Here is a 115,075-nt window from a genome sequence, read left to right on the forward strand (position 1 = left end):
TCACGGGTGCCCGCGCCCTTCTGGAGCAGCTCCGCGGTGAGGGCGGACAGGCCCTCCTTGCCAGCGGGGTCCGCGAGCGCGCCGCCGCGCAGCCACGCGCTGAAGGCGACGAGCGGCAGGTCCTTGCGCTCCACCAGCAGCACGCGCGCGCCGTTCTTCAGCGTGACGGTGGTGGGCTTGGGGAGAGTCACGCCCTGGGGGGCCGCGGTGGTCGCGGTGGCGGGCTTCGGAGGAGTGGTGCCCTGGGCGGCGGCCGGGCCCGAGGAGAGCAGGACGGCGGCGAGGACGGTCTTCCAGGAGAGGGGGGCAATCATCGCGCGGCCTCCTTGCGGGTGGCGGGGGTGGCGGAGTCGGCGGCGTCGGTGGGGACGAGCCAGCCGACGGTGCGACGCTGGGGGACGAAGACGCGAGCGGCGACCTTGCGGATGTCGTCGCGGGAGACGCGCTCGTAGCGGGCGGGGGCGTCGAAGACCTTGCGGAAGTCGCCGCGGAAGACCTCGGAGGAGCCGAGCGCGTACGCGCGCCCGTTGATGGTCTCCAGCGAGCGCCAGAAGTTGGCGAGGGTGATGTTGCGAGCCTTGCGCAGCTCGGCGTCGCTGACGCCGTCCTTCACGACGCGGGCGAGCTCCTCGGTGATGAGGGCTTCGACGCGCGCCAGGTCGCCGCCCGTGGGCAGGTCGGCGGTGAACCAGACGAGGCCCGGGTCGAAGCCGGGGGTGTACATGGTGTTGGTGCGGATGGCGACGCGCTCTTCCTCGACGAGGCGGCGGTGGAGGCGGGAGGAGTCGCCGTCGCCGAGGATGTTGAGCAGGAGGGTGAGGGCCTCCACGTCGGCGTCCTTGCCGGACATGCCGTGGTAGGCAAGCTGGAGCAGCGGGGACTGGGAGATCTTCTTCACGACGACGCGGCGCTCTCCCTGCTGCTCGGGCTCCTGGGTGCGGACGGGCTCGGGCGCGGGCTGGGCGGGGATGGGCTCGAGGTACTTCTCCACGAGCGCGAAGATTTCAGCGGGCGTGACAGCGCCGGTGAAGATGAGCGTGCCGTTGTTGGGGGCGTAGTAGGTCTTGAAGTAGCGCTGGAGGTCTTCGATTCGCCACGACTCGATGTCGGAGGGCCAGCCGATGACGGGGAACTGGTAGGGGTGGGCGACGAAGGCGGTGGCCTGGACCTGCTCGGCGAGGGCGCCCTCGTTGTTGTTGTCCACGCCGGAGCGGCGCTCCGAGTAGACGACGCCGCGCTCGGACTCGATGACCTTGGGGTCGAAGGCGAGGTGCTGGAGGCGGTCGGCTTCGAGCTGGAAGATGATGTCGAGCGCGGTGCGAGGGAACCAGTCCTGGTAGACGGTGACGTCCTCGGACGTGAAGGCGTTGTTGGAGCCGCCGTTGGCCTCCATGACGCGGTCGAACTCACCGGGGCCGAACTTCTTGGCGCCGTTGAACATCATGTGTTCGAAGAAGTGGGACAGGCCGGTGATGCCTGGGTATTCGTTGCGGCTGCCAACGCGGAACCAGTTGTAGAGGGCGACGTTGGGGATGTCGTGGTCGGGCCAGACGATGACCTTGAGGCCGTTCTTGAAGGTGCGGGTCTCGACGCTGGCGCCGAGCTTCTGGAAGGACGAGGCGGCGGGCTTGGAGGCCGCCTTGCCTTGCGCCTGGGCGCCGGCGGCGGGAGCCACCAGCAGCGCCAGGCACGACGTCCAGAGGAGGGACTGACGGAACATCCGTGCTCCTGTCAAAGAGGAAGACGCCCGGGAACGGGCGGCGGCGCACGATATTCCAGTTTCAGCCCCCCGTACCTACGCGGCGGGACGGGTGAAGCTCAGGCCCCGAGCACGCCGCGCAGCACGTCCTGGAAGTAGTTGATGCTTCCGACGTGCGTCTGGTGGTGTTTGGCGGACTGGTGGAGGCGCAGGACGACGGCCTCGAACTCGGCCTGGCTGACGTCGCGCAGGGACATGTAGAGCCGGGCTGCGCCCTGGAGGTACGAGAACAGGGGGTTGCGGTCGGTGCCGTCGGGCCGGCGCGCCAGGTGGCGGTAGAGCCGCTCGAACTCCTGGTCGGTCTCCGTGTTGCGCACGGCGCGGCAATAGCCAGCGGCGGTCGCCTCGATGAGGATGAAGAAGGGGTGGTACTCGGGAGGCGGGGTCTTGGCGAAGCTGGGGGGCTTCTTGTCACCGGTCCACAGCTTGGAGATGGGCTGGAGGGTGACGTGCGTGAGCACCTCGCCGGCCCGCACCTGGGCGCGAGCGCCGACGGGGACCACGTGCTTCTGGTCTTCCCACTCCACTGCGACAAACAGCCGGTCCGGAGCGTCCACCCTCACGCCCGCCTTCTCCAGCTCCGCCACTGCGTTCGCGTCCATCTCTTTTCACGCCTCCGAGCCCCCTCTCTACCCCGCCCCGGGCCTCCAGTGCACCCGGCTTCGCACGCTGACGTCCGCTCGCCTCCCCTGCGGAGGCAGCCACCGTCACCTCCAGGACCCCTGCTTCAAATCCAGACATCACCTGGGGCCCCCCAGGGCCCTGGGGATGCGCTCGGCGCCCAAACAGGCAATAAATGCCGGACCAGGATACCCAGGAGGCGTCATGAGGGAGTGCAGGTCGGCCGTGCTCGTGCTGCTCATCGCCATCGCGCTCGTACCGGCGATGGCCACCGCGGGGCAGAGCGCCTCCATTCGCTGGGCGGCGAGCCGGGGCGATTTCGTCACCTGGCAACTCAGCGGCGTGAGCAGGGCGGCGGATGGCGCCCTTCAGCTCTTTCCAGGTCAGGCCTGGGCCGGCACGGACCCGTACGGGCACGGGGGCTACCACGGCGGCACGTATTACAACGGCGGCTCGTTCGTTCAAGGCGAGGCCACCAGCCCCATCATCACCAGTGCGTTCGGCTTCCGCGAGGCCATCGCCTCCTGGGAGGCCACCACGCCCACGGGGACCTGGGTGGAAACCTTCGTCCGCGTGCAGGTGGCAGGGGCCTGGACGAAGTGGTTCAGCCTGGGCGTGTGGGCCTCGGAGGGCGCCACGGTGCGGCGCCACTCGGTGGACTCGCAGGCGGACACCGTGGCGAGGGTCTCCATCGACACGTTGCTCGTCACCGCCAAGAAGTCGGCCGCGAGCGCGTGGCAGGTGAAGACCCGGCTGTTCAGCGCGGACGGCGTGGCCACGCCCACGCTGCATGCCAGCGCCCTCACCTTCTCCACCTCGCCGGAGGCCAGGCCCACCGTCCCGGCCGGCAACCCCGCTCGCTGGAATCAGGTGCTCGACGTGCCCCGGTGCTCGCAGATGGTCTACCCCGATGGGGGCGAGGTCTGGTGCAGCCCCACGTCCACGGCCATGGTGCTGAAGTACTGGCTGGGGGACACCGGTGGCTGCGAGTCGAGCGTGCGGGCGGCGGTCAGCGGCACCCACGACTGGTACTACGGCGGTCACGGCAACTGGCCGTTCAACACGGCGTATGCGGCCCGCCAGGGCTTTCAGGCCCACGTGGCGCGCTTCACGAGCTTCGCCCAGTTGGAGCCGTGGCTCTCCGCCGGCGTGCCGGCCATCCTCAGCGTCGCGTGGGGCAAGGGGGAGCTGACCGGCGCTCCCATTCCCTCCACCGCGGGCCACCTCCTGGTGCTCGCGGGCTTCGACGCGACCGGCAACCCCGTGGTGAACGACCCGGCCGGCGCCAGCGACACCGTCGTGCGTCGTACCTACTTCCGCTCGGAGCTGGAGCCGCTGTGGCTGTCACGCTCGGGAGGCACCGCCTATCTCATCTACCCGCGGGGCTGGCCGGTGCCCGCGTTGTAGTGGCGCCGCATCGAGGGCTTGGCGCCTCGACCCCAGCCGGCGTGGAGCGGGCCCCCGTCGAAGAAACCCCGTCCCCGTTCGCCGCGCCACGGAGGGTCGAGCTAGAAGGAGTGCTCGGGAGACACCACCATGCAGGCTCCGTCGTCGGTCGTCACGAGCGGTTTCGTGGTGCTGGTCCTGACCGTCGCGGGCCTCCTGGTGGTGGCGACCTGGCACGCGGGGCGGCGACTCGGGGAGACCCCACGTGGGACGCTGCGCTGGACGGCGTTGTCCGTGGGCGTCGTCGCCTTCGTGCTGGGCTCGAGTGGCGTGCTCGCGGCGCGCGGCGCGCTCGCCGACATGGACTCCCTGCCGCCCGCGGTGTTCGGCGTCATCCTGCCCGCGACGGTGCTGACGCTCGTGCTCGCGGGCTCCAGGTTTGGCGAGCGACTGGTGCTCGGGCTGTCGCTGGAGGCCCTCGTGGGGTTTCAGGTCTTCCGCGTCGCGGTGGAGGTGGCGCTCTGGGCGCTGCACCGCGAGGGCATCGTGCCGGTCGAGATGACGTTCGAGGGCCTCAACTTCGACATCCTCACGGGACTGACGGCGCCGGTGATGGCCTGGCTCATCCACCGGGGGCGAGCGCCCCGCGCGCTCGTGGGAGCCTGGAACACGGCGGGTCTGGTGCTCCTGCTCACCATCGTCGCCATCGCGGTGCTCGCATCGCCACCGTTCGCCCGGGTGTTCGAGGCCACGCCGCGCAACACCGTCATCACCACCGCGCCCTTCATCTGGCTGCCGGTGGTCCTGGTCCAGGCGGCGCTGTTCGGGCACCTGCTTGTCTTTCGCTGGCTGTGGCGACACCGAGCGTCGGCCCCTCCCTCGCTCGCCCCGCCGGCCGGGTGAGCACCTCCTGGTCCGGAGGTCAAACAATCCTTGCCCAGTGAATGCCATCCCGCCGGGCTAAGGGCATTGCCATACAGACCCGAAGGGCAATCCTGCGCTAATCGCTCCCTTCGCGTGCGGCGTCCGTTCCGGACCTCGCCTCCCGATAGGAGCCTCGCATGGCCCTCGGTTCACTGTCCCCCCGTGCGGTTGTCATTGGCTGCGCCTTGCTGTGCTTCGCCTGCTCCGACAAGCCGGGGCCGGCGGAGCCACCGCCTCCTCCCGTGGAACCCTGGGACGGGACGTACACGCCGCTCGTGGAGACGACGGACTGGGTCGACCGGGGCCCCTACGCACCGTGCACCTTCACCGGGGTGCAGGGCTCCATCGTCGACTGCGACTCGCCATCGCTCTTCGACCTGTCGAAGTGTGACACCGCCTCGCTCTCCACCCTCGATGCGCACGGCATCTATGGGGTGGACGTGCGCAACGTCGCGGGCTATCCGGACTTCGTTGGCGTCCGGATTCCGCCGGACGGCGGCACGGGAACGATGGAGGGCCGCCCCCTCACACGTCAGCAGGTGACTGGAAGCTTCCAGTTCTCGTCACGCTACACCCTGCGGAACCTGGTCCGGCAGACCGTCATCGTCGGGTGTGGCGTTCAGCCCTCTGGGATGGTGACGGGCTGTTTCGCCCGCTGCGCCAATGGAAAAGCCTCCTGGGGCACCTTCGAGGCCGCGCGGATGACGTGGGGACGAGGGGAGAGCGAGTCATCGGGCGGCCTGCGCCTCATCTCCGAATCGGATGTCCCCCAGAACGGGCTCCATGTGGACGTCTACGTCGCCCACAAGCACGCCTACGTCGTGTCCACCAGCCTCGAAGCGGGGACAGAGGGTGGGCTCGCGGTGTTCGACGTCAGCGACCCGAGCCACCCCGTCCTCAAGAAGAGCATCACCTTGCCAGGGGACTCGTTCTGGAACGCCGCGTGGACGAAGGACGACACGCTCTACGTGGCCAGCAGGAACTCAGGGGTCATCGTCTTCGACATCTCCAACCCCGCGGACCCCCTCTTCGTGCGCAATGTGCCGGGGGGTGAGCCCATCAACGTCCACACCCTCTTCGTGGATGGCAACAGGCTGTATGCCGTGTCGCCCGGGCCCGCGCCCACCGGGGAGACGCTCGTGTTCGACATCTCGACGCCGCGCGACCCGACGTTGCTCAACCGCATCGTCGTCTCGGACACCACGTCCTATATCCCCTCGGCGCACGACGCATTCGCCTACCAGGACCGGCTCTACATCAACCACTTCAGCTCGGGCTACGTGGTCTTCGACGTGAAGGACCCGATGAGCCCACGCGAGCTGGGCACATACACCTTCCAGACCGAGAACAGCTCGTCCATGAGCCATGCGGGCGCGGTGGGCACCTTCGCGGGGAGGACCATCGCCTTCGAGGGTGGAGAAGGACAGGGAACCCATCTGCGCGTGCTGGACGTCACGGACCCCACGAACATCCCGCTCATCGGCACGTACAAGCTCCGCTTCCACGCCTCCATCCACAACATGATCCTCAAGGACAAGCGGCTCTACATCGCCTACTACCAGGAGGGGCTGCGGGTATTGGACGTCTCCATTCCGACCAACCCGCGCGAAATCGCCTACTTCAACACCTTCCGCGAGTCCGACCCCGACCGAGGTGACTGGAATGTCGAAGGCGCCATGGGCATCCGCGTCCCAGGAGACGGCTACGTGTACGTCGTGGACTCGACCCGCGGCCTGCTCATCTTCAACGAGCTCTGAGTCCTTCCGCGAGGCGATGTCACTCCACACGCCAGGTCCGTCCTGAAGAACCAAGTGGCTGGGATAGGGTGGCGAGGTGTCCTCCCCTTTCCTGCTGATTCCCGAAGCCGAGTGGGTCGCCTCGAACACGCTCGCCTTCGCCATCCGGGATGGCTCTCCCGTCAGTCCCGGGCACACGCTGGTGATTCCCCGCCGCTCCGTGGCCACCTGGTTCGACGCCACGGCCGAGGAGCAGCGGGCCCTCTTCGAGCTGGTGGACGAGGTGAAGCGGGGGCTGGACACGCAGCTGCGACCGGACGGCTACAACCTGGGCATCAACGTGGGCGCGGCGGCCGGGCAGACGGTGTTCCATCTGCATGTACACGTCATCCCGAGGTTCCAGGATGACGTCGCGGACGCGCGAGGGGGCATCCGTCACGTCATCCCGGGCAAGGGCAACTATCTGGCGGCTCAGACAAAGCCACTCGCCACGGGTGGACTGGAGGACCCGTTCCTTTCTCACCTGGAGCCGTTGTTCTCTCGCGCGCTGGACATCGCGGTGCTCGCGGCCTTCGTTCAGGACAGCGGGCTGGAGGTGCTGCGGCAATCCGTGGATGCGGCCCTGGCGCGAGGAGCGCGGGTGCGAATCCTCACGGGCGACTATCTGACCATCACCCAGGCGGAGGCCCTGCGTCGCCTGCTGGACTGGATGGATGAAGACACGGTCCTGAAAGGCGGTGCCCGGGGACACTTCGAGGCGCGCGTGGTGGAAGTGGAGAAGGCGCGTGTGTCGTCCTTCCATCCGAAGTCCTGGCGCTTCAAGGGCCCGGGACTCGCGGTGGCGTACGTGGGCTCGAGCAACATCTCCCGGTCCGCGCTGAAGACAGGCATCGAGTGGAACCTGCGCGTCGAGCAGGACCGGGACCCGAGGGCCTGGAGCGAAGTGGTCGACGCCTTCGAGCTGTGGTGGGAAAGGGCCTCGCCCCTGGAAGCGGATTGGGTCGAGCAGTACGCCCGCCGTGCACGAATCATGGAACGCGTCGTCGCCCCCGTGGAGCAGGAACCCGCGCTCCCGCCACGCCAGCCGCACATCCTCCAACAGGAAGCCCTGCTCGCGTTGAGGACGAGTCGCGGAGAAGGTCGCCGCCGAGCACTCGTGGTGCTCGCGACGGGACTCGGCAAGACGTGGCTCGCCGCGCTGGACGTCGCGGCCTTCGGTGACGAGCGAGCCGAGAAGCCGCGCGTCTTGTTCCTGGCCCATCGTGAGGAGCTGCTCGTCCAGGCCGCGGAGACCTTCCGCCGCCAGTTCCCGTCGCTGCGCTTCGGTTGGTTTGTCGGAGCGAAGTCGTCGCTCGCGGGCGACCTGGTGTTCGCCTCGGTCCAGAAGCTCTCGAATCCCGAAGGACTCCAGGCGCTGCGAGAAGCGGCGGCCTTCGACTACGTCATCGTGGACGAGGTGCACCATGCCGCCGCCGCGAGCTACCGGGCCATCCTCTCGCGTCTCGAACCGGCGTTCCTGCTCGGCCTGACGGCGACGCCCGAGCGAGCGGACGACGGGGATATCCTGGGGCTGTTCGATGACCACCTGGCCTACCGCGCGGACCTTGGCGAAGGCATTCAGCAAGGGTTGCTCGCGCCCTTCGCCTACTTCGGGCTGAAGGACGACGTTCCGTACGAGAACATTCCGTGGCGCAGCCGGAGCTTCGACCCGGAGGCGTTGAGCGAGGCGGTCCAGACGGAAGCACGCATGAAGACGCTGTGGCGCGCCTGGGAGGAGCACGCGGCGAGCAGGACCCTGGTGTTCTGCGTCTCCGTCTCCCACGCGAACTGCGTCCAGCAGTGGCTGAGCAAGCAGGGCGTGCGGGTGGCAGCGGTTTACTCGGGGCCCGGCTCCGCGGACCGGGCGCAGGCCCTGCGAGAACTGGGGAACGGCACGCTGGACGCGGTGTGCTCGGTGGACCTCTTCAATGAAGGGGTGGATGTGCCGAGCATCGACCGCGTGGTCCTGCTCAGACCAACCGAGTCACCCGTGGTCTTCCTTCAGCAACTGGGCCGTGGCTTGCGCAAGCACGACGGCAAGGAGCGCGTCACCGTCATCGACTTCGTGGGCAACCATCGGATGTTCCTCGACCGGGTGCGCACGCTGCTGGCACTGGGCCGGAGTTCCGTCTCGCTGAGGGACTTCCTGGTCCAAGGCAAGCAACCCGAGCTCCCTCCGGGCTGCTCCGTGCAGGTCGCGCTGGAAGCCAAGCAGTTGCTTCAACACTTCCTGGCCCCTGGCGAAACCGATGTCGCGCGCATGTATCGCGAGCTGAGGACCGTGCGCGGCCAGCGTCCGACCATCGGAGAACTCTACCGCTCGGGCTACGCTCCCGCCTCCTTGCTCAAGCGGGATGAGTACGCGGGTTGGTTCCACTTCGTGGAAGCGGAGCGCGACCTGACCGAAGCACAGGCACGCACCCTGAAGCAGGACCCGGGTTGGTTCCGGAACCTCGAGCTCACGCCCATGAGCAAGTGCTTCAAGCTGGTGTTGCTGGAGGCTTTGCTCGAAGCGGAGGCACTGTGGGGAGGACTGTCATTGTCCGAGCTGGCCCACCGGAGTCTGTCCATTCTCCAGCGTTCGCCCGAGCTGCTCCAGGACCTCGATGGCGTCACGACGCTGGATGACCCACGGGAGCCGAGCGCATCGAAGTTCCTCGCGTTCTGGACGGCGAACCCGGTCACCGAGTGGACGCAGGACGGCAGGTGGTTCCGCATCGAGGGAGACAGGCTCGTGCCCCGGTTCACGGTGTCCGAGGACACACGAGCAGCCTTCGAGGAGATGACGCGAGAGCTGGTCGAGTACCGACTGGCGCAATACCGTCGTCGCCGGCTCGTCCAGAGTCAGGCTCCAGGGACAGCCTTCGAGGCCCAGGTCATCACCAACGGGCGCCACCCGATTCTCAAGCTGCCCGAGCGACAGCAGCGTCCGGATCTTCCCAGTGGCCTCACCGACGTCAGGGTTCCGGACGGAGCCCTCTGGCGATTCAACTTCGTGAAGATCGCCGTCAACGTCGCGCGGCCATCCGGGACGGAGGAGAACCAACTTCCGAAGCTCCTGACGCAATGGTTCGGCGAGGCCGCCGGCAAGCGGGGCACGGCATTTCGAGTGCGCTTCACGCCAGGAACAGAGGGTTGGTCGGCCGAGCCCATGAAGGCCGAGGTCATTCCATTCACGCGAGCGGTGCGCTGTGTCGCGTTCCCCACCCTGCGCGCCGCGGCGGGGGCCGCGAGCCATGTACTTGCGCTGGAGCAGGCACCCGAGGCGGAACATGTCCGGCTTCCCATCCAGGCACAGGGTGACGGGCTGTTCGCGGTGAGGGCCACTGGCGACTCCATGAACGGAGGAGAGCGGCCCATCCGGAACGGCGACTGGCTGGTGATGCGCTACGCGCGCGACCTCTCACTCCAGGCGATGGAAGGCAGGGTGGCGCTCATCCAGGTCCCCGACGCCGCGGGGTATGCCTATCAAGTGAAGAGGCTCGCGAAGGACGAAGGCCGTTGGGTCCTGCGGTCCGACAATCCAAGCTACGCCACGTCACAGGCAGCCGAGGGCCTGATGCCCATCGCCCTGCTGGTGGAGGTCGTGACACCCGAAAGCGTGGGCCCTACGCCAGGAGCACAACTCACGGACGAGCAGCTCATGGGCCGATTTGGATTGAGCGCCGTCCCAAAGACAGGACGACACGAAGGCCACCTGCTCCTCATCGCCACGGGAGAAGACGAATTCGAGGCGCTCGGCGTCATGGCGTCGCGAATCGCGGACCGTAGACCTGGAGAGACCGCATTCGTCTTCAGCCGAGAGGCACCTCTGGCCCCCTGGCTGTACCGGGGAAGCGCGCAGTGGGATGAACAGACAAACCGATGGACGCTCGACATATGAACGGCTCCATCGACAGATAGCGTCTTGGATTGGAGCCCCATTGAGAGCACCCTTCCAGATGCCTCTCAACCCAAGGAGCCCCAGATGATGCTGAAGCTCGTTTCGGGAGTCGGCCTGAGTCTCGCACTCGCAGTGGGAATGGTCGTCCGCTCGGCTCCACCCGCGAATCCACCGGTCGAGTCCGAGGCGTTGATCGGCTGCTGCACGGGCGATGGCTTGCCCTGCCTCAACACGCCCCAATGTGTGGCCCGTGAGGCTGGCGTCTGCGGCGCGCCCTGTAACTAGGACGTCGGCACGCACACCCTGGGGGCCCTGTCAGCGTGGGCCCTCCAGGCCAAAAAGAAAGGGCCCTGAACCGAAGTCCAGGGCCCCAAACTTTTCAACTCTGTGTGCCCAGGGGCGGAATCGAACCACCGACACGGGGATTTTCAGTCCCCTGCTCTACCGACTGAGCTACCTGGGCGTACGGGTCACCGCGAGAGGCCGCGCTCTCATATCGAGCCCTTCCCAGGGCCGTCAAGCACCCTTTTCCCGGCGCCCCTTCCCTTCGTCATGCGGCACGAGGCATCGCCTCCGCGTCCCAGGTCGTCAGACTCGCGGTGAGCCTCTTCTTCAGCTTCGCCCTCAGCCCCTGCTCGATCTGCCGGATGCGCACCGCCGTCACCCCGAAGCGCCGGGCCAGCAGCTCCGCGCTCGCCGCCTCCTCCGCCAACATCCTCTCCTCCACCAGCGCCCGCTCCCGCGCGTCCAGCTCCGGCCAGGCCTCCTCCACGCTCGCCCGCAGCCTCGCCGCCCACTGCGCCCGGTCCACCACCTCCTCCTGCGACTCACCCTCCCCCTCCAACACCTCCAGCCGCGTCACCTCCCCGTCCGGCGTCACCGGCGCGTCCAGCGACACGTCTCGCGCCAACGACTCGGTCGCACGGGCCACGTCCTCCTCCTTCTTCCCCAGCGCGTCCGCCAGCCGGCGCACCACCTCCGGGTGCCCCTCCCCCCACCGGGCCTCCAGCCGCGCCCGCTCCCGCCGAAGCTGGAACACCACCCACGGCGCCCGCCCGCCCGCCATGCTCCAGTTGCGGCCCACGTACGCCCGGATGCGCGCCCGAATCCACTGGCTCGCGTACGCCCCGAACGGAATCCCCCGCTCCTCGAACCGACCCGCCGCCTCCATCAACCCCACGTTGCCCTCCGCCACCAGCTCGTCCAGCGGCAACCCGGTCCAGCGGTACTTCCACGCCAGCCGCTCCACCAGCACCAGGTGCTCTCGCACCCGCGCCTCCACCGCCTCGTCGACCACGACAAGCTCAGGCGACTCACAGGACACGCTCACGTTGATGGCTTCCATGGACCTCCTCCGGTCTCTTCGGGGCGATGAACTCGCCCCCGAATGCACGTAGAGATAAGCCAGGACCATTCTTAAGAAAATTAGGTAGTTTGAACGCAACCCATAGGTTATCTCTATGGGTATGAGTTGGCTCAACTACCACCATCTCCTGTATTTCTGGACGGTTGCGCGGGCGGGCAGCATCGCCAAGGCGGGCGAAGAACTGCACCTCGCTCAACCCACCATCAGCAGCCAGCTCAAGCTGCTGGAGGAGTCGCTGGGCCACAAGCTCTTCGAGCGACAGGGCCGCAAGCTGGTCCTCACGGACGTGGGGCGCACCGTCATGCGCTACGCCGATGAAATCTTCCGCCTGGGCAACGAGCTGAAGAACGTGGTCGCTGGCCTGCCCCCCGGCCAACAACTCCGCCTCAACGTGGGCATCCTCGACGTCATTCCCAAGCTCGTGGCCGAGCAGCTCCTCAAGCCCGCGCTCGACGCAGGCCCGTCGCTGCGCATCATCTGTCGCGAAGGACCCCTGCCCCAGCTGCTCGCCTCGCTCGCCCTGCACGAACTGGACGTGGTGCTCGCCGACGCGCCCAGCTCCGAGCCCGTCAGCGTCCGCTCCTTCAACCACCTGCTCGGCAAGTGTGGCGTGTCCTTCTTCGCCGCAGACAGTCTGCGGCATCTCAAGAAGGACTTCCCCCGCTCCCTCGACGGCGCGCCCATGCTGCTGCCCTCGGACGAGTCCTCCGTGCGCCGCTCGCTGGACCTCTGGTTCGAGCGCCAGGGACTGCGCCCCCTCATCGCCGGTGACTTCGATGACAGCGCGCTGCTCCAGGCCTTTGGACAGAGCGGCCACGGCGTCTTCGCCATGCCCTCCGTCATCGAGGCGCAGATGGAGCGCGAGTACAACTGCTCCGTCATCGGCCGCACCGACGAAATCGAGACCTGCTTCTACGCCATCACCGTCGAGCGCCGCCTGCGCCACCCCGCCGTCGTCGCCATCGCCGAGGCGGCGCGCTCTCAAATCTTCAGCGTGTGAGCCCTCCGGCGCTCAAGGCGAGGCGCGGTACACCTCCACGCCCGCCACCACCGTCGCCAGCACCTGCGCATCCACCAGCGCCTTCGCGGGCCCCTCCACGGGGTCCACCGACAGCGCCACGAAGTCCGCGTCCTGTCCTGGCGCCAGCCCGCCGCGCCTGGCCTCCTCGAAGGAGGCCCACGCCGGCCCCCGCGTGAAGCCCTCCAGCGCCTCGTACCCCGACAGCGCCTCCTCCGGCAGCCAGCCGCCCTCCGGTCTTCCCGTGGCGTCCTGTCGCGTGCGGGCCGCGTACAGCCCCGCCAGGACGTCCGGGTTCTCGATGGGAAAGTCGCTGCCCAGCGCGAGGTTCGCCCCCGCTTCCTTCAGGCTGCGCCACGCATAGGAACCCCGGAGCCGCTCGCGGCCCAGCCTCGCTTCCGCCCACGGCATGTCGCTGGTGGCATGGGTGGGCTGCACGCTCGCCACCAGGCCCGCCGCGCCCAGGCGGGTGATGTCCTCGCGCCGAAGAATCTGCGCGTGCTCCACGCGGTGCCTCAACGCCTTCGTGCCTGTCTCCTCCGACACGCGCGTGAGCACATCCACCACCAAGGTATTGGCACGGTCTCCAATGGCGTGGATGCAGACCTGGAAACCCTTCGCCATGAAGGCACGCGCCCGCGACTCGAGTTCCTCGGGCGACATCAACAACAGGCCGCGCTGCCCGGGCTCGTCACAGTAGTCCTCGTGAAGCGCCGCGCCCCGGCTGCCCAGCGCACCATCCGCCAGGAACTTCACCGCCCGCATCTTCAGCATCCGCCCCTGCCAGGGGCCCTGCTCCAGATAGGTGTGCCGCTCGTCCCCCTGGCCCGCGGCCATCGCGTAGATGCGCAGCTGGAGCGTGCCCTCCGCGTCCCACTGTTGAAGCAGGCGGAAGGCATCCAGGTCCATGCCGGCGTCGTGGACTCCCGTCAGTCCTACTTGTGCACAGCGCTCCAGCGCCGCGCGGAGCCGCGTCTCGAGCTGCGCCTTCGTGGGCGGCGGCATCGCCGCGGCCACCACGTCCATGGCGTTGTCCACCAGCACGCCCGTGGGCTCGCCCCTCGCATCCTTCAGGATGCGGCCACCCTCGGGGTCCTGCGTGTCGCGGGAGATGCCTGCCCTGCGCAGCGCCTCGCCGTTCACCCAGGCCGCGTGGTGGTCCACTCGCGTGAGGAACACGGGCGTCGTGGGGAAATGGGCATCCAGCTCGGCCCTCCCCGGAAAGGCACCACCGGGCCACTCGTTCTGGTCCCAGCCTCTTCCCAGAAGCCAGTCGCCCTGGAAGCTGGACTCGGGCGCTTGTGACAACCGACGCACCGCCTCCTCCACGGACGGCGACTTCTCCAGTCGCACCGTCGTCAGACTGCGACCCAGGCCGTGCAGATGCGCGTGAGCATCCACCAGTCCTGGCACCACCGTGGCGGCTCCCAGGTCCACCTCTCGCGCACCGGGCGCCGTCGCTCTCACTTCGTCGCGAGTGCCCACCGCCACCACGCGCCCGTCACGCACCGCCAGGGCTCGCGCCAGCGGACGCTCCGTGTCCAGCGTCCAGATTCGCTCTGCCAGATAGACCGTGGTCTGCACCGTGCGCCTCCGCCTGTCCCGGCGGATTCAGCCTCCACGCGGGTCCGAGCGAACTGTGCGCGAGCCGAGCGGCGGTGTCACGAGGACCGTCGGGTGGTGTGTCACGACCTCGCGGACCAGGAGAGGAGCACCCTCCTGGCTCGCGACTCGCCGCGGCGGAAGTCCGTCGCGTGACGCCTCTCTACTCCGGCTGCGGCTGCGTCTCCGGTCCGTCGCGTGACGCCGCGCTACTCCGGCTGCGGCTGCGTCTCCGTCGTGCCCGCGTCGGGCTGGGCGGGCATGGGCGTGGCGGGCCCGGGCGGTTCGTCCGGTACGGTCTGCACGGGCTCCCTCACCTGGTCAGGGCCCTGAAGCGGCTCCTGCTCTTCCGCCCCAGGGGGCTGGGTGGTCTTGCAAGCCAGCGGTACGGCGGCCAGGCACAGGGCGGCGATGAGGACGACACGGCGCATGACTCCTCCCCTTCGAGTCTTGGCACGACTTGGGCGGCCCACGCCGCACGAGGAAAGGTGCTGCCTGTGGCGCGCGCTCACCACCCGGTGAGCAGCCCGACAGGCTGGCGCCCACTTCTGATGCCGGCTACCGGACATGCACGCGGCACCTCGGGAAGACCCCGTCGGGCATGAGCACCGTTGGCTCGGGAGTGTCGTCTCACTCCGGGAGCCTCAAGCCATGTTGGATGTCGTGGATGTCGGCAAGCGCTCACTCGCCACCTATCGCGGTGTCGCTCCCGACGCGCAGCTCGACGCCCTCTCCCACTGCGCCGAACGACTGCGCGGCGCTCGCTGTCTGCACCTCAGCGCCACGCCCTATGGGGGAGGCGTCTCCGAAATCCTCCGCTCGCTGGTCCCCCTCTACAACGACCTGGGCATCGTGACCGACTGGAAGCTCATCCACGGCGACGAGGCCTTCTTCCAGGTCACCAAACGCATCCACAACGGGCTCCAGGGCGCTCCAGGCGAACTCACCGAGTCCGAGAAGGCCATCTATCTGGCCAACTCCCAGCTCAACGCCCGCCGACTCATCTCCGACTCCGAGGACTACGACTTCATCTTCGTCCACGACCCGCAGCCCGCGGCGCTCGCGGCCCTCAGCGGCAATCGCGACGCGCGTTGGATATGGCGCTGCCATATCGACACGTCTCGACCCAACCCCAGCTTCTGGGAGCTGCTGTCGCCCTACCTGCTCGACTACGACGCCGCCATCTTCACCCTGCCGGAGTTCATTCCTCCCGCGCTCCCCATCCGGAACGTGCGCGTCCACGCGCCAGCCATCGACCCGCTCAGCCCCAAGAACCATCCCCTTCCCGAGCCCCTCGCGCGCGACGTGCTCGAGTGGATTGGCATCCGCACCCACCGGCCCCTCGTCACGCAGGTCAGTCGCTTCGACCGCTGGAAGGACCCGCTGGGCGTCGTCCGCGCCTACCAGCGCGTGCGTCCACATGTCCCCGACCTGCAGCTCGCGCTGGTCGGCTCGCTCGCCCTGGATGACCCCGAGGGCTGGGAGGTCTACGAGGAGCTCCGCGCGGCCACCCGGCACGATGGACTCATCCACGTCCTCACCAACCTGGTCGGCGTGGGCAACATCGAGGTCAACGCACTCCAGGCGCGCTCGGAGGTCGTCGTCCAGAAGTCCCTGCGCGAAGGCTTCGGGCTCGTCGTCTCCGAAGCGCTCTGGAAGGGCACTCCCGTCGTCGGCGGTCGCACGGGCGGCATTCCGCTGCAGCTTCCCGAGGGCACGGGCGGAGTCCTCGTGGACACAGAGGAGGAGTGCGCCGAGGCCCTGCTCCACCTGCTGCGCCAGCCCGACGAGGCCCACCTTCTGGGTGAACGCGGGCGAGAGCACGTGCGCCAGCACTTCCTCATGCCACGGCTGCTGCTGGACCACCTGCGGCTGCTTGACGCCATGTCCTCCGCACGGCCCCTTCCCGCGCGAGACATCGTCCCGTCTCATCCTTCCCCCCTTTCTCTTCAGGGGGTGTGACTTGCGCTCACGCCACGTCCAGTTCGGGAAGACCGGAGCCGCGTTGCTCTTGATGGTGATGGCCCTGGGCCTGCTCGCGGCGACACCTCCAGCGAGCCCCACGCCGGGCTCCTCCACCGTGGCCTCCTGTGAACTGGAAGGCGTGGTGGACACCGGCTCGGGCGCCTATCTGTCCGACTGCGTGCGGCGCGCGGAGGCTGGTGGACACTCGGCGCTGCTGGTTCGACTGGATACGCCGGGCGGCTCGCTGGAGGCGACTCGCGCCATCGTCCGGGCGTTCCTTGGATCCTCCGTGCCGGTGCTCGTCTGGGTGGGGCCCTCCGGCGCGCATGCGGGCAGCGCGGGCGTCTTCATCACCCTGGCTTCCACGCTTGCGGCCATGGCTCCCGGCACCAACATCGGCGCCGCGCATCCTGTCGCGGGAATCACCGGGCAGGACCCGGAGGCGACCGGCGGTGCTCAGATGGCTCGGAAGGTGGAGAACGACACCGTCGCGTTCGCGGAGAGCATCGCTCGGCAGCGAGGCCGCAATGCCTCGTGGGCCGCCTCCGCCGTGCGCGACAGCGTCTCCATCAGCGCGAACGCCGCCGTCGAACAGCGCGTGGTGGAGCACCTCGCTCCCAGTGAGGCGGAGTTCCTCGCGTGGGCGGATGGACGCTCGGTGCAGGTGGCGGGGGGAGACACGGTGCGGCTGTCCACTCGCGACGCCCGACTCGTGGAGCTGACCCCGAGCCTTTCACAGCGCGCGGTCCATGCGCTCGCGCATCCCGCGATTGTCTATCTGCTGTTCCTCATGGCCGCGCTGGGACTGGTCGTCGAGCTGGCACACCCGGGTGGTATCGCCCCCGGACTCATCGGCGTGGTCGCGCTGGTGCTCGCGCTGGTGGCATCGTCCGCGCTGCCCGTGAGCACGGGGGCCTTGCTCCTCTTGCTGCTCGGCGCGGCGCTCATCATCGCGGAGCTGTTCGTCACCAGTGGACTGCTCGGCGCCACGGGCGTGGTGTTGCTGGGCCTGGGAGGACTGTTCCTGGTGGACCGAGTGGACCCGGACTGGTTCGTGGACCGCTCCTTCGGGGTGTCGTGGGCGTGGCTGATTCCCACCACGTTGGTCCTCGCGGGCGCGGCGGCCTATGTCGCGTGGAGGAGCGCGCAGACGCGGCGACTGCCCCAGCGCGGCGGAGACGTGGGACTCGTGGGCGAGGAGGGCACCACGCTGGCCCCCGTCACTCCCGAGAGCGGTGAAGTGTTCGTCCATGGTGAGCGCTGGCGCGCCACCTCTCCCTCACCCATCCAGCGCGGCGCACACGTGGTGGTGCGGCGCGTGGAAGGGCTCACCCTCTTCGTCGACGAGGTGAAGACATGACCGACCTGTTCGGACTGCTCGGGTTCCTCATTCCGCTGGGCGTGCTCTTCCTGTTGTTCATGTCCGGAGTGCGCATCGTCAACGAGTACCAGAACGGCGTGGTGTTCCGGCTCGGCCGCTTCGTGGGGTTGAAGCGCGCGGGCTTTCGCTGGCTCATCCCCTTCGTGGAGCGCATGGTCATCATCGACCTGCGCACCGTGACTCGCGATGTGCCTCCACAGGACGTCATCACCCGCGACAACGTCAGCGTGAAGGTCAACGCCGTCGTCTACTTCCGCGTCATCCATGCGGACAAGGCCGTGCTCCAGGTGGAGGATTATCTCTATGCCACCAGCCAGCTCGCGCAGACGACGCTGCGCGCGATTCTGGGTCAGGTGGAGCTGGACCAACTCCTCAGCGAGCGCGAGCGCATCAACCACGAAATCCAGCAGGTGCTCGACGCGCGCACGGACCCGTGGGGCATCAAGGTCTCCAACGTGGAGGTGAAGCACATCGACCTGCCCCCGGAGATGCAGCGGGCCATCGCTCGACAGGCCGAGGCCGAGCGCGAGCGTCGCGCGAAAATCATCGCCGCCGAGGGTGAACACCAGGCCGCCGAGAAGCTCGCCATGGCGGCGGACGTGCTCAGCCGCAACCCCGCCACGCTTCAACTGCGATATCTGCAGACGCTGGTGGAGATCACCACGGGCGGCAATCACACCATCCTCCCCATCCCGCTCGACATCCTGCGCGCCGTTGGCGCCGCGGCGGCTCGCAGCGGCTTCGGCTCGGGCGAGGACGACAGGCGCCACTCCAACAGTCATGGCGACGAGGACGGACCTCCCGTGGGCGGCCTCACCTGACGCGGACCTCTACAGGCGCGGTGGCGGGCGGGTGATTCCGAAGAGTTCCTCCCGCTCCAGCTTGATGGCCAGGCGGCTCAGCCGCAGCGAGGCCAACGCGAGCACCGCCACCGCTCCCAGCAACAACACGCCGATGGCGAAGGACAACACCGGCAGCGACTCCGGGATGTCGAGCTGACGCTTCGTCAGATACAGCAACGACGTCACCACGAACGCCAACAGCGCCGTGTACGTGAGCGCGATGGCCCTCGCGAGTATCGCGTGCCGCCGGTCCAGGATGACCACCTCCTGCCGCAACAAATCCCGCCGCGAGTTCCCCTCCGGCAACTGCCGCGCCTCCCTCAACATCTCCCGCATCCGCGTCGTCATCCGCGCAATCTGATTGTCCAACCCCGTCGCCACGATGCCGCACGCCGACACCATCACCGCCGGCGTCACCGCCGTCCCAATCAGCCGTATCGACGAGAGGTCCAACCCATCCGACACACCGTTCATCCCCCCTCTGTTCCACCCCTCCCTACCCCCATGCAACCCACCCCTCGGCCCCCTCCTCACCCCTCGAACTCGACAGTCCATCTCGACACTCGAACCGCACCATTCCGACACCATCCCACCCGGACATCTCGACACCACCCTCGCGAAAACTCGACACTGACGACTTGACACTCGAAGTGTCGGGTCATACTGTCTGAGTCGTGAACACGCGGAAGACACAGAGCGAGTGGAAGCTGGCGGAGCTGGCCGAGGAGGCGGGCGTCTCGCCACGCACGGTGCGCTACTACGTCCAGCGGGGCCTGCTCCCCGCGCCGCCCTTTCGGGGGCCGGACACCGTGTATGGCGAGGAGCACGTCATACGACTCAAGGCCATCCGGGTCCTCCAGGCACGGTTCCTCCCCTTGGATGCCATCCAGGTGGAGCTCCAGCGCCTGTCGCTCGACGAGCTGCGCAAGCTCGCCGAGTCGGACGTCACCCCGACTCCGCCCACGTACGGGCCGACGAGCCTCACCGATTCACAAATCGTGGCACCGCCGGCCACCGGCCCGCGTCCCACGACGACGACACGCTACCAGCGCTGGGAGCTCATCCCCGGTCTGGAGCTGCATGTGGCGGATACAGCGGATGCCAAGGTTCGAGCCCTCGCCGAGCGCGTACGGGCCCTCATCGAAGAGTTCCAGGACAAGGAGAAGCCATGACGAAAGAGCATGCAGGGCTGTTCACTCGCGAGGGCGCGCAGGTTCCCCTTCAGGGCGTCGAAGTCACTGGTGAGCTGCTCGGCGGACATGCGCGCGTGCGCGTGCGCCAGCGCTACCGCAACGACGAGCCCCGCCCCATCGAAGCCGTCTACACCTTTCCCCTTCCGTCCGATGGCACCCTCTCCGCCTTCTCCATGACGTGCGCGGGCCGCCGCGTCGAAGGCATCGTCAAGGAGCGCGAGGAGGCCTTCCGCGCCTATGACGACGCCGTCACCGCGGGCCATGGCGCCGCCCTGCTCGACGAGGAGCGCTCCAACGTCTTCACCGCCCAGGTGGGCAACCTCCTCCCCAACGAGGAGACCATCGTCGAGGTGGAGTTCCTCCAGGCCGTCACCGCCGAGGAAGGCAGCGTCCGGTGGATGCTCCCCACGCTCGTCGCCCCGCGCTACATCCCCGGCAAGCCCGCCGGAGACCGCACCGGCCACGGCAGCGCCGAGCCCACGCCGCGCGTCCCCGACGCGGACCGCATCTCTCCTCCCATCGGCCAGGTGCAGTACGGCCTGCGCATGGACCTGCTCGTCGACCTGGGCCGCGAGGTCATCGTCGAGAGCCCCTCGCACGCCATCACCGTCACCCGCGAGAGCGGCACCCGCGCCCGCGTGAGCTTCTCTCGCGGCGAGGTGTCCCTGGACCGCGACCTGGTCCTCTCCCTGCGCAGCTCCGACACGAGCGCCGTCTTCACCCCGCTCGCCACGCACCGCAAGGGCGACAAGCCCGGCACGTTCGCCCTCACCGTGGTGCCCGACCTCCTGGGCATGGCCTCCGCGCCCCCCAAGCAGGAGGTCATCTTCCTGGTGGACGTCTCCGGCTCCATGGACGGCGACAGCCTGCCCCAGGCCCAGGCCGCGCTCCGGCTCTGCTTGCGACACCTGCGCGAAGGCGACCGCTTCAACGTCATCGCCTTCGAGAGTTCCTTCCACTCCTTCCAGCCCCTGCCCGTGCCCTTCACCCAGCGCATGCTGGAAGAGGCGGACCGGTGGGTGGCTGCGCTCCGGGCCGGCGGCGGAACGGAGCTGCTCGGGCCTATGCAGACCGCCGCTCGCACCGCGCCGGACGGCGTGCTCGTGCTCTTGACGGACGGACAGGTGGGCAACGAGGACGAAATCCTCCGCGCCGTGCTCGCCGAGCGGAAGTCGGCGCGCGTGTATTCATTCGGCATCGGCACCAACGTCAGCGATGCCCTGCTGCGCGACATGGCGAAGCAGACCGGCGGCGACGTGGAGTTCATCCACCCCGGCGAGCGCATCGACGACAAGGTCGTCGCCCAGTTCTCCCGCGCGCTCGCGCCGCGCATCACTGAACTCCAGGTCTACTTCGACGGCGTCGAGGGCACGGAGCTGGCCCCCGGCGAGCTGCCTCCCATGGTCGACGGCATGCCCTGGACGCTCCTGGGCCGCTACCCCACGCCAGGCACCGGCAAGGTGACGCTGCGGGGCCGCTCGGGCCGCGAGCCCTTCGCGCTCACCGTTCGCGTGGACTTTCCCGCCGAGTCGGACCGTCCCGCCGTGGAGAAGTTGTGGGCCGCCGAGCGCATCAAGGGCTGGGAGGCCGCGAGCCTCACCGGCCGCCGCGCCGACTCCATGAAGAAGCGCATCGTCGAGCTCGCCGTCGAGCACCAGATTGTCACGCGCTACACGTCCTTCGTCGTCGTGGAGGAGCGCACCGGTGACAGGCGCGCCTCGGGCCAGCCGGAGACGCGCGTCGTCCCGGTGAATGCGCCCGCGGGCTGGGCCATGTTCGGCACGCAGAAGCACGAAGAGGCCGAGGTCGCTCCCATCATCCAGCGCCCCGGTGCGCGAAGCCGGGGTGGTAGCGCACCCGTGGCCGCGGGGCCCCCGTCGAGGCAGGCTCCCGCTCACGCCGTCATGGCTTCCGCCGGCGGACCCCCGCCTCCTCCCGCCCCCGCACCGGCCGCCCCGCTCAGGAAGCTTGTCAGCACGGCCCAGGCCCCGGACATGGCGAAGAAGAAGAAGGGAGGCCTCCTGGGAGGCCTCTTCGGAGGAGGCTCGGCCGAAAAGTCCGTGATGAAGGAGTCGAAGATGGAGCCACCCTCCTTCTCCGATGATGGCGACGCCTACGCGGACGGCCTGGCCTCCGAGCAGGAGGAGGGCTTCTCCGCGTCCGCCCGCGACGCCGCACCCCAGGAAGCGGGCGCGGAGGCCCTGCTGGGACGACAGCTCGCCAATGGACTGTGGGCGGGGACCGGCCCCGGACCGGAGCCCGTGCAGCAGGCCCGCGCCACCGCGCTCGCGCTGCTGGAGCTCTTGCGCGAGGGCATCACCAGCAGCCACGCGCTGCATGGTGCCCAGGTGAAGAAGGCGGTGGAGGCCCTGCTGACGCTCGCCGCCCAACTCACCGGCGCTCCCGAGGTCGCGGAGCTGGCCCTGGGCGTGGCCTGGCTCGTCGCGGCGGGCCCGCGCACCCGGGGTCGCATCGAGCAGGCGGCCAGGCCCCTCGCCGGGCTCAACGGCCGACTGGGCAACGACGCCGAGCTGCGTCAGCACGTCGATACCCTCGCCACCCGCTGACGCGGCGCGCCTGGGCACACCCCCTCGAAGTCTCAGGCGACCTCGGCCCCTCCCTCGTGAACGGGCCGAGGTCGTCGCATAGAGTGGATGACGCCCATGACGCTCGCCACCCTCCTGCTCGTTGCTCTCAGTGCCACCCAAGTCGGGGATGAAGCGCAGACCGGACCTGCCTCATCAGCACCTCTCACGTCGGAGACCCTGACGGCGCCTCCGCTGATGACCACGCCCGATGCGTGCCCTGCCGAAGCGGAGGCTCGCTACAACGAGGGCTTCAACGCACTCATCCAAGGCAAGGACACCCAGGCCTCCGAGGCCTTCACCGAGGTCCTCGCCGTCTGTCCCCAGCACCCCTACGCCACCGAGTTCGGACGGCTCACCCGGGCCCGGCTCAAGCCCGGCGCGAAGCTGGCGCAGGCGGCGGTCTATGAGAATACGGAGCGTCGCTCGGGCGCCGCCGTCGCGTCGCTGACGGTGGTGCAGACGCTGCACGGCGCGACGCAGGGCATCCTGCTGTGCGCCATCGCGGACTGCAGGGACCAGGGCTACGTGGCCGCGTCCATGCTCGGAGCGGGCGCGGGAGTCACCAGCGCGCTGCTGCTCTCGCAAGGTGGCATCACCTCCGGGCAGGCGGCCGTCATCAACTCCGGAACGGTGTGGGGTTTCTGGTTCGGCATCGCGTCGATGCTCGCCTTCGACCTGGAGGACGATGATGCGCTGAGGGCCGCCATCATCGGCGGCGCGGGCTTCACCGGCGTGGGCGTCCTGCTCGCCAACCTGGTGCAGCCCACCGCGGGGCAGGTGTCCATGGCCAACTCCGGTGGCCTGTGGGCCGGCGTGGTGACGGCCCTGTTCCTGGCCACGTCGGAGAGCGACAACACGAAGGCCTTCTTCGCCGCCGAGCTGGCCGCGACGTCCGCCGGCATCATCGGCTTCGCGGTGCTGTCGCGCAGCCTGCCCGTGTCCCGGGGCCGCATGCTGCTCATCGACGCGGGCGGCATCGTCGGCGGACTGCTCGGCGCCAGCACCATGTACACCTTCACGGGCGGCGACGACGGCGACAGCGGCGACAACGGCGACGCCATCCTCATCAGCGCGGGCGTCGGCGTCCTGGGCGGGCTGGCCCTCACGGCCTATCTCACGCGCAACTTCGATGCGCCCCGGCTCCCCCAGGTGATGTTGACTCCCACCCTGATGGGCAAGGAAGGCGCGGGCATGGCGCTGGCGGGTCAGTTCTAATCACGCCGCCTCGCAGTGCCTGGAAAGCGCCCATGCCCGTCGACTCCACCGCCCTTGCGTCCCTCCAACATCAGCGCGCGCTGCGCGTCCGTCAGGTGAAGGAGTGGGGAGAAATCCTCACCGGCTTCGAGGGACGCAACAAGTACCAGGTGGTGGGTGACGACGGAGAGACGGTCTTCTTCGCGGGTGAGGTGGGCAGCGGGCTGGGCCTGCTGTTGCTGCGCAACTTCTTCAAGGCCAAACGCCCCTTCACGATGGAGCTGAAGTCGCCCTCGGGCGCCGTCGCGCTGCGGCTGCGACGGCCGTGGCGCTTCTGGCTGGCACGCATGGATGTGGAGGACGGCGACGGGCGACTCCTGGGCAGCGTGCGCCAGCGCTTCCGCTTCTTCACGCGCGCCTATGACATCGTCGGCCCCGGCGGAGAGGAGCTGGGCCACCTGCGCGGCCCGCTCTTCCGTCCGTGGACGTTCGTGATTGAAGAGGGCGGTCGCGAGGTGGGCACCATCGCCAAGCGGTGGAGCGGCTTCGGCAAGGAGCTGTTCACCGACGCCGACAGCTTCGGCGTCCAGTTCGACGGCGCCCTGAGGGGCGCGCTCCTGCGCACCCTGGCCGTGGCCGCCACGTTCCTCATCGACTTCGTCCACTTCGAGAACCGGCGCGAGAGCAAGGACTGAGCCCCCGCCCCAGGGCTCACGACGGGCGCCGCTTCTGCGCCGCCAATCCCAGTGCCGTCAGCAGCCACGCGAGCGACGCGCCCGGTCCTCCCGACGCGCAGTCGTCACACCCGTCCGGCTTCGAGTCCCGGATTCGCACCACGGCCTCCACCGGTGCGCTCTGGAGCTTCCCGTCACTCGCCACCACTCGCAGCTTCACCTCCGTGGGCTCCTTCACCTTCGGCCCCGTGAAGCGCACCGTCGCCGTCGTCGCTCCCTCCAGTGTCACCGGCGGCCCCGAGGTCTGGGTCCACGCGTACGTCAGCGCATCCCCCTCCGGGTCCGTTCCCTCCGCCGTCACCTCAACAAGGCTCTCCTCGTTCACCTCCTGCTCCGGCACCGGACTCACCACGGGCGCCTGGTTGAGGCACAGCCCCGCGTCGTCCACCACCGTGGTGAAGGGCGTATTCACCAGCCCCTCGAAGTGGAGGTCGTCGACATCCCAGCCAGCGAGCGTGGCGAAGACGCTGTCGATGAAGTCGGTGCCGTAGAGGAAGCGCACGCGCACCGTCTGGCCCGCGTACGTCATGCCCAGGTCCACGCTCACCGCCTCGAAGGCGGGGTAGGCGCTGTTCCTCGCGCTGTAGACGGGACGGCCCGCGAGCGGATTCTCGTAGCCCCAGGGGTCCTCGAGGAAGGCGTTGTACGTGGGCGTCGCCGCCTCGCCGAGGTCCGTCCACGTCTGCCCATCATCCGTGCTCAGCTCGATGACGGCCCCATCGAGATAGACGGGCGGCGCTTCGTCCTCGAAATAGGTCTCGATGTCGTGGCGATGTCGGAAGGTGAAACGCAGCGGCCGGTCCGTGGCCACCTGGAGCGGGGGCGAGACCAGGGCCCGCAGCCCCACATGGCTCAGGTTGGGGGCATGGAACAGATATCCCCCTTCAGCGGAGACTTCACGCACCCAGGACCTCCTGCTGTCCAAGGGGTCGTGCTCGAAGCGCCAGGGGTGCCGCTCCGCATCCACCGTCTCCGTCGCGCTCGACGCGAGAACCTCATCCCGGCTCACCCAGAGCGGAAGCGACGCGGTCTGGTCTCCCGGCACGGTCTGCGCTTCGTCCCGGAAGGTGAGGTTCATTTCGAGCCATCGTCGCGACGTGCCGCCCAGGAGCTCCACGGGGAACTCCGCGCGCACCTCCTGGAAGGGGTCGGACGGAGGAATGGACCAGGTGCTCCCCTCGGGGAATATCAGGTCGCCCGAGTCGCTCGTCGCCGTCAGGGTCGACCGCTCCAACCGCCCCGTCCCCGCATTGCGGACCGTGAGGCGCACGCGTGCCTGTTCTCCCGCATCCAGGATGCCGTCGTCGTCACAGGAGCGCGCGCCCTGAATCAGCTCCAAGCGCACAAGGGACAGGTCCTTGCCTGAATAGAAGCTCTCGACGACTCCCGCGTGGTCCAGGGAGTCTCGATGCGGAGCCACCGCCCTCAGGCCAGCGCCACGTCTGGCGAACGCCTGGGAGAAGAGCTCGAAGTCGCGGGAGTCTCGCGCCAACGCCGCCGCGAGCAGGGCATCCCGCGCCTCCAGGAACGTGGGGTCCACGGGCGTCAGCTTGAGCGACGCGACGAGGTACTCCTTCATTCGCGACTGGGCCTCCGCGAACGACAGGCGTTCCGTGTCGCGCAGGAGCGCCACGTAGCACTCCCACAGCATGACGGCCCACACCTCTCCGGAGTTGTGGAACTCCGCGTTCGGCCACTGCGCGGGCTCGCCGTTGAAAGGGATTCCCTCCGGCAAGGACACACCGTCCTGGATGAACCGGAAGGTGAGCGGGTTCCTGCCCAGGTCCGTCGTGTATGGATAGCGACGGATCCCCCAGTAGTATGCCTGATTGGCTTCAGCCGCTCGGATGTACCCGTTGGGGACATACACACCGCTGAAGTGCGCGTTCGCGGGAACCCGCGCGTCTTCCTCGCGCGCCTTCAGCAGCAGCGCCGCGAAGTCGCTCCAACCCTCGCCCATCGATGCACCCTGGCCATTGAACAGGCCGACACCGTCACCGACGAGGCGATTGGACATGTAGTGCATCCACTCGTGAGCGAGGAGGCCCGAGTCGAGCGCGCCATCCCTGGCGGGCCCCCCTCGCACGAGCCGCAGCGTCGTCTCTCCTTCCTCGAGCGCCGCGCGCACCAGCTCCCCCGTCTCTGTAGTGACGCCGGCCACGGGGATGGTGACGACACTGGAGCGACCGGGAAAGCCCATGGCATTCCGGACAAGGTTCCTCGGGGCGATGAGGACGGCGACCGCTCCCGCCTGCTGTGCGTGCATCGCCTTGATGAGCGAGTCGCACCTCCTGCCCCCATCCACGACCGCGACCTTGCCCTGGACTTCCGCCGCGTTCGTCAATGGCTCGCAGGCATCGTTGACCGTGCCGCCCGCCACCCCGTCCACGGCCAGCACCGCGTTGGCGCTGACGTCGAACACCTGGGGGCCGTAGTCCGCGAACCCCAGCATGAAGGGCCCCTGCGTCCCCCCGGAGGTCTGGACGTAGAGGTCCCTGGCGGAGCGGTTGTCGTAGAGCAAGAGCGTCATCAACGGCCGCGCCCCATCCGCCGGAGTGTCCATCATGGCGTTGTTGCGCGCCCAGAAAACCTGCGTCCCCACCACCATGGAGTCTTCCTCCAGCCCTCCCCTCCCGAAGTTGTCGTGCTGCGCGTTGCCCGCGGCCTCGTCGAAGCCCGAGTCGTAGAACCAGTCGTGCAGGAAGTTCGTGACGAAGAAGGCGTGGGTGATGCCCGCCATCTGCTGCTCGTCGGTGATGCTCGGCCCGTGGCGATGGTCATAGCCATGGCTGAAGACCCCCGCCTCGGAGAGGATCGCGTACAGGTCCCCTGGGCTGTATTCGCCATAGGGGTCCACCAGGTCCGCGTAGGCCTCCACGTTGTTGCCCTCGGTGCGCGTGGCGCTCGGAGCCAGCCACGGGTCATTCCGACTGAAGGGCGCGTTGCGCAACGTCACCAGATTGGGAGCAACCAGGGGCGCCTGATAACCATCCGGCAGGCCCGTGGGGTGAGGGCTGCCCTGATGGCCCGTGGGGTCATGCAAGGGAACGAAGGGCGAAGCGGTGTCCGCCCATACCTTGTATGTGAAGGCCTCCGATTCTCGAGTGAGCGAGTGGCGGACGAGCAGCCGTCCATCGTCAGCGGCGATGACATACGCGTAGAGGTCGCCAGGTCCCTCGGTCACGGACTCGGTGCCCAGCTCCACGTAGTACGCCGGCACCAACGCGTCCGGCATCGGGTAGTAGACGGGCTTCGTCCTCGTGGTCCCTCGCAGCCGGACCGTCCTGGGACCCGGTGACAGCTCGAAGGACTGGTAGGGCGGCCGCGCGGGGCCCGTTTCAGCGAGGCTCGCTGGCGGCAATGCGTGTCCCTCCAGGTCACGGTAGGCCCGGGCAATCGCTTCGCGGGGCTGGAGGATGAACGCCGCGCCCTTCGAGAAGCGCGGAGTCGAGCCCACCGGACTCAGGTGCCCTGACATCGCCACCAGGGACTGGCGCGAATCCAGCAACACCTTCAACGACTGGCGGAAGACCTCGATGCCCTCCACGCGCTGGCCGAAGGTGACGATTCCACCCCCGGAGGGAAGTCGCTGCACGGCTGTCACCGGCACATGGTCGGCGTCCGTGCGCTCCAGGCGATACACCGGTGCGTACCGTTCCAACAGCCCACGAGCGACCTGCTCGGGACGCTGGGGCACGGCGCTCGCGGACACCTTCGCCTGGGTCCCGTCACCCCAGACGAAGGTGGGGACACCGAGGCGCGCCTCTTCGTGTGCGATGGAAAGACCCGGAGCGTCCGGACGAGCAAGGTGTGCGAGCGAAGAAGACGGAGCCGTGGTGAAGACATCCACCGTCGGCAATCGCTCACGGGCCAGGACAGGAAACACCGTCACCAGGACGACACTGGCGAACAGACCGGACAGTCTCATGGCGAGCTCCTGGGCTCGTGGGGGAGAAGAAGAGTTCCATCATCCAGTTACAAAAACCATCCAGAAACCATAATCGCGAAGAGTGCTTGTCTTTTGAGCCCTACCCCTTGCCAGGGGTTGACAGGCACGGGTGCGCGACTGGTGCTACCTCGGTTCACGCATGGACAGAGGGCAGCCCTCGAAGGTCCTGGAGGGCCGCAAGATTCTCCAAGAGAAGCTGGCGAGCACCTCCTAGAAGCAGGGCTCACCTCAGGAGCACACGACATGGCTTCCATCCGGAAAGAAATCACGACCAGCGCCACGCCCGAGTTTGTCTGGGATGCAATCCGCGACATCGGTGCGCTCCACACGAGACTGGTTCCCGGGTTCGTGGTCGACACGCGCCTGGAGCCCGGGGCCCGCGTGGTCACCTTCCGCAATGGAATGGTGGTCAAGGAGCCCATCGTGACAGTGGACGACGAGGGACGGCGCCTCGTGTGGGGCGCGGAGGGTGGACCGCTGACCCACTACAACGGAGCGGTCCAGGTCTTCACGGAGGGCACGGGGAGCCGGGTCGTGTGGACCGCGGATTTCCTGCCCCACGAGGCCAGCGCCGTCGTCGGCCCGATGATTGAGGAAGGCATGGCCGCCATGAAGCAGGCGCTCGACAAGGCCCGCTAACGCGTCGACGCCGCGACAGGGATTGAGCGCTCAGCGCCGCTTCAAACCATACATGGACATCAGGATGCCCTCGAAGGTCTTCGCGGGCAGCAGCGCCTTCGCCACCAGGGCCGCGCGCTGCGCGAGCTTCCCCACCGAGTACCGCACGTCAGGCGCCTCCACCTCCATCACCTCCAGCACCCGCCGCGCCACGTCCTCGGAAGGGACGCCCTCGCGCTCCTCCTTCTCGATGATGGCCAACACCTTCTCGAAGGACTCCCGATACGCCGAGCCCTCGCCAGACGCCGCCGCGCGCACCCGGTTGTCCGTCAGCCGCGTGCGCACGTCCCCCGGCTGCACCAGCGTGGCGTGGATGCCAAACGCCTCCACCTCCTGGCGCAGGCTCTCCGTCAGCCCCTCCAACGCGAACTTGCTCGCGCTGTAGAAACCCTGGAACGGCAACCCCACCGCCCCACCCAATGAGCTGATGTTGATGATGCGGCCAGAGCGCCGCTCGCGCATGGACGGCAACACCGCCTGGCAGACGCGCAACACGCCCAACACGTTGGTGTCGAGCTGCCGCCACGCCTCCTCCACGGAGGTGTCCTCCACCGCTCCCGCCAACGCATGGCCCGCGTTGTTCACCACCACGTCGATGCGGCCCTCACGCGCCAGCACCGTCTCCACCGCGTGGCGCACGGACGCATCCTGCGTCACGTCCATCTCCAGCATCCGGTAGCCCACCGACTCCCGCACCGAGGGCTGACGGCTGGTGCCGTAGACGAGGTGCTTGCGCACCGTCAGCAGCTCGACGCAGGCCTCGCCGATACCCGAGGAGGCTCCCGTGACGAGGACCACCTTGCTGCCCTGGGACGTGTCCATGCACGCCCATGATTCCGCGTCCCCTCCGCGCGCACCACGGGAACTCGCGGACGCGTGGCGTCACATTCCCGGGACACTGCTGGAGTCAGGAATTCCGGGCGGAACTTTCCGGGTCAGACGTGCTTTCGCACGGTGGGAGGCACGCGCTCCTGCCCCTCCGCATCCCTCGGGACACCGTCCCAGGGCTGCTCGGGCCGGTAGCGCTGAACCTCGCGCACCATGAAGAACGCCGCCGCGGACAACATGCCCAGGTCATCCAACCAGCCCAACACGGGGATGAAGTCCGGCACCGCGTCCACCGGCGACAGGAAGTAGACCACCGCTACCACTCCGGCCAGCTTCCGCCAGAGCGCCACGCGAGGGTCCCTCACGTACTGAAAGAAGCGGGTGCCCATGCCACGAAGACCTGCGATGTTCATACCCACCTCTACGCACGGGGAGGCCGGGTGATTGCACCCCGGGAGCCACCCCCAGCGTACGCCGCCTGCCTGCCCGGAGGACAGCCAACCTAATCCGGACTGTCCGCCAGCACGCCCGCCTTCCCCACGATTTCCAGCCGCGCCCGGTCTCCCGGCCGCAGCGACAGCTCCGGCGCCCCACGCACCACCAGCTCCATGCCACCACAGGCCACGGTGTACTCGGCGCTGGGGCCCTGGAACTCGCGCGACAGCACCTCCGCGCGCAGGGCCCCGCCCACCGCCACCGAATCCGTGTCCGGCACCAGCCGCAGTGACTCCGGGCGCAACGACAACAGCACCTTGCCCTTCGCCTGCCCCATCACCGGAAGGTTGCCCAACACCGTGCGCGCTCCACCGCCGAAACCCATGCCGGGCAATAGATTCGTGCCACCCAGGAAGTACGCGACGAAGGCCGTGCGCGGCGCGGAGTAGACGGACTCGGGCGTGCCCACCTGCTCCACCTTGCCCGCGCGCATGACCGCCAACCGGTCCGCGAAGGCCATCGCCTCGCCCTGGTCGTGCGTGACGAGCACCACCGTGGCCCCCAGCGACTTGAGCACGCGGCGCACCTCGATGCGCGTGGAGGCACGCAGCCCGCTGTCCAGGCTGGAGAAGGGCTCGTCCAACAGCAGCACGCGCGGCCCTGGCGCCAATGCACGCGAAAGCGCCACGCGCTGCTGCTGACCTCCGGAGAGCGAGTGCGGCATGCGCGAGGCGAACTCGCCCAGGCCGAACAGCGTCAGCATGGCGCGCGCCTTGTCCTCCGCCTCGCGCCGCGACAGCTTCGACAGGCCGAACGTCACGTTCTCCAGCACGGACAGGTGAGGGAACAGGGCGTAGTCCTGGAACACCATGCCCACGCTGCGCTGCTCCGGAGGCACGAAGGCGCCGGGGCCGACCAGTACGCGGCCGTCCAGGGTCAGGGTGCCCGCACCGGGACGCTCGAAGCCCGCCACCAGTCGCAGCGTCGTCGTCTTGCCGCAGCCAGAGGGGCCGAGCAGGGCCACCACCTCGCCGGGCTCCACCGACAATGACAGACCATCCACGGCGGCGGTGCCGCCGGGGGTGTAGCGAAGGGACAAGGCGTCGAGCGTGAGCAGGGACATGGCGAAGGCGCCGCGCACCCTACCGCGTTCCGCCGCTACTTCCAGGGCGGCCGAGCGGCCATCCGCTTCTCGACGTCCACCTTCACGTCCTCATCGACGAGGGAGACGATGCCGTCCGCCAGCACCTCCGACAGGGCGGCCTCCTTGTGCGCCGCCCACCGCGAGTCGAAGACCTTCGGCCCCAGGGCCCGCTCCGCGCCGGCTTGCGCACCGCCGTCTTCGGCTTGCCGTCGCCGAGGGGGGCGTTGTTCACGATGTTGCCCGAGGAGAGGGCCCCAGCACCTCCAGCGAGCCATCGTCTACGCGTCCCGCGCCTCGAAAATCGCGACGCATGAGGGCACATGCGTCAGCCCCGAGGCGCGTCGCCCTCCTGCGACACGAGCAGCCCCACCCCCAACGCGGAGATGGCCATCAGCACCAGCGCGGACAGCGCGGCCTCCGCGAAGCGTCCCGCGTCAGCCCCGAGGCGCGTCGCCCTCCTGCGACACGAGCAGCCCCACACCCAACGCGGAGATGGCCATCAGCACCAGCGCGGGCAGCGCGGCCTCCGCGAAGCGGCCCTCGGCCGTGGCACCCCACACGCGCGTCGCGAGCGTCTCGAAACCGATGGGCGCCAACAGCAGCGTGGCCGGCAGCTCCTTCATCGCCGTGAGGAAGACGAGCGCCGCGCCCGCCAGCAACCCGGGACGCAAGAGCGGCGCGGTGACGCGACGGAACACCGCCGGAGGAGACTGCCCCAGCGACGCGGCGGCCTCCGCCAGATGGGGATTGAGCTGGAGCAGCGCCGAGCGCACCGTGCCCACCGCCTGCGGCAGGAAGCGCACCACGTACGCCAGCACCAGCATCGCCAGCGTGCCGTAGAGGAACGGCAGCGCGCGCACCCCCAGGAAGACGAGCGACAGCGCCAGCACGATGGGCGGCAGCGCATAACCCACGTAGGAGACTCGCTCCATCGCCAGGGTGAGCCGTCCCGGATATCGCACCGCGAGGAAGGCCAGCGGCAGCGCGCCCAGCACCGACGCCACCGCGCCCAGCACCGACGCGAGCACCGAGCCGAGCGCCGGCGCCATCATCGACGCGCTCTCCCCCACCAGCCCCCGCACGCCCCAGTACACGAGCACGCCCACCGGAAGCACCACGCCCACCGCCACCACCGCGCCACACAGCAGCAGCGCGGGCAGCCGCCAGCGTCCCAGCGACACCGGCGCGGACACCCGTGCGGCCCCCTTCGCGCTGCGGTGGTAGCCCGCGCGTCCTCGCAGGCGAACCTCCAGCACCAGCACGGCCGCCGTCACCACCACCAACGCAAGTCCCAGCAGCGCGGCATAGGTCCGGTCATACGCGCCCTCGTACTGGACGTAGATGGCGCGCGAGAAGGCGTCGTACTGGAGCAGCGCCACCGCGCCGAAGTCCGACAACACATACAGTCCGACGAGCAGCGCGCCGGACACGAAGGCCGGACGCAACAGCGGCGCCGTCACCTTCCAGAAGGCTCGCGCCGGGCTTATGCCCAGACTGCGCGCGCCCTCCAGCCAGGCGGGGTCCTGCGAGAGCAAGCCCGCGCGCAGCGCGAGGAAGAGATACGGATACGTGGACACCGTCAGCGCCAGGAGCGCGCCGGGAAAGCCATACACCGAGGGCACCGGCAGCCCCCAGCGCGACAGCGGTTCCTCCAACACACCCCCGTTGCCGAACGTCGCCAGCAGCACGTAGCCGCTGACGAAGGTGGGCACCGCGAGCGGCACGCACAACAACACCGTCCAGCCGCGTCGTCCCGGGAGGTCCGTTCGCGTGGTGAGCCACGCCAGCGGCAGGGCCACGAGGGCGGCACAAGCGGTCACCGCCACCGCGAGCCCCAGCGTGCGCCACAACAGGCCCCACGTCTTGTCACGCCAGAGCAGGGCCCACGTGTCCGCATCGGCTTCCGCCGCGCGAACGCCCAGATACACCGCTGGCAGCACCGCGAGCGCGGCGACCACCAGCCCCGATACCAGCAACCACCCCGGAGGACGACGCGTCACTTCGCTGGCCTCAGAGGACGCCAGTGTCCTGGAGCAGCTTCACCGTGCCACGCAGGTCGTCGAGCCTGGACAGGTCCAGGTCGGGCGAACCCACCTTCGCGAGCGACGGCAGCGCCTCCGCCGTCTTCACGCCCTTCACCAGCGGGTACTCATACGTCTCCTGCGAGAAGTACGTCTGCGCCTCCGGCTCCAGCAGGAACGCGGCGAACTTGTGCGCGTTGTCCACCTGCTTCGTCCCCTGGAGGATGCCCACGCCCGCCACGTTCACCAACGCGCCCGGGTCTCCCGCCGCGACGAAGTAGTTGGCCACCGGCAGCTCCGCGTTGCTCTTCTTCGCGGCGTACAGGTAGTAGTGATTGACGAAGCCCGCGTCGATTTCACCGCGGCCCAGCGCCTCGACGACGGCCGCGTTGTTCTTGTAGACGCGCGGCTCGTTGGCCTGGATGCCCTTGAGCCACGCGGTCGCCGCCTCGTCGCCCTTGAGCAGCCGCAGCGCGGTGACGAACGCCTGGAAGGAGGCGTTGGTGGGCGCCCAGCCCAGCCGGCCCTTCCACTTCGCATCCGTGAAGCCGAGGATGCTCTTGGGCAGGTCCGCCGGCTTCACCTTCTTTGTGTTGTAGGCCACCACGCGCGCTCGTCCACTGGTGCCCACCCACAGCCCCGTCGGCGAGCGGAAGCGCGCGTCCACCTTGTCCAGTGTCGCCTTGGGCAGCGCCTGGAGCCGACCCGCGTTGCCCAGCGCGCCAAGCGCTCCCGCGTCCTGCGCGAAGAACACGTCCGCCGGAGTCTTGTCACCTTCCTCCAGCAGCGTGGCGGCGAGCTGCGGCGTCTCGCCGTAGCGCACCTTCACCTCGATGCCCGTCTTCTCGGTGAACTTCTTGAGCAGCGGCCCCACCAACTTCTCGTTGCGGCCGGAGTAGACGGTGAGCGTCTCGGCAGCCAGCGCGGTGGAGGACACGGACAACAGCAGGGTCAAAAGGAGTTTGCGCATCATGGCGCGGCACCCTAACGGACACGCCCGCACGGTTCCACCCGTTGCATGCTCCCAAGGGCGCCTCGCGAGGCCCTGGAGGCGGCCCTCGGGAAGCGGGCCCCGGCCCTCCGTGTTGCCTGCACGGACTGTCGAAGCGCGAACATCGACTCCGGACCGCGCGCGGCATCAGACAGTTCCACGGACATCGGGATAATCTGCCGCGCGGTGCTTCCTTGACGTCTTGGAGGTTCATCCCATGCATCGTCTGTACACCGCAGTGTGCGCCGCGACCCTGTTGCTCGCGGCTCCGTCGTTTGCCCAGCCTTCCGCCGCGCCCGCCCCCGCGACGGGAAGTCCCGCCGCGAAGCCACAGGCGCCCGCGAGTCCTCCCTCCGCTCCCAAGTCCGCGATGCCCAACCCGATGAAGCTGTCGGCGGAGAAGACCCAGGTCGCGCTCCAGAAGATGCCCCAGGCGCGCCCCGAGGACGTGAAGACGCAGGACGGGCTGCTCGCCGCGCTCTACGACGTCATCAGCGGACCCGCGGGCAAGCCGCGTGACTGGCAGCGCTTCCGCTCCCTCTTCTATCCCGGCGCGCAGCTGGTCTCCGTCCAGCGCGCCAGGCCCGGTGGCCTTCCGGGTGTCGCGCCCATCACCCCCGACGACTACGCGGCCTTCAGTGAGGAGCTCTTCAAGACGCGAGGCTTCTTCGAGAAGGAGACGCATCGGCAGGTCGCCGGCTATGGAGACCTGGTCAACGTGTTGAGCGCGTACGAGTCCCGCGAGACGCCCGAGAGCCAGCCGTTCTCCCGTGGCATCAACAACGTACAGCTCATCTTCGACGGCCAGCGCTGGTGGGTGCTGCACATCTCGTGGACGGATGAGAAGTCCGCGGGCGCGCCCGTGCCGGCGAGCTTCACGCGCAAGTAGGCCCGCCATGCCTCCCAGGTCCTCGTGCGATGCGCTGGTGGTGGGCAACTACTGCCATGACGTGTTGTCGCGAGGCCCGGGGGACACGGTGAACACGCTCGGGGGTTCGGCGGCGTACATCTCCTCGGTGTTCGAGGCCATGGGTGTGGACCACGCGGTGGTGGCCGTCGCGGGCGAGGACTTCGCCTATGCGGACCGCGTGCGGTATCCGCCGCTCATCGTCCCGGGCACGCGCACCACGCGGTTCATCGCGGACCTGAGCCAGGAGGAGCGGGTGCTGCGAGTGGGTGCGCGCGCCGCCCCCATCCGCCCCAAGGACATCATCTTCGACGCGCGGGTGGCGCTCGCTTGTGGAATCATGGGGGAGGTGCTGCCCGAGACGCTCATCCGGATGTCCCAGCACGCGACACAGGTGCTGGCGGATGCGCAGGGGCTGCTGCGGACCCTGGATGAACACGGCCGCGTGCTCAATCAGAGACTCGAGGACACGCCCTTCGCGGCGCTCTTGGGGCACCTGCACGTGCTCAAGGCGAGCGAAGAGGAGGCGCGTGTGCTGGACATCGACGCCGTGCGCGCGAAGACGTGTCTGGTGGTCACGCGAGGCGCGAAGGGATGCACGGTGCTGACCGCGCGAGACACGCTCCAGGTGCCTTCCTGGCCCGTGGAGGAGGTGGACCCGACAGGCGCGGGAGACTGCTTCCTCGCGGGCTTCACCCTGGGGCTGCTGCGCGGGGAGTCGCTCGCGCGCTGCGCGGAGCTGGCCAACTGGTTCGGCGCGCAGGCGGTGACCCAGGTCGGCGTGCCCAGGTTGGATGTGTCGCGATTGCCCGCGGCGCTGCGCTGACCGCCTGGAACATTCTGCTCGCGTCGTTCGTGGCTGCGCTCCACCTGCTCGAGTTCAAATCCTGCTCATGAATGTCTGAGATTCGCACGGCGACACGGTGGATAGTGCGCCGCCAACAAACCACCAGGAGTCAGACATGCACCACGGTCCACGAAGTGCCGTTGCCATCTCGATGCTGGTTGTCGCCGTGCTCGCGGCCTGCGGTGAGGATGGACGCGAACAGCCTCCCTCTCCCCAGGGAGAGCTGGTCCACTCGGAGCAGCCATTGCTGACGCTCGTCGAATGCCTTGTCGGCTCGGCGGCCATCAACTATTCGCCGCCCCTCAAGAACGTGGAGCAGGACGTCACCGTCGTCTCCACGACTGTCTATTCCAACTGCATCTCCTTGCTGGGAGGAGCGGTGACCTCCGGCACCAACACCATCCGCAGCTTCAGGCCCGGCTTCTCCTGCATGGACCTGTTGAGCATCGGCTCCTCGACCTCCGTCATCACCTGGAACACGGAGGAGACCTCGACGCTGATTCAGACGCGCGTGTCGTCGCAAATCAATGGCAACCTCGCCGTCCTGACGAACGTGGGAACGGTGGAGTCGGGCAAGTTCGAGGGTGCCACCGTCACGAGGACCACGACCTACCTCTCCACGGACCTGGCCGCCTGCGACAGTCCTGAGGGACTGTCTCGACTGAGTGGCCTGGCGACCCTCTCCCTCACCGGCCTGCTCTAGCCACGGCATCCCGCATGAAAAAGCCCCTCCCTCCCAGCGCGGGAGAGAGGGGCTGAAACGTCTCGGCTCAAGCCAACGTCAGGCCTGCGGCTCCTCGGAGCCACCGCCCTCGTCGGCCACGGGCGCCTCGGTGGGCTCCTCCGGCTCGGACGCGGCGGGCTCGGACGCGGACGGCTCGGCGGCCACGTCCGTGGCGCCAGCGACCTCGGCCGGAGGCGTCGTCTCCTCCTCGGACTCCTCGCCCTCGGGCAGCTTGGAGAGGGCCATCACCTTCTCCTGGTCGTTCTCCAGCGCAATCAGCCGCACGCCCTGCGTGTTGCGGCCGATGACCGAGATTTCCCGCACCTTCATGCGGATGAGCATGCCGCCGTTGGTGACGAGCATCACCTCGTCGGACTCCTTTACCTGGAGGAGGCCCACCACCTTGCCGTTCCGCTCGGTGGCCTTGATGTCGATGATGCCCTTGCCGCCACGGCCCTGCTGCCGGTACTCGGACTCCTCCGTCCGCTTGCCGTAGCCATTCTCCGTCACGGTGAGGATGGCGGAGTCGTTCTCCACCACGTCGGCGCCCACCACCTCGTCGGTCTCATCGAGCGTGATTCCCTTCACGCCGAAGGCCTGACGGCCCATGGAGCGGACCTCCGTCTCCGGGAAGCGGATGCTCATGCCCGACGCCGTCGACAACAGGATGTCCTTGGTGCCGTCGGTAATCATCACCGCCACCAGCTCGTCCCCCTCGTCGATGCCCAGCGCGATGATGCCGCTGGAGCGGACGTTGTCGAACGCGCTCAGGTCCGTGCGCTTCACCACGCCCTTCTTCGTCACGAAGAAGACGTACCGGTTCTCCGGGAAGTCGCGCGTCACCAACACCTGCGCCAGCCGCTCGCCCTCGCCGAACTGCACCAGGTTCACCATCGCCTTGCCGCGAGACGTGCGGCTGGCCTGCGGAATCTGGTGCACCTTGAGCGAGTACAGCTTGCCCTTGGTCGTAATCGGCATCAGGTACGCGTGGGTGCTGGCCACGAACAGCTTGCTGACGAAGTCGTCTTCCTTCGTCGCAGCGCCCGTCTTGCCTCGCCCACCGCGCTTCTGCGCCCGGTACTCCGACAGCGGCGAGCGCTTCACGTAGCCCGTATGCGACAGCGTGACGACCATCGTCTCCTCGGCGATGAGGTCCTCGCTGGTCATGTCGTCCACCGCGCCGATGATTTCGGTGCGGCGCTTGTCGCCGTAGCGCTCGCGAATCTCCATCAACTCCGTCTTGATGACGGTGAGCAGGGAGAGCTCGTTGGCGAGGATGTCCTGCAGGCGCGCCACGTCGCGCACCAGGGCAATCAGCTCGCGGAACAGCTCCTCGCGCTGCAGGCCGGTGAGGCGCTGCAGGCGCATCTCGAGGATGTTCTGCGCCTGCTCCTGGCTGAAGCCCGCGCCCTCGTACTTGTGCGCCAGGCCCTGGTAGGCGGGCTCCTCGTTGCGCGCGCGCGAGACGAGCATCTCCATCTGCGCCTTCGCCTTCGCGTAGTCGATGCGCTGGAGGTTGGCGAAGCGCTCGTGCTCGTAGAGGGTGGGCGACAGGATGTTCATCAGGCCCCAGCGCGCTTCATCCGGGTCCCTGGACGCGCGGATGAGGCTCACGACGAGGTCGATGAGGTCCTGGGCCACCAGCAGGCCCTCGACGATGTGCATGCGCGCCATCGCCTTGCGCAGCTCGTAGCGGCTGCGGCGCGTCACCACGTCGCGGCGGTGCGCCACGAAGCGGTCCAGCATCTCCTTCAGGTTCAGCGTGCGCGGCTGGCCGCCGTCGATGGCCAGCATCACCGCGCCGAACGTCGTCTCCAGCGCCGTGGAGGCATACAGGTTGTTGAGCACCACCTGCGAAATCGCGTCGCGCTTCAGCTCGATGACGATGCGCATGCCCTGACGGTCGCTCTCGTCACGGATGTCGCTGATGCCCTCCAGCTTCTTCTCGCGCACCAGCTCGGCGATCTTCTCGATGAGCCGCGCCTTGTTCACCTGGTACGGAATCTCCGTGAAGATGATGGCCTCGCGGTCACCCTTCTTCGACGTCTCGATTTCCGACCGGGCGCGCACGGTAATCTGCCCGCGGCCCGTCTCGTAGGCGCGGTGGATGCCCTCGCGGCCGGTGATGAACGCGCCGGTGGGGAAGTCCGGGCCGGTGATGAACTCCATCAGGTCCCGGACGGTGCACGTCGGGTGGTCGATGAGGTGCAGCGTCCCGCTGATGACCTCCGTCATGTTGTGCGGCGGGATGTTGGTGGTCATGCCCACCGCGATGCCGCTGCTGCCATTGACGAGCAGGTTGGGGAAGCGCGCCGGCAATACGAGCGGCTCCTGGAGGGAGTCGTCGTAGTTGGCGCCGAACTCGACGGTCTCCTTGTCGATGTCCGCCAGCAGCTCCTCGGCCAGGCGGTCCATGCGCGCTTCGGTGTAGCGCATGGCGGCCGGCATATCGCCGTCCACCGAGCCGAAGTTGCCCTGGCCGTCCACCAGCAGGTAGCGAAGGCTCCACGGCTGCGCCAGGCGCACCATGGCGTCGTAGACGGATGAGTCGCCGTGCGGGTGATACTTACCGATGACGTCACCGACCACGCGCGCGCTCTTCTTGTACGGGCGGTTGTGGTAGTTCGACAGGTCGTTCATCGCGAACAACACCCGGCGATGCACGGGCTTGAGGCCGTCGCGGACGTCGGGCAGCGCGCGACCGATGATGACGGACATCGAGTAGTCGAGATACGAGCGGCGCATCTCGTCTTCGATGTTGACGGGAATGAGCTCTCCGGCGCCGTCGGGAGGCGGAGGCGGGGAGGGCGGTGCCGGCTTGTCGGTAGTGTCGTCGGCCATGGGCTCTGGGAGTGGTCGCGGAGGGACCCCGCGAGGGGCCGCCATCCAGTGTGGGAGCGTTCGTAACCCCTGGATTTCCCTACGTCAACAGGGGAAACGACGGGGTGAGCGCCCGGAGGTCGAAGTGGTTCGATAACAGGTCGAAGGTGCGCGAAAAAGCGCCCCCTACTGAACGCTCGAACCCCCTCGTTTCAGCCCGCTTTTTCGCGAGAAAATCAGGCCCTTCGGAGGCCTCAGGTGGGGCGCTGGGTCCCCGCGGGGCGCAGGGGGGCTGCCAGGCGCTCGGCCTCGGTTCCCAGTGGGCCCTCCGGGTCCTTCGCCCGGGCCTTCTCGAAGGCGGCGAGCGCCCCCTCGCGGTCTCCCTTCAGCTTGAGGGCCACGCCCACGTTGAGGTGCGCGGCGGCGGAATCCCGGTCCATGGACACCGCCTCGCGGAACAGTGTCAGCGCCTGGTCCACGTCACCCGACAGCAGCGCCTCCTTGCCCGCCTGGACGCGCTTCTCCGCGTCATTCACGAGTTCCACCTGGAAGACACTGTGGCCCACCACGTTGGCGATGAGCACGCGCAGGATGCCGCCCCAGTAGAAGGTGAGGCCCTCCGCGGCGACGACGGCCGCCAGCGGAAGGTCGGGGAGCAGCTGCTTGCCCCTGAACTTGAAGCGCACGCGGGTGTAGCGGCCCTTGTTGGCCCAGTGGACGACCTCGCCCTGGAGCTTGCGCAGCCCTTCTTCCATGCGCTTGGGGTCGATTTCGAAGGGCAGCACGCGGCCGTTGCCCTCGTCGCCCGAGGGCAGCGCCTTGGGCGCGTTGATTCCGGGCTCGTCGGTGAAGACGGGCTCGGCTTCGAGGACGATGGGAGGAGCCTCGACGGGCGCCGGGGTGCGAGCGGCGGCGGGCTTCGCCTTCGCCCTGCCCTTCCTGGGAGCAGCGGCACGGGCGGCGGGCTTCTTCACCTTCACCTTCGTGGCGGACTTGCGGGAGGAGCTCTTGGCCATGGTCATCACCTTAAACGAGCCACGGCGCAGACGCTTGCGCGCACCGGTTTGTCTGGACTGACAGAGAGCTTCTTCACGAGGGCTCGATAGGACTTCACATGGGGGCGGTCCTCGGCGCGGACGAGGTCGGGGATGATGGCCGCGCCTTCCCCCGAAAGGATTTCCGACGCATGAAGCGCGCCCGGCACGCCCTCCTCTCCGCCCTGCTCCTCTCCGCTCCCGTGGCGGGCGCGGCCGGGGACTCCGTCGTCACTGGCGACCCCTGGCCGCGCATCCGCAAGGAGCGCATCCAGAAGCTGCTGCCCCAGGCCATGGCCCGCGCCAACGTGGATGCCTGGGTGGTGTTCTGCCGGGAGAACGACAATGACCCGCTGGCCATCCACGTCGGCGGGGAGAACGCGGGGGGCACCGCGGCCTTCCTGTTCCTTCGGCAGGGCGACGCGGTGCGCGCGGTGGCGCTGTCACCGGCGGGCGAGGCCACGGCGCTGCGCGAAGTGGGGCCGCTGGACGAAGTCGTTCCGCTGGAGCGCGGCGTGGACCTCTACGCGCAGGTGGCCGCGAGGCTCGCCGCCGCGAAACCCGCGCGCATCGCCATCAACGCCTCCACTGCGGTGACGGTGGCGGACGGGCTGTCCTCCTCGCAGCGCACCGCGCTGGAGAAGGCGCTGTCCCCCGCTCAGCGCAAGAAGCTGGTGTCCGCCGAGGACGTCGTCTCCGAGTGGCTCTCCGTGAAGCTGCCCGAGGAGGTGGACATCCTGCGCAAGGCCGCCGCGCTCACTTCACAGCTCGAGGTGGAGGCGTACCAGAGCGTGGTGCCGGGCAAGACGCGCGACGTGGACGTGGCGCGCTTCCTCAAGAAGCGCATGGCGGAGCTGGGCGTGGGGGACGCGTGGGCGCCGGACCAGAACCCCAACGTCAACAGCGGGCCCACGCGAGGCCACTCACACGCCACCGAGCGCGTCATCCAGCCGGGTGACTTCATCCAGACGGACTTCGGCATCCGCGTGGGCGGCATGTGGGTGACGGACATCCAGCGCTTCGCCTACGTGCTGGCCCCGGGTGAGACACAGCCGCCGAAGGACGCGCTGGAGAAGTGGGAGAAGGGCAAGAAGGGCAGCCGCATCGCCCTGGCGGCCCTCAAGCCCGGCGCCACCGGGTGGGACGTGGACAAGGCCCAGCGTGACTGGATGCGCGAAGCGGGCTCCGAGCCCGTCATGTGGGGCACCGGTCATCCCGTGGGCTACTGGGCACACGACGTGGGCCCCGCCCTCTCCGGCGGCGCGAAGCCCAGGCCCGCGAAGGGACAGTCCCTGCGCATCGTCCGCCCCGGACAGGTGTTCGCCTTCGACGGCTTCTTCGCCTGGCAGGACGGCGCTCCGGACGCGCAGCGCATCGTCTCCGTGGAGGAGATGGCCGTCGTCACCGAGACGGGCGCCGAGTACCTGATTCCTCCCCAGGAAGACCTCGTGCTCATTCCCTCCGCGCCCGCACCGGGGCAATCGGGACCTGCGGCTCCCAGGCCGCGCTGACGAGTTGCGTCGCGCGCCCTACCCTCCAGGCTGGCCCGGCTCATAGGATGAGCCGGGCTTGCCGGGAGAGCGCGATGCAGACCGTGCTGGTAATCGACGATGATTTGTTCGTGCTCTCGCTGGTATCGGACATCGTCCAGAGCGCGGGCTACCGCGTGGTGACGGTGCAGTCTCCGGAGGCGGCCTTCCAGCAGGACCTGGAGAACATCTCCGCCATCCTCTGCGACTACAACATGCCGGAGATGAATGGCGCGGATGTGCTCATCGCCATGCGGGAGCTGAAGGAGTGCCACGCGCCCTTCATCTTCCTCACCGGACACGAGCAGCTCGACGACCTCATCCCCGTCGCCATCCGCTACGGCGCGGAGCTGCTGCCCAAACCCATCCATCCGGTGGAGCTGATTCGACTGCTCATGAAACAGCTCGCCAACGTCGCGGCCTGAAACATCGCGACACGACGAGACAGTCAGAAGCGCCCGAGGCTCGATATCGCCTCGGGCACTGTTTCACGCGCTCGGGTCAGGCCAACGCCTGGATGAGTCGCTCGGCCTGCTCGCGCCACTCAGGAGCGAGGCGGGGCAGCGCCAGCAGCTCGCGCGCGAGCGCCTTCGCCTGGTCCTTCTGCCCCAGGCGCGCGTGCACCACCGCCAGGTTGAGCCGGGGCTCCGGACGCTCCGGCGCGCGGCGATGCGCCTCTTCCAGCACCTCCAGCGCCTGCTGTCCGGCACCGGGGAGTTCATCCTCCGGGATGCGCATCAGCAGATTGCCCAGGTTGTTGGCGGGGGCCCAGTCGTCCGGGGACAGCTTCACGGCCTCGCGCCACGCGGACAGCGCGGCGGGGATGTCCACCGGCTCCGTGGCCTCCAGCGCCATGCCCTCCACCATGCGGCTCTGCGCGGTGGCCTGGCCTCGCGACGCCAGCTTCCGGCACAGCTCCAGCGCTTCCGGCAGCCGGCCCTGCGCCAGCCGCAGCCGCGCCAGGTTCCCCTGCGCCGCCGGGCTGTCCGGCTCCACGCGCGCCAGCGTCTCCGCCGCCTTCACCGCGCCGGGCAGGTTGCCTCGCGCCAGCAGCACGTTGCACAGCCCGTTGAGCAGATACGGGTCGTCCGGGAGGACCTTCAGGCCCGTGGTGAGCAGCTCCTCGGCGGCTTCCAACTCGCCACCTGCCTGGAGCGCCACCGCGAGCACCAGGTAGCTGGGCCCGTGCCTCGGGTTGAGGCGCAAGGACTCCTGGAGGTGGTGGAAGCCGTCCTTCAGCTTCTCCTGCGCGAAGAGCACGCGCCCCAGGTGGAAGTGGTGGATGCCCGCGTCCGGAGCCAGCTTCACCGCGCGCTCCAGCGCCGACTGCGCCGCCGCGTTGTCGCCCGCTTCCGCCAGCAGGTAGCCCTGGCCGAACCACGCCTCGGCACGCTGGGGCTGCGCCTTCGCGACCTTCCGGTAGAGCGCCAGCGCGCCGGCCGCATCGCCGCGTCGGGTGAGGAGCGCGGCGCGGACGAGCTGCACGCCCGGCTCTTCCGCGCTCAGGCCCAGAAGCCACGACTCCGCCTGGGCCTCGTTGCCATCGAATGCCGCGAGCCGGGCGAGCGCGACCCGGGCCGCCAGATCCGAAGCATCGCGCTTGAGCGCGGCCTCGGCCTCACGGCGTGCCTGGTCCAGCTCCCCGGCTGCGAGAAGTGCGTCGTACCTGGCGGTCTCCGCCATCAGCCAAACAGCCCCTTGAAGAAGTTGCCGACGGACTTCACCACATTCTTGACCACTTCGACCGGCTTCTCGACGACGCTCTTCACCGCGTCGGCAATCTTGCCGAAGTTGATGTCGACGTCGAAGCCCAGCTTGAAGCCGATGCCCAGCGCCGCGCCGAAGTCCACGCGCGCCTTGAAGCGGCCGTTGTCCCAGCTCGCCTCGGCACGGGCGGACACACCGACACCCGCCCACGCCTCCGCGCGACCGGTGACGCCGCCGTAGTCGCCCAGCTTCACGTTGGCCGTCACACCGGCGCGGGCGCCGATGAAGGCGTCACCGCCGACACGAGCCGCATACTTGCCGTTGATGGGGTCCAGCGTCACTTCACCGTGGAGACCCGCCTTGGCGCCCACCCAGGCCTTGCCCTGGAGCTCCGCCTGAATCGGGCCGACGCCCGCGCGCAGGGTGCCTTCGGCGTCCACCAGCGTGGCCTTCGCGTCCAGGTCACCCCGGGCGAACAGCTTGCCGCCCTCGATGCCGACCTCGCCGGAGCCCTTCAGCTCCGCCTCGAGGACGCTCATCTTGCCGTAGCCCTGGGCCACGCTGTTCGCGTCGCCGAAGCCGCCCTCGAACTTCTTGACCGCCGCGCCCTTGGTGAACTGGCCGTCGATGCCGACCTTCGGAATCTGACCCAGCAGGCCCGCCAGGGGCCCCGTCACGCGCCCGGAGGACTCGTGCTGGGACTCCGTGCTGTAGCTGGTGTTCCAGTTCTGCGTGGTGCTCTTCTCACGCTCGAAGTGGCTCTGGAGGCGGCCGTCCTGGAAGGTCGTCTGGACGCCGGTGTTCGTGTCCTTGACCACCTTCTCCGTGGTCGTGTTCTTCACCACCGGCGTGTTCTGGGCGGTCTGCGTGGACCGAGACGGGGGCTGCTGACCGCGGCGGATGGAGCGATCACTCATGAAAGACCTCGGAACGGGGACGACCGAAAGAGAATGTGAGGGATTCTCGTGGGCTGTGTGGATCAGTTGCGTCCTGGACGGAGTTTTTCCTACAGGCGCGCCATGAACCAGCGGGCAATGAGCGGAATACTGGCCCCCACCCCCACGAGCCCGAGCCCCACGACGAGCCGGACGAAGCTGGGCGCATGGGCGCCGGGCTCCAGCACCGCGTCCGTCGGGTCCCGTGGGTTGTAGGCGACCCGGACCGACTGTCCAGGCGGGTAGCGACGCAGGGTGGCCTGGGCGTCCTGGGGGTTGGTGCGCGCGGTGGGGTCCACGCGCAGGGTGGCGGTGCCCACCAGCACGCGGCCCACGGAGTACTCGTACTGGACGCGGGCTTCGTAATGGATGCGGGGCTCGGGTTGGCCGGGAACCGGGAGGCGGTGTTCCACTTCCTCGGCGGCCAGGACAGTGCCGGGCACGGTGGGCCAGCGGCGGGAGCGCAGGGCCCTCAGGACGTCCTTGAGACCGGCGACCACGAAGACTCCGCCGACCGCCGCGAGCAGCGCACAGATGACGCAGATGACGACCCAGAGCACGCGCACCGCGCGGACACTACCAGAAGCCCCCGGGCGGCACGGCTTGCGGCCCGTCTCTCAGCCCATCACCACGAAGAGCTGCCGGCACTGCGCCAGGAGCTGGCCGTCCTCGGTCCACAGCTGCTGGAAGTCCTCCGAGTAGCCTCCACTCGCCTGGAGGGAGCGACCGGTGCGCAGGAACTGGGCGTCCGGCTTCAGGCCCGCCTGAGGCAGCGTCTGGAAGAAGTGCATCGTGAAGTCCACGGTGGCGGCGGGGCGGAAGCCGTCCACGCGAGAGAGCACCGAGGGCGGGTACGCATCCATCAGCCCCACGCACAGGGGCGCATCCAGCACCGTCGGCTCCCTCGGGCGCAGCCAGCCGCCCGTCTCCGCGACGGCGGCCCCCGCGTACGGCGCCGAGCCGATGCAGAAGCGAAACTCGAAGAAGCGGCAGAAGTCCGGCATGGGCACGTCGTCCGGAGTCATCGGCACCTCGTGCGGAGGCGGGACTTTCGGGGGCGACATCTCCAGGTACTCGATGGCGCCTCCGCGCGCCGCGCCAAAGGTCGCGCTGCCCATGGCCACCACGCCGGAGTCGTTCTCCACGCGCACCGTGGCGTGGGTGACCAGCTTTCCGGCCCGTTCGATGCGCGTCGTCACCCGTGCCTCGCCCTCCACCGCGGGCGCGCAGAAGTGCATGGTGAAGGAGCGCACCGGCCGCGCCGCGTCACCCACCGTGTGCTCCAGCGCGCGCAGCGCGGTGCCCGCGACCAGGCCTCCATACGCGCCCCGCCCCTGGTACCAGGGCGAGGTGAAGCGGACGAGGTAGCGGTTCGGCCCGACGGGCTCGGGCGTGGAGGCGGCGAGGAAGGCGGCGGTCATGTCGCGACGCACCGTATCAAGCCACCGCCCGCCGAGAACGGACTGTCAGCGCCGGGCGACCGGGCGTGCGCGTGTCACCGCGACAGGCGCCAGTCGATGGGCGGCCGGCCCTTGGACTCCAGGGCCTGGTTCACCGCACTGAAAGGCCGGCTGCCGAAGAAGCCGCTGCTGGCCGACAGCGGAGACGGGTGCGTGCCCTCGATGACGACATGGCGCGTGGCATCGATGAGCTTCTTCTTCTTCTGCGCGTACTTGCCCCACAGCAGGAAGACCACGGGCTCCGTCTTCTCGCTCACCGCGCGGATGACCGCGTCCGTGAAGGCCTCCCAGCCATGGCCCGCGTGGCTGTTGGGCTCCGCCTGACGCACCGTCAGCACCGCGTTGAGCAGCAGCACGCCCTGCTCCGCCCAGGCAATCAACGAGCCGTCCTTGGGACGCGGCACCTTCACGTCCGCCTCCAGCTCCTTGAAGATGTTCACCAGCGAGGGCGGCGAGGGCACCCCGGGCTTCACCGAGAACGCCAGCCCATGCGCCTGCCCTGGCCCGTGGTACGGGTCCTGGCCCAGGAGCAGCACGCGCACGTCGGCATAGGGCGTCAGCCGGAAGGCGGAGAACAGGTCCTCCTCCGAGGGGAAGACGGTGGCCTCCTGGCGCTCCTGCGCGACGAAGCGCTCCAGTTCCTGGAACGAAGGTGAATCGAGCGCGGCCTTGAGCGCCTGCTTCCAGTCCTTCGGCAGCTTGTCCTGCAACATGTGAGTGCCTCCCCGACCAACACGGCGGGGCATTGAAACACCCCCTTCCCACGGGGCCCATCCCTTTCGTGACGCCGTCGGAGAGCCGACAGCGTCACAGGAGGCAGGCGGGCGGGCACGGCGGGTTCTTGGGCGGAAGGCACCGGCCGCGCTAGCCTGGGGGGCGCCATGACGATGTACACCGAGTCACTCCGCGCCTTCCTCAAGCCCGTCCTGCCCTACCTGGACGACGAGGCGGTGTCGGAGATCATGATCAACGGCCCGACCGACGTGTGGATCGAGAAGAAGGGCCGCCTGTCGCGCACGGACGCCACCTTCACCGAGGAAGGCCTCATCGGTGCCGCGCGCAACATGGCCCAGTTCGTCGGCCGCATGCTCACCGAGGAAAGGCCCCGCCTGGACGCGCGCCTTCCGGATGGAAGCCGCATCCACGTGGTGATTCCGCCGATTGCCCGCAAGGGCACCACCATCTCCATCCGCAAGTTCTTCAAGGAAAAGCTCACCATCAATTCCTTGTTGAAGTTCGGCTCGCTGACGCCGCAGATGGCACGGCTCATCGAGGCGGGCATCGCCACCAAGCTCAACATGCTGGTGGCCGGCGGCACGGGCTCCGGCAAGACGACGCTGCTCAACATCGTCTCCTCCCTCATCCCCGACGAGGAGCGCATCCTCACCATCGAGGACTCGGCGGAGCTCCAGCTCAACCAGACACACGTCGTCGCCTTTGAGAGCCGTCCGCCGGACAAGTTCGGCAAGGGCGGCGTGGACATGGGAGACCTGTTGCACTCGGCCCTGCGTCTGCGGCCGGACCGAATCGTGGTCGGCGAGGTGCGCGGTGGCGAGGCGTTCCACCTCATGCAGGCGATGAACACGGGCCACGGCGGCTCGCTGGCCACCACGCACGCCAACACGCCCACGGACACGCTGCGCCGCGTGGAGTCCCTGTGCCTCATGTCCGGCATCGAGCTGCCCATGGTCGCCGTCCGCGCCCAGGTGGCCAGCGCCATCAACTTCATCATCTGCTGCGAGCGCTTCCACGACGGCAGTCGCAAGACGAGCGCCCTGTCGGAGGTGCTGCCGCTCACCGAGAAGGGCGACTACCGCACCCAGGACATCTTCGTCTTCACGCCCGTCACCAAGGACGAGGACGACCACATCCTCGGCTACCACGCGCCCACGGGCATCATCCCCAACTTCGTCGCCAAGGCGAAGGCGTACGGCTTCGCTGACCTGGACGAGTCCTTCTTCGACCCGGCGACGTACGGCATCCCTCCTCCGCCCGTCTTCCACGCCGGCGAGGCGTACACCGTGCGCTGGGCCCCTTCGCTGAAGCACCGCGAGGAGGGACGTCCGGACCCCGACCACTTCAAGAAGGAGTGGTCCGACTTCGAGGAGAAGCTCCGGCAGGATGCCCGCGACGCCAAGGCCGCGCCCCCCGTCCAGGTGCAGGTGCCCGCGAGCCTCCCCGCGTCCGTCGCCAAGCCGGCAACACCGCCTCCCGCGGCCCGGCCCGCCACCGCCACCCCGCCCGCAGGCCACGCCGCCGCCAGGCCCGTGGCCGCGCCGCGTCCACCGCCGCCTCCCGACGAGGGCGATGACGACCGGACGCCGCCCCCGACCCGGAGCCCCTTCGCCTCCGAGGCCAAGGTGGAAGTGGACGAGGAGCTGCTCACCGACGCGGGCCGCCCCCCGCCGCCGCGCCGCCCCGGCACGCCCCCACCCAGGCCTCCGCCCCCCGGCGGCGCCCGTCCCGCTCTCGCCGCGCGCAGACCCCCGCCGTCCATCCCCTCCCGACCCGCCGACGATGAAGAAGACGAGGACACCAGCGCCCCCTCGGGGCCGAAGGAAACCTCCGAGAAGACGCAGATCCGCCCCGCGCCCCCCGAGCGCCCCCGCCGCTGAAGTTTGACTGACAGTCCTCGGGTGCTCCCACCGCCCTACCTGGGCGGTGGGGTCAGCTCCCACCGCACGCACCGAGAGCGTGCGCGATGCCACCCGAGGTGAGCAGCCCCTGATTCCCGGCCTTGCGAGGAGGTCGTGTCGGGGGGAAAGTGATCGTGTGTTGATCTCCCTCGTCGCCGTTCTCTCCGTGGTCGCCCAGGCGCCCACGGCGCTCCCGCAGGGGCCCCTGAGTGTGTTGATCGCCCCACCGGATGCGACGGGAGCCCCGGCCCACATCGTCGAGTTCGCGCAGGAGCACGTGGCGGAGCAGCTCGAGTCGCGCGGGCTGCGCGTCATCCGCATCGAGAACGTCACCCGGAAGCTGCCCGCCACGCGGCGCCGCACGCTGCTGCGCTGCAAGCGCACGGAGGCCCCGTGTCTCCAGTGGCTCGGCACGGCCAGCAAGGCGGAGGTCGTCCTGGTGGCGGAGCTGGGCCCACGGGCTGGCGGCTACCGCGCCGGCGCGCGCGCCTATGCGGCGAAGGACGGCATGCTCATCTCCGAGCACTTCGTCCTCGACGTGCCGGAGGACAAGCTCCTGGACGCCCTCACCCAGGCCCTGGACGTGGTGGTGCTCAACACGCAGCGCGCGCTGCGGGGACTGCCCCCCGCGCCGCCCATTGACGACGTGCCACCTCCCACGCGGGTGGCCCGGCCTTCCGTGAAGGACGCGCCGCCGCCCGTGGAGCGCGTCACGCCACCGCCGATGGAAACACCGTCCGTCGCCGTCGCCACGACGTCCTCCGCGCGCCGCTGGGCGTGGCTGCCCGCGGCCGGAGGTGTGGTGCTGGCGGGAGTGGGGACGGTGTTCTACCTGAAGGCCCGGGACCGGTATGACACCCTGGAGAAGGGGACGGTCGACGCGCCCGTGCGCGACTCGAAGGCGCTGGTGTCGGAAGGAAAGCAGGCGCAGACGGTGAGCCGCGTGGCCCTTGGCGTGGGCGCCGCGGGCATCGTCGCTGGCGCGGTGATGTTCCTGTGGCCCGATGACCCGCCCCCGCAGGTCCTCCCCTCCGCCGCCGTGAGCTCCGGTGGCGCCATGGTCGGACTGTCCGGGACGTGGCCGTGACTTCGAGGAATCCCATGCGAAAAATCTGGACGCTCGGAGCGATGGGCACGGCGCTCGCGGCGGTGCTTTCCGCGGGGGGCTGCTACGACTTCGACGCCGCGCAGAAGCGCTGCCGCGACGAGGGACGGTGCGAGCAGCAGGTCGTGCCAGACGCGGGCTGCATCCCCACCAACACCGGGGAGGACCCTCCGGACGATGAGTTCAAGGACTCCGACTGCGATGGCGTGGATGGTCGGGCCAGCGCGGGCCTCTTCATCGACCCGGTGTACGGCGACGACGTCGCCGGCACGGGCACCCGCGAGGCTCCGCTGCGCACCGTGCGCCACGCGCTCGGGCTGCTGCGCCAGTGGGACGGCGGCGCCCCGACGCGGCTGTACCTCGCGGGCGGCACCTATGACGAGGGCGAGCTGGTGCTGGACATGCCCGTCTCCGTGCACGGTGGCTATTCGGGGCGCGACGGCGGCTGGGGACGCGTCAGTGGCCAGGTGGCCGTGTTGGACAACGGCGGCACGACGGGCCTCACCGTGCGGGGCGTGACGGACGCGGGAATCGTACTGGAGTACCTGCACATCCGCTCCGCGGACGCGGTGGAGCCCGGGCAGCCCTCCATCGCCTTGAAGGTCATCGACGCTTCGGGCGTGCGGCTGCGTCACACCGTGCTGGAGGCGGGACGCGGCGCGACGGGTGCACAGGGCCTGACTGGCGATGCGGGCGCGGAGGGTCCGGTGGGCCTGGTGGGCGCGGTCACCACGGGAAACCCGAGGGTGATACCGGGAATCGGAGGTGAAGGCGGCGTCAACGTCCTCTGTCCCGGCGTCGGCGGAAGCGCTGGAGGCCGAGGCGCGAATGGCGCGCACCTGACCTCGGGTGCCGACGGCGGCCCGGGCGAGCCGGGCCCCTCATCCGGAGCCCCGTTGCTGGGAGGCGCTGGAGGAATCGGCGGCGACAAGACCGAGTTCACCTGTCCGGCAAGCGGCCTCTGCATCTGCGTCGCGGGGACGGGCACGCACGGCGGCAGGGGAGCCCAGGGGGGCGGAGGCGACGCGGGCTCGAGCGGTTCCGGCCTGGGGGTGCTCTCCAAGGAGAACCAGACCTGGTCGGTGGGCGTTGAGCAGCAAGGAGGAATTGGGGAGCCTGGCCAGACGGGCAGCGGCGGTGGCGGAGGCAGCAGCGGCGGCGGCTGCATCCTCACCAACAGAACCGTGGACGTGGCGGCCAGCGGCGGTGGCGGCGGCGGCGGCGCGGGAGGCTGCCCCGGCACGGGCGGCACGGGTGGTGGCGGGGGTGGGGCGTCCATCGGCCTGCTCGTGTTCGACGCCCAGGTGTCCCTGGAAGCGGGCTCCCGTATCGAGACGCTCGGAGGCGGCGCGGGCGGCAAGGGCGGCGCGGGCGGCGTCGGCGGACTCGGCGGGGACGGAGGCCTGGGCAGCGCCTTCGCCGATATCATCACGGAGGAGTCCGGCCAGACCATCAGAACCTACAGCGGCGTCGGCGGCAACGGGGGCTCAGGCGGCCCCGGCGGCCCCGGCGGAATGGGGGGCGGTGGGGGCGGCGGTCCATCGGTGGGCATCTGGTGTCAGCGGGGTCAGGTCACCCTGGATGGCGGGGTCACCATCGCCCAGGGGGCCGGCGGCGCGGGCGGCGAGAACAACGGCGGTGAGGGCGCATCCCTGCCAACGACGGGATGTGTGCCCATCCAATAGGGTCATCCGTCGGCTGTCCGACGCTGTTGGACAGGTCGACGCCGCGGGGTGTGCGGTGCTTGAACGCTCGCCCTGCACTCGGGTCCGAACCACATCGCGTCATTCACCTCGTCTTGGTACGCTGACCTTTCTTCCTGGCCCGAGATGGCTTCCGAGCTGAACTGCGAAACCTGTGGTTTTCCCGTCCCCGCGGACACTGGTGTGTGTCCGAGGGACGGCACCGTGGCACTCGCTTCGTTCCACGTCCCACCGTCGGCCCCGGCATCGCCGATGGCGGACGAGCCGAAGGTCGTCGTGCAGAGCACCCTGGAGGCCCTGACGGACGTGCCGAAGGATCCGCTCATCGGCTTGAAGCTGGGTGAGTACGAGCTGCGCGCTCGCATCGGCGTGGGCGGCATGGGCCTGGTGTACGAGGGCATCCAGCCGCTCATCGGCAAGCGCGTGGCGGTGAAGGTGCTCCGTCCGGAGCTGGCCCACTCCAACGAGCAGGTGGAGCGGCTTCTGGCCGAGGCCCGCGCGGTGAACGCCATCCGCCACCGGGGCATCATCGACATCTTCGGCTTCGGCCAGGTGCCGGACGGCCGGCAGTACATCGTCATGGAGTACCTGGAGGGTCAGCCGCTCGACGCCGTGCTGTCGGAGAAGAACCGGCTGCCCGTGCTGGAGGCCCTGCCCATCCTGGACGAGGTGCTCGCCGCGCTGGCCTCCGCGCATGGCGCGGGCGTGGTGCACCGGGACCTCAAGCCGAGCAACATCTTCCTCGTGCGCCAGCCGGACGGCTCGCGCTACGTGAAGGTGCTGGACTTCGGGCTCGCCAAGCGGGGCCAGGGCCCCACCGGCCGCACCGCGCAGACGCGCACGGACATGGTGGTGGGCACGCCGGAGTACATGGCCCCGGAGCAGGCGCGAGGCCAGGAGGTGGGTCCGATGACCGACCTCTACGCCCTGGGCGTGGTGACGTTCGAGATGGTGACGGGCCGGCTGCCCTTCGTGGGCAGTTCGCCCGTGGATCTGCTGATGAAGCACGTGGAGGCGCGGCCTCCCCGCCCCTCCGAGTTCGTCTCCGACCTGCCGCCCGCGCTGGATGCGTTCATCCTCCAGATGCTCACGAAGGACCCGGAGACGCGGCCCAACTCGGCGGACGCGCTGCGCCAGCAACTCCACAAGCTGCGCCGCTCGCTGCGCTCCACCCGCTCCAATCCCAGCGCGCTCGCGCCCACCCACGAGAAGCCCCCCTCGGCGGAGGACGCGGCCTCGCGACGCCCCACCACGCCCGTCCCCGTGCCTCCGGAGCTGACGCCGGAGAAAGGCGCCCGGCCCGCTCCCCAGCCCACCGGCACGCGCAAGTACCTGCCCGTCGCAGTCGCCCTTGGAACCTCCGTGGCGCTGCTCGCCGGAGCCGCCGCCATCGTCTTCCGGGAGCCGCCCCGCGCCGTGCCGCTCACGCATGCCGCCGCGCGGGAAGACGTCCCCTCGCGCGAGGTCCTCGCCGAGCCGCCTCCGCCCGCCCCGCTCGCGACTGGCGCACTGGACCAGCCAGGAGGCAGCCCAGCCCCGGCCGAAGAAGACGCGGCCCCCACGCCGCTCGACACGAACGGAGCGCTGGCGGCCACGGCCCCCGCTGACCACGCGGAGCAGGCGCCTCCCACGGCCCGCCCACCGCCCGCGCTCGAGGAGCCGGAGACCCCCGCCGTGGCTCGCTCCGGTCGCCCCGCGAGCACCTCCAAGCCCACGGTCAGCGCGGACGCGATGTCCCGGGGCAGGCTCCTCAAGCGCATCGACTCGCTGGAGGAGTCGATGCCGGAGCTCATCGGTCAGGGCCGCGTGACGAGCCCCGACGCGATGCTGAATCTGCTGACGAAGTACCGGCGGCAGGCCGAAGCGGCCGAGGACACGGAGACCCGCCGTGACATCAACAAGCGGCTCAACTCGCTGGAGAGCATGTTCATCAAGCCCTGAGCACCGGGCACAACGAGGCCCTCCAGCACGTCGTGCGCGCTACTCCAGGCAGCCCAGCTTCTGCGACGTCGCGTTGCGAGCCCGGTCCTCGCTCACCAGCTTCCACCCCGCGAGGTCCGCCAGCAGCGTGTCCCGGTCCTGACGCAGCACCGTGGGGTTCTTGCACTGGCGGATATCCCAGTAGCGATAGAAGGGCGGCAGCGCGAGCTGGAGCTCCGCCAGCTCCGGGAGCTGCAGGTCGCTGAGCTCCTTCTTGAAGAGGGTGAAGGCCGCGTCCTCCACGCCCACGACGCCCCGCTCGAAGTAGAGGATGGCCAGGTCGTAGGCGATGAGCTGGTCCTTCTGCATGAAGGCGTGCAGCCGGTGCGCGGCCACGGTGAGCTGGAGGTTGCCGGAGATGCCCAGGCCCTGGGCGATGCGCATGGCCAGCAGGCGCTCACAGGCGCCCTCTCCCGGAGGCGCCGTCCCCACCGTCGCGCCGACAAAGAGGCGCCACGCCCACGCCGCCCCGTCCTCGCGCGGCGTCTGGAAGTAGCGGGGGCACTCCATGTGGCGGATATAGAGCGCCACCAGGTCCTTCGGCAGGCGCGAGAAGTCGGGGCGGTTGAAGGCGATGGGACGGGGGTTGCGCTCGGACTGCCCGGCGCGGAGGCTCATCCGCTCGCCTTCGATGCTGTGCTTGAGCAGCTTGTCGACGTCGAACTCGCTCTCCAACTGGGGCAGCTTGCTGGCCGTATAGAGATACGTCAGCGGAATGAGCACGCCGGCCAGGCCGAGCATGAACAAGACTATCCAGAGAAGACTCTTCACCGCCCCAGGCTACCAGGGGCAGCACGCTCCCGGCACACGGGTTAAAACCGCACTCACCATGCCCGACTGGCATCCGGCCATCGTCACCTCCCGCGCCCCCGCAGCCGACGGGCTCACCGACCTCGTGCTCGACATCCAAGGCACGCCCCTTGTGGGGACCCACGCGCACCCAGGGCAATACGTCCGCCTCTGCCTGCCCGGAATGGAGGCGGGCCTGTTCGCCATCGCCTCCCCGCCCGAGCCGAGAGGCGCACGGTGGGAGTTCCTCCTCAAGGACGGCAGCCCGCTGCCCGACGCCCTCATCCGCCTTCCGCCAGGCGCCCAGGTCCACGTGTCGGCGCCCGAGGGGAAGGGCTTCCCGCTGGAGCGGGCCCGAGGACATGACGTGCTCCTCTTCGCCACCGGCTCCGGCATCTCCGCCATCCGCCCCGTCATCGCCAGCATCCGCCGCGAGCGGGAGGCCTTCGGCCGCGTGAAGCTCTACTTCGGCGCGCGCACCCCCGGCGCCTTCGCGTACCAGGGAGAGCTGCATTCCTGGGAGGAAGGGGGCATCCAGGTGGTGCGCACCGTCAGCCAGCCCGGCGTGAGCGGCTGGCTGGGCCTCACCGGCTACGTGCAGGCCCACCTCGGCGAGGACACGGTGGGGGACTCCAGGGCCTTCGTCTGCGGACAGTCGAGGATGGTGCAGGGAGTCATGGACGCCCTGAAGGACCGGGGCGTGCCCCGAGAACACATCTTCTTCAACTACTGAGCGGCGGGCGCCCCAGGGGACACCACGGAGGCGCCCTCCGCGTAGCGCACGTCGAGCAGCACCGCGGACGGCTCGCTCTCCCCGGTGCGGCTGGCCACCTGCGGCGTCCACGCGGCCACGCCCACGAGGCGCCCGTCCGGGCTGAAGCGCACGCGGCGCACGGACCAGTCGAACGTCTGCGTCCCGCGCGCGGTGGGCTCGCCCTCGGTGAAGAGGTGCACCTTCTTGTCCCAGCCTCCGGAGACGAGCGAGCGCCCGTCCGGAGAGATGGCCGCGGTGGACACCACGCCGTGGTGCACCGGCCACTTGTGCAGCACCTGTCCCGTGGCCGCGTCCACCACCGCGCCCGCGTTGAAGGGCCCCCGCGGCTCCTCCACGCCCTGACGCTCACGCTCGTACACGTTCCTGTCCCGCTCCGGCTTCTGCTCCGAGAGGCCCACGCCCAGCCGCTGCCCGCGCGCGTCCACGGTGACGTCGCTGACGTACGCGGGGAAGGTGAAGTCCGAACGCGCCGCCAGCACCAGCGTCTCCACCGTCGCCGCGCCTTCCGGCGCCGCGGACTTCAGCGTGAAGAGGGCCTCGTGGTTGACCTCGTCGAAGGACACGCCCACCCGCTCGGTGAAGGGAGCGCCCAGCACGCCCTGCACACCCTGGGGCACGCACGCGTCACACACCGCCACGTCCACGTCGCGCACCACCAGCGACTTGAAGCGCAGGGACTGGCCCCGCGCCAGCCGCGCCTGGGTGGTGCCCAGCGGACCCGGCACGTCCAACGTCTCCTTCAGGAAGGCCACGTCGATGCCCGCCGCAGTGGCCGCCTCTCCGGTGACGACGATGGCGGGCACGCGCGCGTCCAGCGCGAAGCTGACGGGCGCCTTGCCATTCACCGAGCCGCCCACCACCGCCGAGCCGCCCCGTCGCTCGAAGCGCGCGCGCGTCGCCTGTGAGGACAGGGACTCCAGCCCCGTGCGCCACGCGCGCACGTGTTTGTCCCAGCCGCCCGAATACAGCGTCCCGTCCGGCGCGAAGGCCACCGCGCTCACCGGCCCCTCGTGCCCGCGCTCCTCGGAGGCATGGGCCAGGTCCGGCACGGACAGCACGGTGAGCAGACCCTTCACGCCCCCCGCCACCAGCCAGCGGCCCTCCGGGTGGAAGGCCACCACGGTGAGTGGCTCCTCGGTGACGCGAACGCCGCGAGCCTCGCCCGTGGCCGCGTCGAACAGGCGCACGGCGCCATCACGGCCCGCGGTGGCGACAAGTCCGCCGTCCGGCGAGAAGGCCACGCCCTCCACGTCGAACTCGTACGCATTGATGAGCGGGTCGCCCAGTTTCCGGGGCGGTGTCTCCAGCGCCCAGATGGACAGGAAGTAGGAGCGCGCGCCCAGCCGCGTGTACGCGACGCGGTGCTGACGGGGCGAGAAGTCCAGGCCCCAGATGAAGTCAGCCCGGTTGAGGATGGGGCCCTTGTCGAGCCCCGCCGTCGCGCCGGTGAGAAAGGCGCCCTGCGTCTGACCCAACCGCGCTTCCACGTCGGGAGCCAGCCGCGCCGCGTGGTGCGCGCACCCGCCGCCCCCCGCCGCCAGCAGCCCCGCCGCCAGCAGCCCCGCCGTCCGCCTCATGAACCCGAGCCTCCCGACGCCGCCTTCTCCCGCTCCTTGTCCACGTTGATTTCGGTGACGCCCTTGTTGTCGATGGACAAGAGGAACAGCTGCTTCACCGCCTCGCGCTTCTCGTTGAACGAGGTGCGGCCGGTGGCGCCGTCGAAGTCCTTCAGGTTGGACAGCGCGTCACGCATCTGCGCGCGCGTGCGGGGCCCGCCCTCCTTCTTCTCCACCAGCTGCCGCAGCATGCGCCCGGAGTCGTACCCAATGGCCTCCAGGAGCCCCGGGTCCTTGCCCGTCTCCTGCTTGTAGGCCTCCCGGTACTTGCGCACGAAGGTGCGCGTCGCCGGCCGCTGCGAGTCCACGAAGAAGCCGTCCACGTACACCGAGCAGGTGACGAACTTGCCGCCGCGCTCAATCAGCTCCGGCAGGCCCGAGCGCCCCTTGGGGCTGCTCCACTGGTTGGCGCCGAAGAGCGTCACCGTCTTCAGCTCCTTCTTGCCCGTCGTCTTGCGGATGCGCTCCAAATCACGCGGGTCGCATGCGTTGGTGACGATGTCCTCCACCGCCAGCGCCGGGGCGACCAGGCTCACCCGCCGCCAGTCGTCCGGCATGAAGATGGCCTCGAAGTCGATGATGGGCTCCACGCCACTCTTCACCTTCTCCAGCGCCTTGCGGCGACGGAAGGCGTCCAGGTTCTCGCCCTGCAAGTCCCTCACGCCCTCGACGTAGTCGCCGCGGTCCTCCAGGTAGTAGCGGCCCACCAGCTTCTTCGCCTCGGTGGTGAAGGTCGTCTGGTCATGCGAGTAGCGCTCCGCGCCCCGCACGACTCCGCCGCGCTCCGTCACCTGGTCCCAGAACGAGTCCGCCAGCTCCACTCCGTAAGGGATGTTCGGGTACAGGAGGGCGAACTTCTTGTAGCCCTTCACGTTGATGGCGTAGTCCGCGATGGCGTCCGCCTGCGCGGCGTTCGTCAGCATGTTGCGGAACACGTAGGGGCCCAGGTCCGTGACGCCTTCCTGGCGCGTCATGGTGAGCAGCGGGAGCTGGAGCTCCTCGGCCACCAGCGCCGCGCGCTTGGAGTCGTCACCCAGCAGCGGCCCCAGCACGGCGATGGCGCCGTCGTCGAAGGCGAGCTGCTCCATCGCCTGGCCCGTCTTGTTGACGTCGCCCTGCGTGTCCTTCACCACCAGCTCGATGTCGCTGCCCTCCAGGCCCAGCTGGATGCCGCGCAGCACCGCCTCGCCGATGGGCTGGTAGCGGCCCGTCATGGGCAGCAGCACGCCCACCGTCTTCGGCTTCGCCTCCACGCGCCGCGTGGCCCGCGCGAGCAGCTCCCGCGCCTGGGGCGCGAAGGGACTCTGCGGCGCCTCCGCGAGGAAGCGGTTGAGCGTCTCCTCCAGCCGCGTCCACTCGCGCAGGTGGTAGTAGACGCGCGCCAGCTTGAAGGTGAGCACGGGCCACGCCGGGTTGGACGCGGGCAGGCCCTCCGCCACGCGCGCGATGTCCACGAAGTCCGCGCGGCCCTCCACCAGCGCCTCCACCCGGGCCACCGCCGCGTCGCGCTCCTGCTGCGTCTTCGCCTGCCCCGCCTGCTCCACCGCCAGCGTCAGCGACTGGCCATACAGCCCCGCGCCCTCGGCCGCCCGGGCCGCGTCGCGCAGGAGCTGCTCACGCTCGGCGCCCTCGGCGCGCTCTGCGAGGCTGGACAGCGTCTGGTACGCGTCGCGATAGGCGCCCACCTCCATGGCGGACAGCGCCAGCTTGCGCTTCGCGTCCTCGGCCTGGTTGTAGAGGGGGTTCTCGAAGAGCAGCTCGTTGAAGGACTTGCGCGCGTTGACGTAGTCCTTCGACTCGAAGAAGAGGACGCCGGCCTGGTAGAGCGCGTCCTGGCCCGCCGTCGTCGCGGGGTACGCCTTGCGCACGGACAGGTAGGCCTCGGCGGCCTTCTTCTTGTCGGGCGTGGCCTGGGCCGTCTGCCTCGCCTGGGCGAGCGCCGCGTCCGCGGTCGCGTCCTTCCTCGCCTCGACGGCGGGCCGCTTGGGGAACGGATCTCCCGTGGGGACATCCTCTCCCGTGTCGCCACCGGCAGGCGGGGTGCGTGAGGGTCGAGGACAGGCCGTCAGCAGCAGGGCCAGCGCGACGAGGAGCGAGCGGCGCAAGGTGGGCAGGACTTCCATGGCAGTGGGGTGCATAGCAGCGGCGATGCGCCTCCGTCGACAACGGAGCGGGGAGAAGATTCCGCGTGGAACCCCTCCCGCTGTGCACCCCTCGTGCCCGACCGCCCACGGCCCCTGGACGTTGACTTCCTCACGTTGGCGCGGCGCCAGGGCCACACGCACGCGGCCCCAGGGCCACGACGCGCCGGCCCAGGCCCTGCTCCCAGGGCGAGCGGCCGGCCGTGGCTCACCTACGCACCGCGGCTTCGCTCAGCCGAACAGCTCCTTCACCTTGGCGAAGAAGCTCTTGGACTGCGGATGGGACTCCTCACCGGACAGCTCCGCGAGCTTCTCCAGGAGCTCGCGCTGCTTGGAGGACAGCTCCGTGGGCGTCTCCACGACGACGCGCACGTGCTGATCTCCCCGCTGCTGGCTGTGCAGGTGGGGGATGCCCTTGCTCTTGAGCCGGAAGACCTTCCCGGACTGGGTGCCCGCGGGGATGGTCATCTTCACCTTCCCGTCGAGCGTGGGGACGTCGATCTTCGCGCCCAGCGCCGCGTGGGTGAAGGAGATGGGCACCTCGCAGAAGACCTCGTACTCCTCGCGCTGGAAGAGCGGGTGCTCCTTGACGATGACGGTGACGTAGAGGTCTCCGGCGGGGCCGCCCCGGTCTCCCGGCTCGCCCATGCCCGTCAGCCGCACCCGCGTGCCGTTGTCCACGCCCGCGGGGATGGCGACCTCAATCACCTCTTCGGAAGGCGTCTTCCCGGAGCCCTTGCAGCGCGCGCAGGGGTCCGGCACCACCGCGCCCGTGCCGCCGCAGTCCCCACAGGGACGCGACACCGCGAAGAAGCCCTGCGTGTAGCGCAGCTCTCCGCTGCCGCCGCACGTTCCACACGCGCGAGGACCCGCGCCGCTCTTGCTGCCCGAGCCCGTGCACGTCTCGCACTTCTTCGGCCGCGGAATCGTCACCTTGGGACGGCTGCCGAACGCGGCCTCCTCGAAGGTGATTTCCAGGTTGTAGCGCAGGTCCGCGCCACGCGAGCTGGTGCGGCGCCCACCCCCCCGGCCACCGCCGAAGATGTCGCCGAAAATCTCGCCGAAGATGTCGTTGATGTTGACGCCCTGGAACCCACCGCCGGCGCCACCAAAGCCCTCGAACGGGTTGCCCGAGTGCCCGAAGCGGTCGTACTTCGCCCGCCGGTCAGGGTCACTGAGCACTTCGTAGGCTTCCGAGGCTTCCTTGAACTTCTCCTCGGCCTCGTTGTTTCCCGGGTTGCGATCCGGATGGTACTGGAGCGCCACTTTGCGAAACGCGCTCTTCAGCTCCTGCGCGGAGACGGTCTTCTGGACGCCCAGGATCTCGTAATAGTCGCGTTTCTGACCGGCCGCCGCTGCTGGCATTCGCTTCAACCCCTGGAATTTGCTGGACTTTTTGACGCCGCGAAAAACTCTGAGTCACTATAACGCAGCGGAACGCGCCAGCAATCCAAGGGGCAAAACCAAGGCCGCCCGGGGGCCATGGAGGCCACCGGGCGGCTTGAAAAGAGACGGGGCGGTCAGGGTAGGGGCGGGAGGACTAGACGGTCCACACGCGGTTGGCGGTCAGCTCCATCCGGGCCAGCCTGCGTTTGAGCGCCGGATCCACCGCTCCGTTGGACGCCCACTTGGGCACCACGAAGTGCAGCTCCGCGTTGTAGAGCTTGGCGGCGCTGGCCAGCAGGCTCCACCGGTTCTCCGCGGTCGGCTCGTCCACCATGCCCGGGGTGACAATCTCCAGGATGATGGGCGTGCGCGCCGAGTCGGACTGGCGGCAGGTGAAGTCGGGACGTGCGTCCTCGATGGTGCCCGACAGGATGGGAGGCGGCATGAATCCAGGGAGACGGGCCTTGATGTCCGTGTACCCGATGGTGCGGAAGTACTCGGCCATGAGCCACAGGAGCCGGCGACGCTCCTCGTCTTCAACCACCGGCTCGCAGCCCGGATTGAAAAGGACCTCTTTTTCGTTATTGGTGTCCATGGCTCCCCTGAACCTGTCCGCAGGGACGGAGGGGGGCAACGGAACGGGCCTGCCTGCTGATGACGGCTGGTGGGAAAGCAGGCGGCAAGGCACGACGTTTCACGTCCCTCTAGACTTGGACCTCTTGGCGACTCGGTGACAGAGTCCGCCGCCAAACAGTGGCTCCTCGTCCCTCCCCACACGTCTACCGCCGACTCCTCGGCTACCTGCGCCCCTACCGCCGGCTGCTGGCGGCGGGTGTCTGCGCGTCACTCGTCGCCGCCGCGGCGACCTCCGCGTATGCCTGGGTCGTCGGGCCGCTGTTGCGCGCGGTGCTCACGGACCAGCCCGTCACCGTGGCCGGGGTGTCGCTGCCTGGCGACGTGTTGTTGCGGCGATTGCCGCTGGTGGTGGTGGCGCTCGCGCTGGTGAAGGCCCTGGCCCAGTTCCTCCAGGGTGGCCTTATGCAGCGGCTGGGCCAGCGTGTCATGGCGGACCTGCGCGGTTTTCTCTACGGGCGACTGCTCGGCCAGCCGCCCGCGTTCTTCGAGCGGCGACACTCCGGCGAGCTGTTGTCTCGCTTCACGTCGGACGTGCCGTTGGTGGAGTTCTCGATAACGCAGGCGTTGTCATCGTACGTGAAGGATGGGCTGCAAGCGGTGGCCCTCCTGACGACGTGCTTCCTCATCGACGCGAAGCTTTTCCTCTTCACGTTCATCGTGGTGCCGGTGACCGTGCTGCCCATCAATCGCTTCGCCCGCTCGCTGAAGAAGGTCGCCGCCCGCTCGCTGCAGAGCCTGGGCGCACTGACGTCGCTGACGGCCGAGCAACTGCAGAACCTTCCGGTGGTGCAGGCCTATGGCGGGCAGACGCGCGCGCTCGAGTCCTTCGACGTGGAGGCGGACAAGTACCTGGGCGAGATGCGCCGCTCGCTGTTCCTGCGCGGCGCGGTGAGCCCCACGGTGGAGCTGCTCGGAATCGCCGGCGTGGCCATGGCGGTGGCGTGGGGCGCGCGCGCGGTGTCCGCGGACCCCGAGCTCGCGGGACGGCTCCTGTCCTTTCTCGCAGCCGCGTTGCTGTTGTATCAGCCGGTCAAATCCCTGAGCGGCACGCTGTCCCAGGTGCTCACGGGGCTGGCGGCGGCGGAGCGGCTGTTCGCCATCGCAGATGAGCCCTCGCCTCCGGACACGGGGGATGCGGCCCGTCCGCTGTCACAGGCGCTGGTGCTGGAGGGCGTGAAGGCCACGTATCAGGACGGGCGCGAGGCGCTGCGGGGCGTGGACCTGGTGGTGCCCGCGGGCAAGCGCGTGGCGCTGGTGGGGCCGTCGGGCGCCGGGAAGACGACGCTGTTCTCCGTGCTGCTGGGGTTTTTGCCGTCGTCGGGCGGACGGGTGCTGTGGGACGGCGCGCCGCTGGAGTCGCTGAAGCCGTCGAGCGTGCGCGGACAGGTGGCGTGGGTGCCGCAGGAGCCGGTGCTGTTCTCCGGCACGGTGCGCCACAACCTGCGGCTGGGCCGGCCCGAAGCGACGGACGCGGAGTTGTGGGAGGCGCTCGCGCTGGCGCACGCGGAGGACTTCGTGCGCGCGCTGCCTGGAGGGCTCGACGAGTCCGTGGGCGAGCGAGGCAGCCGGCTGTCGGGCGGGCAACGGCAGCGGCTGGCGCTGGCGCGCGCGTTCCTGTGCAAGCCGTCGGTGCTGCTGCTGGACGAGCCCACCAGCGCGCTGGACGCGGCGAGCGAGGCGGCGGTAGGCGCGGGGCTGGAGACGCTGATGCGCGGCCGCACGGTGCTGGTGATTGCACATCGGCTGTCCACCGTGCGCGACGCGGATGTGATTGCCGTGGTGGAGGAAGGCCGCGTGGTGGAGTCAGGCACGCACGCGGAGCTGCTCGCGCTGCGGGGCCGCTACCTGCGGCTGCTGGGTGAAGGCGCCGTCGCGGCGTAGCGACGGCGGCGGCACGACGGGTTCTCGTCCACTCAGACGTTGATGGCGACCGCGCGGGCCTGGCGGAAGCGGACCCGGGGACATTCCCCCACCGCGCCGCTTGCCTGCACACGCGGGCTCTGCCAGCGTTCCCCTGTCTGATGCGTCATCGGGAGCCCTTGTCCCTCAACGCGTTGCTGCTCGTGCCCGCGCTGGCCCTCGCGGCCCTGGCGTGTGTGGCCGTGTCCGCGCGCCACCTCGCGCTCGCCGCCGCGGCCACCGGCACCCTGGTCCTGGTCCCCATCGTCTTCCGATTGTGGACACGCACCTGGTACCGGGGGCTCGTCGTGCGCGGCGCCGGCATCTTCCTCATCGGCATGCACGTCCCGCTGCTGCTCGCCGGCGCCCTCGCCTACAGCCGCATCGGCTGCACCGAAGGCGACTGTCCCGGCCTCTACCTGCTGGGTGTGCTCGTGTCTCCTGTCGCCGGAGCCCTCTCCAGCGTCGTCTACTGGCTGGTCGGTCGTCCCCCAGTCTGAATTCCAAGAATTACCCGGAGAGACTAGTCTCTCCTGGAATGCTTGTTACTCTGCGGCTCCGCTTCATGCCCGGGCTCTCGGTGGCCTCGTCCGTGCCCGTTACCGTGTTCCTGTGGTGCTTCACGCTCGCACCCCTGCTGCACGGTCCCGAGGCCCTTGCGGGCACGGTGGATGCCGCCGGTCCCTTCGCCGCCGTGGTGGCGTTGGCCCTACTCATTGAGTTGCCCCTGCTGTCGCTCGCGCTGGCCGGCACGGGGCTGGGGCGGCGTGTGCCGCTCGCCGTCATGTTGGGCATGGCCACCCTCCCGTGGATGGTGGGGCTGCTGGGCACGGAGGTCCTGGTGGGCCGCGCCATGTCCGGCCTGACGCGCCTGTCCACCCAGGCCACGGTGCTGGACGTCGCGACGAGCACCGGCCACGCCATGGCGCCCCGGCTGCTGGGTGCGTGGACGAGCGCCGCGCTGCTCCTGGGGCTCGCGCTGGGGCTCGCGCTGGCGCGCTTTGGTCCGTCGTGCGCGGAGGCAGCCGGAGGGCGCAGGCGCGGCCGGGGACTGCTGCTCGCCAGCGGGGTGACGGCGGCGCTGGGCTCGGTGGCGGTGGTGGGCGCGCTGGAGGCGCGTCACTTCCTCGAGATGCTCACCGGGCTGGGACAGGTGCCCGAGTCGGCGCGTGAGGAGTGGGTGGCCACGGGCATGGAGGCGGCCACGCGACTGCGTGAGGTGCGCTGGTTGTGCACGTCGGTATTGGCGGTGCTGGGCATCATGCTGGTGGCGCGAGGCAGTGGCCGCGAGGCCTCACGTCCCACGCCTCGCTGGGCCCCCCGGCTGGTGCCCGCGGCCGCCGTGACGGCCCTGCTGGTGATGGATGTGCACCCGGTGCAATCCGTGGCCGAGAACGCGCACATCACCCTGCCCCGGAACCGGGGCGCGGTGCCCACCACGCTGGACATGCTGCGGCTGCTGGGGCTCGACGTCGCTCCGGCTCAGAGCAGCCAGATGAGCAACAGGACTCCGGCCACCACGCCCACGCCGAACACGACGAGCATGATGACCCCCTCGGAGCCACGAGCTTCCGGCGGCGTCACCGCCTCAGGGTGAGGCGCGCCATGCACGTATCGCAGCGGAGCCGCCGGCGCGAGGGCGGGCGCGGGTGACGGCGCCTCCAGCGAGGGCAGCGTGGGCTCCGACGGACGCTGCGCCTCGCGCAGGATGATGCCCGCACCCGCCATCTCCAGCCCCTCGCGGGCCAGCGCCAGCACGCGCTGCATGTGCAGGATGTAGCGGTCCTGCCCGGTGTACGTGCCCATCGCCTGGGCGGCTCGCACCAACCGGTGGGGAACCAGTTGAGGGTCCGCCTTCACCACGGCCGCCGCGGGACGGGCGCGCTCACCTTCGGGCTCCACGCGGCCGGTGCGCACGCCCTTGCCGCTGGCCCACATGTAGTGGTCCTCCAGCAGCGTCAGCTCCTGCCGCCGCACCCGGCCATCCGAGTCCACCTGGGACATCAGCTCCGCGCCGTCGGTGCCCATGTGCCAGACGGTGCGCAGGCCATTCTCTCCCGGCGGGCCCTCCACCGCGTGAACGCGGGAGAGTGCTTGCACCGCGGTCTTCAACGTCTCGGGCGAGGACTCGGCCATCAGGAGCCGGAGACTAGGGGCGTCGGGTCGGAAACGGAAGGCGGCCGTGCCCACGCCCGCTCGCTCCCACCCGCTCCCGTGTCCGCGTCCGCCTGCCCAGGTTGAACGACGAAGCACCGGGCGCGTGCGCCAGCGGACATCTGGCGTCAGAGCGCCTCCGCGCGGAGCCCCACCATGGCCATCATCATCCCCGACGAACCCCTGGACACCCCCTTCACCGTTCCCGGCAACCGCGCCGAGGTGACGGGTGAGCCGGACGAACACTTCCTCACCGCGCAGGTGAGCTGGGACGGCGAACGCCAGCACGGCGGCGGCTACGTCCCGGAGGACTTCGAGTGGACCTCCAATCCCAAGGAGCGCCAGGACGCGCTGATGGGCGAGTGGCCCGAGGAGCACTGATGCCGCGTGCGCTCGGCTGTCCGCCGGGGTAAGCGTCCCCGCCGCCATGAGCCGCTCCAAGGACAGAGGTGCCGATTTCACGCGCGAGTTCGAGGGCGCGCAGACACTCGACGGACTGCTGGAGGTGTCCGGCAGCCCCTGCGACACCGCGGAGGTGCTCGCCCGCATGCAGGCGGCCCACGCCGAGGGGCGCCCGCACAGCGACGTCATCCCCGGGCTGTTCGAGGAGGAGCCGCGCTTCCCCTCGCCCGACATCGCCCGGCTGCTGTACCAGAACCTGCTGGGCCTCTGGGACCTGGTGGAAGAGGGGCGCGCGGTGCGCCTGGAGGACGGCCCCCGGCCGCCCCGGCCGAAGAAGGTCAAGGCTCCCCTGCCGCAAGCCTTCCACCCGGACGAGCCCACGGGCGAATTCGTCGAGGCGGCCTGGCGTTACCTGGAGGACGACGAGAAGGCGCGCACGCGGCTGATGCACTCCTTCGAGAACCGGCAGGATGCCTTGCTGGGCGCGCTTGACGCCGCGGGGCTCACGGACGAAGGATACGGAGTCGCCCGCCACCTGCTCTTCGAGCTGTACGCCATGCTGGAGCTGGGGTGGTCGCCGGGAGTCGCTTCGGTGCGCTCGGCGGCGCTGGTGGCGGACACGACGGCTCCACCGGTGCCCCAGTCCCTGCGGACGTATGCGGACGAGGCGCTCTTCGAGGCGGAGCAGGACGAGGAGCAGCCCCTGACCGCACAGGAGCTGGAGGCGGTGCGCACCCTCGTCCAAAGCGGACTCGCGGCGCTCTGGGGCGCACGCAAGGGGAGATGAAGGATGGCCAAGGACAGGGACGACAACGGCGGCGGCGGCTTCTCCGGGAAGCGCGACAAGACGTGGCGAGAAATCGACGCGGGGCGCGCCAAGGGCAGCAAGTACCACTCCCGCCAGGATGACCCCGCGCAGCAGAAGATTGAGCGCAGCGCGAGCTACCAGAAGTACAAGACCGCCGCGGATGCGCTCTTCACCGGCGGCGAGCTTCCCGAGGGACTGGCGAAGACGTTCGACCCAGAGGGCAAGCGCAAGGCCCAGAAGCAGGCCATGCAAAAAGTCACGGAGTCCGAGACGCGCGCCGACTGGGTGAAGGCCGTGGTGGACTACCTGGAGAAGTACCCGGAGCTGCCCGAGGACGCGTACTTCCTCGACAGCCTGTTGGACCATCCGCGCGAGCGCATCGTCGACAAGGCGCTGGCCCGGCTGGAGGGACTGGCCGAAGAGGGCAAGCTGCCGAAGAAGGTGCCGCAGAGTCTGGACCAGCGGCTGAAGTCGGTGGAGCTGACCAGCATGGACCCCGACATGCAGGGCCGCGCCAAGACGCTGCGCGAGAAGCTGCGCGCCTGAAGCAGGAGGCCGCGAGCGGGCGTTGGACGCCGCGCCGTCGCGAGCAACAAACCTGACACAAGGCTGACAGGAACAGAGGTCATGGTGACTCCCATCGGCACTTCCGCCGAGCTGGAGACCTGTCATGGCCCACCGACTGAACTGGTTCGAGATTCCCGTCGTCGACCTGGCGCGCGCCACGCGCTTCTACGAGTCCGTCCTGTCCACCACGCTGAAGGTGGAGGACTTCCACGGCACGCGCATCGCCGTCTTCACCCGGAAGCAGGAGGGGGATGTGACGGGAGCGCTCATCCACTCGCCGCACATGCGTCCCTCGCTGGAGGGGAGCCGGGTGTTCCTGGACGCGGGCTCCGATTTGGATGGCGCCATCCGCCGCGTCGCCCAGGCGGGAGGCAAGGTGCTGGTGGAGAAGACGTCCATCGGGGCCCTGGGGTCGTTCGCGGTGTTCCAGGACACCGAGGGGAACGCGGTGGCGCTTCACGCGCACGCGGGGCACTGAGGGCTCGGGGTGGGCCGTCTACCGCGCGGGGGAGCGGCCCCGATGGACGAGCACGACGGAGCGCAGACCGCCCTCCGCGGGCTCGTGCACGATGCGCAGCTCTTCGCCCGAGCGCGTGTACACCGTCATGTCGCCGTCCTCGCGGCGCCAACCGTCGCGGCGCAGCGCCTGGGCGTAGAAGGCATCCACTTCGCCCGCGGACATGGGCACGAGGAAGGACAGCGTCCTCGAGCCCTCGTCATTCACACGCAAGACCTGTCGGGCCCCTGGGGGCAGTGACGCGACATCGCCCTCGGTGCCTGGTTCACGGCGCAGGGTGTGGTTGGCCTCGCCCAGGTAGACGAGCGTGACGCCGACATCCTGTGGCTGGAGGATGACGGTGAAGGTGATGCCCCGGTACATGTCGATGGCGGTGAGCATGGCCGCGCCGCTCGCGAGCTGGGGTTGCTCGGCGCCTGGAGGGACATGGAGGCCGCCGGCACGGAAGGCATCCGCGAAGCGCTGGATGAGGTCTTCCGCGCGCTCCTTCACCACCACCGCGCGAAGCACCACCGGCACGCCGCCCGCTTCCACCACTTCACTCGCGTCCACCTGTTCCAGGACGCGCATCGACGGCCAGGCGAAGCGGGGCGCGCTGTCCGGCGATGCCACGCCCGTGGGTGCGCTGCTCGGGCCGGCTCCAGACTTGGGGCTCGTGGGCACGGAGCCGGGCTTCGTCGCGGAGCTCGCGCCTGCCTCAACCTTCGGACTCGCGGATGCAGTGCTCGACTTCGCCGCACTCGCGCCTGCCTCCAACGTCGGGCGCGCGGGCGAGGAGCCCGCCTTCGCGGCGTTCGCACCGGCCTCAAGCTTCGGACTCGCGGATGCAGCGCTCGACTTCGTTGCGCCCGCACCTGTCTCCACCGTCGGGCGCGCGGGCGAGGAGCCAGCCTTCGCGGCCTTCGCACCAGCTTCAACCTTCGGACTCGCGGACGCGGTGCTCGCGCCCTCCTCCGGCTTGGAGTTCACGGGCGCGGCATGCACGGCGGCCACGCTCAGCAGCACCAGCGCGGCGAACACGGACCTCACCGCACCCGCACTCCGCCCAGCCACCGGTTCTGCCGGGCCACGTTGTACGGGCGATTCAGGTTCGGCGCACTGAAGGGCGTCGTCTCCCAGACCGACTGGCCACCCGCGTGCGTCCCACCGATGTTCTCCTGGTAGCGGTCCTCCTCGCCCCGGAAGCTCATGAAGAACTGGTCCTCGTTCACCGACTCCGAGCCCACCAGCGCCGCGAGCGCCGACCCCGCCCCACCGCCTCCACCATTCGTGCGGTACACACGCTCCGCCCAGAGGTAGTAGTCCCGATTGCCGCAGACCGCCCCACTGTTCATGCTCAGCGGACAGGCCCGTCCCTCATCCACCGTCGACAGGCCCCAGTCATCCAGGAACAAGCCAAACCGCCCCCGGCACTCGCCACCCGTTGCACGCCCCGCAGCGCACACCCGGAAGGTCGCCGCCGCGCGCCGCTGCGACGCCTGGAAGAAGCTCGGCTCCATGAAGCGACCGATGCGCTCGGCGCGAAGCTGCGTGGACGCCGTGCACCGCATCCCCGGCGACAACACCCGCATGGACGCCAGCGGCCCCTGTGCATCCGCCGGCCTCAGCGTGGGCACCCCGTCGGGCAGCTCCGCCTCACAGTCCACCCGGATGGGCTGCGCGCGCGCAATCGCCAACTGGAGCGGCACTCCACCCGCGCCATCCATACGGCTGCGGCCGTCGTAGTCCACGTAGCGGCCGTTCGCCTCCGCCAGGGCCCCCGTCACCGCCGAGGGGCGCTGCCACTCGCGGTCCTCCGGGTCGTGCATCACACGGCCCGTCGCGTTCCACATCGCGAAGTTCGCGGCCTCCTGCACCTTCAACGTCAGCGCCCCCACCTCCGCGAAGTAGATGCCGAACAGGAGGATGGTGATGAACACCATCAAACCCAGCGACGTCTCGACGAGGGACTGTCCTCGTGCCGCTCGCGAGCGCATGTCAGTACCCCGCTCCCCGCCGGCTGCCGCCGCGATACCCCGCCTGCTCCAGCTCCCTCAACACCCGCCCGTGCTCGGCGAAGCCCGCCGCTTCCAGGCTCGCCGCGGGCCTGTCATCCGTGGAGCCCTCCGGACTCACCAACGTGGCGCGCCAGAACGGGTTGAGGAAGTTCGGCGGCTCACGCCATCCACCCCCCTGCCCCGCCGCGCGCGGCCGGTGGTAATAGACGATGCCCGCCGACAACGCGACCTGGTTGCGCTGCACGCTCTCACGCCCCGTGGGACGCGAGCGCCCCAGCGGAATGGCGTTGTCGAACTCCGTCGTGTTCTCCGCGGAGAACTTGAACCGGAAGAAGAGGTTCCACGGGTCCGGGCTCCGCCGCCGCGCATCGCTGCCGTAGTCACGGTGCAGCACCGAGTACAGCTTCGGCTGCCCATAGTGGTTGCCCGCGCCCCGCTGCAGCGAGTCCACGTTGTAGCCCATGGCGAACGGCCAGATGCCCGGGCAGGAAACACAGGCGCCCAGCGTGTGCCGCTCGAACAGCGGCTCGCCGGCCTCCGGCGCCTGACCGGGCGGCAGGCGCAGGCCATACACGTGCTGGTCCTCGGGCGTCTGCTGCTCGTCGGACATCACCCACGCATCCGTCACCGGCACCGGAATGGGGGGCGGGTTGCTGGCACACCGCGTGGGCAGGATGGCGGTCGCATGGTCATGCCCCGAGGAGTTGCGGCCCGACACGGTGGTGTACGTCGAAGGGTCCATCTCCGCCGCCGCGCTGTAGCGCCGGAAGGCCGCGGACCGCGCGGCCCCGCCCGTGCCAAACCCCGCGCCGCCCGTGGGCCGGTTGTGCACCCACGTCCACCCCAGGCTGCCCATGGTGGCGTTGAGGTGCGCCGACGTGCTGCCGCCCACCGCGCACACCGCGCCACTGCCACACCCGCCACCGCCGCGTCGCACCGCGTTCATCAGGTCTTCGTGGTTGGGCACCGCGTCGTCGCCGTTGAGTTCCTGGAAGCTCTTGCCCGAACCATCCGGCGTGGCCTCCAGCTCCGGATTCGCACCCCGGGCGATGCGCAGCGCGAGCCGCTGCTCGGAGATGTGCTCGCGCAGCAGGTGGCTGTAGATGTTCAGCCCCGCGCGGTAGAGGTTGCCCGCGCTGCCCTGGAGAACCTTCACCTGCGTGGCGGCGGCCTTGTCCATCAGCTCCCACACCACCGGCGTGAAGACGGGCGTGCAGACCAGGTGGGCCGCGTAGACCTGGCTGCTGCGGCTGATGAGCGCCTGCGTGCCGGCCATGGCCACCATGTGGGCCACCTGCGCGCGGTTCATCACCGAAATCGCGTTGAACGTGCGCGCCGTCGCCACCGCCTGGCTGTAGGCCGCCGCGTCCGCGGCCATCTGGATTTCGACGCGCTCCTTGGCGCGCATGCCGAAGCCCAGCGTCATCAGCACCATCAGCGCGAGCAAGAGCAGCGTCAGCGCGAACAGCACGAGGGCCTGCCCTCGCGAGGTCTTCAGAAGCCGGTAACGGGACATTCGGCACCTCGCGAGAAGTTGTCGGCCATCACTGGCGTCATCATCCGCATCGCCGCGTGGACCTGGATGGGGAAGACGAAGTGTCCCCGGTTGCTCCACGTCACCATGCGCTCGTCCAGCGCGCCACCCGGCCAGTCATTCGGCCCGAGCGGCGGCGCCTCGTCGTTCCACCAGTCCGAGCGCTTCTGCGCCGGCATCAGCGGATTGGTGGCCGTGTAGTTTCGCAGTCCGAAGTGGGCCAGGAACATCCGGCTCATCACCCAGTTCGCGAAGGGGATGCGCATGTAGTACCAGGCCACCATGCGGATCTCCAACGTGCGGTTGTCGAGCGCCGCGTCGTTGTCCGTGGGCTGGTCGAAGAGCAAGTCCTCGTTGCCCGCGAGCGCGTTCACCCACGCGGGGTCCGGCGAGTCGCGGACAATCTCCACCATGGGCCCGTTGAAGAGGTTCCCGTAGGAGCTCATCACCCGGTACTCGTTGTCCCGCCGCATCCGGAACGCGTCCGCCAGAATCTGCGGGCTGTCCGTGCGGACGATGGACGGCAGCATCGTCACCATCGCCGCGTGCATCATCGGCAGGCAGTCACCGTGATTGAGGCTGCCCGCCCGCACCGCCCGGTACACCGCCACCTGCGCGAGGATGCGCGCCTGCAGCATCATGAAGAGCTGCAGCGTCCCCAACACCAGGAACACGACCAGCGGGAGCGTCAAAGCCGCTTCCACCGCTGCCTGTCCGGATTGCTTGGATGTGGGTGACGTGGCGCGGGGAACCATACATCACTCAATTCCCTGAATCTTGTTGATTGAGGAATCGGTCAAGTGGACCGGTAACCAAAGTCAGTACCCAGTCCCACTGTCAACGACACAGTGGGACTGTCTGCATCAGTGAATTGACACCTTGCGTCACAACTTCTTTCCCGCCGAGAGGATTCTCAGCGATTGATGACGAACCCGCAGGCGGAGTCGAGAGTCACCTTGGACCCACTCAGGGCCTGGAGCAACCGCTCGTAGTGCGAGTGTTCGGCGCCGAGCTGGGCCGCGAGAGCATCGTCGGACAGGCCCTGATGGTCCAGGGACAGCCGGAGGCGCTCCAGGGCGGAGTCCCGCTCGGCTTCAATGGCCTCGCGCGCGGAGGTGGTGAGCTTCGCCAGGGCCGCCTCGGCGCCCCGCTGGCCCACTGGCACCGCCGCGTCCACGAAGGCGTCGAAGCCCGGGAAGGCGCGTGACACCTCGTCGCCCTTGAGCGACTTGCCATCTGCCTCCAGCGCGGGGATCAGCGAGTCCTCCACCTTGGGCCCCGCCGCGCCGCCGTCCACCACGGCCACGTGCAGCAGGGTGCGCTCCAGGAAGCGCGCCAGTTGACGGCTGGGCACGCGCGCGCCCGGGGAGGTGTCCTCCGGCTCCGGGAGCTGCACGTGGTAGAGCAGCTCCACCCCACGCGCCTTCAGCGGCCCGCGCTTCTCGATGAAGCGGAAGGCGCTGCGCCCATAGGGGCCGTCGCGCAGGAAGCCGAAGAGGGCCTCCACCAGGGGGTGCCCGGTGGCGAAGTACTCCAGCTCCTCCGCCTCCACCGCCGTGTCGCGCCAGAAGGTGCCCAGCCGCGTGTGGTCCTCCATGACGTCCAGCCCCGGCAGCCCGTCCACCTTCAGCGCGTGACCGAACTGGAAGGCCACCTGGAAGGCCTCCACCTGCTCGTCGATGTCCACGCCAATGCCCACCCGCCGCGCCAGCTCCGCGACGGTCTCCTCCAGCCGCTCGTCCAAGTCCCGGGCGACGCTCCACAGGCCGTCCTCCACGCCGGGCGCCTCGCCGTCCTCGTCCTCGTCGGGCTCCAGGCCCATCCGCTCCTGCGCGCGCTTCACCAGTCGCTCCACCGCGGGCCGGTCGAAGCTGCGCACATCCAAAAGCGGGTCATACGCGCGCTTCACCTGCTCGCGCGCTGATTCGACCTTCGCCTTCAGCTCGGCGGAATAGGACACGCGCGCCTCGCGCGGCAGGAGCGCCAGCTCCGCGAGCCGGTCCTCCACCTCCTCCAGCACCGCGTCCAGGCCGCCCACCGTCTCGCCGAAGACACCGACGGCGTCCGCCAGCAGCGTCAGCACGTCCGACGCCAGCGTGCCCACCGAGTCGAAGACGTGAATCTCCACCGGGTGCGTCTGGCCGATGCGGTCCAACCGGCCAATGCGCTGCTCCACCGTGGCCGGGCTCCAGGGCAAATCGTAGTGGACCAGGTGGTGCGCGAACTGGAAGTTGCGACCCTCGCCGCCGACCTCGGTGCACAGCAATACCTTCGGACCTTCCGGCCCCCGGAAGCGCGCCACCTGCCTGTCGCGCTCCAAGAGCGGCAGGTCGCCGTGGTAGCCCAGCGCCTCCACGCCCTCGCGCCCCAGCTCCGCCTGGAGCATCTCCAGCGTGTCCCGGCTCTCCGTGAAGACGAGCACCTTGGCCGCGGGCTCCGCCTTCCACACGCCGCGCAGCACCCCCAGGAACGCGCCGAACTTCGCGTCGCGCGAGGGCAGCTTCAGCACCTCTGACTGCGCCTTCAACACCGGGTTGGACCGCACCGCGCCCGCGAAGGCCGCGGGACTCGACTCCAGCCGGCGCAGCACGTTGCCCAGCGGCGCGCCCCGCAGCGTGCCCGCCGCCAACGTGGCGAGCGCCGCGTCGCGGACCTTCAGCTCCTCCGCCGGCAGCGTCACCGGGTGGCGATGCAGCCTGCGCGTGGAGAAACCACCCACCACCGCACGACGGTTACGCACCAGCCTGTCGCTCAGGCTGTACGTCTCCGCCAGATGCTGGAGCAGCGCCTCCGGTTCCTTGAGCGTCTTGAGCCGCGCGTCCTCGGGGAAGCGCTTCGCCAGCGCCTTCACCGCCGCGTCGGGCTTGCCCTTGCCGCCCTCCATCAGCGCGCGCACCGCGGTGGACAGCTCCTCCTGGCGCGCCAGGCGCTCCTCGAAGCCCGCGACGCTGGGCGCGGTGGCCGCGTCAATCAGCGTGAGCAGCCCGTGGTACTCGGCCGGGTCCAGTTGCATGGGCGTGGCGGTGAGCAGCAACAGGCCCCAGGAGTTCTTCGCCAGCACCCGCGCGGCCTCGAAGGCCCGCTCACCCTTGAGGTGGTGCGCCTCGTCGATGATGACCAGGTCCCAGAACGCGCCTTCGGCGCCGAGCTCCTGGCGGTGCTCCTCGCTGCGGGAGAGCAGCTCCAGGCTCGTCACCACCAGCGGGAAGCGCGCCCACGGGGAGACATCCGGAACCTCCTTGAGCGACTGCGCGTAGCGGTCCGAGTCCATCAGCGTGAAGAGCTGGTTGAACTTGTGGAACAGCTCCACCAACCACTGCACGGTGAGGTGGCTGGGCGCCACCACCAGACACCGACGCACGAGGCCCGACAGGCGCAGTGCGCTGAACACCATGCCCGCTTCAATCGTCTTGCCCAGGCCCACCTCGTCGGCGAGCACGAAGCGCGGTCGGCGAGCGGACAGCACGCGCTGCACCACGCCCACCTGGTGCGGCTTCACCATGATGCGGCTGGCCAGGAGCGCGCCCAGCGCGTCACAGCGGCGCTCGTCGTCCAGGACCAGGGCCTGCTTGCGCAGCGTGAAGGCGCGGGCCTCACCCACGCGGCCCTCGCGCAGCGTGGACAAGAGGTCCGAGCGCGGGGGCAGCGCGCGCACCTCCGACTCCGGCAGCTCGTCCTCCTCGCCCGTGTCCGCGTAGCGCAACACGTAGCGGCGCAGTCCTCGCGCGCCCGGCTCCTCGGCCACGACGAGGGCCAGCCGCCCCTTGTACGTCAGCACCGGCTCACCCGGTGGCAGCGGATACGACACCAGGGCGCCGCCCTTGGTGGACACCAGCACCGGGGCGTCCTCCCGAGCGGGGAAGACGACGAGCGCCTTGGCGCCTTCTTCCTGGAGCGACAGCAGGTGTCCCACACCCCATTCGGGCTGCGGGAGGTAGCGGACCTTCAGACCTTCGACGAGGGACATAGGCGGTGCGGGACGACCCGAGCAAAGAGGGGGTCCGCCTCATAACCCCCTGCCCTGGCGATGGCCATTCCTGATGGGCCCCCGCGCCCGCCACGCAACACCCCCAGTTGTCGCGTCCGACGCGCGCCGACCCCGAAACAGGGGTCCCCGCGTGGTCCAACTTCCACCCTGGGAGAGTCACGAAGCGCCCTGGGGCGACTCAGACTTTGTCCAACCGGGCAATGTTCCCGCTCCCTCACATCAGGGATGCTGGACGTCGCCTTCCTGATGCGGGTTCCCGCTAGGGATGGGGGGGAGTGCCACATGATGCGACGTTGGACGTTCGCTCAGCGAGTCGGGGCGGGTGTGTCCGCCTGCATGCTCGCCGGTCTGCTGCTCCTCGTGACACTCCTGTCCGCGGTGCACGGACTGCTCACACATACGGAGACCACGCACGTCGCGCTGCGACAGGCGCTGCTGGCCGGCTGCGTGGGCCTTGCCGGCGTGGGCGCGCTGGGCTTCGTGCTGCACCACGCGCTCGCGCCGCTGCACGCCCGGCACGAGCACAGCGAGCAGCGCTTGCGGCTGTTGATGGAGGCGGTGACCGACTACGCGCTGTGCTTCCTGGACCCCAACGGCCGCGTCACCGCGTGGAACGCCGGCGCCGAGCGCCTCACCGGCTGGGCGGAGATGGACGTCACCGGCGGCACGCTGGAGCCCCTGCACCCCGAGGACGCGGTCGCCGCGGGCGTGCATCAGGCCCACCTGGAGCGCGCCGCGCGCGAGGGGCGCCTGTTGTCCGAGGGCTGGCGCGTGCGCCGCGACGGCTCGCGCTTCTGGGCGGAGACGCTGCTCACCGCGCTCTGGGACTCGCGCGGCCACCTGCGGGGCTTCGCCGAGGTGACGCGCGACATCACCGAGCGCCGGCGCATGGAGCGCGCCCAGGCCCTCTTCGCCGAGGCGGGCCGCGTCCTCCAGCCCCTCTCTGGCGCCCGTGAAGTGGGCGAGGCCCTCACGCGCCTGTGCGTGCCCGAGGTCGCCGACGCGTGCATCCTCTTCCTGCCCTCCGCGGACGGACAGGTGCGTCCCCAGGCCGTGGCGTGCGCGGACACGCAGGCGGCCAGCCGCATGTGGGAGCCGCTCCTGCGCAGCCCGCACGGCGACGAGGTGGGCCCCCACCATGTGGTGTGCACGGGCCGCGTGGAGCTGCTGCCAGAGGTGGACGCGGAGCGACTGCCGCAGCCGCTGGAGGGCACCGCGCACGGGGAGCTCTTGCGCGTGCTGGGCGTGACGTCCTCCCTCACCGTGCCGCTGGCGGTGGGCCCGCGCGTGTTGGGCGCGCTGTGCCTCTTGTCCACCGGCGCCCGCCGCTACGGCCAGGTGGACCGGGCCTTCATGGAGGAGCTGGCCGCCCGGGCCGCCCTCGCCCTGGACAACGCGCGCCTGCTCGCGGAGACCCAGGGCGCGCTGGAGCTCATCGGCGTGGCCGCGCATGACCTGGGCAACCCCCTCAGCTCGCTCCAGCTGAGGCTGCGCCGACTGCGCCTGCTGGACGTCACCGCGCACGAGCCCCGCCTGCGGGACGGCCTTCTGGGCGTGGAGAGCGAGGCGCGCCGCATGGGCCGGCTGCTGCACAACCTGCTCGACTTGTCGCGCCTGTCCGCCGGCCACATGACGCTGGACCGCGAGGACATGGACCTGGCCGCGCTGGTGCGCGAGGTGGCCGAGCGCCACGCCGAGCAGGCCACCGCCGCCGGCTGCGCCCTCACCGTGCGCATCCATGAGGACGACACCTCCGGGCAGTGGGACCGGCTGCGCCTGGACCGCGTGGTGACGAACCTCCTGAGCAACGCCCTCAAGTTCGGCCACGGCCAGCCCATCGACCTGAGCGTCCACGGCGACGCCACCCATGTGCGCGTCACCGTGAAGGACGCGGGCCTCGGCATCGCCCCCGGCGACCAGCAGCGCCTCTTCCGCCGCTTCGAGCGCGTCCACGGCGACGGCGGCCCTCATCACCCCGGCACCGGCCTGGGCCTCTACATCGCCCACCAGCTCGTCGAAGCCCACGGCGGCTCCATCCTCCTTCGGAGCCGAATCGGGGAAGGCGCGGAATTCACCATTGAACTTCCCAGGACGCTCCAGGGCAGGTCCTGCCTTCCCCTACAAGTCAGCGCCTGACCTCCCGTAACTCCTTCAGTGAATTGCGAAAATTCCGACACTTGACGCCTTCCTGGGTTTGAGCCCAGCGGATTATTTTCCTAGAAGTTGAAGGCATCTGTTCAATCCAGATATTCTTCGTACGGCTAAAAAGGCTCGAACCGGGGAAACCCGGAAACGGGAGAGACCCGGCCCACATCGTCCCCCCGACGAAGGGCTACAGGGTCCACTGGCCGGGGCGCCAATGGCGGCGTCCGAAACCACACGTACGAGGAGATTCACCCATGGGTGGACTTGGAGCACCCTGGTCCCAGCGCGAGGCGTGTACACACCGCTCGCTCGGTTACCCCACGACCAGCCAGACGTTGCTGCTGGCGGCGGTGACGGGGTTGCTGGTGGCCTGCGGCGGACCGGACCTGGACTCGCAAGAGGCTGTCGCGGTGGACGCGCTGGAGTCGGAGGCCCAGGCGCTGTCGGGCCGGGACGACTCGCGCCGCCCGCGCCCCCCCGAGCCCGTGGGTCTGGCGCTCGAGGTGAAGAACGGCCAGGGCGAATTGGTGCGCGTGCGCGCCGGCGGCACCTTCTTCATCAGCCAGATTGATATCCGCGCCACCGTCCAGGCGCTCGCGGACCACAAGGACTTGAAGACGCTGCGCACCACCAGCGACTTCGCCGGGCTGGGCTGGTCGGGCGTGCGCGCGGTGGACGAGGAGCCGGTGCTCCTGGGCGGGCCGACGGGCTTCACCCGCCGCCGCTTCTACCGGGGCGCGGCATGGATGGACGTGCCCAGCTTCTTCACCGTGGAGCCGGTGGACTCGCGCGGCCGCCTCACCGGCCTGCCCGTGCTCCTCAACATCGGCGCCGAGCACCAGCGCCGGGACCGCACCGACGACTTCTTCATCCGCCGCCTGCGCGCCATCCACACGACGACCGACTGCCGCGCGCCCAACGACTGCACGGGCGCCAGGAGCTTCGAGGAGGAGGCGCTCGTCGAGGTCCGCAACGCCTACGAGCACGCCAAGCAGCGCACCCTCAAGCTGACCTCCGGCACCACCTCCCTGCGCCTGCGTTGGAGCCTGCGTCCCTTCGCCCCCTACTCCATCCCCGTGGAGCAGGTGCAGAACCCGGACTATGCGTACGGCTTCGGCATCGACGTGGCCGCCCTCACCCCGCCGCGCCACGACGGCACCTACGCGCCCGGGTCCGAAATCACCTTCCAGGTCACCCTGCGGGACGGGGAAGGAAAACGGCTTCACCCCTCGGGAAGTCTGCCGTCCTACAATGAGGTCGCGCCCGTCGGCGGAAACGCAGCGGGCATCCAGTACTATCGGGCCTTCTTCGATGCGACGACGACGTACTACCGCCGCAAGCACCGGGAGCGGATGCTGATGACGCAAATCATCGGCCCCGCACAGAACATCCAGCCCATCCGCTCCATCATCGACATCGACGCGTTCCTGGACCCGGAGGTCGATGAGCAGGTGGTCGCCACCGAGGCGCGCGATGGCGTCTTCTCCCAGTTCGCCATCCTGCCCTTCGCCAACATCGTCTTCCGCGGCGCGTTCTTCCCCAGCGAGGGCCTCTGGGACCGCCCCAACACGGACACGTGGCAGTACAAGATTCCCGCCGACGCCACGCCAGGCACGTACCTGGTGACGGTGAAGGGCCGCCGCGTGTACCTGGGCGAGGACGTGCCGGGCTCGCGCACCATCGAAATCCAGGTGGGCACGAAGAAGCGCACCGAGGCGACGCTGACGACGGGCCCGTGCAACAGCTGCCACAGCGAAGGCGGAGAGCTGTCCGAGGTGCTGCACGGCAACGACAACCGCGCCGCATGCAACGGGTGCCATTCGCCGCTGGGCTTCGAACTGGAAGGCCCCATCTTCGTGCGCACGCACTTCATCCACTCGCGCTCCAACCGCTTCGACGCGCCCCTGGAGAAGTGCGCCTCCTGTCACCTGACGAAGGAGAGCATCCAGCGCACCAGCAAGGCCGCGTGCCTGTCGTGCCACACGAGCTACCCGGACAGCCACGTGGCGAAGTTCGGCCCCATCGAAAGCATGTACGTCGGGGGAGGCAGAGAGTCCTTCCAGCAGTGCACCGGCGCCTGTCATACCGAGCACCCGCGCGCCGGCCTCTAGCCGCCGCCAGTCCCCCCGGAGGTCCTTCATGGCACAAGTGAAGATGCAGACGGCTCGCACCACGTTGAAGGAGCCCGAAGCCGCCGCGGAGGACCTGTTGAGCCAGCTGGGCGCCATCAAGCCCGTGCTGGTGACGATGTTCGCCTCGCGGGACAGGGACCCGTACGCCCTGAACCGCGCGGTGCGCGCGCGGCTGCCGCCGGGCACCCGGCTGGTGGGCGCCACGACGGCGGGCGAACTGGACAACACCGGCATCCACGAGGGCAGCGTGGTGTTGTCCGCGCTCTCCGGCGACCTGGAGGTCGGCCTGGGCCTGGGCACCCAGCTCTCCGTGGATGCGATTTCCGCGGGACAGGTGGCCATCAGGCGCGCCTGCGAGGATTTGGGCGTGCGGCAGCAGGACCTGGATCCGCGCCGGTATGTCGGCCTCGTCATCGACGACGGCTTCCGTTACAAAAAAGAGGAGCTGCTGCTCGGCATCCTCGAGCGCAGCCAGACGCTGGTGCTCGTGGGCGGCGGCGCCAGCGACGACAACCGGGACCCGGCCAGGCAGTCCGCGCTGGTGCACGTGGACGGCGAGGTCGCCACCGACGCGGTGCTCGTCGCCCTGTTCCGCACCAGCGCCCCCTGGGCCGCGCTGCGCTCGCACTGGTACGTGCCCACCGGCGAGAAGCTCACCATCACCAAGGTGGACGAGAGCCACACGCGCGCGCTCGAAATCGACGGCCACCCCGCCGCGAAGCGCTACGCCGAAATCCTGGGCGTGGAGGACGTGCGTGACTTGGAGTTCGGCACGCCCCGGGGCTTCGCGGTGCGCCCCACGGCGCTGCGCGTGGGCCGCGAGTACTTCATCCGCGCGGCGTGGAGGCCCCAGGAGGACGGCTCCATCCTCTTCGCCAACCTGCTGGAGGAAGGCACCGAGCTGGAGCTGATGAAGCTGGGTGACATGGCGGGAATGACGCGGAGCTTCTTCACCGAGGAGATGCCCCGCCGGGTACACAACCCCCAGGCCGCTCTGCTGTTCCACTGCGGCGGGCGCATGTGGTACGCGCATGCGACCAACTCCGTGGCCGAACTCGCGGAGACCCTGAAGGCCGCACCCACCGCCGCTGGGATGAACGTGCACTTCGAAATCTACTCGGGGTTCCACATCAACACCACGTTGACGACGCTGGTGTTCGGGGCGAACTGAGCCATGGCCACCTCCCTCACCTCCTCCGTCCCTCCGACGGACACCGCCACCCTCCTGCTCGTGGCGAGCGAGCGCGAGTGCCAGCGCGTGGAAGAGGCGCTCGGCCACGCGGGTGTCGTCGCCCGGACCGAGCGCGCCACCAGCACCGAGGCCCTGACGGCCGCGCTGGGGCGCTCCTGGTCGCTCGTCGTGTGCGGTTCGGAAGTGCCGGGCCTGGGCTTCGCGGAGGCGCAGGCGCTGTGGCGCCAGCACTCGCGCGAGCTGCCCTTCGTCGTGCTGTCGCGCGACTGGAGCGACGACACGCTGGAGGCCAGCACCCGCGCGGGCGCTCGCGACTACGTCAGCGAGGACCGCTTCAACCGGATGGCGCCCGTGCTGCGCCGCGAGCTGCCCCTGGCCGGGGACAGGCTCCGCCATGACGCCACCGCGGAGGAGCTGCACCGCACCAACTGGATTCTGGGCAACATCATCGACGCCCTGCCCTTCGTCCTCTTCGTGAAGGACGCGGCGACGCGCCGGCTGGTGGTGGCCAACAAGACCTTCGCGGACGCGTTCGGCGTCACCAAGGAGTGGCTGCTCGGCAAGCTGGACCACGACTACTTCCCGCAGGAGCAGGCGGACTCGTTCGTCGCCATCGACTCCGACATCCTCGCCACCAAGAAGATGCGCTCCTTCGAGGAGGTGGCGCGCGCGGGCGGCGTGGACCGCATCTTCGCCACGCGCAAGCTGCCGCTCCTGGATGGCGGCGGCGAGGCCCGCTACGTGCTGGGCGTCACCGAGGACATCACCGAGCGCAAGCAGAACGAGGAGATGCTGCGCGCGTCCAAGGCGGAGCTGGAGGCGGCCAACAAGCAGCTCGCCGCCAGCCTGGAGGAAATCAAGCGCACCCGCGCCGTGTCCGCCCGCTCGCTGGCGTCCTACCAGCAGCGCGCGCTGCAGATGGAGATCATCCGCCAGCAGAACGAGGACCTGGACCGGCTGGCCCAGGAGCTGGCGGTGGCCAAGCGCAACGAGGAGGAGCGCGCCCGCGAGGCCGAGGCCGCCGCCCGCCTCAAGAGCGAGTTCCTGGCCAACTTCAGCCACGAAATCCGCACGCCGCTCAACGGCATCATCGGCTACTGCGACCTCTTGATGCGCGAGGAGGGCTCGCGCCTGACGGCCCATGGCCGCCGCGACTTGAACGTCGTCAAGACGAACGCGAAGACGTTGCTCGCGCTCATCAACGACATCCTGGACCTGTCCAAGATTGAAGCGGGCAAGGTGGATGTCGTCACCGAGCCGGTGGACGTGCAGGAGCTGGCCGACGAGTGCATGGCCACGGTGAAGGAGTACCTCAAGGGCAAGGACGTGGCCCTGACGACGCACATCGACGGCGCGGCGAGCATGCTGCGCACCGATGCGCTGAAGCTGCGGCAGATCATGCTCAACCTCCTGAGCAACGCCGCCAAGTTCACCGACACGGGCGAGGTCGCACTGAGCCTGGTGCCGTCGGGCGACGAAGTCGTGATGACGGTGGAGGACACCGGCGTCGGCATCCCCGCGGACCAGCTGCCCTTCATCTTCGAGAAGTTCCGCCAGGTGGACGGCTCCACCACCCGCAAGGTCGGCGGCACGGGCCTGGGCCTGGCGATTGTGCGCGAGCTGTCGCGGGTGCTCGGTGGCACCGTCAACGTGGTGTCCACGCTGGGCCGGGGCACCACCTTCACCGTGCGCCTGCCCAACACGGCGAACCGGCCGACCAGCGCGCCTCAGGTGGCCCACGAGCGCGGCGTGCCCGTGGCGGAGGTCGCCCAGCACGTGGGCGCGCTGGCGCAGCCCGGCAGCACCGTGCTGGTGGTGGATGATGATCCGCTCATCCAGCAGCTCGTCACCGGCCAGTTGGAGCCCGCGGGCTTCAAGGTCGTGGTGGCCGAGGACGGCATCGCCGCGCTCAAGCGCGCCCGGGAGCTCAAGCCCCAGGCCATCCTGCTGGACATCCACCTGCCCAAGCTGGACGGCTGGTCCGTGCTCAGCCAGCTCAAGGGTGACCAGGCGCTGGCCAGCATCCCCGTCATCCTCATCTCCGTGGAGGAGCAGCGCGCCCGAGGCTTCTCGCTGGGCGCGTGCGAGTACCTGGTCAAGCCGGTGGAGCCCGAGCGCCTGGTCGAAGTGGTGCAGCGCTGCCTGGGCCAGCCGTCGGGGACGTCCGCTGGCGTGGGCGAGGTGCTGGTGGTGGACGACGACTCCGCCACGCGCGAGCTGGTCAGCCGCAACCTGCGCCGCGCCGGCTTCTCCACCGCCGAGGCTCGCAACGGCGAGGACGCGCTGCTCAAGGCGCGCGTCTCACCGCCGTCGCTCGTCGTGCTGGATTTGATGATGCCCAACCTGGATGGCTTCGAGGTGCTGCGCCGGCTGCGCGCGGAGAAGCTCCAGGTGCCCGTCGTCGTGCTCACCGGAAAGTCGCTCACCCACGAGGAGGAGTCGCTCTTGCGCGACGGCTTCGCGGGCTTCGTGAAGAAGGGCGGCCATGCGCTGGAGGACGTCATCGCCCAGGCCAAGGGCCTGCTGTTGTCCCAGCGTGCCGCCAGCGCCGGCAGGCTGCCTCGCATCCTGTATGTAGAAGACAGTGCCCAGAATCGCGACATCGTCCGCCGCTACCTGGGCGGACTGTTCGAGGTCATCGAGGCGGAGGACGGAGAGCATGGACTGGAGCGCGCGACGCGCGACAATCCGGACCTCATCCTGATGGACCTTTCCCTGCCACGACTGGATGGTTGGGAGGCAACACGTCGCTTGCGTGCGGTACCCTCCGTGGCCAACGTGCCGGTCATCGCGGTGACGGCTCACGCGGGGCGGGAATATCAGGACAAGGCACACGCGGCGGGCTGCACCGCGTACCTCACCAAGCCCCTTGATCGTGACCAGTTGCTCGAGATGATCCGCAAGCATCTAGGGAGAAGCCATGGCTGAAGAAAAAGCACGCGTCCTGGTGGTGGACGATGACCCGGACCTGCTCGACCTCGTCCAGCGCTCGCTGAGCTCCTATGGGTTCGAGGTGCTGACCCACACCTCGGCGCTGGGCGTGTCGAATCTGGTGAGCGCCTCCGAACCGGACTTCGTCCTCATCGACGTCAACTTCCCCGCCCTCAAGGGCGACAAGGTCGTCAACCTCGCGCGCCAGTACGCGTCCGCGAAGACGAAGTTCATCCTCTACTCGGCCTCGGACGAGTCGAAGCTGCGCTCGCTCGCGCTGGCCTCCGGCGCGGACGGCTACATCTCCAAGAGCGTCCAGGGCGAGGAGCTGGCCAACCGGCTGCGCACCTTCCGCCTCAAGCCGCGTCCGCCACCGGCCACCTGAGCCGTTGTCCTTCCGTGCTCCGGGCCACCCAACGGCCCGGGGCGCGACACCCGCCGTACCCACCGTCGTAGCGAGCCACGTCCGCTGTCCCAAGTCGGGCACGTCTCCTTCGCGCTCCCACCTCTGAATGCCCACCTCTCCCTTCGGAGGGCACCATGCACACGCCACATGGTTACAGTTATGCGGAAAAGTTGCGGCAGGAACTGGATGAGCCTCTCTTCAACCCGATGCTGAAGAAGTGGGTCGGCCGCGGAGAGCTGGACTACGAGGTGTACCTCAAGACACCGCAGCTCCTGGCGTTGCAGGCGCCGGAGGAGCAGCGCGTCTCGCATGACGAGCTGATGTTCCAGGTGGTGCACCAGGCGCAGGAGCTGTGGCTGAAGCTGGCTTCGCGCGAGGTGGTGGAGGTGGTGGCGGAGCTGGACCGCGACGCGTTGTGGGCGGCGTCCGCGAGGCTGGAGCGGGTGTCGCGCATCGTCCAGGGCCTGAAGTCGGAGCTGGCCGTGCTGGAGACGATGACGCCGGATACCTATCAGGTCATCCGTCGCAGCCTGGGCAATGGCAGCGGGCAGGAGTCTCCCGGCTACAACATGCTGCGCAAGGCGGCGGAGGGGCTGGAGCAGGCGTTGGAGCGGCTCCTCGCGCGACGCGCCCGGACGTTGCTGGCCGTGTACCAGGGCGGACCGGACGACCTGAAGCGGCTGTGCGAGCAACTGGTGGACGTGGACGAGGCCTTCCAGGGCTGGTTGCACGCGCACTTCCAGCTGGTGCGGCGCACCATCGGCGTGGACCGCGCGGTGAAGGCGCTGGATGGCCTGCCCACGCAGGTGCTGGCGGGGCGCATGACGCTGCCCCTGTTCCGTCAGCTCTGGGACGTGCGCGTGGAGCTGACGTCCGGGTGGCGGCGCGAGGGAGGCCATGCGCCAGGCGCTCGTCGCGAGGGCTGCATGGAAGGCGCGCTGGACGCCTACGCCGCGCCTCCGGCCAGCGCCGTGTGTCCGGTACACCACGCGGGCTTCCCTCCGCCCCGGGGCGAATCGTGACGTCGAAGCCGCGCACGGTGGCGGACTCTCCGCGCGCGCTCTTGCACCTGCTCTACAACGGCGCGAAGGCGGTGGACGTGGTGGAGGCGTCGCTCCAGCTGGGTCTGCTCGACTCGCTGGAGGGGCCCGCCCCCGTCTCGCTGGCGGAGCTTTCCGCGAGGCACGGCCTTTTGCCGGGCCGGCTCTACAAGCTGCTGGACTGCCTGGAGAGCCTGGGACTGGTGACGCGCGAGCAGGACACGGACGCGCTCGCGTCGGCGCGCTACCACGCGGTGCCGGGGCTGCGCGAGGCGGCCGTCGCCGTGGTGGGGCCGCAGGGTCGGGAGAAGGACCGCGAGAAGTTCGCGTGGCACACGCTGCACGGGCGGCTGCCCGAGGTGCTGCGCGGTCAGCACTCCATCTCCCCCGACGACTTCGACTGGCCCCTGCGCACGCCGGAGCAGTTGGAGGGCTTCGAGACGAGCATGGCCGCGGGGCTGCCTCCCATCCTGGAGTCGCTGCGCCTGCACGCGCCGAGGCTGTGGAAGGACGGCGTGCGCGTGCTCGACGTGGGCGGCGGTGACGGCAGCCTCGCGGCGTTGATGACGCGCGAGCACCCCGCCGCGCGCGTGGACGTCTACAACCTGCCGGCCACCCAGGCGCTGGTGGAGCGCACGCGCGAGCGCTTCGGCCTGACCGCGTCCCAGCTGGGCTTCGTGGGCGGAGACTTCCTCACGGAGCCCCTGCCCTCCGGCTACGACGTGATGACGTTCGTCCGCGTGCTGCACGACTGGTCCGCGCAGACAGCGCAGGCGCTGCTGAAGGCCGCGTGGGAGGCGCTTCCCTCCGGGGGACGCGTCGTCATCTGCGAGGAGTTCCGCACGCCCGAGCGGCTGGCCGCGCAGTTCTTCTGGACGTACTTCCTCATCGGCGTGGACTCGTGCGTCAGCCGGCTGCGCGAGGTGGAGCTCTACGTCCAGATGCTCGAGGGCGCGGGCTTCCAGCACGTCGACGTGCTGCGCGGCGGGCCCTTCGAGCTGGTGACGGCCGTGAAGCCCTGACGTCGTCGTCCAATCCCGGAGACGACAGCACGGGCCAGGGCAGACACCACGTCCTGCTCTGCCCTGGCCCGCTGGGGACCTTCCTCGCGACGACCCGTGCGCTTGGGGGGAGGGGGGAGGAGCGCCAGGGTCTTCACACCCTGACACGCCCGCGCGCACGTGCCCATTGCCTGCAAGTGCCGGCCCCGGGGACTCAGACTCCTGCCGGGCGGTGAACACCCAGCTGGCATGCGAGCACCGCCAGCTGCGTGCGGTTCTCCGAGCCCAGCTTCTTGTAGATGCTGGTGATGTGCGCCTTCACCGTGCGCTCGGTGATGCTCAGACACGCGGCGATTTTGAGGTTGTCCGCGCCCGCGGCCACGTAGCCCAGCACCTCCCGCTCGCGCGGCGTCAGGAGCCCCAACTCCACGCTCCCCATGGGCACCTCCTCCTGCGGCATGAAGCCCGGGACGGAAGGGACCCAGGACAATCCCGTAGGCATCAGCCGCTCGCCGCGCGCCACGCGTGTCACCGCTTCCACCACCTCCGCGCAACCCACGTTGTGTTTCCAGAGGTACCCCGCCGCGCCCGCCTGGAGACACTGCTCCACGACTTCGGGCTCGTGGTGGCTCGACAGCACCAGCGCCTTCACCGTCGGATAGAAGTCATGCAGACACTGCAGCGCCGTCATGCCCGTGGTCGTTCCATCCTGGTCCGGCGGCTCCAGGCGTAAGTCCAGCACGGCCACGTGCGGCATCTGCTCCCGCACCCGCGCCAGGAAAGGCGGTGTCTGCGCGCAGCGCGCCACCACGTCCATCCCGGCGCTCTCCAGTACCAATACCAGACTCTCCCTGAAGACCTGCTGGTCTTCCAGGAGGGCCACTCGGATTCGCTCGTTGGAAATGTCTGTTGTCATCACCACTCCAGATGCAGTCCGTGCTCTCGCGATTCAGCGCGCCGAGCACCGCACCAGTTGCCGTGTTCATCAGAGGATGTTCAAAGAGTGTTCAAGGAACGTTCAAGGTGAGGAGTTTCCATCGTTCCTGGGGCCCTCCATTCACAAGACGAAATCGATGGCGGACCTTCATCCGTATGTCAGACATCCAGACTCCGCGCAGCGGGATTTGGACACGCAGTCCACACAACCCATACCCGTGCGGGCTGAACGTCCGCACTCGTGGGTCCCCCGCTCTTGCCGCTGTCCACGGCCTGGGTTACAGCTCAAATCATGTCACCCGCGTCTTTGCCTGAGAATGAACTCTCGGCCATCGCTGAAAAGGTGAGGAAGACACACGGCCCTGACTTCGCGCACGAGCCCCAGGCGCCCGCCAGACACTCCTGGGCCCTGGAAGGTGTCGCGGGAGCGCTCGCGGTGCTCCGAGAGGACGTGGTGCTGTGGGTCAACCTGCGATGGCAATCCCTGACACTGGCGCGAGGTCCCTGGCGCCATGTGACGGACAGCGGGCAGGAGGAAGGGCCCGCACTGCTCACCCTGCGCAGCGTCGTGGCCGCGGAGGCCCGCGCGCTCGGGGTGGAACAGACGGCCCGCACCGCGCGCTACAGCTACGCGGGAGGTCACCAGCAGATGGAGGTGCGGGTATGTCGGGTGAGCCGGGAGGCGCCCGTGGTGCTGGTGCTCGCCCGGGACGTCACCGAGCAGGTTCACTTGGAGGAGGCGCTGGCACGCGAGCGCCGCGCGCTGGCCGAGCGCGAGCACCTGCGCATGCTCAGCGAGCAGGCCTCCGGCATCGCACATGACCTGAGCAGTCTGCTGGTGGCGATGAAGCTCCGGCTGGAGATGCTCCAAATGAGCGACCTCAAGCAGGCGGCCCCCGCGGCGGCGCCGCCCGCGCACGTGGACACGCTCTTGCGCATCGTCGCCGACGCCACCACCCGCCTGTCGCGCCTGCGTGACTTCGCGCGCCAGCGGCCGGAGTCCCCGGTGGAGCCCGTGCAGTTGGCGGACGTGGTGCGCGACTCGGTGGAGATTGCCCGCGACGAGCTGGAGTCCCGGGCCGCGAAGCAGGGGCTGACCTTGCTGTTGGACGTGGACGTGCCCCGGCTGCCGCTGGTGGAGAGCTCCGCGGCGGACCTGCGCTGCGTCTTCCTCAACCTGCTGCGCAACGCGCGCGACGCCATGCCCCAGGGCGGCACCCTGCGCGTGCGCGGACGCCTGGCGCTGGGGCACTCCATCATCACCGTGGAGGACGAGGGCACCGGCATCCCCGAGGAGCACCTGCTTTCCATCTTCCAGCCCTTCTTCACCACCAAGGGCCAGCACGGCACGGGCCTGGGCCTGTCCATGGCCCATGACGTGGTGACGCGCGCTCAGGGCACCCTCACCGCCGCCAACCGCCCGGAGGGGGGTGCCGTGTTCACCATCACCCTGCCCGCCCTCCAGAGGAAGGCGGCCTCCCGGGAGCGCCCCGCCACCTACCGCTCCGGCTGAAGACGGCCCGGGTCCATGAGGCAGCGGGGCGGGTGGAGACACACCCGGACACCCCGGCACGTCCTGCCGCCAGCACGAGAAAGTCGGGCCCCCGGAGGACAGGAGGGTGGCGACAGGGACGCGAGCCTAGGTGATAATCCGTAGGCCACCCGGCCTGGTGGCGATATCCGGTGGGCGGCGGCACCCAATCCGCGCTCTCAAGGGGGAGGCGTCATGTCGGAGATGAAGATCCGCGTGCTGGTGGTGGATGATGACCAGGAGCAACTCACCCTGGCGGAGCGCTCGTTGTCCGCGTTTGGTTTCGATGTTCGGACGCACCGCTCGTCACTGGGCGTGTCCAACCTGGTGCGCACGACGCTGCCGGACCTGGTGCTGCTGGACGTGAACATCCCCGCGCTCACCGGCGACAAGGTGCTGACGCTGGCGAGGGGACAGGCGCCGGCGGGGACGCGCTTCGTGCTCTTCTCCGCCTCGGACGAGTCCAAGCTGCGCGCGCTGGCGCTGGCCTCGGGCGCGGACGGCTACATCACCAAGAGCACCCAGGGCGAGGAGCTGGCGAAGAAGCTCCACGCCATCTACGCCAAGGGCCGCGCCGTCGTGGCCGCGCCGGCCCCGTAGCCTCGGGCGCGGCTCAGCTCAACAGCTCCGCCATCTCCAGGAAGACGCCGCGGAAGTCACCCCGCGCGCCGATGAGCCGCAGGTTCTGCGCCAGCCCTCCCGTGGAGCGGAAGAACATCACCGCTTCCGGCGGCGGCTTGATTTTGAGGAAGCGCGCCGCGTTGCGGGTGAAGTGGTTGCGCATGTCGCGGGTGATTTCGCAGGACATGTAGTCGTACGGCGTCAGCCGCATGGGCCTGCCGGCGATGTGGAGCACCTCGCGGATGAGGTCCGCGGCCTCCTCGCCCGGCAGCTCCACGGTGAAGCCCACCTCCTGGCTCAGCCGCAGGATGTCCATGGGCTCCAGCCGCATGGACTGCAGGAACATGCGCCGGTTGGCGTCCACGAAGCGCGGGCTGAAGCGCTTGATGGAGCCGAAGTCCAACAGCCCCAGCCGCCCGTCCGGCATCACCATGAAGTTGCCCGGGTGCGGGTCCGCGTGGATTTCGCCCGAGCCGAAGAAGGGCCCGTACGTCGCGCGGATGAGCTGCCGCGACACGCGGAAGCGCTCGTCGTTGGAGTCGACCGTCGTCACCCAGTCCTTGAGGGTGGGCCCCTCCAACAACTCCAGCGTCAGCACGCGCTCGGCGCTGTGGCTGGCGATGACCTGGGGGACATACAGGTCCTTCAGCTCCGCCACGCCGCGCGCGAAGCCCTCCGCCAGCGACGCCTCTCGGCGGTAGTCCAGCTCCAGCAGCAGCTCGTCGCGGAACTCGTTGAAGTAGGCCGAGCCGTCCATCAACCGCGACGCCTTGGAGACCGTCTTCACGACGAGGCCCAGGTTCTCCATGTCGTGCGTGAGCGACTCGGCGATGCCCGGGTACTGCACCTTCACGGCGACGACGCGGCCGTCCTCCAGCACCGCGCGGTGCACCTGTCCCAGCGACGCGGCGGCCAGGGGCTCCCGGCTGAACTCGCGGAAGGCGTCCTCGGGGGCCGCGCCCAGCTCCTGGCGCACCACGCGCGTCACCATGTCGTAGGACATGGCGGGCGCCTGGTTCTGCAGCCGCGCCAGCACCTGCCGCACCTCCGGGGTGAGCAGGTCCGGGTCCATGGAGATGGCCTGGCCCAGCTTCATGGCCGCGCCCTTCAGCTCTCCCAGGGTGGCGACGAGCTTCTCCGCGGAGCTCTTGCTGAGCAAATCCGGCGTGCCGCCAGCCAGGCGCTTCGCGCTGCTCATGAGCACGTCGGTGCCCACCTGCATGGAGAGGCCCGCCAACTTGCGCAGCCGGGTGAAGCGGCCCTGGGGAGGAAGCGAGTCGTCGGAGTCGGAGGCCATGGGTACCCCTGGATTAACGAGGAGCCACCCCCCAGACGCAAGACACCGCTTCCGCGTTGCACGCGCCCGGCCGCCCGCCTATCGCGGTGTGGGCGTGTTGCGCAGCCGGGCCCGCAGCGAGCGCCAGCGCTTGAGGCCCTCCAAATCCAACGGGTCCATCCGCACCGCCTGCTCATAGGCGGCGAGCGCTTCCTGGAGCCGCCCCACCGACGACAGCGCGTCCCCGGACAGCCGCTGCACCGCCGCGCGGCCATCCCGCCCCGGGTTCTCCGCGAGGAAGCGGCGGCGGCAGTTCTCCAGCGCGGTGACGGTGAGGCCCGCGGAGAGGCAGCGCTCCACCCCTTCCACGTTGCCCAGTCTGGCGTCGTATTCGGCCCGCCGCTCCACGTGACCCAGCACGTGCAGCGCGGACGTCACCCGCTCGTTCACCCGCTCCAGCTGGGCACGCTGGCCCAGCGACAGGTTGCGGCTCTTGAGTGGCTCCAGCGCCGTACGAGCGCGTTGGGTCGCGGCCCGCAGCGTCTCCGGGGTGGCGTCGCGAGGCACCTCCAGCACCGAGTAGTGGTCACCCGCCAGGCGGGCCCTGAAGCCCTGGAGCACCCGCTCCGCCACCGCGTCCTCCTGCATGGGGGACGGCGGGGGCGTGGGTGGCTCCAACCGCACGCCGGACTTCAGCCGGGTCAGCGCTTCCTGGAAGGCGGGCGACGTGTCGCGCAGCTGGACGCCGAAGCCCGGCGTCATGCGCCACCCTCGCGCCTGCTCCTCCGTCACGTGGCGCACCACCTGCCCCGTGCAGGCCAGCTCACCACCCGGCAGTCGCAAGAGGAGGCCCACGTCGGACAGGAGCGGCGGCGGCGACGCGGTGGTGTGGAGGAAGAGGCCGGCGCGGCCCACCCATTCACAGCGCAGCTCTTGCGAGTGCGGCGTGCCCGCCATGCGCACCCGCGCGGTGAAGCCGGGAGTCACGGGCTCGGGCTCGGGCGCGAGCGCGGTGGCCAGCGCCGCGCGCAGGTCCGAGGCCTGGGCGAAACGGTCCGCGGGACGCTTGGCCAGCGCGCGGAGCAGCACGCGCGACAACGAGGGCGGCACGCCGGGCTGCACCTCGTGCGGCGGCACCGGCTGCTTCTGGAGGTGACCGATGAGCACCTCCGCCGCCGTGCGGCCCGCGAAGGGCACGCGCCCGGTGAGCAGGAAGTAGCCCAGCACTCCCACCGCGTAGATGTCCGTGCGCGCGTCCACCACGTCGTCGCCGCACTGCTCGGGGGCCATGAACTCCGGCGTCCCCAGGAGCACTCCCACTTCCGTGGTGTGCAGGCCCGCCGGACGCGACAGCAGCTTGGCGATGCCGAAGTCCAACAGCTTCACGCGCTGGCGGCCCAGCAGGCCCGGCACCAGGAAGACGTTGGCCGGCTTCAAGTCGCGATGGACGATGCCGTGCGCATGCGCGGCGCCCAGCGCGTCACACACCTGCGAGAGAAGATCCACCACCACCGACGGCGAAAGCGGCCCCTTCGCGAAGGCCGCCAGGCTCTGCCCCTCCAGGTACTCCATGACGAGGTAGGGGCGCCCGTCACGCACGTCCAAATCGTAGAGCGCGACGACGTTCTCGTGCTGCACCACCGTCAGCGTGCGCGCCTCCGACAAGAAGCGGGCGACGAGGTCCGGGTCCTGCGCCAGGTGCGCGTGCAGCACCTTGATGGCGACGCGCTTCTGGATGAGGGCGTGCTCGGCCAGCATCACCGTGCCCATGCCACCCCGGCCCAGCTCCTTCAGCAGCTTGAAGTGTCCCAACTGCTGCCCCACCAGCGAGTTGGTGGGCGTGGCGGGCACCGGCGTGGGCTCCACCAGCATCGGCGGCGGCGTCCCCGCGTACAGCATCGTGTTGCCCTCCGCGGGCGTGTTCCGATGCGGGCGCACCCAGGTCGGGCACTCGCTTGGGTCGGAGTGCGAAGGCACGCAAGAGCAGGTGGCGTTCTGGAGGAACACGGGGAGCGGGATGGGGACAACTGGGACAGGGGTCTATTGCGCGGTGTCTCTGCGAGCCATGTGCCACCCACGATTCAACCGTGCTGGCGCTCAATCTTCATGCGGAAAGGCTGGATGGACTTCGGGTTCCGGACAGTGGCGGGAGAAGACCTCCCGTCTGACTGAAATTGTCCCCCTCTCTCTCCGCAGAAACTACAGCCATTCGGTTGAAAACATTACCGCCTGCCTCGCTTTCGGAGGCCTGGATGCGGGGAATCCATTTCTCTCTGTCGCACTCTCATGTTTTCCGGAAGACGTTCCATGCCTTTCCGGAGTCCGCGCCCCATCCCCCTCGTGAAGACGCATGGGGTGGGGTTCCTTGAGTCGAAAGATGTGACGGGAGTGCACGGGCGTCCGGAACGCGCCGCTACAGGTCGCCACGCGGGGCGCTCACGCCGACATGAGCCCGGGGCTCGCGACGCGAGGAACCGTGCGCGGCGCGCACGCGCGGGTGACGGCCTGGGCTGAAACGGGAAGCGCCTCCGAGCGGAGCCTCGTGGGCACCGCGGGAGGGCCTCGACCGGGAGTCTGCTGCTTCGCGAGGGCGACCCGCGCGGGGCCACGCGCTCGGGCCCCTGGCATCATGGTGGGAGGGCCGTCCCACTCCAGGATGAGCGGGACGGCCTCCTGAAGCGACCTCAGCCGATCATGGGCTCGCAGTAGCCCGACTCGGAGCAGGTCAGGCCTTCACAGCACGTGGCGCCCGTGCCACAGGCGCCCTCCTCGGATACACACTCGGAACCCGCGTCCGGCTCGCCCGTGCCCGCGTCCGGCTCACCCGTGCCCGCGTCCGGCTCACTGTCACATGCGCCCAACGTGTCGCCGTGCTTGAGATGGGCCTTCAACGCCGGTGCGCCCACGGAAATCGTGTGCGCGTTGTCCGGGTTGCCCGGAGGAATGTGGCAGATGTCGATTTTGGCCGGATTGAACACGCCACCCGAGCCGCCCTCGTTTCCGTCACCGGTGTCCCCGCTTCCCTTCGAACCCGGCGCGCCTTCCAGTCCACCCGTTTGAGGATCTCCCGGAAGGGAGTCCCCTTCGGGCTGGGGCGAGCCACCACACCCGCTCACCAGCAGCGTGCACAGGGCCACCGCCAGGGCGGGCTTCGCAATGAAATCCAGACTTCGCATGAACGTTCTCCGGTTCCGGGTGTACGGGTGTCGAGCGTCGCGTGCGTGAAACATCCGAGACAGACGACTGTCCGTTCGCGCACTCGTGCCCCTCGGCCTCCGCCGGGACATGCTCGAGCGTCACTCCTGGAATCAGGGCTTGGGCCCCTTCAACCGCCTGCCCCCGCGAGCACATCCACCACGCAAAAGAGACCCGCGCTCGCGGCTCGCGGCCACGCCGTCCAGGGGGCGCGGACAGTTACGGACAGGATGTGTGCGGACGAGCCCGGATGTCACCGCGCGTCCTTGGGAACCTTTCTCACGGAGAGGGTGTCTGGCGCGCGGGGCCGTATCGGGAGGTGGATGTGGAACGCGCGCGAGTCCGGCGGATGCCGGCCTGGATGGGTTGTGTCTTCGCGGTGGCGCTGATGCTGGGTGTCTCGGGGCGTGCATTCGCGCAGGAGCAGTCCCTCCCGCGCGCGAAGCCCGATGCGGCCCTGGAGAACGCCGCCGTACTGGGCCGCGTCTGGGGCACGGTGAAGTACGTGCACCCCGCCTTCGCCTTCCGCGCGGTGGACTGGGACGCGGCCCTCGTGGAGTCCCTCCCGGGCGCGCTCGCGGCGAGCACCCCGGAGGCGCTCGCCACCTCCGTGAGCGACATGCTGCGCCGGCTGGAGGATCCACTCACCCGTGTCGAGCGAGAGCCGGGCGCGCCCCCATCCCCGCGCGAGCCGTCCGGCCCGCTCTCCCGCTGGTCCGGTGACGTGCTGGTGCTGGACCTGGACCGGCGCTTCTCCAACTTCAACGCGCTGTATCCGGCGATGACGGCGCTGGGGCCGGAGCTCGAGCGCGCGCGCCGCGTCGTCATCGACCTGCGCGCCAGCGGACCCGATGAGGCCATCTGGATGGAGCTGGCGCTGGGCTTCCTGGAGCGCTCGCTTCCGTCGGACACCGTGACGGCTCCCGCCGAGCGCTTCCGCGTGTACTCCGGCTTTCCCGTGCAGTTGGGGCCCAGCTCGGGGGGCTACAGCGCCTCGGTCGAGACTCGACTCGCGCGGACCTTCACGCCCGCGCCCCGGACGCCGAAGCGCTCGCTGGTCCTCCTCGTCAACAGCCGCACGCCCCTGTCGCCGTTGCTGCTGGCCCTGCTCTCCTCGTCACGCACGCGCCTCGTCGCGCAGGGCGCGCTCGATGAGTCCTCCGCCGTGAAGACCCGCACGGTGCCCTTGCCCGGAGGCCAGCGCGCGGTGGTGCGCGCCTCGGAGCTCGTGTTCCCCTCGGGCTCATCGGGGCTGCGCGCGGACGTCACCGTGCCCGCGAGCGCGGACGAGGGCGACACCGGCCCCGCCTTCCAGGCCGCGCTCCGGCTGCTGCGCGCGGGGACTCCGAAGGCCTCCGCGCGCGTCTCGGCGAAGGACGCGGTGCTCCCCACGGGAGGACCGGACGACGCCTACGAGGCGATGGCGTATCCCTCCGAGCCCTACCGGCTGCTCGCCGTCGTCCGCTTCTGGAACGTGATGCGCTTCTTCCATCCGGACCCGAAGGCCCTGAAGGACTGGGACGCGGTGCTGCCGGAGTTCCTCGGCCGCGCTCGCGCGGTGGAGGATGCGCGCGCGTACACGCATTTGCTCTACACGCTGTCCGCGCGGGTCTCCGACGGCCACGTCTTCATCGCGGAGCAGGGCCAGCCCCTGCGCTCGCTCGCCGAGGCCACCGCGCCGCTCGTCCTGCGCTCGGTGGAGGGACGCTTCCTCGTGTCGGAGCTGCCCGTGCCCGAGGCCGCTCGCGCCGCCGGCATCGGCGTGGGGGACGAGGTGGTGTCCGTCGACGGCGAGGCGGTGGCCACTCGCGCCGCGCGCTTCCGGGAGCTGCTCGGCGCCTCTCACGACGCGGCGCGGGCAGAGCGCGTGGCCAGCCTGCTGCTCGCGGGCTCGGACGGGAAACCCGTGGAGGTGATGCTCCAGGGCGTGGATGGACGCATGAAGGAATCGCGGCTGCCCCGCTCGCGCGACTACCTCCCGTTCCTCCGTCCCCCCGTCCAGGACGACGCGCCGTGGAAGCGGCTCGACAGCGACGTGGGCTACGTGGACCTGCGACGGCTGCGCGCCGACTCGGTGCCCGGCATGTTCGAGGCGATGAAGGACACGCGCGCGCTCGTCTTCGATTTGCGCGGCTATCCGCAGGGGAGCGCGTGGGCGCTGGCCCCGCGCCTCAACACGCGAGGCGCCACCGCGTCCGCGCTCATCGCCCGCCCGCTGGTGGAAGCGGGAGAGGCCCGCGAGGTGCGCTTCCCCGCCACCCTGCCCTCTGGTGACGGGCCTCGCTACGCGGGCCGCGTCGTCGTGCTCATCGACGCGCGGACGCTGAGCCAGGGCGAATACACGGCGATGATGATTCAGGCCGCGTCTGGCGCGCGGTTGGTGGGCAGCGCCACGGCGGGCGCCGTGGGCGACACCACCAACGTCTGCCTGCCCGGCAACGTCTGCGTCCTCTTCACCGGTCAGCGCTTCGAGACCCCCGACGGCCGCACGGTGCAGGGCGTGGGACTGCGCCCGGACGTGGAGGTCCACCCCACCGTGCGCGGACTGCGCGCCGGACGCGACGAGGTGCTGGAGCGCGCCCTCACCCTGCTGCGCGAGGCAGGTGGACGGTGAAGACGGAGCCCACGCCCTCGCGGCTCTCCACCTCGATGCGACCGCCCATCGCCTCCACAATCTGCCGGCTGATGTAGAGCCCCAGACCCAGCCCTCCATAGTGCCGGTCGCTCACCGCGCGCTCGAAGCGACCGAACAGCCGCGGCAGGTCCGTCTCCGAGATGCCGATGCCCTCGTCCCGCACCGACAGCCGCACCACCCCGTCGCCGGCCTCCGCCGCGGTCACCTGCACGGGCCTGCCCGCGCCGTACTTGGCCGCATTGGTCAGGAGGTTCACCAGCACCTGGTCCAACCGCAGCGAGTCCCACCGGCCCTGGAGCGGCTCCGGGATATCCACCCGCACCGAGCACCCCGCCACCGCGAACACCTCTTCCATCCGCTCCACCGCGTCGCGCACCGCCTGCCCCAGGTCCACCTCCGTGGGCTCCAGCGCCAGCCGCCCCAGCGACACCCGGCTCACGTCGAGCAGGTGGTCCACCAGCGTGGCCAGCCGCTGCACCTGTCGCATCGCCGTGGAGAGCCGGGGCGCCACCTTCTCGCGCGAGTCCGGGCCGAGCGCGCGGTCGATGAGGCCGTGCTGGAGCTTGAGGCTCGTCAACGGCGTCTTCAGCTCGTGGCTCGCCACCGACAGGAACTCGTCACGCAGCCGCACCGCCGCCTGCGCGTCGCGGTACAGCGACGCGTTCTCCAGCGCCACCGCCACGCGCCGCGCCAGCTCCTCCATCATCGACACGTCCGACATGGCCAGGGGCCGCTGCGGCGGCGACGTGCCCAGCGTGATGACGCCCAGCGTGCGCCCGCGCGTGCGCACCGGCACCACCAGCAGCGACGCGGGCCTCAGGGCTTCCAACAGCGCGCGCTGCTGCTCGGAGCGTTCCGCCAGTCGCTCGCACAGGGCCGCGTCCACGTCCGGCACGAAGCGCGGCTCACCCGACTGGAAGCACTCACGCGACAGGGACAGCGCGCCCTCGCCGCCCAGCACCGAGAGCACGGACGCGTCTCTCGACGGCTCCTGGTGCGCGGACGCCACGCACCGCAGGGTGCCGTCCGGCCCCACCAGCTCCACCAGACAACTGGACGCCACGCTGCTGGCGGCCACGCGGGCCACGTGCTCCAGCGTCCACTCCACGTCATCCAGGTGCTCCGCCAGCGCGCGGCTCGCCTCCAGCAAGAAGAACAGCCGCTCCTCGGCCTCCTTGCCCATCTGAAGCGCGTGATGCAGTCGCTCGCCCCGCTCACGCAGCGTCCCGTACAGCGCCGCGCGCTCCAGTGCCTGCGAGCACTGGTGGGCCAGCGCGTCCAGGAACGCGCGCTCCAACGGCGGGAACATGCGCGGCTCACCCCACGCCAGCGCCACGAAGCCCAGGATGCCCCGCTCGGTCAGCAACGGGAGGAACGCGCGAGAGCCCTCGCCCAGCGCCGCCACGTCGCTCTCCACGAAACCCGCCGAGGGGAGCAGTTCCTCCAGTCGGGAGAACCACTGCGACTCGCGCTGCTCCGCCGCGCGCGCGAGCACGGGCAGGCCCGCGACGCGCTGACCATCCAGGCCCTCCATCCACGCCTGTGAATAACCGACAGAGCCCAGCACGCGCAGACACCCGTCGGCACTCAGCTCCGCGATGGCGACCCGCGCCGCTCCCGAGGCCTCCAGCCCGTCGCGCACCATCACCCGCGCCACGTCCTCGGCGGTGGCCGCGCGCGACAGCGCCGCCGTCACCGTCTGCAGCCGCGCGGAGAAGGACTGGGCCGTGCGCGCCTCCTCGTACAGGAGCGCGTTGTCCATGGACAGGCTGGCGCGGCGGGCCAGCTCCATCGCCACCTCCAGCTCCGGCGCATCGAAGGACACCTGCTCGTCGCCTCGCACCAGCGACACGGCGCCCAGCACCCGTCCCCGCGCCAGCAACGGCAGGACGAGCCCCGCCCGGATTCCCAGGCGACGGACCACGTCCAACTGCGCGGGCTCTCGCACCATCGCCGGGAGCATCTCCTCCGTCACCACCGGCATCACCACCGGACGTCCGGTGCGCAGCGCCTCGGAGATGCCACCGGGTGACACCAGGTCCACGGGCCGTAGTCGGGACAACTCGTGCACCAGCGCCGTCTTCTCCGGCTCACGGTGCGCCGCGGCCACCCGCTCCACGCTCCCGTCCTCCGTGATGACATCCACCGCGCACCAGTCCGCGAGCACCGGCACCGCCAGCTCCGCCAGCCGGTGCAGCACCGTGCGCCACTCCAGCGACGCGCCCAACAGCTCGCCCGCGCGCGACAGGAAGGCCAGGCGCGCCGCCTCGGACGAGGCCGCCTCCACCCCGTGCTCGGGCTCCGGCGGCGCCGGGGTGGGCCGGGGTTTCCCGGCGACATCGAGAGAAGCTTCAGGAGGAGAAATCGGCTCGGCGGGCATGCAGGTGGACCACGATGGAAGAGAAGCGCCGCGCGACATCAGACCCCGAGCTAAAAGCGTCCCGGACGCGGCAACAATGCCGCCCGTCTCCGCGGACGGGGAGACTGTCCAGTGTCGGACCCGCGGGACGTTGAGTGCCTTTCGAGTGAAGGGCTCCGCGCGCGGCGCGTACGGAATGACTCGGGCCGGGAGGTCGCTGACTCAGCCCACGTCGGACGCCATCGACGGGTTCCACCACACGGCGCCCTTCCCATCGATGGCCGCCTTCGCGCGCTCGCGCACGTCGGTCAGCTCCTCCACGGACAGGGGCCGCGCCGAGTGGACCGCGCCGAGCGCCGCGTCCTGTTCGTTGGGGTGGCTCATCCCCATCAGCATGACGTCCGGGTCCAACGTCAGCGTGTAGTGCACGCACTCCTCCACGCTCAGGTGCGGCAGCACGGGCACGTCGCGGTCCTCGCGTCCGCCAGAGCCCACCTTGCCGCGCGGCCGGGCCTCCAGCGGTCGGCCATAGCCCTCCGTGTCGCCCAAAAGCTTGCCCGCGCCGAACGTCTTGAACGACACCACGCCCACGCCGCGCGAGCGCGCCAGCGGCAGCACGTCCCGCACGTAGCGAAGGTCCACGAAGGGCCCCAGCGGAAACATCACCACGTCGCACAGCCCGGAGTTCACCGCCGCGCGCAGCACGTCCGGGTGGTGACTGGAGATGCCCCGGAAGCGCGCCTGCCCCGCGCTCACACACCGGCCCAGCTGCTCCAGGCCACCGCCCGGCGCGGCCAGCTGCTCCCACGCGGCCAGCTCCGATACGGCGTGGAAGGCGAACAGGTCCACCGCCGCGTGGCCCAGCCTCCGCAAGCTGGCCTCCACCTGCGGCGCCACCGGGGCGTCGAGCACGTCCACCTTGTCGATGAGGAAGACGCCCTCGCGCCGGCCGCGCAGGGCCTCGCCCACCACCTCCTCGCTCAACCCCTCCTCGTAGTTGGGCGCGGTGTCGATGACGTTCAGCCCCGCGTCCAGCGCGCGGCGCAGCGTGGCGACGAGCGACTCCCGGGGCGCCGAGCGGTCGGCGATGTCACCGATGCCCACCGCCGTGGCGACGAAGCCGGTGCGGCCCAGCGCGCGGCGGGGCGTGAAGTGGGGAAGCGGATTCGCGGACATGCCTCCGGTTGTGCAAGAGCGCCCCTCACGTCGTCAAGGCGCGCGGCGGGGGAAGGTTCACCGAAAGGGACCGGAGACCTCGAACGTCACGCCCGCGTTGCTGGAGTTCGTCGCCCCGCGCTGCGAGCTGAAGTACAGCCTGCGTCCATCCGGGCTGAAGGCCGGGCCCGTGAGCTCCGAGCCCGCGTGGCCCAGCACCCGCAGGAAGCTGGCGACGATGCGCTGGGGCCCCGGGGTGATGAGACAGATTTCCCGGTTGTCGCCGTCCTCCGCCACGAACAAATCCCCCGAGCGCGACACCACCACGTTGTCCACGCCCCTCAACGGCGAGCCCGGATACAGGGACGCGGCGTAGATGACCTCCAGCTTTCTCGTGGCCGGCGTGTGCGCCCACACGCGGTTGTCGCCCTTGGTGGTGACGTAGATGACGCCGCCGTCGTACCAGCAGCCCTCGCCGCCGTTGAACACCGTCGTCCGCGCCGCCACCTCCGGCTGGAGCGACGCCGGCTTGTTCGCGGCGCAGGCCACCCAGCTCACCGTCGCCGTTCCCGTCAGCGCATCCCCCGTCACCCGGGCCGCCTCCAGCGTGCCCGCCGCCAGCACCGGCCACGCGGACGGAGTGAAGCGGTACAGGCGCCCATTCGGTTGGTCCTCCGTCAGGTAGAGCCGTCCACCGTCCGGGTCCACCGCCACCGCCTCATGGGGGAACGTGCCGAGCGCGCCGCGCACCACACCCTGCGAGGCCTTGGCCGGGTTGCACTCCCAGACGCGCCCGCCGCTGTGCTCCTCGCACGACAGCCACGTGCCCCAGGACGTCGGTCCTCCCGCGCAGTTCATCCGCGTGCCGGACAGGATGCGGTACGCCGCCACCACGCTCCCGCCTCCGCTGAAGCGCAGCGCGCTGGCGCCCCCGGGGAGGCCCTCGCTGTTGGACACGTACACCCAGCCGCCGTCCGGCCGCGCGAAACAGGCGCCACCGTCCGGCGCGGTGTGCCACACGTAGCCCGTGTTGCCGACCGTCTGGCCCGAGCGGGCGATGATTCGCGAGGTGAAGCCCGCGGGCAGTCGCAAGCCGTTGACATCCGCGCTCCCGGACATCGCCCCGTAGGGACTGGGCCCCGACTGGGCCGGCGCCGCATAGGCCTCCTTCCAGAACGAGGGGCCCCAGGCGAGCGCTCCACTTCCGAGCGCGGAAAGACGAAGGAAGCCACGGCGACTCAGACGCATGTGCGGGTTCTCCTGTGCGAGCAGGAAAACCACCCACCCCTCCCCTCACCACTGAACGCGAGGCGAGCGTGAGGCCCGCGACATCACCCGCGTCGACTCGCGCGATTCTTGTCCCAGATGGCGTAGAGGATGATGAGGAAGGCGACAAGCCGCGCCACGTAGAGGTAGTAGCGGCGCTCGTCCAACGAGTCCATCAGCGACGACACCGCCGAGTTCGCGCCCAACAGCGCGAAGGCCACCGCGAAGAAGCCGAACAGGCGCTCGTGCGACTGCTTCCAGAAGCGCAGGAAGAACAAGGCGCACGCCAGCCATCCCATCGCCGTCGCACCATTGAGCATGGACCTGAGCATGGGCGAGCTACCTCACGAGGCGTCCCAGATGAGGCCGAACAACAGGATGGAGACACTGGCCAACGTGGCCAGCAGGCGCGGCATGTACAGGTCGATGGTGGTCGGCAGAATCACCAGGTCCACGAAGAGCAGCACGTTGCTGACCGCCATGCCCACGAAGCACAGCCCGCTCCACAGGAGCAGTCGGGACTGGCTGCTCTTCCAGGCGCGCAGCAATAGCACCGCGCACGCCACGCTGGTCAAGGCACAGAGGATGTAGACCGCCTCAGCCATGGTCGCCGTCCTTGTCCTTCTTGAGCACGAAGGCTTCCGCGAAGCCCCGGACCTTGTCCAACGGCCGGGAGAAGATGAAGGAGATGACCGTCACCCGCCGCGCACCGTACACCGCCGCCAGCTCCGTCACCGCCTGCACGTCTTCGGAGCTCTCGGGACTGAAACGATAGACGGGCACGGCTCCGCCGTCGCTCACCAGCAACCTGCTCGCGGTGAGGTCCGCCAGCCTCGCGGCCGCGGAGGGTTCTGTGATGCGCAGCTCCAGGCTCACCGATGACGCGGTCCACTCCCGTCCCGGCTGGGCACGGAGCAAGAGAAGCACCTCCAGCTTCTCCAGCGAGTCGATATGCGTCGTGATGAAGCGCTGGACCCGCGGGGGTAGTCCGGCGTCGCTCACGAAGCCAACATGCTCCCGTTATTTTGTGCGTCAACCTTTTCCCGCACGGGGGTGTTCAGCTTCGGTCGCGGGGAGGTCCTTCGGCTGGTCGCTCCGCATCGTGGGGAGCGGGCCCTGTGCGGCCTCCTGCTCCGTCGGCGTGGAGACGGGGGGCACCAGGTGTCGCAGGCCCTCGACGAGCTGCTGTGTGGCGCTGGGGCCCGTCACATCGAGGAGCGCGAGCAGCACCGTCTCCGGATGCCCGTACATCTTCGGCAACAGCGTGCTGTAGGCGCGCACCGAGCCCCGCTGCTCGCCCAGCTCCCAGTCCACGTGAAGCCCGTGGAGTGTCTCGCCCCGGGCCGCGCGCATCAGCGGCTGCGCATCCTGGGGCAAGGGGTCGCCATCGCGTCCCCGGACGATGACGCCTTCATGCAGGCCTGGGGCTTCGCGATACGCCAGACATCCGCCGGCCAGTCCCTGGGCGGCCCGGTTGGCCAGCAGGGTGTGGCCGCTGCCCGGCTCCACCAGGGCCAGGGGCGTGGGCAGCGCGGCGAGCACGGCCTCCAGCCAACGCTGCTGGTTGCGGTGCGACTCCATCTCCCGTCGCAGGTGCTCCTCGCGCGTCCGGGTCCGCTCCGCCTCCATGCGCCGGTGGGCTTCCGCCAATTCGCCCTCGTGCTCGCGCCGATGCGTCTCGCGCAGCGCCTCCGCCTGACGCCGCACCAGCTCCGTCTTGCGGAACAGGTCCACGAAGACGCCCACCTTGGAGCGGAGGATTTCCGGCTCGTAGGGCTTGAGCAGGTAGTCCACCGCGCCCACCGCGTACGCGCGCAACTCCGGGAGCTGGCCGCGCGACAAGGCGGTGAGAAAGAGGATGGGCGTGTTGCGGCTGCGCTCGCGCTCGCGGATGAGGCTCGCCGTCTCGAAGCCGTCCATGCCCGGCATGACGACATCCAGGAGGATGGCGGCGAAGTCCTGGGTGAGAAGATGGCGCAGCGCCTCACGGCCACTTCGCGCGGAGACCAGCTTCTGCCCCAGCGGGGCCAGCGTCGCCTCCAGCGCCAGCAGCCCCTCCGGCTGGTCGTCCACCAGGAGGATGTGGACGGGCTCCATGGAGAACACGGGGCCGCGCTCGCGCGAGGGCGCGGCGCTCATGGCTGCACCCGGCCGCGCGACACATAGGCCAGTCGCGTCAGCCACCCTCCCACCTCGGAGAGAGACAGGCGCTCCACCTCGCACTCCTGTCCCTCGCCGCCGTCGGACTCGCCCATCACCACCGCCACGCGTCCGCCCCGGCCCCTCAGGAAGCTCAAGCCCTCCTGGCCGTCGTCGTGGCCGGAGAAGAGCAGCCCCGCGGCCGCGGCGCCGTAGCTGTCCGCCGCGGACTCGAAGAGGGCGTCGATGGCGGGACGGCAGCCGTGCTCCGGCGACTCCACGGACAGCGCCACGCAGCCCCGGTCCACCAGCAGGTGGTAGCCCCAGGGCGCCAGGTACACGCGCCCCGGCACCAGGTCCTCCTTGTCATCCGGCTCCACCACGGGCAGAGCGCAGCGGCGCGCCAGCGGCGCGGCCAGCACGTCATGCGGCCCCCGGTGCAGTACGACGACGACGGGCGCCGGCAGGTGCGCCGGCAGTTGGGAGAGCAGCGTCTCCACGTCCGCGCCCGCGCTCCGGGGCGCCCCCACCACCAGCAGCCCCACGCTCATGACACCCTCCGGAAGATGCGACCGCTGCCTTCCAGCTCCTCGTAGGCGGCGACGTGTGGAGTACGCGCCACCGACTCCTTGCGCCCCAGACACAGGAAGCCGAAGCGGGCGAGGCTCTCATACAGCCGCGAGTGCACCCGGTTGTGCAGGGCGCGATTGAAGGACAGCAGCGTGTCCCGACACACGATGACGTGGAACTCGTTGAACGAGCCGTCGATGGTCAGGTTGTGCTGGGTGAAGAAGATGCCGTCGCGCAGCTTGGGGTGGAGCAGCGCCCAGTTGCCGTCGCGGGTGTAGGAGTCGGACAGCGAGCCCCGCCCACCTGACTCCGCATGGCGGCGCGCGTCGTCCTCGCCGGGCAGGGGCAGCACGCCGGTGCGAGCATCCGCCAGCAGTCCCTCGCTGGCATCGGACGCATAGAGCCGGCAGCGGCTCCACAGGCCCTCCTCGTGCAGGAGGATGGCCAGGGCATAGGTGTCCTCACCGGTGCCGCAGCCCGCATGCCAGACGCGCACGGACGGCCAGGTGCGCAACACGGGCACCACACGCGTGCGGAAGTCTCGGAAGAAGGCCGCGTCCGAGAAGAGTCCGGGCGGCGTGCTGGAGAGCGCGCGCAGCAATCCCTCCAGCGCCTCGCCGTCGTGCAGCACGCGGGCCTGGAGCGCGGAGAAGGACTCCAGGCGCTCCTCGCGCAGGTGGCGCCGCAGCCGCCGCAGCAATTGCGGCCGGGAGTGGCTGCGCAAATCGAAGCCCCAGTGTCGGGCCACGCCCTCCAGGAGCAGGTCCGCCTCCAGGGCCTCCAGCGCCGCGACCGAGGCGCCCGCGCTCACCCGGAGACCTCCGTGCGCGAGCCCCGCGCCTGGGCGCCTCGCGGCGCGTGCAGCCAGACGCGCAGCAGGCTGAGCAGCTTTTCGATATCCACCGGCTTGGTGATGTAGTCGGACGCGCCCGCCTCCAGGCACTTCTCCCGGTCCCCCTTCATCGCCTTCGCGGTGAGGGCGAGAATCGGCAGGTGCGCCACGCGCTCCATGCGGCGGATGGCGCGCATGGCCTGATAGCCGTCCATCTCCGGCATCATCACGTCCATCAACACCAGCTCGATGTCCGCGTCCTTCTCCAAGAGTCCCAGCCCCTCGCGCGCGCTCTCCGCGAAGGCCACCTTCATGCCGTAGCGCTCCAACACGGTGTTGAGGGCGAAGATGTTGCGCACGTCGTCGTCCACCACCAGCACCTTGCGGTTGACCAGCAACGGGTCTCTCTCGCGCGCCTTCTCCAGCATCCGGCGCTTGGACTCCGACAGGTTGGCGGGCGAGCGGTGCAGGAACAGGCTCGTCTCCTCCAAGAGGCGCTCGGGACTCTGCGCATCCTTGACGACGATGGCCTCCGCCACGCGGCGCAGCTCCGTCTCCTGCGCGCGCGACAGCTCGCGGCCCGTGTAGACGATAATGGGCGGGCCCCCCGCGCCATGCACCTCGCGCACGCGACGGATGAGCTCCGTGCCGGGCAGGTCCGGCAGGCCCAGGTCCAACACCATGCAGTCGAACCTGCGCTCCGCCAGCGCGGCCAGCGCGTCCGCCGCCGTGCCCACCGCCACCGTCTGCACGTCCTCGCTGCCCAAGAGCTCCTGCAGCGTCTGTCGGTGGACGCCGTCGTCCTCGACGATGAGCAGGCCCCGGCCCTTGCGCTCCACGAAGTCGCGCAGGGAGGCCAGCGCCGCGGCTGCGGCATCCGGGTCCGCCGCCGCGCGCAGGTGGCCGATGGCGCCCAGGTTGAGCGAGCGCTCGCGGTGGTCCTCGTCGGACACCGTGTACACGGGCAGCGCGCGGGTGCCCGCGTCGTGCTTGAGCCTGTCCAGCACCACCCAGCCCGCCATCTCCGGCAGGTCCAGGTCCACCGCCACCGCCACCGGCCGCGCGTTGCGCACGGCGTCCAGCGCGCCCTCCACCTCCGTGGAGACAAGCACCTTGAAGCCCGCCCCCTGCGCGGCCGCTCGCAGCCGCGCCGCGTGTTCGGCGGCGTGGGTCACCGCGAGCAGCACCCTGTCACCGGGCTGGATGGAGCCCCGGTCGTCGTCGATGCCCAGCGACGCCAGCGAGACGGGGGGCGCCACTTCCTCGATGTGGAGCGGCGGCACCAGGGAGGCCGTGTGGGCCAGGGCGGTGGCCGCGGGCACGGGCCGCGAGGAGTCCTGTCCCGGCCGGTCCGCGACGAAGTCGAGCGGCAGGTACAGGGTGAAGACGCTGCCCTGGCCCGGCTCGCTCTCCAGTCGGATTTCGCCGCCGAGCAGCCTCGCGATTTCACGGCTGATGGACAGGCCCAGGCCGGTGCCGCCGTACTTGCGCGCGGTGGAGCCGTCGGCCTGCTGGAACGCCTCGAAGATGATGTGGTGCTTGTCCTTGGGGATGCCGATGCCCGTGTCCCGCACGGAGAAGGACACCACCGAGGGCGCGGTGGAGAGCACCGGGTGGTCCGCCGTCCAGCCACCCCGCGCCATGCCGATGTCGAGCGACACGGAGCCGGACTCGGTGAACTTGAAGGCGTTGGACAGGAGGTTCTTGAGCACCTGCTGGAGCCGCTTGGCGTCCGTCTCCACCTCGCCCGCCATGCCCGGCGTCAGGTCGATGTCGAACTGGAGGCCCTTCTTGTCCGCCACCTGCCGGAAGGTGCGGTCCACGAACTCGCGCAGGTCGCTGAAGCGCAGCGGGCCCACGTCCACCGTCATGGTGCCGGACTCAATCTTCGACAGGTCGAGGATGTCGTTGATGAGTTCCAAGAGGTCCGCACCGGAGGCGTGAATCGTCCGGGCGAACTCCACCTGCCGCCCCGTGAGGTTGCCCTCCACGTTGTCGCTGAGCGTCTGACTGAGGATGAGCAGCGAGTTGAGCGGCGTGCGCAGTTCGTGGCTCATGTTCGCCAGGAACTCCGACTTGTACTTGGACGTCAGGCTGAGCTGCTCCGCCTTCTCCTCGAGCGCGCGCTTGGCCTGCTCCACTTCGCCGTTCTTCCGCTCCACCTCCGTCTTCTGCTCGGAGAGCAGCTTCGCCTTCTCCTGAAGCTCCTCGTTGGTGCGGCGCAGCTCCTCCTGCTGACGCTTGAGCAGCTCCTCGGACTGCTGGAGCGACGTGGCCTGCTGCTCCAGGCGCTTGTTCGTCTCCGTCAGCTCCTCCTGCTGCTTGCGCAATTCGTCGGTGAGCGCCTGCGACTGCTTGAGCAGCGCCTCCGTGCGCATGTTCGCGGCGATGGTGTTGAGGACGATGCCGATGGACTCCGTGAGCTGCTCCAGGAAGCCCAGGTGCACGTCGCTGAAGCGATGGAACGAGGCCAGCTCGATGACGGCCTTGATTTCCCCTTCGAAGAGCACCGGCAGCACGACGATGTTGCGCGGAATTTCTTCGCCCAGGCCGGAGGAGATGCGGATGTATGTGTCCGGCACGTCCGACAGGAGGATGGGTTCCTTCTCCAGCGCGCACTGGCCGACCAGCCCCTCGCCCAGCCTGAAGGAATTGGAGAGCCCCTTGCGCTCCCGGTACGCGTAGGACGCCAGGAGCTTGAGAATCTGCTCTCCGGCCTCGGCGCGGTCGGAGATGTAGAAGACGCCGTGCTGCGCGTCCACCAGCGGCGCCAGCTCCGACAGGATGACCTTGGACACCGTGAGCAAATCCCGCTGCCCCTGGAGGACGCGGGTGAACTTGGCCAGGTTCGTCTTCAGCCAGTCCTGCTCCGTGTTCTTCCGCGTGGTGTCCTTCAGGTTGCGGATCATCTCGTTGATGTTGTCCTTCAGGGCGGCCACTTCGCCCTGCGCGGACACGGTGATGAACCGCGTGAGGTCGCCCTTCGTCACCGCCGTGGCCACCTCGGCGATGGCGCGCACCTGCGTCGTCAGGTTCGCGGCGAGCTGATTCACGTTGTCGGTGAGGTCGCGCCAGATGCCGGCCGTTCCGGGCACGCGCGCCTGTCCGCCCAGCTTCCCTTCGATGCCCACCTCGCGGGCCACCGTCGTCACCTGGTCGGCGAACACCGCCAGCGTGTCAATCATGCCGTTGATGGTGTCCGCCAGCTCGGCGATTTCCCCCTTCGCGTCCACGACGAGCTTGCGCTTCAAGTCACCGTTGGCGACCGCCGTCACCACCTTGGCGATGCCGCGCACCTGCGTGGTGAGATTGGACGCCATGGAGTTCACGTTGTCCGTGAGGTCCTTCCACGTACCGGCGACACCCTTCACCTCCGCCTGTCCGCCCAGCTTTCCTTCCGTGCCGACCTCGCGCGCGACGCGCGTCACCTCCGAGGCGAAGGACGAGAGCTGGTCCACCATCGTGTTGATGGTGTTCTTCAGCTCCAGGATTTCACCCTGCACGTCCACGGTGATTTTCTTGGAGAGGTCACCGCGAGCCACCGCCGTCGTCACCTCGGCGATATTGCGCACCTGCGCGGTGAGGTTGGAGGCCATGGAGTTCACGTTGTCCGTGAGGTCCTTCCATGTGCCGGCGACGCCCTTCACGATGGCCTGGCCACCCAGCTTGCCCTCGGTGCCGACCTCGCGCGCCACGCGCGTCACCTCGGACGCGAACGAGTTGAGCTGGTCCACCATCGTGTTGATGGTGTTCTTCAGCTCCAGGATTTCGCCGCGCACATCCACGGTGATTTTCTTGGACAGGTCTCCATTCGCCACCGCCGTCGTCACCTCGGCGATGTTGCGCACCTGAGCCGTCAGGTTGGACGCCATGGAGTTCACGTTGTCCGTGAGGTCCTTCCATGTACCGCCGACGCCGCGCACCACGGCCTGTCCGCCCAGCTTTCCTTCCGTGCCGACCTCGCGCGCCACGCGAGTCACCTCGGACGCGAACGAGTTGAGCTGGTCCACCATCGTGTTGATGGTGTTCTTCAGCTCCAGGATTTCGCCGCGCACGTCGACGGTGATTTTCTTCGACAGGTCTCCGCGGGCCACCGCCATCGTCACTTCGGCGATGTTGCGCACCTGCGACGTGAGGTTGGACGCCATCGAGTTCACGTTGTCGGTGAGGTCCTTCCACGTGCCACCGACACCACGCACCACGGCCTGTCCACCCAGCTTGCCCTCGGTGCCGACCTCCTTCGCGACGCGCGTCACCTCCGAGGCGAACGACGAGAGCTGGTCCACCATCGTGTTGATGGTGTTCTTCAACTCCAACACCTCGCCGCGCGCATCCACGGTGATTTTCTTCGACAGGTCGCCCTTGGCCACGGCCGTCGTCACGTCCGCGATGTTGCGCACCTGCGCGGTGAGGTTGGAGGCCATGGAGTTCACGTTGTCCGTGAGGTCCTTCCACGTGCCACCCACGCCGCGCACCACGGCCTGTCCACCCAGCTTGCCCTCGGTGCCGACCTCACGCGCGACGCGCGTCACCTCCGAGGCGAAGGAGTTGAGCTGGTCCACCATCGTGTTGATGGTGTTCTTCAGCTCCAGGATTTCACCCTGCACGTCCACGGTGATTTTCTTGGAGAGGTCTCCATTGGCCACCGCCGTCGTCACCTCGGCGATGTTGCGCACCTGCGACGTCAGGTTGGACGCCATGGAGTTCACGTTGTCCGTGAGGTCCTTCCACGTGCCGGCGACGCCCTTCACCACGGCCTGACCGCCCAGCTTGCCCTCGGTGCCGACCTCGCGCGCCACGCGCGTCACCTCGGACGCGAACGAGTTGAGCTGGTCCACCATCGTGTTGATGGTGTTCTTCAGCTCCAGAATCTCGCCGCGCACATCCACCGTGATTTTCTTGGACAGGTCTCCATTGGCCACCGCCGTCGTCACCTCGGCGATGTTGCGCACCTGCGACGTCAGGTTGGACGCCATGGAGTTCACGTTGTCCGTGAGGTCCTTCCACGTACCGCCCACGCCCTTCACCACGGCCTGTCCGCCGAGCTTTCCTTCCGTGCCGACCTCACGCGCCACGCGCGTCACTTCCGAGGCGAAGGACGAGAGCTGATCCACCATCGTGTTGATGGTGTTCTTCAGCTCCAGAATCTCACCGCGCACGTCCACGGTGATTTTCTTGGAGAGGTCGCCCTTGGCCACCGCCGTCGTCACCTCGGCGATGTTGCGCACCTGGGACGTGAGGTTGGACGCCATCGAGTTCACGTTGTCCGTGAGGTCCTTCCACGTGCCGGCGACGCCCTTCACCCGGGCCTGTCCGCCGAGCTTCCCTTCCGTGCCGACCTCGCGCGCCACGCGCGTCACTTCCGAGGCGAACGCGCCCAGCTGCTCCACCATGCCGTTCACCAGGCGGGCGGTGCGCAGGAACTCGCCCTTGAGGGGACGACCGTCCACCTCCAGCGCCATCGTCTGGGACAGGTCGCCCTTGGCCACCGCGCCGATGACGCGGCCCATCTCCGTGGTGGGCTGGACCAGGTCCGCCACCAGCGTGTTCACCGACTCCACGCAGTCCGCCCAGGAGCCCACGGCGCTCGCCACGTTGGCGCGCTGGGTGATGCGGCCCTCCTTGCCCACCCCGCTGCCAATGCGCTCGAACTCGTGCGCCATGCGCTCGTTGAGCTCGATGATTTCGTTGAGCGAGTCGGCCACCTTGCCGGCGTTGCCCACCTTGTCCACGGGCATGCGCACGGAGAAGTCCCCCTTGCGCACGGCGGTCAGCACACGCAGGAGCTGGCGCGAGTCCAGTGTGTCGGAGTCGTCCTCCACGGAGCGCGACGGCGGCGGAGGCGCGGCGCGCCGAGAGACACCCTTCTTCACAGTCATTGAGAGCCCCAGCGCGTTCCCGCGAGCACAGCCCCCTCGGCTGTCGGGAACGGAATGTTTCGGAAGGGCTCCGTTCTCCCGCGACTCTCCGGGCGGGGATAGTCCCCTCGGGAGGGCCGGCTGACAGGCACTCGACACTGCGGCTTCGCTTCGTGAGCCAGCCGACACTTGCCCGCGGGTCTAGTGTCGCAGCCGGGGCACCGGGGCCCGGACATGGACCTCCATGCGCGCATCCCCCGCCACCACGCTGCTCAAGACTTCCTGCTGCTCGGGAGACAGCCGCGCCACGGCCCGCAGCGCGGCCACCAGCAGCAGCGCCTCCACCGAGGACGGCACGCCCACGCCCTCAGGCCCCGTCTTCAGCGGCATGGGCAAGCGGGGCACCCGGCCCGCGGAGGCCAGCGCCTCCACGGCATAGGCCGGCGACGTGTCCAGCGTGACGGCGATGGCGGGCAGCTCCTGCGCCGCATCGGCCTGACCTCGCGCCTGCATCTCCATCAACATCTGGAGCGCGCCCGGCTTGAAGTACAGCGCCAGCCCCGCCCGGCCGTCGTCCATGTTGAAGACGCACCCCTCGAAGGTGTGCGTCAGCGGCCCTGAGACCGCCACCTCGAAGGGCTGGCTGTCGTCCCAGTGCGTCCAGGGCCGCGCATCCCAGTACTCGGTCGCCGCCTGGACGAAGAGCAGCGCCTTGTCCGAGCCCAGCGCGGACAACCCTCGCTGTCCCCACGCCAGGAACGTGGCGATGGCCGCGCGCGACGAGAGGGCCGCCGGGGGAGGCTCCGCCACCGCCACGCCCAACACCGCGCCCGCTTCCGCGAGCTGGGGCTCACACCGCACCCCGCCCAGGTCCTCCAGTCCCTCCAGCAACACCCGCAGGCCCGCGGTGTCGTCCTGCTCGAAGACGGGCTGGGACGGCTCGCCAGTCTCGGTGATGCGCAGATAGACCTGCGTGCTCCCTTGAGAGAGCGGCACGGGACCGAGCTTGAGCAGATAGAACATGGGGCCTGTCGGCGGCTTTCGCGTCAGCCGGAGAGAGCGCGCTTGCCGTCCAGGGCCTTGCGGACCTGCTTCATCAGCGCGGGAATGTCGAAGGGCTTCTGGAGGAAGGGAATGCCCGGGTACTGGGCCCGCAAGGCTCCCACGTCCACCGCGCTCATGCACAAGAGCGACACACCGGCCCAGTTCGGTTCCGCGCGGATGCGCTCGATGAGGGCGGGGCCGTCCAGCACCGGCATCATCCAGTCGGTGAGGACCAGGTCCGGACGCAGCTCGCTCATCCGCTCCAGCGCCTCACGGCCATGAGAGGCCGTCAGCACACGGTAGCCCTCCTCCCTCAGGAGGTCCGCGAGGGCTTCCAGGATGCCCTGCTCGTCATCCACCACCAGGACCGTCTCCATACGGGCGGGCTTCACTCCTCACGAATCAGGGATGGCCACCGGTCCGATGTCGGGCAAGGCCCGTCAACAGGGTGTCCAGGGCAACGTCGAAGGGAGGCAGCACCTCGATTCCTTGTCGGGAGATACGGAACTCCCGGATGGACGGGTCGTAGTCGGTGTCCCGCAGCTTGAAGATGGTCAGCAGGCGGCGAAGGCGCCCCTCCAGCTCGACGTGCCTGAGGAAGAAGAGGTTCTCCGCCACGGCGGAGGGGCCGACTTCCAGCGGCACATCGAGCGCGGGCCCGAAGAGGCGGGGCGTCTCCAGGCTGAAGATGGTCGTCGCGTACGACAGGCGCAGCTCCTGGGTGAGCGCCGCGAAGAACGACGCCATCCGCGCGCTGTCCGGCGCGGCCTGGCTCATCGCGCTCAACCCATCCACGAACACCCGTGTCACCTGGTGCCGCCGCACCGCGCTCAAGAGTTGGTCCGCCAGCACATCCAGGATGGATTCAGCGGGGGGTTGCCAGAGGATGTGCATCCTCCCGTCCTTGACCGCCCCACCCATGTCCATGCCGGCGGCAGCCGCCTTGTGGAGCAGCCGTTCGGGCGACTCATAGAAGCCCATGTACAAACAGCGCTCACCCTGCTTCAGCCCCTCGGCGAGCAAGCTGCTTCCCATCAGCGTCTTGCCACTGCCCGGAGGCCCGAGCATCAGCGACGTGGAGCCCTTGGCCAGCCCACCCGGGAAGAGCGCATCCATCGACGGGATGCCGAAATGCACCCGCTCGCTCCCCGGGTCCGGCGGCGGGGTGCGCCGCATGCGCGCCTCCAGCCGGGGAAAGACCTCCAGCCCATCATTGGAGATGCGGAAGGTGTGCACGCCGCTCAGGGTGGCGCCGCCCCGGAACTTGCGCACCTGGAGCTCTCGCCACGAGCGCACGCCCAGGGTGCGCTCGCGCAACTCCAGGATGCCGTCCACCATGGTGTATTCCGGATGGACGGTGGGGCCGTTGGAGCTGGTGAGCATCAGCGCGGTGAAGCGGGACAGGCCCGCGGACACCTGCAGCTCGTGGATGAACTTCTTGAAGTCGCGACTGCTGCCGGCCGCCTCCTGCGCCTGAACCAGACCGTCCAACACCAGGATGCTGGTGTTGTGGTTGCGCACCTCGCGCCGCAGCAACTCCAGCAGGCCGGGCAGGCCCTGCTCCTCCAGCGTGCGGAAGCCGCTGACGTAATAGACACTCTCGGGCAGTAGCGCGGAGTCGAAGAACGCCATGTCGCGCATGTTGGCGAGCATGCGAGCGTGCGACTCGGCCAGCAGCGTGACGTAGAGGCACCGCGCTCCTCCACGTCCCTGGTGGTAGCAGAGCTGGTTGGCGAAGAGCGTCTTGCCCGCCCCGGGCTCACCCACGACGATGTAGACACCCGAGGTGACGAGGCCACCACCCAGCACGCCGTCGAGGCCGGGCACGCCAGTAGTCACGCGCGCGTCCTGCCGCGGCGCTTGCTCGGAAGGAGACATGGACCGGCTCATACCGCAAAACCCGGCGTCCGCGCCCCTGGATTGGTTACAGGGTTCGACTCAGGGGGGACCGGCCTGGTCGGCGACCACCACGAAGTGCTCCTGGACGTGCCGCACATCCGAGGCGTGCGACACCCGGAACTCGTAGCGGCCCGGCTTGTCGATGCGCACGCGCAGGGGCGTGGCGGCGGCTCCGGTCCGCGCGGTGAATTCGTGCACGCAGCGGGCCTCGTCGCAGTCCACCTTCGCGAGCGAGGGCGCATCTCGCAGCCGGGGATGGAAATCCAGCGGGGGCGGCGTCTCGAGCCAGACGGTGGCGGGCTCTCCGGAGTGGACGCCGTGGGCCCAGGGCAACTCCAGCCAGCCGGCTCCATCGCCTGGAAGTCGAAAGGCGACCTCCCTCGCGGGCAGGAGTTCGGGACTCAAGGGTCCACTCGCATCCCCTCGCGCGAGCAGCAGCAGGGCCAGCGCGCCCGCCAGCGCCGCGCCCACCAGCACGCGCGCGGCGGGATGGTGCGACAGGGCTCTTGGGGAAGGTGTCTGCGTTGGCTCGCGCCCACGGGAGTGCTCGGCCCGGATGAGCGCGGCCTGGAGCCGGGCCCGCAGGTGGGGCGAGGGCTTCTCGCCCCGAAGCGCCTCCAGCGCCGCGCGGACCTCCTCGGGAAGTGGCGGTGGCCTGCCCTCATCCTCGGTGCTCATGGACGGCCTCCCTCGCTGACGGTCTGAGCCTGACGGCTGGAGGCCGCCGTGAACAACACGCCCAGCCGCGCCCGGCCCCGGGAGTGTCGACTCTTCACCGTGCCCAGGGGCAGCGCGAGCACTCGCGCCACCTCCTCGTAGTCCAGGTCCTCCACGTCACACAGCAGCACCACCAGCCGGAACTTCTCAGGCAGCGCGTGCAGACACGCCAACACCAGCTCCGCCTCCTCGGCGCCGCACAGCCGTGCTTCCGGGTCCGGCTGCTCGGTTCCGCCCTCGAAGAGAGAGCCCAGCACCGACGAGGCTCCTTCCAGCACCGAGTCCAACAGCGAGCGACGCCGCGCCTGCGTGCGCCGGTTCTCCAGGAACTGGTGTCGCGCGATGCCACACAACCAGCCCAGCCACGAACCCGAGTCTCGCGAATCCCAGTTCAGGAAGGCCCGCACCAGCGAGTCCTGGAGCAGGTCCTCCGCCTCCTGCCGGCTGCGACACAAGGCCAGGCAGAAGCGATGGAGCCGGGGCAACAGCGGCTCCACCACGACCTCGAATCGCTCTCGCGCACCGAGCTCCGCGGGCGACTCACTCTGTTTCATTTTCAATCCAGACACGACACCGCCCACGAACCCATCCCCCAAGAAACCAAGACATCCCAGACGGGTGATGACCTGCTCATAAAGAGCGCGTCCCGCATCAGCCGTAAAAACGCGAAGTAAAGCAAGTCCGGGAACCGAAGCGCGTCTCGTTCCATCTCTCGCTATCGAGGGGGCTGGGCTCGCGCTGGGAGGCGATGTCCGCCCGTGTACACGGGAGGCCGTGACGTCATGCGAGGCTCGCAGTCCAATGTCAGTCATTCTCATGGAACCCCGGGGCAGGCTTCCTGGAAGCAGGACTTCGTCGCGGGCTTCCTCGTCTTCCTGCTCGCGTTGCCCTTGTGTCTGGGTATCGCGATGGCGAGCGGCTTTCCGCCCGTGGCGGGCATCCTCACGGCGGTGGTGGGCGGAGTGCTGTCGACGTGGGTGGGCAGCGCGCGGCTGACCATCAAGGGCCCGGCCGCGGGGCTCATCGTCATCGCGCTCGGGGCGGTGACGGAGCTGGGCGGAGGGGACGCGGTGCTCGGCTACCGGCGCGCGCTGGCGACCATCGTGGTGGCCGCGTGCCTTCAAGTGCTCTTCGCGGTGCTGCGCGCTGGGAGGCTGGGGGACCTGTTCCCCTCGGCGGTGGTGCACGGGATGCTCGCGGCCATCGGCGTCACCATCTGCGCCAGACAGCTCCACGTGCTGCTCGGGGTGTCACCCGTGGCGCGGACGCCCCTGGGGTTGCTGGCGGAGGTGCCGAGCAGCGTGGCGCGGCTGAACCCGGAG

Annotated in this window: 92 protein-coding genes and 1 tRNA gene (2 of these 93 cut by a window edge); 41 read left to right on the forward strand and 52 right to left on the reverse strand. The window is 69.5% G+C overall.

Going from position 1 to position 115,075, the window contains the following annotated elements:
• From HUA74_RS30600 to HUA74_RS30610, 3 genes are all read right to left on the reverse strand, one after another.
• Window positions 1–314, reverse strand: the 5' portion of a protein-coding gene (locus tag HUA74_RS30600) for a pitrilysin family protein (protein ID WP_174457376.1). 1,156 nt of this gene lie to the left of the window's left edge; 314 of the gene's 1,470 nt are visible here — the first part of the coding sequence; it begins with the start codon at window positions 312–314; the stop codon falls past the left edge of the window.
• Window positions 311–1,720 carry a pitrilysin family protein gene (locus tag HUA74_RS30605; RefSeq protein WP_174457377.1) on the reverse strand — a complete coding sequence of 470 codons (1,410 nt, stop codon included), beginning with the start codon at window positions 1,718–1,720 and terminating at the stop codon, window positions 311–313. The genes HUA74_RS30600 and HUA74_RS30605 overlap by 4 nt, the downstream gene beginning before the upstream one ends.
• A 98-nt stretch (window positions 1,721–1,818) precedes the next feature.
• On the reverse strand, window positions 1,819–2,361 hold the full coding sequence (locus HUA74_RS30610; protein ID WP_141645510.1) for a hypothetical protein: 543 nt from the start codon (window positions 2,359–2,361) through the stop codon (window positions 1,819–1,821).
• Between the two features lie 223 nt (window positions 2,362–2,584).
• Here HUA74_RS30610 and HUA74_RS30615 point away from each other — a divergent pair, with 223 nt between their 5' ends.
• The 4 genes from HUA74_RS30615 to HUA74_RS30630 all read left to right on the forward strand — a co-directional run bounded on the left by HUA74_RS30615 (window position 2,585) and on the right by HUA74_RS30630 (window position 10,348).
• On the forward strand, window positions 2,585–3,787 hold the full coding sequence (locus HUA74_RS30615) for a C39 family peptidase (RefSeq protein WP_174457378.1): 1,203 nt from the start codon (window positions 2,585–2,587) through the stop codon (window positions 3,785–3,787).
• A 129-nt stretch (window positions 3,788–3,916) separates the two neighbouring features.
• A complete protein-coding gene (locus HUA74_RS30620) occupies window positions 3,917–4,669 on the forward strand; it encodes a hypothetical protein (protein WP_174457379.1) in 753 nt (250 codons plus the stop codon).
• 158 nt (window positions 4,670–4,827) lie between these two features.
• Entirely contained in the window at window positions 4,828–6,447 is a 1,620-nt protein-coding gene (locus HUA74_RS30625) for an LVIVD repeat-containing protein (RefSeq protein WP_174457380.1), read from the forward strand.
• A 76-nt stretch (window positions 6,448–6,523) separates the two neighbouring features.
• A complete protein-coding gene (locus HUA74_RS30630) occupies window positions 6,524–10,348 on the forward strand; it encodes a DEAD/DEAH box helicase family protein (RefSeq protein WP_174457381.1) in 3,825 nt (1,274 codons plus the stop codon).
• Between the two features lie 390 nt (window positions 10,349–10,738).
• Here the strand turns inward: HUA74_RS30630 and HUA74_RS30635 are convergent.
• Together HUA74_RS30635 and HUA74_RS30640 are read right to left on the reverse strand one after the other, a co-directional pair.
• Window positions 10,739–10,811: transfer RNA gene (locus tag HUA74_RS30635), tRNA-Phe, on the reverse strand.
• A gap of 87 nt (window positions 10,812–10,898) precedes the next feature.
• A complete protein-coding gene (locus tag HUA74_RS30640; protein ID WP_174457382.1) occupies window positions 10,899–11,693 on the reverse strand; it encodes a sigma-70 family RNA polymerase sigma factor in 795 nt (264 codons plus the stop codon).
• Window positions 11,694–11,814: 121 nt separating this feature from the next.
• Between HUA74_RS30640 and nhaR the strand changes: the two genes are divergently transcribed.
• Complete coding sequence (gene nhaR, locus HUA74_RS30645; RefSeq protein ID WP_174457497.1) at window positions 11,815–12,714, forward strand: transcriptional activator NhaR; 900 nt, start codon at window positions 11,815–11,817, stop codon at window positions 12,712–12,714.
• A 12-nt stretch (window positions 12,715–12,726) separates the two neighbouring features.
• Here nhaR and HUA74_RS30650 read toward each other — a convergent pair whose 3' ends face one another.
• Both HUA74_RS30650 and HUA74_RS30655 read right to left on the reverse strand, forming a co-directional pair.
• Entirely contained in the window at window positions 12,727–14,316 is a 1,590-nt protein-coding gene (locus HUA74_RS30650; RefSeq protein WP_174457383.1) for an amidohydrolase, read from the reverse strand.
• A 227-nt stretch (window positions 14,317–14,543) separates the two neighbouring features.
• The gene (locus HUA74_RS30655; RefSeq protein WP_174457384.1) at window positions 14,544–14,765 is read right to left on the reverse strand and encodes a hypothetical protein; all 222 of its coding nucleotides are present in this window, start codon (window positions 14,763–14,765) and stop codon (window positions 14,544–14,546) included.
• Window positions 14,766–14,985: 220 nt separating this feature from the next.
• Between HUA74_RS30655 and HUA74_RS30660 the strand changes: the two genes are divergently transcribed.
• The 3 genes from HUA74_RS30660 to HUA74_RS30670 are packed head-to-tail and all read left to right on the forward strand — an operon-like array spanning window position 14,986 to window position 18,501.
• Window positions 14,986–16,296 carry a glycosyltransferase gene (locus HUA74_RS30660; protein WP_141645531.1) on the forward strand — a complete coding sequence of 437 codons (1,311 nt, stop codon included), beginning with the start codon at window positions 14,986–14,988 and terminating at the stop codon, window positions 16,294–16,296.
• Between the two features lie 52 nt (window positions 16,297–16,348).
• Window positions 16,349–17,659 (forward strand): NfeD family protein, encoded by a 1,311-nt coding sequence (locus HUA74_RS30665; RefSeq protein ID WP_174457498.1) that lies wholly within the window; start codon window positions 16,349–16,351, stop codon window positions 17,657–17,659.
• Window positions 17,656–18,501: a slipin family protein gene (locus HUA74_RS30670; RefSeq protein ID WP_141645532.1), complete on the forward strand. Its 846-nt coding sequence runs from the start codon at window positions 17,656–17,658 to the stop codon at window positions 18,499–18,501. Before HUA74_RS30665 ends, HUA74_RS30670 begins: the two co-directional genes overlap by 4 nt.
• Window positions 18,502–18,510: 9 nt before the next feature.
• Here HUA74_RS30670 and HUA74_RS30675 read toward each other — a convergent pair whose 3' ends face one another.
• Window positions 18,511–18,996, reverse strand: a complete 486-nt coding sequence (locus HUA74_RS30675) for a DUF2721 domain-containing protein (protein WP_174457385.1) — start codon at window positions 18,994–18,996, stop codon at window positions 18,511–18,513.
• Window positions 18,997–19,196: 200 nt separating this feature from the next.
• Here HUA74_RS30675 and HUA74_RS30680 point away from each other — a divergent pair, with 200 nt between their 5' ends.
• From HUA74_RS30680 to HUA74_RS30695, 4 genes are all read left to right on the forward strand, one after another.
• On the forward strand, window positions 19,197–19,694 hold the full coding sequence (locus HUA74_RS30680) for a helix-turn-helix domain-containing protein (RefSeq protein WP_174457386.1): 498 nt from the start codon (window positions 19,197–19,199) through the stop codon (window positions 19,692–19,694).
• On the forward strand, window positions 19,691–22,282 hold the full coding sequence (locus HUA74_RS30685; protein WP_174457387.1) for a VIT domain-containing protein: 2,592 nt from the start codon (window positions 19,691–19,693) through the stop codon (window positions 22,280–22,282). The genes HUA74_RS30680 and HUA74_RS30685 overlap by 4 nt, the downstream gene beginning before the upstream one ends.
• A gap of 96 nt (window positions 22,283–22,378) precedes the next feature.
• Window positions 22,379–23,518 (forward strand): hypothetical protein, encoded by a 1,140-nt coding sequence (locus HUA74_RS30690; protein ID WP_174457388.1) that lies wholly within the window; start codon window positions 22,379–22,381, stop codon window positions 23,516–23,518.
• Between the two features lie 32 nt (window positions 23,519–23,550).
• Window positions 23,551–24,192 carry a phospholipid scramblase-related protein gene (locus HUA74_RS30695; protein ID WP_174457389.1) on the forward strand — a complete coding sequence of 214 codons (642 nt, stop codon included), beginning with the start codon at window positions 23,551–23,553 and terminating at the stop codon, window positions 24,190–24,192.
• A gap of 16 nt (window positions 24,193–24,208) precedes the next feature.
• On the opposite strand, the gene HUA74_RS30700 is transcribed toward HUA74_RS30695, so the two are convergent.
• Entirely contained in the window at window positions 24,209–28,159 is a 3,951-nt protein-coding gene (locus HUA74_RS30700; protein WP_174457390.1) for a myxosortase-dependent M36 family metallopeptidase, read from the reverse strand.
• 264 nt (window positions 28,160–28,423) lie between these two features.
• Between HUA74_RS30700 and HUA74_RS30705 the strand changes: the two genes are divergently transcribed.
• A complete protein-coding gene (locus tag HUA74_RS30705; protein ID WP_174457391.1) occupies window positions 28,424–28,819 on the forward strand; it encodes an SRPBCC family protein in 396 nt (131 codons plus the stop codon).
• A 30-nt stretch (window positions 28,820–28,849) separates the two neighbouring features.
• Here the strand turns inward: HUA74_RS30705 and HUA74_RS30710 are convergent, their stop codons facing one another.
• The 6 genes from HUA74_RS30710 to HUA74_RS30735 form a co-directional block, all read right to left on the reverse strand.
• On the reverse strand, window positions 28,850–29,680 hold the full coding sequence (locus HUA74_RS30710) for an SDR family oxidoreductase (RefSeq protein ID WP_174457392.1): 831 nt from the start codon (window positions 29,678–29,680) through the stop codon (window positions 28,850–28,852).
• Window positions 29,681–29,793: 113 nt separating this feature from the next.
• Window positions 29,794–30,099, reverse strand: a complete 306-nt coding sequence (locus tag HUA74_RS30715) for a YkvA family protein (protein ID WP_246137681.1) — start codon at window positions 30,097–30,099, stop codon at window positions 29,794–29,796.
• An 89-nt stretch (window positions 30,100–30,188) separates the two neighbouring features.
• The gene (locus tag HUA74_RS30720; protein ID WP_174457499.1) at window positions 30,189–31,244 is read right to left on the reverse strand and encodes an ABC transporter ATP-binding protein; all 1,056 of its coding nucleotides are present in this window, start codon (window positions 31,242–31,244) and stop codon (window positions 30,189–30,191) included.
• 35 nt (window positions 31,245–31,279) lie between these two features.
• The gene (locus HUA74_RS30725) at window positions 31,280–31,540 is read right to left on the reverse strand and encodes a hypothetical protein (protein WP_174457393.1); all 261 of its coding nucleotides are present in this window, start codon (window positions 31,538–31,540) and stop codon (window positions 31,280–31,282) included.
• A gap of 159 nt (window positions 31,541–31,699) precedes the next feature.
• Window positions 31,700–33,265: an iron ABC transporter permease gene (locus tag HUA74_RS30730; RefSeq protein ID WP_174457394.1), complete on the reverse strand. Its 1,566-nt coding sequence runs from the start codon at window positions 33,263–33,265 to the stop codon at window positions 31,700–31,702.
• 10 nt (window positions 33,266–33,275) lie between these two features.
• Entirely contained in the window at window positions 33,276–34,259 is a 984-nt protein-coding gene (locus tag HUA74_RS30735) for an iron ABC transporter substrate-binding protein (RefSeq protein WP_141647563.1), read from the reverse strand.
• Window positions 34,260–34,494: 235 nt separating this feature from the next.
• Between HUA74_RS30735 and HUA74_RS30740 the strand changes: the two genes are divergently transcribed.
• From HUA74_RS30740 to HUA74_RS30750, 3 genes are all read left to right on the forward strand, one after another.
• Window positions 34,495–35,166, forward strand: coding sequence for a nuclear transport factor 2 family protein (locus HUA74_RS30740; protein ID WP_174457395.1), 672 nt, complete (start codon window positions 34,495–34,497; stop codon window positions 35,164–35,166).
• 7 nt (window positions 35,167–35,173) lie between these two features.
• Window positions 35,174–36,010, forward strand: coding sequence for a PfkB family carbohydrate kinase (locus tag HUA74_RS30745; protein ID WP_174457396.1), 837 nt, complete (start codon window positions 35,174–35,176; stop codon window positions 36,008–36,010).
• A gap of 136 nt (window positions 36,011–36,146) precedes the next feature.
• On the forward strand, window positions 36,147–36,734 hold the full coding sequence (locus tag HUA74_RS30750; RefSeq protein WP_174457397.1) for a hypothetical protein: 588 nt from the start codon (window positions 36,147–36,149) through the stop codon (window positions 36,732–36,734).
• A 78-nt stretch (window positions 36,735–36,812) separates the two neighbouring features.
• On the opposite strand, the gene gyrA is transcribed toward HUA74_RS30750, so the two are convergent.
• Both gyrA and HUA74_RS30760 read right to left on the reverse strand, forming a co-directional pair.
• Entirely contained in the window at window positions 36,813–39,596 is a 2,784-nt protein-coding gene (gene gyrA, locus HUA74_RS30755; protein ID WP_174457398.1) for a DNA gyrase subunit A, read from the reverse strand.
• Window positions 39,597–39,829: 233 nt separating this feature from the next.
• Window positions 39,830–40,591 (reverse strand): M48 family metallopeptidase, encoded by a 762-nt coding sequence (locus HUA74_RS30760; RefSeq protein ID WP_174457399.1) that lies wholly within the window; start codon window positions 40,589–40,591, stop codon window positions 39,830–39,832.
• Window positions 40,592–40,761: 170 nt separating this feature from the next.
• On the opposite strand from HUA74_RS30760, the gene HUA74_RS30765 reads away from it, so the two are divergent.
• Together HUA74_RS30765 and HUA74_RS30770 are read left to right on the forward strand one after the other, a co-directional pair.
• Window positions 40,762–42,120 (forward strand): M24 family peptidase, encoded by a 1,359-nt coding sequence (locus HUA74_RS30765; protein ID WP_174457400.1) that lies wholly within the window; start codon window positions 40,762–40,764, stop codon window positions 42,118–42,120.
• A gap of 74 nt (window positions 42,121–42,194) precedes the next feature.
• The gene (locus HUA74_RS30770; protein ID WP_174457401.1) at window positions 42,195–42,563 is read left to right on the forward strand and encodes a response regulator; all 369 of its coding nucleotides are present in this window, start codon (window positions 42,195–42,197) and stop codon (window positions 42,561–42,563) included.
• Window positions 42,564–42,639: 76 nt separating this feature from the next.
• Here HUA74_RS30770 and HUA74_RS30775 read toward each other — a convergent pair whose 3' ends face one another.
• The 5 genes from HUA74_RS30775 to ung form a co-directional block, all read right to left on the reverse strand.
• Window positions 42,640–43,821: a tetratricopeptide repeat protein gene (locus HUA74_RS30775; RefSeq protein WP_174457402.1), complete on the reverse strand. Its 1,182-nt coding sequence runs from the start codon at window positions 43,819–43,821 to the stop codon at window positions 42,640–42,642.
• The gene (locus HUA74_RS30780; protein WP_174457403.1) at window positions 43,821–44,762 is read right to left on the reverse strand and encodes a hypothetical protein; all 942 of its coding nucleotides are present in this window, start codon (window positions 44,760–44,762) and stop codon (window positions 43,821–43,823) included. Before HUA74_RS30780 ends, HUA74_RS30775 begins: the two co-directional genes overlap by 1 nt.
• Before the next feature lie 89 nt (window positions 44,763–44,851).
• Window positions 44,852–45,346 carry a DUF3592 domain-containing protein gene (locus tag HUA74_RS30785; protein ID WP_141648106.1) on the reverse strand — a complete coding sequence of 165 codons (495 nt, stop codon included), beginning with the start codon at window positions 45,344–45,346 and terminating at the stop codon, window positions 44,852–44,854.
• A 51-nt stretch (window positions 45,347–45,397) separates the two neighbouring features.
• Window positions 45,398–46,201, reverse strand: coding sequence for an acyl-CoA thioesterase II (locus HUA74_RS30790; protein WP_141648105.1), 804 nt, complete (start codon window positions 46,199–46,201; stop codon window positions 45,398–45,400).
• A 74-nt stretch (window positions 46,202–46,275) separates the two neighbouring features.
• Window positions 46,276–46,953 carry a uracil-DNA glycosylase gene (ung, locus tag HUA74_RS30795; protein WP_174457404.1) on the reverse strand — a complete coding sequence of 226 codons (678 nt, stop codon included), beginning with the start codon at window positions 46,951–46,953 and terminating at the stop codon, window positions 46,276–46,278.
• Window positions 46,954–47,121: 168 nt separating this feature from the next.
• Here ung and HUA74_RS30800 point away from each other — a divergent pair, with 168 nt between their 5' ends.
• The 4 genes from HUA74_RS30800 (at window position 47,122) to HUA74_RS30815 (ending at window position 53,625) form a co-directional block, all read left to right on the forward strand.
• Complete coding sequence (locus tag HUA74_RS30800) at window positions 47,122–48,855, forward strand: CpaF family protein (RefSeq protein WP_174457405.1); 1,734 nt, start codon at window positions 47,122–47,124, stop codon at window positions 48,853–48,855.
• A gap of 157 nt (window positions 48,856–49,012) precedes the next feature.
• A complete protein-coding gene (locus HUA74_RS30805) occupies window positions 49,013–49,963 on the forward strand; it encodes a hypothetical protein (RefSeq protein ID WP_371817328.1) in 951 nt (316 codons plus the stop codon).
• 14 nt (window positions 49,964–49,977) lie between these two features.
• Window positions 49,978–51,666 carry a hypothetical protein gene (locus HUA74_RS46705; protein ID WP_174457406.1) on the forward strand — a complete coding sequence of 563 codons (1,689 nt, stop codon included), beginning with the start codon at window positions 49,978–49,980 and terminating at the stop codon, window positions 51,664–51,666.
• 144 nt (window positions 51,667–51,810) lie between these two features.
• Entirely contained in the window at window positions 51,811–53,625 is a 1,815-nt protein-coding gene (locus HUA74_RS30815; RefSeq protein WP_174457407.1) for a serine/threonine-protein kinase, read from the forward strand.
• A gap of 39 nt (window positions 53,626–53,664) precedes the next feature.
• Here HUA74_RS30815 and HUA74_RS30820 read toward each other — a convergent pair whose 3' ends face one another.
• Window positions 53,665–54,405, reverse strand: coding sequence for a transglycosylase domain-containing protein (locus tag HUA74_RS30820; protein ID WP_174457408.1), 741 nt, complete (start codon window positions 54,403–54,405; stop codon window positions 53,665–53,667).
• A gap of 88 nt (window positions 54,406–54,493) precedes the next feature.
• Between HUA74_RS30820 and HUA74_RS30825 the strand changes: the two genes are divergently transcribed.
• Window positions 54,494–55,186 carry an NAD-binding oxidoreductase gene (locus HUA74_RS30825; RefSeq protein WP_141649302.1) on the forward strand — a complete coding sequence of 231 codons (693 nt, stop codon included), beginning with the start codon at window positions 54,494–54,496 and terminating at the stop codon, window positions 55,184–55,186.
• Here the strand turns inward: HUA74_RS30825 and HUA74_RS30830 are convergent.
• From HUA74_RS30830 to HUA74_RS30845, 4 genes are all read right to left on the reverse strand, one after another.
• Window positions 55,180–56,805, reverse strand: a complete 1,626-nt coding sequence (locus HUA74_RS30830) for a WD40 repeat domain-containing protein (protein WP_174457409.1) — start codon at window positions 56,803–56,805, stop codon at window positions 55,180–55,182. The two genes, HUA74_RS30825 and HUA74_RS30830, sit on opposite strands and share 7 nt — an antisense overlap.
• Window positions 56,802–58,967: an ABC transporter substrate-binding protein gene (locus HUA74_RS30835; RefSeq protein ID WP_174457410.1), complete on the reverse strand. Its 2,166-nt coding sequence runs from the start codon at window positions 58,965–58,967 to the stop codon at window positions 56,802–56,804. Before HUA74_RS30835 ends, HUA74_RS30830 begins: the two co-directional genes overlap by 4 nt.
• 249 nt (window positions 58,968–59,216) lie before the next feature.
• A complete protein-coding gene (dnaJ, locus tag HUA74_RS30840; protein WP_141641789.1) occupies window positions 59,217–60,350 on the reverse strand; it encodes a molecular chaperone DnaJ in 1,134 nt (377 codons plus the stop codon).
• Window positions 60,351–60,525: 175 nt separating this feature from the next.
• A complete protein-coding gene (locus tag HUA74_RS30845) occupies window positions 60,526–60,966 on the reverse strand; it encodes a hypothetical protein (RefSeq protein ID WP_174457411.1) in 441 nt (146 codons plus the stop codon).
• A 158-nt stretch (window positions 60,967–61,124) separates the two neighbouring features.
• Here HUA74_RS30845 and HUA74_RS30850 point away from each other — a divergent pair, with 158 nt between their 5' ends.
• From HUA74_RS30850 to HUA74_RS30860, 3 genes are all read left to right on the forward strand, one after another.
• On the forward strand, window positions 61,125–62,888 hold the full coding sequence (locus HUA74_RS30850; protein WP_174457412.1) for an ABC transporter ATP-binding protein: 1,764 nt from the start codon (window positions 61,125–61,127) through the stop codon (window positions 62,886–62,888).
• Between the two features lie 158 nt (window positions 62,889–63,046).
• Window positions 63,047–63,406 (forward strand): hypothetical protein, encoded by a 360-nt coding sequence (locus HUA74_RS30855; protein ID WP_246137075.1) that lies wholly within the window; start codon window positions 63,047–63,049, stop codon window positions 63,404–63,406.
• A gap of 38 nt (window positions 63,407–63,444) precedes the next feature.
• Window positions 63,445–64,503, forward strand: coding sequence for a hypothetical protein (locus HUA74_RS30860; RefSeq protein WP_174457413.1), 1,059 nt, complete (start codon window positions 63,445–63,447; stop codon window positions 64,501–64,503).
• On the opposite strand, the gene HUA74_RS30865 is transcribed toward HUA74_RS30860, so the two are convergent.
• Complete coding sequence (locus HUA74_RS30865; RefSeq protein WP_174457414.1) at window positions 64,389–65,042, reverse strand: hypothetical protein; 654 nt, start codon at window positions 65,040–65,042, stop codon at window positions 64,389–64,391. The two genes, HUA74_RS30860 and HUA74_RS30865, sit on opposite strands and share 115 nt — an antisense overlap.
• Before the next feature lie 174 nt (window positions 65,043–65,216).
• Between HUA74_RS30865 and HUA74_RS30870 the strand changes: the two genes are divergently transcribed.
• The 4 genes from HUA74_RS30870 to HUA74_RS30885 all read left to right on the forward strand — a co-directional run bounded on the left by HUA74_RS30870 (window position 65,217) and on the right by HUA74_RS30885 (window position 67,315).
• On the forward strand, window positions 65,217–65,441 hold the full coding sequence (locus tag HUA74_RS30870) for a hypothetical protein (RefSeq protein WP_141641795.1): 225 nt from the start codon (window positions 65,217–65,219) through the stop codon (window positions 65,439–65,441).
• Window positions 65,442–65,487: 46 nt separating this feature from the next.
• Window positions 65,488–66,249 (forward strand): hypothetical protein, encoded by a 762-nt coding sequence (locus tag HUA74_RS30875; protein ID WP_174457415.1) that lies wholly within the window; start codon window positions 65,488–65,490, stop codon window positions 66,247–66,249.
• A 3-nt stretch (window positions 66,250–66,252) separates the two neighbouring features.
• A complete protein-coding gene (locus HUA74_RS30880) occupies window positions 66,253–66,816 on the forward strand; it encodes a hypothetical protein (RefSeq protein WP_141641797.1) in 564 nt (187 codons plus the stop codon).
• Window positions 66,817–66,940: 124 nt separating this feature from the next.
• Window positions 66,941–67,315 (forward strand): VOC family protein, encoded by a 375-nt coding sequence (locus HUA74_RS30885; RefSeq protein ID WP_174457416.1) that lies wholly within the window; start codon window positions 66,941–66,943, stop codon window positions 67,313–67,315.
• An 18-nt stretch (window positions 67,316–67,333) separates the two neighbouring features.
• On the opposite strand, the gene HUA74_RS30890 is transcribed toward HUA74_RS30885, so the two are convergent.
• From HUA74_RS30890 to HUA74_RS30910, 5 genes are all read right to left on the reverse strand, one after another.
• Window positions 67,334–68,383 (reverse strand): hypothetical protein, encoded by a 1,050-nt coding sequence (locus HUA74_RS30890; RefSeq protein WP_371817329.1) that lies wholly within the window; start codon window positions 68,381–68,383, stop codon window positions 67,334–67,336.
• Window positions 68,380–69,330 carry a hypothetical protein gene (locus HUA74_RS30895; RefSeq protein ID WP_174457417.1) on the reverse strand — a complete coding sequence of 317 codons (951 nt, stop codon included), beginning with the start codon at window positions 69,328–69,330 and terminating at the stop codon, window positions 68,380–68,382. Before HUA74_RS30895 ends, HUA74_RS30890 begins: the two co-directional genes overlap by 4 nt.
• Before the next feature lies 1 nt (window position 69,331).
• A complete protein-coding gene (locus tag HUA74_RS30900) occupies window positions 69,332–70,867 on the reverse strand; it encodes a pilus assembly protein (RefSeq protein WP_174457418.1) in 1,536 nt (511 codons plus the stop codon).
• The gene (locus tag HUA74_RS30905) at window positions 70,846–71,640 is read right to left on the reverse strand and encodes a TadE family protein (protein WP_141641801.1); all 795 of its coding nucleotides are present in this window, start codon (window positions 71,638–71,640) and stop codon (window positions 70,846–70,848) included. Before HUA74_RS30905 ends, HUA74_RS30900 begins: the two co-directional genes overlap by 22 nt.
• A gap of 158 nt (window positions 71,641–71,798) precedes the next feature.
• Entirely contained in the window at window positions 71,799–74,852 is a 3,054-nt protein-coding gene (locus tag HUA74_RS30910) for a helicase-related protein (RefSeq protein WP_174457419.1), read from the reverse strand.
• A gap of 303 nt (window positions 74,853–75,155) precedes the next feature.
• Between HUA74_RS30910 and HUA74_RS30915 the strand changes: the two genes are divergently transcribed.
• From HUA74_RS30915 to HUA74_RS30945, 7 genes are all read left to right on the forward strand, one after another.
• Complete coding sequence (locus tag HUA74_RS30915) at window positions 75,156–77,009, forward strand: ATP-binding protein (RefSeq protein WP_174457420.1); 1,854 nt, start codon at window positions 75,156–75,158, stop codon at window positions 77,007–77,009.
• Between the two features lie 263 nt (window positions 77,010–77,272).
• A complete protein-coding gene (locus HUA74_RS30920) occupies window positions 77,273–79,129 on the forward strand; it encodes a cytochrome C (protein ID WP_174457421.1) in 1,857 nt (618 codons plus the stop codon).
• Window positions 79,130–79,157: 28 nt separating this feature from the next.
• On the forward strand, window positions 79,158–80,321 hold the full coding sequence (locus HUA74_RS30925; RefSeq protein WP_174457422.1) for an FIST signal transduction protein: 1,164 nt from the start codon (window positions 79,158–79,160) through the stop codon (window positions 80,319–80,321).
• A gap of 3 nt (window positions 80,322–80,324) precedes the next feature.
• Window positions 80,325–83,270, forward strand: coding sequence for a response regulator (locus HUA74_RS30930; protein WP_174457423.1), 2,946 nt, complete (start codon window positions 80,325–80,327; stop codon window positions 83,268–83,270).
• Window positions 83,263–83,658, forward strand: a complete 396-nt coding sequence (locus HUA74_RS30935; RefSeq protein WP_141641807.1) for a response regulator — start codon at window positions 83,263–83,265, stop codon at window positions 83,656–83,658. The genes HUA74_RS30930 and HUA74_RS30935 overlap by 8 nt, the downstream gene beginning before the upstream one ends.
• A gap of 155 nt (window positions 83,659–83,813) precedes the next feature.
• Window positions 83,814–84,701 carry a tryptophan 2,3-dioxygenase family protein gene (locus tag HUA74_RS30940; protein WP_174457424.1) on the forward strand — a complete coding sequence of 296 codons (888 nt, stop codon included), beginning with the start codon at window positions 83,814–83,816 and terminating at the stop codon, window positions 84,699–84,701.
• Window positions 84,698–85,741 carry a methyltransferase gene (locus tag HUA74_RS30945; RefSeq protein WP_371817330.1) on the forward strand — a complete coding sequence of 348 codons (1,044 nt, stop codon included), beginning with the start codon at window positions 84,698–84,700 and terminating at the stop codon, window positions 85,739–85,741. Before HUA74_RS30940 ends, HUA74_RS30945 begins: the two co-directional genes overlap by 4 nt.
• A 193-nt stretch (window positions 85,742–85,934) precedes the next feature.
• Here HUA74_RS30945 and HUA74_RS30950 read toward each other — a convergent pair whose 3' ends face one another.
• A complete protein-coding gene (locus HUA74_RS30950) occupies window positions 85,935–86,636 on the reverse strand; it encodes a response regulator transcription factor (protein ID WP_217439206.1) in 702 nt (233 codons plus the stop codon).
• 363 nt (window positions 86,637–86,999) lie between these two features.
• Here HUA74_RS30950 and HUA74_RS46905 point away from each other — a divergent pair, with 363 nt between their 5' ends.
• Both HUA74_RS46905 and HUA74_RS30960 read left to right on the forward strand, forming a co-directional pair.
• Window positions 87,000–88,169 (forward strand): ATP-binding protein, encoded by a 1,170-nt coding sequence (locus HUA74_RS46905; RefSeq protein ID WP_174457425.1) that lies wholly within the window; start codon window positions 87,000–87,002, stop codon window positions 88,167–88,169.
• 213 nt (window positions 88,170–88,382) lie between these two features.
• Window positions 88,383–88,787, forward strand: a complete 405-nt coding sequence (locus HUA74_RS30960; RefSeq protein WP_141641810.1) for a response regulator — start codon at window positions 88,383–88,385, stop codon at window positions 88,785–88,787.
• A 13-nt stretch (window positions 88,788–88,800) separates the two neighbouring features.
• Here the strand turns inward: HUA74_RS30960 and HUA74_RS30965 are convergent, their stop codons facing one another.
• The 3 genes from HUA74_RS30965 to HUA74_RS30975 all read right to left on the reverse strand — a co-directional run bounded on the left by HUA74_RS30965 (window position 88,801) and on the right by HUA74_RS30975 (window position 93,260).
• The gene (locus HUA74_RS30965) at window positions 88,801–90,105 is read right to left on the reverse strand and encodes an AarF/ABC1/UbiB kinase family protein (RefSeq protein WP_174457426.1); all 1,305 of its coding nucleotides are present in this window, start codon (window positions 90,103–90,105) and stop codon (window positions 88,801–88,803) included.
• 78 nt (window positions 90,106–90,183) lie between these two features.
• Window positions 90,184–92,022, reverse strand: a complete 1,839-nt coding sequence (locus HUA74_RS30970) for a protein kinase (RefSeq protein WP_371745556.1) — start codon at window positions 92,020–92,022, stop codon at window positions 90,184–90,186.
• A gap of 746 nt (window positions 92,023–92,768) precedes the next feature.
• Window positions 92,769–93,260 carry a hypothetical protein gene (locus HUA74_RS30975; RefSeq protein ID WP_174457427.1) on the reverse strand — a complete coding sequence of 164 codons (492 nt, stop codon included), beginning with the start codon at window positions 93,258–93,260 and terminating at the stop codon, window positions 92,769–92,771.
• A 344-nt stretch (window positions 93,261–93,604) separates the two neighbouring features.
• On the opposite strand from HUA74_RS30975, the gene HUA74_RS46910 reads away from it, so the two are divergent.
• Window positions 93,605–95,893: a S41 family peptidase gene (locus HUA74_RS46910; RefSeq protein ID WP_174457428.1), complete on the forward strand. Its 2,289-nt coding sequence runs from the start codon at window positions 93,605–93,607 to the stop codon at window positions 95,891–95,893.
• On the opposite strand, the gene HUA74_RS30985 is transcribed toward HUA74_RS46910, so the two are convergent.
• From HUA74_RS30985 to HUA74_RS31055, 15 genes are all read right to left on the reverse strand, one after another.
• Window positions 95,862–98,294 carry a GAF domain-containing protein gene (locus HUA74_RS30985; protein ID WP_174457429.1) on the reverse strand — a complete coding sequence of 811 codons (2,433 nt, stop codon included), beginning with the start codon at window positions 98,292–98,294 and terminating at the stop codon, window positions 95,862–95,864. The two genes, HUA74_RS46910 and HUA74_RS30985, sit on opposite strands and share 32 nt — an antisense overlap.
• Before the next feature lie 201 nt (window positions 98,295–98,495).
• Entirely contained in the window at window positions 98,496–99,449 is a 954-nt protein-coding gene (locus HUA74_RS30990) for an aldo/keto reductase (protein WP_174457430.1), read from the reverse strand.
• A gap of 57 nt (window positions 99,450–99,506) precedes the next feature.
• Window positions 99,507–100,676 (reverse strand): alkaline phosphatase PhoX, encoded by a 1,170-nt coding sequence (locus tag HUA74_RS30995; protein WP_174457431.1) that lies wholly within the window; start codon window positions 100,674–100,676, stop codon window positions 99,507–99,509.
• 83 nt (window positions 100,677–100,759) lie between these two features.
• Window positions 100,760–101,026, reverse strand: a complete 267-nt coding sequence (locus tag HUA74_RS31000) for a DUF5985 family protein (protein ID WP_141641818.1) — start codon at window positions 101,024–101,026, stop codon at window positions 100,760–100,762.
• 12 nt (window positions 101,027–101,038) lie between these two features.
• On the reverse strand, window positions 101,039–101,299 hold the full coding sequence (locus HUA74_RS31005; RefSeq protein ID WP_141641819.1) for a DUF5985 family protein: 261 nt from the start codon (window positions 101,297–101,299) through the stop codon (window positions 101,039–101,041).
• On the reverse strand, window positions 101,292–101,696 hold the full coding sequence (locus HUA74_RS31010) for a hypothetical protein (RefSeq protein WP_141641820.1): 405 nt from the start codon (window positions 101,694–101,696) through the stop codon (window positions 101,292–101,294). Before HUA74_RS31010 ends, HUA74_RS31005 begins: the two co-directional genes overlap by 8 nt.
• A 30-nt stretch (window positions 101,697–101,726) precedes the next feature.
• Window positions 101,727–102,833 carry a response regulator gene (locus HUA74_RS46915; RefSeq protein WP_174457432.1) on the reverse strand — a complete coding sequence of 369 codons (1,107 nt, stop codon included), beginning with the start codon at window positions 102,831–102,833 and terminating at the stop codon, window positions 101,727–101,729.
• Window positions 102,830–103,384, reverse strand: a complete 555-nt coding sequence (locus tag HUA74_RS31020; RefSeq protein WP_174457433.1) for a chemotaxis protein CheB — start codon at window positions 103,382–103,384, stop codon at window positions 102,830–102,832. The genes HUA74_RS46915 and HUA74_RS31020 overlap by 4 nt, the downstream gene beginning before the upstream one ends.
• Entirely contained in the window at window positions 103,381–104,214 is an 834-nt protein-coding gene (locus tag HUA74_RS31025) for a CheR family methyltransferase (protein WP_174457434.1), read from the reverse strand. Before HUA74_RS31025 ends, HUA74_RS31020 begins: the two co-directional genes overlap by 4 nt.
• Window positions 104,211–110,114: a HAMP domain-containing protein gene (locus tag HUA74_RS31030; protein ID WP_174457435.1), complete on the reverse strand. Its 5,904-nt coding sequence runs from the start codon at window positions 110,112–110,114 to the stop codon at window positions 104,211–104,213. The genes HUA74_RS31025 and HUA74_RS31030 overlap by 4 nt, the downstream gene beginning before the upstream one ends.
• 180 nt (window positions 110,115–110,294) lie before the next feature.
• The gene (locus HUA74_RS31035; RefSeq protein WP_174457436.1) at window positions 110,295–111,116 is read right to left on the reverse strand and encodes a hypothetical protein; all 822 of its coding nucleotides are present in this window, start codon (window positions 111,114–111,116) and stop codon (window positions 110,295–110,297) included.
• Window positions 111,117–111,139: 23 nt separating this feature from the next.
• Window positions 111,140–111,514 carry a two-component system response regulator gene (locus HUA74_RS31040; protein WP_141641826.1) on the reverse strand — a complete coding sequence of 125 codons (375 nt, stop codon included), beginning with the start codon at window positions 111,512–111,514 and terminating at the stop codon, window positions 111,140–111,142.
• 25 nt (window positions 111,515–111,539) lie between these two features.
• A complete protein-coding gene (locus HUA74_RS31045; protein WP_371817331.1) occupies window positions 111,540–112,976 on the reverse strand; it encodes an RAD55 family ATPase in 1,437 nt (478 codons plus the stop codon).
• Between the two features lie 99 nt (window positions 112,977–113,075).
• Entirely contained in the window at window positions 113,076–113,714 is a 639-nt protein-coding gene (locus tag HUA74_RS31050; RefSeq protein WP_174457438.1) for a hypothetical protein, read from the reverse strand.
• Window positions 113,711–114,307 carry an RNA polymerase sigma factor gene (locus tag HUA74_RS31055; protein ID WP_141641829.1) on the reverse strand — a complete coding sequence of 199 codons (597 nt, stop codon included), beginning with the start codon at window positions 114,305–114,307 and terminating at the stop codon, window positions 113,711–113,713. The genes HUA74_RS31050 and HUA74_RS31055 overlap by 4 nt, the downstream gene beginning before the upstream one ends.
• A 228-nt stretch (window positions 114,308–114,535) precedes the next feature.
• Between HUA74_RS31055 and HUA74_RS31060 the strand changes: the two genes are divergently transcribed.
• Window positions 114,536–115,075, forward strand: partial view of a SulP family inorganic anion transporter gene (locus HUA74_RS31060; RefSeq protein ID WP_174457439.1) — the beginning only. 1,107 nt of this gene lie beyond the right edge of the window; only the first 540 of its 1,647 coding nucleotides appear in the window; the start codon lies at window positions 114,536–114,538; its stop codon lies off the right edge, out of view.

This window comes from Myxococcus sp. CA051A, from assembly GCF_013336705.1.
Taxonomy (GTDB): Bacteria; Myxococcota; Myxococcia; order Myxococcales; family Myxococcaceae; genus Myxococcus; species Myxococcus llanfairpwllgwyngyllgogerychwyrndrobwllllantysiliogogogochensis.

What these genes read in the sequence shown, in the direction of transcription:
- HUA74_RS30640 (WP_174457382.1), bottom strand. Translation starts at nt 11,693, where the DNA reads ATGGAAGCCATCAACGTGAGCGTGTCCTGTGAGTCGCCTGAGCTTGTC.
- HUA74_RS30740 (WP_174457395.1), top strand. Translation starts at nt 34,495, where the DNA reads ATGCATCGTCTGTACACCGCAGTGTGCGCCGCGACCCTGTTGCTCGCG.
- HUA74_RS31040 (WP_141641826.1), bottom strand. Translation starts at nt 111,514, where the DNA reads ATGGAGACGGTCCTGGTGGTGGATGACGAGCAGGGCATCCTGGAAGCC.
- HUA74_RS30765 (WP_174457400.1), top strand. Translation starts at nt 40,762, where the DNA reads ATGAAGCGCGCCCGGCACGCCCTCCTCTCCGCCCTGCTCCTCTCCGCT.
- HUA74_RS30665 (WP_174457498.1), top strand. Translation starts at nt 16,349, where the DNA reads ATGGTGATGGCCCTGGGCCTGCTCGCGGCGACACCTCCAGCGAGCCCC.
- HUA74_RS30910 (WP_174457419.1), bottom strand. Translation starts at nt 74,852, where the DNA reads ATGTCCCTCGTCGAAGGTCTGAAGGTCCGCTACCTCCCGCAGCCCGAA.
- HUA74_RS46915 (WP_174457432.1), bottom strand. Translation starts at nt 102,833, where the DNA reads ATGAGCGCCGCGCCCTCGCGCGAGCGCGGCCCCGTGTTCTCCATGGAG.
- HUA74_RS30915 (WP_174457420.1), top strand. Translation starts at nt 75,156, where the DNA reads ATGATGCGACGTTGGACGTTCGCTCAGCGAGTCGGGGCGGGTGTGTCC.
- HUA74_RS30870 (WP_141641795.1), top strand. Translation starts at nt 65,217, where the DNA reads ATGGCCATCATCATCCCCGACGAACCCCTGGACACCCCCTTCACCGTT.
- HUA74_RS30900 (WP_174457418.1), bottom strand. Translation starts at nt 70,867, where the DNA reads ATGTCCCGTTACCGGCTTCTGAAGACCTCGCGAGGGCAGGCCCTCGTG.
- HUA74_RS30655 (WP_174457384.1), bottom strand. Translation starts at nt 14,765, where the DNA reads ATGCGCCGTGTCGTCCTCATCGCCGCCCTGTGCCTGGCCGCCGTACCG.
- HUA74_RS31005 (WP_141641819.1), bottom strand. Translation starts at nt 101,299, where the DNA reads ATGGCTGAGGCGGTCTACATCCTCTGTGCCTTGACCAGCGTGGCGTGC.
- HUA74_RS30830 (WP_174457409.1), bottom strand. Translation starts at nt 56,805, where the DNA reads ATGAGGCGGACGGCGGGGCTGCTGGCGGCGGGGCTGCTGGCGGCGGGG.
- HUA74_RS30920 (WP_174457421.1), top strand. Translation starts at nt 77,273, where the DNA reads ATGGGTGGACTTGGAGCACCCTGGTCCCAGCGCGAGGCGTGTACACAC.
- HUA74_RS31050 (WP_174457438.1), bottom strand. Translation starts at nt 113,714, where the DNA reads ATGAGCACCGAGGATGAGGGCAGGCCACCGCCACTTCCCGAGGAGGTC.
- HUA74_RS30875 (WP_174457415.1), top strand. Translation starts at nt 65,488, where the DNA reads ATGAGCCGCTCCAAGGACAGAGGTGCCGATTTCACGCGCGAGTTCGAG.
- HUA74_RS30620 (WP_174457379.1), top strand. Translation starts at nt 3,917, where the DNA reads ATGCAGGCTCCGTCGTCGGTCGTCACGAGCGGTTTCGTGGTGCTGGTC.
- HUA74_RS30725 (WP_174457393.1), bottom strand. Translation starts at nt 31,540, where the DNA reads ATGGCTCGCTGGAGGTGCTGGGGCCCTCTCCTCGGGCAACATCGTGAA.
- HUA74_RS30605 (WP_174457377.1), bottom strand. Translation starts at nt 1,720, where the DNA reads ATGTTCCGTCAGTCCCTCCTCTGGACGTCGTGCCTGGCGCTGCTGGTG.
- HUA74_RS30925 (WP_174457422.1), top strand. Translation starts at nt 79,158, where the DNA reads ATGGCACAAGTGAAGATGCAGACGGCTCGCACCACGTTGAAGGAGCCC.
- HUA74_RS30820 (WP_174457408.1), bottom strand. Translation starts at nt 54,405, where the DNA reads ATGCTCGGCCTGGCCGGCGTGCTCATTCCGCTGACGTATCTCTATACG.
- HUA74_RS30815 (WP_174457407.1), top strand. Translation starts at nt 51,811, where the DNA reads ATGGCTTCCGAGCTGAACTGCGAAACCTGTGGTTTTCCCGTCCCCGCG.
- HUA74_RS30880 (WP_141641797.1), top strand. Translation starts at nt 66,253, where the DNA reads ATGGCCAAGGACAGGGACGACAACGGCGGCGGCGGCTTCTCCGGGAAG.
- HUA74_RS30685 (WP_174457387.1), top strand. Translation starts at nt 19,691, where the DNA reads ATGACGAAAGAGCATGCAGGGCTGTTCACTCGCGAGGGCGCGCAGGTT.
- HUA74_RS30995 (WP_174457431.1), bottom strand. Translation starts at nt 100,676, where the DNA reads ATGCGTCTGAGTCGCCGTGGCTTCCTTCGTCTTTCCGCGCTCGGAAGT.
- HUA74_RS30700 (WP_174457390.1), bottom strand. Translation starts at nt 28,159, where the DNA reads ATGAGACTGTCCGGTCTGTTCGCCAGTGTCGTCCTGGTGACGGTGTTT.
- HUA74_RS30670 (WP_141645532.1), top strand. Translation starts at nt 17,656, where the DNA reads ATGACCGACCTGTTCGGACTGCTCGGGTTCCTCATTCCGCTGGGCGTG.
- HUA74_RS30775 (WP_174457402.1), bottom strand. Translation starts at nt 43,821, where the DNA reads ATGGCGGAGACCGCCAGGTACGACGCACTTCTCGCAGCCGGGGAGCTG.
- HUA74_RS30710 (WP_174457392.1), bottom strand. Translation starts at nt 29,680, where the DNA reads ATGGACACGTCCCAGGGCAGCAAGGTGGTCCTCGTCACGGGAGCCTCC.
- HUA74_RS30720 (WP_174457499.1), bottom strand. Translation starts at nt 31,244, where the DNA reads ATGTCCCTGCTCACGCTCGACGCCTTGTCCCTTCGCTACACCCCCGGC.
- HUA74_RS30770 (WP_174457401.1), top strand. Translation starts at nt 42,195, where the DNA reads ATGCAGACCGTGCTGGTAATCGACGATGATTTGTTCGTGCTCTCGCTG.
- dnaJ (WP_141641789.1), bottom strand. Translation starts at nt 60,350, where the DNA reads ATGCCAGCAGCGGCGGCCGGTCAGAAACGCGACTATTACGAGATCCTG.
- HUA74_RS30825 (WP_141649302.1), top strand. Translation starts at nt 54,494, where the DNA reads ATGCCCGACTGGCATCCGGCCATCGTCACCTCCCGCGCCCCCGCAGCC.
- HUA74_RS30975 (WP_174457427.1), bottom strand. Translation starts at nt 93,260, where the DNA reads ATGCGAAGTCTGGATTTCATTGCGAAGCCCGCCCTGGCGGTGGCCCTG.
- HUA74_RS30935 (WP_141641807.1), top strand. Translation starts at nt 83,263, where the DNA reads ATGGCTGAAGAAAAAGCACGCGTCCTGGTGGTGGACGATGACCCGGAC.
- HUA74_RS31035 (WP_174457436.1), bottom strand. Translation starts at nt 111,116, where the DNA reads ATGTTCTATCTGCTCAAGCTCGGTCCCGTGCCGCTCTCTCAAGGGAGC.
- HUA74_RS31030 (WP_174457435.1), bottom strand. Translation starts at nt 110,114, where the DNA reads ATGACTGTGAAGAAGGGTGTCTCTCGGCGCGCCGCGCCTCCGCCGCCG.
- HUA74_RS30695 (WP_174457389.1), top strand. Translation starts at nt 23,551, where the DNA reads ATGCCCGTCGACTCCACCGCCCTTGCGTCCCTCCAACATCAGCGCGCG.
- HUA74_RS46705 (WP_174457406.1), top strand. Translation starts at nt 49,978, where the DNA reads ATGCGAAAAATCTGGACGCTCGGAGCGATGGGCACGGCGCTCGCGGCG.
- HUA74_RS30845 (WP_174457411.1), bottom strand. Translation starts at nt 60,966, where the DNA reads ATGGACACCAATAACGAAAAAGAGGTCCTTTTCAATCCGGGCTGCGAG.
- HUA74_RS31000 (WP_141641818.1), bottom strand. Translation starts at nt 101,026, where the DNA reads ATGCTCAGGTCCATGCTCAATGGTGCGACGGCGATGGGATGGCTGGCG.
- HUA74_RS30745 (WP_174457396.1), top strand. Translation starts at nt 35,174, where the DNA reads ATGCCTCCCAGGTCCTCGTGCGATGCGCTGGTGGTGGGCAACTACTGC.
- HUA74_RS30940 (WP_174457424.1), top strand. Translation starts at nt 83,814, where the DNA reads ATGCACACGCCACATGGTTACAGTTATGCGGAAAAGTTGCGGCAGGAA.
- HUA74_RS30615 (WP_174457378.1), top strand. Translation starts at nt 2,585, where the DNA reads ATGAGGGAGTGCAGGTCGGCCGTGCTCGTGCTGCTCATCGCCATCGCG.
- ung (WP_174457404.1), bottom strand. Translation starts at nt 46,953, where the DNA reads ATGTTGCAGGACAAGCTGCCGAAGGACTGGAAGCAGGCGCTCAAGGCC.
- HUA74_RS30905 (WP_141641801.1), bottom strand. Translation starts at nt 71,640, where the DNA reads ATGGTTCCCCGCGCCACGTCACCCACATCCAAGCAATCCGGACAGGCA.
- HUA74_RS30865 (WP_174457414.1), bottom strand. Translation starts at nt 65,042, where the DNA reads ATGGCCGAGTCCTCGCCCGAGACGTTGAAGACCGCGGTGCAAGCACTC.
- HUA74_RS30780 (WP_174457403.1), bottom strand. Translation starts at nt 44,762, where the DNA reads ATGAGTGATCGCTCCATCCGCCGCGGTCAGCAGCCCCCGTCTCGGTCC.
- HUA74_RS30860 (WP_174457413.1), top strand. Translation starts at nt 63,445, where the DNA reads ATGCTTGTTACTCTGCGGCTCCGCTTCATGCCCGGGCTCTCGGTGGCC.
- HUA74_RS30790 (WP_141648105.1), bottom strand. Translation starts at nt 46,201, where the DNA reads ATGACCGCCGCCTTCCTCGCCGCCTCCACGCCCGAGCCCGTCGGGCCG.
- HUA74_RS30705 (WP_174457391.1), top strand. Translation starts at nt 28,424, where the DNA reads ATGGCTTCCATCCGGAAAGAAATCACGACCAGCGCCACGCCCGAGTTT.
- HUA74_RS30895 (WP_174457417.1), bottom strand. Translation starts at nt 69,330, where the DNA reads ATGCGCTCGCGAGCGGCACGAGGACAGTCCCTCGTCGAGACGTCGCTG.
- HUA74_RS30735 (WP_141647563.1), bottom strand. Translation starts at nt 34,259, where the DNA reads ATGATGCGCAAACTCCTTTTGACCCTGCTGTTGTCCGTGTCCTCCACC.
- HUA74_RS30625 (WP_174457380.1), top strand. Translation starts at nt 4,828, where the DNA reads ATGGCCCTCGGTTCACTGTCCCCCCGTGCGGTTGTCATTGGCTGCGCC.
- HUA74_RS30960 (WP_141641810.1), top strand. Translation starts at nt 88,383, where the DNA reads ATGTCGGAGATGAAGATCCGCGTGCTGGTGGTGGATGATGACCAGGAG.
- HUA74_RS30715 (WP_246137681.1), bottom strand. Translation starts at nt 30,099, where the DNA reads ATGAACATCGCAGGTCTTCGTGGCATGGGCACCCGCTTCTTTCAGTAC.
- HUA74_RS30985 (WP_174457429.1), bottom strand. Translation starts at nt 98,294, where the DNA reads ATGCCCGCCGAGCCGATTTCTCCTCCTGAAGCTTCTCTCGATGTCGCC.
- HUA74_RS30930 (WP_174457423.1), top strand. Translation starts at nt 80,325, where the DNA reads ATGGCCACCTCCCTCACCTCCTCCGTCCCTCCGACGGACACCGCCACC.
- gyrA (WP_174457398.1), bottom strand. Translation starts at nt 39,596, where the DNA reads ATGGCCGACGACACTACCGACAAGCCGGCACCGCCCTCCCCGCCTCCG.
- HUA74_RS30675 (WP_174457385.1), bottom strand. Translation starts at nt 18,996, where the DNA reads ATGAACGGTGTGTCGGATGGGTTGGACCTCTCGTCGATACGGCTGATT.
- HUA74_RS30950 (WP_217439206.1), bottom strand. Translation starts at nt 86,636, where the DNA reads ATGACAACAGACATTTCCAACGAGCGAATCCGAGTGGCCCTCCTGGAA.
- HUA74_RS31020 (WP_174457433.1), bottom strand. Translation starts at nt 103,384, where the DNA reads ATGAGCGTGGGGCTGCTGGTGGTGGGGGCGCCCCGGAGCGCGGGCGCG.
- HUA74_RS30800 (WP_174457405.1), top strand. Translation starts at nt 47,122, where the DNA reads ATGACGATGTACACCGAGTCACTCCGCGCCTTCCTCAAGCCCGTCCTG.
- nhaR (WP_174457497.1), top strand. Translation starts at nt 11,815, where the DNA reads ATGAGTTGGCTCAACTACCACCATCTCCTGTATTTCTGGACGGTTGCG.
- HUA74_RS30760 (WP_174457399.1), bottom strand. Translation starts at nt 40,591, where the DNA reads ATGGCCAAGAGCTCCTCCCGCAAGTCCGCCACGAAGGTGAAGGTGAAG.
- HUA74_RS30835 (WP_174457410.1), bottom strand. Translation starts at nt 58,967, where the DNA reads ATGGAAGTCCTGCCCACCTTGCGCCGCTCGCTCCTCGTCGCGCTGGCC.
- HUA74_RS30610 (WP_141645510.1), bottom strand. Translation starts at nt 2,361, where the DNA reads ATGGACGCGAACGCAGTGGCGGAGCTGGAGAAGGCGGGCGTGAGGGTG.
- HUA74_RS30965 (WP_174457426.1), bottom strand. Translation starts at nt 90,105, where the DNA reads ATGGCCTCCGACTCCGACGACTCGCTTCCTCCCCAGGGCCGCTTCACC.
- HUA74_RS30750 (WP_174457397.1), top strand. Translation starts at nt 36,147, where the DNA reads ATGCACCACGGTCCACGAAGTGCCGTTGCCATCTCGATGCTGGTTGTC.
- HUA74_RS31055 (WP_141641829.1), bottom strand. Translation starts at nt 114,307, where the DNA reads ATGAAACAGAGTGAGTCGCCCGCGGAGCTCGGTGCGCGAGAGCGATTC.
- HUA74_RS30990 (WP_174457430.1), bottom strand. Translation starts at nt 99,449, where the DNA reads ATGTCCGCGAATCCGCTTCCCCACTTCACGCCCCGCCGCGCGCTGGGC.
- HUA74_RS30885 (WP_174457416.1), top strand. Translation starts at nt 66,941, where the DNA reads ATGGCCCACCGACTGAACTGGTTCGAGATTCCCGTCGTCGACCTGGCG.
- HUA74_RS30690 (WP_174457388.1), top strand. Translation starts at nt 22,379, where the DNA reads ATGACGCTCGCCACCCTCCTGCTCGTTGCTCTCAGTGCCACCCAAGTC.
- HUA74_RS30660 (WP_141645531.1), top strand. Translation starts at nt 14,986, where the DNA reads ATGTTGGATGTCGTGGATGTCGGCAAGCGCTCACTCGCCACCTATCGC.